This window comes from Nocardia panacis (assembly GCF_003598715.1).
Taxonomy (GTDB): domain Bacteria; phylum Actinomycetota; class Actinomycetes; order Mycobacteriales; family Mycobacteriaceae; genus Nocardia; species Nocardia panacis.
Genome location: NZ_QZFU01000041.1, coordinates 113264 through 228606, shown reverse-complemented (window position 1 = coordinate 228606; position 115343 = coordinate 113264). Strand labels below are relative to the sequence as shown.

General features: G+C 67.7%; 113 protein-coding genes (2 of these 113 running past the window's edge). 40 read left to right on the top strand and 73 right to left on the bottom strand.

All coding sequences use genetic code 11. The features are described from left to right. The 6 genes from D5S18_RS29120 to D5S18_RS29095 all read right to left on the bottom strand — a co-directional run. Nucleotides 1-574 carry the 5' portion of a sensor histidine kinase gene (locus D5S18_RS29120; protein WP_239004068.1) on the bottom strand. 584 nt of this gene lie to the left of the window's left edge, so the window shows 574 of its 1158 coding nt (coding positions 1-574); it begins with the start codon at nt 572-574; its stop codon lies off the left edge, out of view. A gap of 84 nt (nt 575-658) precedes the next feature. Further along, nucleotides 659-1069 (bottom strand): YbjN domain-containing protein, encoded by a 411-nt coding sequence (locus tag D5S18_RS29115; protein ID WP_120044515.1) that lies wholly within the window; start codon nt 1067-1069, stop codon nt 659-661. Between the two features lie 5 nt (nt 1070-1074). Continuing rightward, nucleotides 1075-1893, bottom strand: coding sequence for an isoprenyl transferase (locus tag D5S18_RS29110; RefSeq protein ID WP_239004067.1), 819 nt, complete (start codon nt 1891-1893; stop codon nt 1075-1077). Nucleotides 1894-1970: 77 nt separating this feature from the next. Continuing rightward, nucleotides 1971-2729 carry a DNA repair protein RecO gene (gene recO, locus D5S18_RS29105; protein WP_120044312.1) on the bottom strand — a complete coding sequence of 253 codons (759 nt, stop codon included), beginning with the start codon at nt 2727-2729 and terminating at the stop codon, nt 1971-1973. Between the two features lie 51 nt (nt 2730-2780). Then, nucleotides 2781-3167 (bottom strand): phosphoribosyltransferase, encoded by a 387-nt coding sequence (locus D5S18_RS29100; protein WP_147404255.1) that lies wholly within the window; start codon nt 3165-3167, stop codon nt 2781-2783. Between the two features lie 440 nt (nt 3168-3607). Beyond that, nucleotides 3608-4567: a DNA-processing protein DprA gene (locus D5S18_RS29095; protein WP_203236965.1), complete on the bottom strand. Its 960-nt coding sequence runs from the start codon at nt 4565-4567 to the stop codon at nt 3608-3610. 254 nt (nt 4568-4821) lie between these two features. On the opposite strand from D5S18_RS29095, the gene D5S18_RS29090 reads away from it, so the two are divergent. Further along, nucleotides 4822-5892 (top strand): endo alpha-1,4 polygalactosaminidase, encoded by a 1071-nt coding sequence (locus D5S18_RS29090; protein ID WP_158608017.1) that lies wholly within the window; start codon nt 4822-4824, stop codon nt 5890-5892. Here the strand turns inward: D5S18_RS29090 and era are convergent. The 6 genes from era to D5S18_RS29060 all read right to left on the bottom strand — a co-directional run bounded on the left by era (nt 5889) and on the right by D5S18_RS29060 (nt 11193). Then, complete coding sequence (era, locus tag D5S18_RS29085; protein ID WP_120044309.1) at nt 5889-6788, bottom strand: GTPase Era; 900 nt, start codon at nt 6786-6788, stop codon at nt 5889-5891. The genes D5S18_RS29090 and era overlap by 4 nt on opposite strands. Then, nucleotides 6781-7140 (bottom strand): cytidine deaminase-like protein, encoded by a 360-nt coding sequence (locus D5S18_RS29080; RefSeq protein WP_120044308.1) that lies wholly within the window; start codon nt 7138-7140, stop codon nt 6781-6783. Before D5S18_RS29080 ends, era begins: the two co-directional genes overlap by 8 nt. Continuing rightward, nucleotides 7133-8461, bottom strand: a complete 1329-nt coding sequence (locus D5S18_RS29075; protein ID WP_120044307.1) for a hemolysin family protein — start codon at nt 8459-8461, stop codon at nt 7133-7135. Before D5S18_RS29075 ends, D5S18_RS29080 begins: the two co-directional genes overlap by 8 nt. Then, nucleotides 8458-9006: an rRNA maturation RNase YbeY gene (gene ybeY, locus D5S18_RS29070; RefSeq protein ID WP_120044306.1), complete on the bottom strand. Its 549-nt coding sequence runs from the start codon at nt 9004-9006 to the stop codon at nt 8458-8460. The genes D5S18_RS29075 and ybeY overlap by 4 nt, the downstream gene beginning before the upstream one ends. Nucleotides 9007-9098: 92 nt before the next feature. Next, on the bottom strand, nt 9099-10157 hold the full coding sequence (locus tag D5S18_RS29065; RefSeq protein WP_120044512.1) for a PhoH family protein: 1059 nt from the start codon (nt 10155-10157) through the stop codon (nt 9099-9101). 133 nt (nt 10158-10290) lie between these two features. After that, nucleotides 10291-11193 (bottom strand): LysR family transcriptional regulator, encoded by a 903-nt coding sequence (locus D5S18_RS29060; protein WP_120044305.1) that lies wholly within the window; start codon nt 11191-11193, stop codon nt 10291-10293. A gap of 89 nt (nt 11194-11282) precedes the next feature. Between D5S18_RS29060 and D5S18_RS29055 the strand changes: the two genes are divergently transcribed. Continuing rightward, on the top strand, nt 11283-12506 hold the full coding sequence (locus tag D5S18_RS29055; protein ID WP_239004066.1) for an MFS transporter: 1224 nt from the start codon (nt 11283-11285) through the stop codon (nt 12504-12506). Between the two features lie 39 nt (nt 12507-12545). After that, nucleotides 12546-12830 carry a zinc-ribbon domain-containing protein gene (locus D5S18_RS29050; RefSeq protein WP_120044304.1) on the top strand — a complete coding sequence of 95 codons (285 nt, stop codon included), beginning with the start codon at nt 12546-12548 and terminating at the stop codon, nt 12828-12830. A 103-nt stretch (nt 12831-12933) separates the two neighbouring features. Here D5S18_RS29050 and D5S18_RS29045 read toward each other — a convergent pair whose 3' ends face one another. Further along, nucleotides 12934-13737: a class I SAM-dependent methyltransferase gene (locus D5S18_RS29045; protein ID WP_120044303.1), complete on the bottom strand. Its 804-nt coding sequence runs from the start codon at nt 13735-13737 to the stop codon at nt 12934-12936. A gap of 68 nt (nt 13738-13805) precedes the next feature. Between D5S18_RS29045 and D5S18_RS29040 the strand changes: the two genes are divergently transcribed. Continuing rightward, nucleotides 13806-14390 (top strand): TetR/AcrR family transcriptional regulator, encoded by a 585-nt coding sequence (locus D5S18_RS29040; RefSeq protein ID WP_120044302.1) that lies wholly within the window; start codon nt 13806-13808, stop codon nt 14388-14390. A gap of 412 nt (nt 14391-14802) precedes the next feature. Here D5S18_RS29040 and D5S18_RS29035 read toward each other — a convergent pair whose 3' ends face one another. The 7 genes from D5S18_RS29035 to D5S18_RS29010 all read right to left on the bottom strand — a co-directional run bounded on the left by D5S18_RS29035 (nt 14803) and on the right by D5S18_RS29010 (nt 19690). Next, nucleotides 14803-15543: a 16S rRNA (uracil(1498)-N(3))-methyltransferase gene (locus D5S18_RS29035; RefSeq protein WP_120044301.1), complete on the bottom strand. Its 741-nt coding sequence runs from the start codon at nt 15541-15543 to the stop codon at nt 14803-14805. 5 nt (nt 15544-15548) lie between these two features. Further along, nucleotides 15549-16700 (bottom strand): molecular chaperone DnaJ, encoded by a 1152-nt coding sequence (gene dnaJ, locus D5S18_RS29030; protein ID WP_120044300.1) that lies wholly within the window; start codon nt 16698-16700, stop codon nt 15549-15551. Nucleotides 16701-16821: 121 nt separating this feature from the next. Continuing rightward, entirely contained in the window at nt 16822-17853 is a 1032-nt protein-coding gene (gene hrcA, locus D5S18_RS29025; protein WP_120044299.1) for a heat-inducible transcriptional repressor HrcA, read from the bottom strand. Nucleotides 17854-18261: 408 nt separating this feature from the next. Continuing rightward, on the bottom strand, nt 18262-18720 hold the full coding sequence (locus D5S18_RS29020) for a TetR/AcrR family transcriptional regulator (RefSeq protein WP_158608016.1): 459 nt from the start codon (nt 18718-18720) through the stop codon (nt 18262-18264). Between the two features lie 21 nt (nt 18721-18741). Then, nucleotides 18742-18846 carry a TetR family transcriptional regulator gene (locus D5S18_RS34600; protein WP_147404254.1) on the bottom strand — a complete coding sequence of 35 codons (105 nt, stop codon included), beginning with the start codon at nt 18844-18846 and terminating at the stop codon, nt 18742-18744. After that, nucleotides 18834-19199: a class I SAM-dependent methyltransferase gene (locus D5S18_RS29015; RefSeq protein ID WP_120044297.1), complete on the bottom strand. Its 366-nt coding sequence runs from the start codon at nt 19197-19199 to the stop codon at nt 18834-18836. Before D5S18_RS29015 ends, D5S18_RS34600 begins: the two co-directional genes overlap by 13 nt. Continuing rightward, nucleotides 19196-19690, bottom strand: coding sequence for a class I SAM-dependent methyltransferase (locus D5S18_RS29010; protein ID WP_147404252.1), 495 nt, complete (start codon nt 19688-19690; stop codon nt 19196-19198). Before D5S18_RS29010 ends, D5S18_RS29015 begins: the two co-directional genes overlap by 4 nt. 136 nt (nt 19691-19826) lie before the next feature. Between D5S18_RS29010 and D5S18_RS29005 the strand changes: the two genes are divergently transcribed. Genes D5S18_RS29005 through D5S18_RS28990 form a run of 4 tightly spaced genes read left to right on the top strand, consistent with a single transcriptional unit; the run spans nt 19827 to nt 22862 of the window. Then, nucleotides 19827-20396: a DUF3558 domain-containing protein gene (locus D5S18_RS29005; protein ID WP_120044295.1), complete on the top strand. Its 570-nt coding sequence runs from the start codon at nt 19827-19829 to the stop codon at nt 20394-20396. Nucleotides 20397-20426: 30 nt separating this feature from the next. After that, entirely contained in the window at nt 20427-20906 is a 480-nt protein-coding gene (locus D5S18_RS29000; RefSeq protein WP_239004065.1) for a hypothetical protein, read from the top strand. Continuing rightward, nucleotides 20903-22072: a WXG100 family type VII secretion target gene (locus D5S18_RS28995; RefSeq protein WP_120044293.1), complete on the top strand. Its 1170-nt coding sequence runs from the start codon at nt 20903-20905 to the stop codon at nt 22070-22072. The genes D5S18_RS29000 and D5S18_RS28995 overlap by 4 nt, the downstream gene beginning before the upstream one ends. Before the next feature lie 55 nt (nt 22073-22127). Then, nucleotides 22128-22862: an ESX secretion-associated protein EspG gene (locus D5S18_RS28990; RefSeq protein ID WP_239004064.1), complete on the top strand. Its 735-nt coding sequence runs from the start codon at nt 22128-22130 to the stop codon at nt 22860-22862. A gap of 13 nt (nt 22863-22875) precedes the next feature. On the opposite strand, the gene D5S18_RS28985 is transcribed toward D5S18_RS28990, so the two are convergent. Next, entirely contained in the window at nt 22876-23808 is a 933-nt protein-coding gene (locus D5S18_RS28985; protein WP_120044292.1) for an EamA family transporter, read from the bottom strand. 39 nt (nt 23809-23847) lie between these two features. Here D5S18_RS28985 and D5S18_RS28980 point away from each other — a divergent pair, with 39 nt between their 5' ends. After that, the gene (locus tag D5S18_RS28980) at nt 23848-24378 is read left to right on the top strand and encodes a CGNR zinc finger domain-containing protein (protein WP_120044291.1); all 531 of its coding nucleotides are present in this window, start codon (nt 23848-23850) and stop codon (nt 24376-24378) included. Here D5S18_RS28980 and D5S18_RS28975 read toward each other — a convergent pair whose 3' ends face one another. Next, nucleotides 24379-25260, bottom strand: coding sequence for a LysR family transcriptional regulator (locus D5S18_RS28975; protein ID WP_120044290.1), 882 nt, complete (start codon nt 25258-25260; stop codon nt 24379-24381). A gap of 176 nt (nt 25261-25436) precedes the next feature. On the opposite strand from D5S18_RS28975, the gene D5S18_RS28970 reads away from it, so the two are divergent. After that, nucleotides 25437-26330: an SDR family oxidoreductase gene (locus D5S18_RS28970; protein ID WP_120044289.1), complete on the top strand. Its 894-nt coding sequence runs from the start codon at nt 25437-25439 to the stop codon at nt 26328-26330. A gap of 75 nt (nt 26331-26405) precedes the next feature. After that, nucleotides 26406-27833, top strand: coding sequence for a pyridoxal phosphate-dependent decarboxylase family protein (locus tag D5S18_RS28965; protein ID WP_120044288.1), 1428 nt, complete (start codon nt 26406-26408; stop codon nt 27831-27833). On the opposite strand, the gene D5S18_RS28960 is transcribed toward D5S18_RS28965, so the two are convergent. Then, the gene (locus D5S18_RS28960) at nt 27834-28613 is read right to left on the bottom strand and encodes an enoyl-CoA hydratase-related protein (protein WP_120044287.1); all 780 of its coding nucleotides are present in this window, start codon (nt 28611-28613) and stop codon (nt 27834-27836) included. 304 nt (nt 28614-28917) lie between these two features. Between D5S18_RS28960 and D5S18_RS36205 the strand changes: the two genes are divergently transcribed. Further along, the gene (locus D5S18_RS36205; protein ID WP_120044286.1) at nt 28918-29214 is read left to right on the top strand and encodes a hypothetical protein; all 297 of its coding nucleotides are present in this window, start codon (nt 28918-28920) and stop codon (nt 29212-29214) included. Between the two features lie 659 nt (nt 29215-29873). On the opposite strand, the gene D5S18_RS28950 is transcribed toward D5S18_RS36205, so the two are convergent. Together D5S18_RS28950 and hemW are read right to left on the bottom strand one after the other, a co-directional pair. Then, nucleotides 29874-30143 (bottom strand): hypothetical protein, encoded by a 270-nt coding sequence (locus tag D5S18_RS28950; RefSeq protein ID WP_120044285.1) that lies wholly within the window; start codon nt 30141-30143, stop codon nt 29874-29876. 91 nt (nt 30144-30234) lie between these two features. Continuing rightward, nucleotides 30235-31434 (bottom strand): radical SAM family heme chaperone HemW, encoded by a 1200-nt coding sequence (gene hemW, locus D5S18_RS28945; RefSeq protein WP_120044284.1) that lies wholly within the window; start codon nt 31432-31434, stop codon nt 30235-30237. Nucleotides 31435-32365: 931 nt separating this feature from the next. Here hemW and D5S18_RS28940 point away from each other — a divergent pair. The 7 genes from D5S18_RS28940 (at nt 32366) to D5S18_RS28910 (ending at nt 40232) form a co-directional block, all read left to right on the top strand. After that, nucleotides 32366-34102 carry a nitrite/sulfite reductase gene (locus tag D5S18_RS28940; RefSeq protein ID WP_120044283.1) on the top strand — a complete coding sequence of 579 codons (1737 nt, stop codon included), beginning with the start codon at nt 32366-32368 and terminating at the stop codon, nt 34100-34102. Between the two features lie 10 nt (nt 34103-34112). Then, a complete protein-coding gene (locus D5S18_RS28935; protein ID WP_120044282.1) occupies nt 34113-34832 on the top strand; it encodes a phosphoadenylyl-sulfate reductase in 720 nt (239 codons plus the stop codon). Then, on the top strand, nt 34811-35764 hold the full coding sequence (gene cysD / locus D5S18_RS28930) for a sulfate adenylyltransferase subunit CysD (protein ID WP_439651184.1): 954 nt from the start codon (nt 34811-34813) through the stop codon (nt 35762-35764). The genes D5S18_RS28935 and cysD overlap by 22 nt, the downstream gene beginning before the upstream one ends. 1 nt (nt 35765) lies before the next feature. Then, nucleotides 35766-37076: a sulfate adenylyltransferase subunit 1 gene (locus tag D5S18_RS28925; RefSeq protein WP_120044280.1), complete on the top strand. Its 1311-nt coding sequence runs from the start codon at nt 35766-35768 to the stop codon at nt 37074-37076. A 1-nt stretch (nt 37077) separates the two neighbouring features. Then, entirely contained in the window at nt 37078-37992 is a 915-nt protein-coding gene (locus D5S18_RS28920) for a sirohydrochlorin chelatase (RefSeq protein ID WP_120044279.1), read from the top strand. A gap of 133 nt (nt 37993-38125) precedes the next feature. Beyond that, entirely contained in the window at nt 38126-38941 is an 816-nt protein-coding gene (locus tag D5S18_RS28915) for a DUF8832 domain-containing protein (protein WP_120044278.1), read from the top strand. Between the two features lie 82 nt (nt 38942-39023). After that, nucleotides 39024-40232, top strand: coding sequence for an MFS transporter (locus D5S18_RS28910; protein ID WP_120044277.1), 1209 nt, complete (start codon nt 39024-39026; stop codon nt 40230-40232). A gap of 43 nt (nt 40233-40275) precedes the next feature. Here the strand turns inward: D5S18_RS28910 and D5S18_RS28905 are convergent, their stop codons facing one another. After that, nucleotides 40276-40980, bottom strand: coding sequence for a TIGR00266 family protein (locus D5S18_RS28905; RefSeq protein ID WP_120044276.1), 705 nt, complete (start codon nt 40978-40980; stop codon nt 40276-40278). A gap of 178 nt (nt 40981-41158) precedes the next feature. Then, nucleotides 41159-41626, bottom strand: a complete 468-nt coding sequence (locus D5S18_RS28900; RefSeq protein WP_147404248.1) for a hypothetical protein — start codon at nt 41624-41626, stop codon at nt 41159-41161. Nucleotides 41627-41988: 362 nt separating this feature from the next. On the opposite strand from D5S18_RS28900, the gene D5S18_RS28895 reads away from it, so the two are divergent. Together D5S18_RS28895 and D5S18_RS28890 are read left to right on the top strand one after the other, a co-directional pair. Continuing rightward, entirely contained in the window at nt 41989-42483 is a 495-nt protein-coding gene (locus D5S18_RS28895; protein ID WP_120044274.1) for a sigma factor, read from the top strand. Further along, a complete protein-coding gene (locus D5S18_RS28890; protein WP_120044273.1) occupies nt 42480-43229 on the top strand; it encodes an anti-sigma factor in 750 nt (249 codons plus the stop codon). The genes D5S18_RS28895 and D5S18_RS28890 overlap by 4 nt, the downstream gene beginning before the upstream one ends. Before the next feature lie 3 nt (nt 43230-43232). Here the strand turns inward: D5S18_RS28890 and D5S18_RS28885 are convergent, their stop codons facing one another. Further along, nucleotides 43233-44246 carry an HAD hydrolase family protein gene (locus D5S18_RS28885; RefSeq protein ID WP_239004062.1) on the bottom strand — a complete coding sequence of 338 codons (1014 nt, stop codon included), beginning with the start codon at nt 44244-44246 and terminating at the stop codon, nt 43233-43235. Here D5S18_RS28885 and D5S18_RS28880 point away from each other — a divergent pair. Both D5S18_RS28880 and D5S18_RS35085 read left to right on the top strand, forming a co-directional pair. Continuing rightward, complete coding sequence (locus D5S18_RS28880) at nt 44236-45195, top strand: threonine/serine dehydratase (protein WP_120044272.1); 960 nt, start codon at nt 44236-44238, stop codon at nt 45193-45195. The genes D5S18_RS28885 and D5S18_RS28880 overlap by 11 nt on opposite strands. Before the next feature lie 840 nt (nt 45196-46035). Next, the gene (locus tag D5S18_RS35085) at nt 46036-46179 is read left to right on the top strand and encodes a hypothetical protein (RefSeq protein WP_158608015.1); all 144 of its coding nucleotides are present in this window, start codon (nt 46036-46038) and stop codon (nt 46177-46179) included. 6 nt (nt 46180-46185) lie between these two features. Here D5S18_RS35085 and D5S18_RS28875 read toward each other — a convergent pair whose 3' ends face one another. From D5S18_RS28875 to D5S18_RS36285, 10 genes are all read right to left on the bottom strand, one after another. Continuing rightward, nucleotides 46186-48186 (bottom strand): Hsp70 family protein, encoded by a 2001-nt coding sequence (locus D5S18_RS28875; protein ID WP_120044271.1) that lies wholly within the window; start codon nt 48184-48186, stop codon nt 46186-46188. Nucleotides 48187-48652: 466 nt separating this feature from the next. Further along, nucleotides 48653-50236 carry a 4Fe-4S binding protein gene (locus D5S18_RS28870; RefSeq protein ID WP_120044270.1) on the bottom strand — a complete coding sequence of 528 codons (1584 nt, stop codon included), beginning with the start codon at nt 50234-50236 and terminating at the stop codon, nt 48653-48655. 5 nt (nt 50237-50241) lie between these two features. Continuing rightward, complete coding sequence (locus tag D5S18_RS28865; RefSeq protein ID WP_439651183.1) at nt 50242-51255, bottom strand: AurF N-oxygenase family protein; 1014 nt, start codon at nt 51253-51255, stop codon at nt 50242-50244. A gap of 88 nt (nt 51256-51343) precedes the next feature. Beyond that, nucleotides 51344-52492: an Hsp70 family protein gene (locus tag D5S18_RS28860; protein ID WP_120044268.1), complete on the bottom strand. Its 1149-nt coding sequence runs from the start codon at nt 52490-52492 to the stop codon at nt 51344-51346. A 215-nt stretch (nt 52493-52707) separates the two neighbouring features. Next, nucleotides 52708-53343 carry a hypothetical protein gene (locus tag D5S18_RS28855; protein ID WP_147404247.1) on the bottom strand — a complete coding sequence of 212 codons (636 nt, stop codon included), beginning with the start codon at nt 53341-53343 and terminating at the stop codon, nt 52708-52710. A 456-nt stretch (nt 53344-53799) separates the two neighbouring features. Continuing rightward, nucleotides 53800-54795, bottom strand: coding sequence for a sulfate/molybdate ABC transporter ATP-binding protein (locus D5S18_RS28845; protein WP_120044509.1), 996 nt, complete (start codon nt 54793-54795; stop codon nt 53800-53802). 56 nt (nt 54796-54851) lie between these two features. Further along, the gene (gene cysW / locus D5S18_RS28840; RefSeq protein ID WP_120044265.1) at nt 54852-55658 is read right to left on the bottom strand and encodes a sulfate ABC transporter permease subunit CysW; all 807 of its coding nucleotides are present in this window, start codon (nt 55656-55658) and stop codon (nt 54852-54854) included. Further along, a complete protein-coding gene (gene cysT, locus D5S18_RS28835; RefSeq protein ID WP_120044264.1) occupies nt 55655-56467 on the bottom strand; it encodes a sulfate ABC transporter permease subunit CysT in 813 nt (270 codons plus the stop codon). The genes cysW and cysT overlap by 4 nt, the downstream gene beginning before the upstream one ends. 50 nt (nt 56468-56517) lie before the next feature. Continuing rightward, nucleotides 56518-57558 carry a sulfate ABC transporter substrate-binding protein gene (locus D5S18_RS28830; protein WP_120044263.1) on the bottom strand — a complete coding sequence of 347 codons (1041 nt, stop codon included), beginning with the start codon at nt 57556-57558 and terminating at the stop codon, nt 56518-56520. Between the two features lie 177 nt (nt 57559-57735). Continuing rightward, a complete protein-coding gene (locus tag D5S18_RS36285; protein WP_345789819.1) occupies nt 57736-57825 on the bottom strand; it encodes an Ms4533A family Cys-rich leader peptide in 90 nt (29 codons plus the stop codon). 88 nt (nt 57826-57913) lie between these two features. Between D5S18_RS36285 and D5S18_RS28825 the strand changes: the two genes are divergently transcribed. After that, nucleotides 57914-58975 (top strand): M48 family metallopeptidase, encoded by a 1062-nt coding sequence (locus D5S18_RS28825; RefSeq protein ID WP_120044262.1) that lies wholly within the window; start codon nt 57914-57916, stop codon nt 58973-58975. Between the two features lie 104 nt (nt 58976-59079). Here the strand turns inward: D5S18_RS28825 and D5S18_RS28820 are convergent, their stop codons facing one another. Continuing rightward, nucleotides 59080-59364 (bottom strand): hypothetical protein, encoded by a 285-nt coding sequence (locus tag D5S18_RS28820; RefSeq protein ID WP_120044261.1) that lies wholly within the window; start codon nt 59362-59364, stop codon nt 59080-59082. Nucleotides 59365-59636: 272 nt separating this feature from the next. Between D5S18_RS28820 and D5S18_RS28815 the strand changes: the two genes are divergently transcribed. After that, nucleotides 59637-61562, top strand: coding sequence for a glycoside hydrolase family 15 protein (locus D5S18_RS28815; protein WP_120044508.1), 1926 nt, complete (start codon nt 59637-59639; stop codon nt 61560-61562). Nucleotides 61563-61591: 29 nt separating this feature from the next. On the opposite strand, the gene D5S18_RS28810 is transcribed toward D5S18_RS28815, so the two are convergent. Both D5S18_RS28810 and D5S18_RS28805 read right to left on the bottom strand, forming a co-directional pair. Beyond that, complete coding sequence (locus tag D5S18_RS28810) at nt 61592-63391, bottom strand: dynamin family protein (RefSeq protein WP_120044260.1); 1800 nt, start codon at nt 63389-63391, stop codon at nt 61592-61594. Nucleotides 63392-63464: 73 nt separating this feature from the next. Continuing rightward, nucleotides 63465-65864, bottom strand: a complete 2400-nt coding sequence (locus D5S18_RS28805) for a hypothetical protein (RefSeq protein ID WP_120044259.1) — start codon at nt 65862-65864, stop codon at nt 63465-63467. A 359-nt stretch (nt 65865-66223) separates the two neighbouring features. Here D5S18_RS28805 and D5S18_RS28800 point away from each other — a divergent pair, with 359 nt between their 5' ends. Both D5S18_RS28800 and D5S18_RS28795 read left to right on the top strand, forming a co-directional pair. After that, nucleotides 66224-66913 carry a response regulator transcription factor gene (locus tag D5S18_RS28800; protein WP_120044258.1) on the top strand — a complete coding sequence of 230 codons (690 nt, stop codon included), beginning with the start codon at nt 66224-66226 and terminating at the stop codon, nt 66911-66913. Then, nucleotides 66910-68211 (top strand): HAMP domain-containing sensor histidine kinase, encoded by a 1302-nt coding sequence (locus D5S18_RS28795; RefSeq protein WP_120044257.1) that lies wholly within the window; start codon nt 66910-66912, stop codon nt 68209-68211. Before D5S18_RS28800 ends, D5S18_RS28795 begins: the two co-directional genes overlap by 4 nt. Here D5S18_RS28795 and D5S18_RS28790 read toward each other — a convergent pair. Further along, a complete protein-coding gene (locus D5S18_RS28790) occupies nt 68192-68776 on the bottom strand; it encodes a Uma2 family endonuclease (protein ID WP_120044256.1) in 585 nt (194 codons plus the stop codon). The two genes, D5S18_RS28795 and D5S18_RS28790, sit on opposite strands and share 20 nt — an antisense overlap. A 111-nt stretch (nt 68777-68887) precedes the next feature. After that, nucleotides 68888-70777 carry a translation elongation factor 4 gene (gene lepA, locus D5S18_RS28785; RefSeq protein WP_120044255.1) on the bottom strand — a complete coding sequence of 630 codons (1890 nt, stop codon included), beginning with the start codon at nt 70775-70777 and terminating at the stop codon, nt 68888-68890. A 165-nt stretch (nt 70778-70942) separates the two neighbouring features. Here lepA and D5S18_RS28780 point away from each other — a divergent pair, with 165 nt between their 5' ends. Further along, the gene (locus tag D5S18_RS28780; RefSeq protein WP_120044507.1) at nt 70943-71485 is read left to right on the top strand and encodes a type II toxin-antitoxin system PemK/MazF family toxin; all 543 of its coding nucleotides are present in this window, start codon (nt 70943-70945) and stop codon (nt 71483-71485) included. Nucleotides 71486-71495: 10 nt separating this feature from the next. Here D5S18_RS28780 and D5S18_RS28775 read toward each other — a convergent pair whose 3' ends face one another. From D5S18_RS28775 to D5S18_RS28760, 4 genes are read right to left on the bottom strand one after another with little or no spacing between them, the layout of a single operon-like run. After that, nucleotides 71496-72284: an aquaporin gene (locus tag D5S18_RS28775; RefSeq protein WP_120044254.1), complete on the bottom strand. Its 789-nt coding sequence runs from the start codon at nt 72282-72284 to the stop codon at nt 71496-71498. 54 nt (nt 72285-72338) lie between these two features. Next, nucleotides 72339-73181 (bottom strand): transglutaminase family protein, encoded by an 843-nt coding sequence (locus D5S18_RS28770; RefSeq protein WP_120044253.1) that lies wholly within the window; start codon nt 73179-73181, stop codon nt 72339-72341. Then, nucleotides 73178-74116 carry an alpha-E domain-containing protein gene (locus D5S18_RS28765; RefSeq protein ID WP_120044252.1) on the bottom strand — a complete coding sequence of 313 codons (939 nt, stop codon included), beginning with the start codon at nt 74114-74116 and terminating at the stop codon, nt 73178-73180. The genes D5S18_RS28770 and D5S18_RS28765 overlap by 4 nt, the downstream gene beginning before the upstream one ends. Continuing rightward, a complete protein-coding gene (locus tag D5S18_RS28760; RefSeq protein ID WP_120044251.1) occupies nt 74080-75792 on the bottom strand; it encodes a circularly permuted type 2 ATP-grasp protein in 1713 nt (570 codons plus the stop codon). Before D5S18_RS28760 ends, D5S18_RS28765 begins: the two co-directional genes overlap by 37 nt. A 260-nt stretch (nt 75793-76052) precedes the next feature. Here D5S18_RS28760 and rpsT point away from each other — a divergent pair, with 260 nt between their 5' ends. Both rpsT and D5S18_RS28750 read left to right on the top strand, forming a co-directional pair. Further along, nucleotides 76053-76313 (top strand): 30S ribosomal protein S20, encoded by a 261-nt coding sequence (rpsT, locus tag D5S18_RS28755; protein ID WP_120044250.1) that lies wholly within the window; start codon nt 76053-76055, stop codon nt 76311-76313. Nucleotides 76314-76446: 133 nt separating this feature from the next. Then, nucleotides 76447-76701, top strand: coding sequence for a hypothetical protein (locus tag D5S18_RS28750; protein ID WP_120044506.1), 255 nt, complete (start codon nt 76447-76449; stop codon nt 76699-76701). 14 nt (nt 76702-76715) lie between these two features. On the opposite strand, the gene D5S18_RS28745 is transcribed toward D5S18_RS28750, so the two are convergent. Then, nucleotides 76716-77576 (bottom strand): helix-turn-helix transcriptional regulator, encoded by an 861-nt coding sequence (locus D5S18_RS28745; RefSeq protein WP_239004060.1) that lies wholly within the window; start codon nt 77574-77576, stop codon nt 76716-76718. 121 nt (nt 77577-77697) lie between these two features. On the opposite strand from D5S18_RS28745, the gene D5S18_RS28740 reads away from it, so the two are divergent. Beyond that, complete coding sequence (locus D5S18_RS28740) at nt 77698-78780, top strand: aldo/keto reductase (protein WP_120044248.1); 1083 nt, start codon at nt 77698-77700, stop codon at nt 78778-78780. 15 nt (nt 78781-78795) lie between these two features. Here D5S18_RS28740 and D5S18_RS28735 read toward each other — a convergent pair whose 3' ends face one another. The 13 genes from D5S18_RS28735 to D5S18_RS28675 form a co-directional block, all read right to left on the bottom strand. After that, entirely contained in the window at nt 78796-80112 is a 1317-nt protein-coding gene (locus tag D5S18_RS28735; RefSeq protein ID WP_120044247.1) for an LCP family protein, read from the bottom strand. Nucleotides 80113-80177: 65 nt separating this feature from the next. After that, a complete protein-coding gene (gene holA, locus D5S18_RS28730) occupies nt 80178-81149 on the bottom strand; it encodes a DNA polymerase III subunit delta (RefSeq protein WP_120044246.1) in 972 nt (323 codons plus the stop codon). A gap of 36 nt (nt 81150-81185) precedes the next feature. Next, nucleotides 81186-83675 carry a ComEC/Rec2 family competence protein gene (locus tag D5S18_RS28725; RefSeq protein ID WP_282434903.1) on the bottom strand — a complete coding sequence of 830 codons (2490 nt, stop codon included), beginning with the start codon at nt 83673-83675 and terminating at the stop codon, nt 81186-81188. A gap of 16 nt (nt 83676-83691) precedes the next feature. Next, nucleotides 83692-84882: a ComEA family DNA-binding protein gene (locus D5S18_RS35475; RefSeq protein WP_203236962.1), complete on the bottom strand. Its 1191-nt coding sequence runs from the start codon at nt 84880-84882 to the stop codon at nt 83692-83694. A 97-nt stretch (nt 84883-84979) separates the two neighbouring features. Continuing rightward, a complete protein-coding gene (locus tag D5S18_RS28715; RefSeq protein WP_120044245.1) occupies nt 84980-85822 on the bottom strand; it encodes a DegV family protein in 843 nt (280 codons plus the stop codon). Then, complete coding sequence (gene octT, locus D5S18_RS28710; RefSeq protein ID WP_120044244.1) at nt 85823-86557, bottom strand: diglucosylglycerate octanoyltransferase; 735 nt, start codon at nt 86555-86557, stop codon at nt 85823-85825. Beyond that, nucleotides 86547-87206, bottom strand: coding sequence for a histidine phosphatase family protein (locus tag D5S18_RS28705; RefSeq protein WP_120044243.1), 660 nt, complete (start codon nt 87204-87206; stop codon nt 86547-86549). Before D5S18_RS28705 ends, octT begins: the two co-directional genes overlap by 11 nt. After that, nucleotides 87203-87604 (bottom strand): ribosome silencing factor, encoded by a 402-nt coding sequence (gene rsfS / locus D5S18_RS28700; RefSeq protein WP_120044242.1) that lies wholly within the window; start codon nt 87602-87604, stop codon nt 87203-87205. Before rsfS ends, D5S18_RS28705 begins: the two co-directional genes overlap by 4 nt. Then, nucleotides 87601-88245 carry a nicotinate-nucleotide adenylyltransferase gene (nadD, locus tag D5S18_RS28695; RefSeq protein ID WP_120044241.1) on the bottom strand — a complete coding sequence of 215 codons (645 nt, stop codon included), beginning with the start codon at nt 88243-88245 and terminating at the stop codon, nt 87601-87603. The genes rsfS and nadD overlap by 4 nt, the downstream gene beginning before the upstream one ends. A 50-nt stretch (nt 88246-88295) precedes the next feature. Beyond that, nucleotides 88296-90290: a hypothetical protein gene (locus tag D5S18_RS28690; protein WP_120044503.1), complete on the bottom strand. Its 1995-nt coding sequence runs from the start codon at nt 90288-90290 to the stop codon at nt 88296-88298. 126 nt (nt 90291-90416) lie between these two features. Continuing rightward, nucleotides 90417-91826, bottom strand: a complete 1410-nt coding sequence (locus tag D5S18_RS28685) for a vWA domain-containing protein (protein WP_120044240.1) — start codon at nt 91824-91826, stop codon at nt 90417-90419. A 1-nt stretch (nt 91827) separates the two neighbouring features. Continuing rightward, nucleotides 91828-92694: an AAA family ATPase gene (locus D5S18_RS28680; RefSeq protein ID WP_120044239.1), complete on the bottom strand. Its 867-nt coding sequence runs from the start codon at nt 92692-92694 to the stop codon at nt 91828-91830. A 22-nt stretch (nt 92695-92716) separates the two neighbouring features. After that, a complete protein-coding gene (locus tag D5S18_RS28675; protein ID WP_120044238.1) occupies nt 92717-93982 on the bottom strand; it encodes a glutamate-5-semialdehyde dehydrogenase in 1266 nt (421 codons plus the stop codon). A 195-nt stretch (nt 93983-94177) separates the two neighbouring features. On the opposite strand from D5S18_RS28675, the gene D5S18_RS28670 reads away from it, so the two are divergent. The 3 genes from D5S18_RS28670 to D5S18_RS28660 all read left to right on the top strand — a co-directional run bounded on the left by D5S18_RS28670 (nt 94178) and on the right by D5S18_RS28660 (nt 97909). Continuing rightward, the gene (locus D5S18_RS28670) at nt 94178-95542 is read left to right on the top strand and encodes a type I glutamate--ammonia ligase (protein WP_120044237.1); all 1365 of its coding nucleotides are present in this window, start codon (nt 94178-94180) and stop codon (nt 95540-95542) included. A 1-nt stretch (nt 95543) separates the two neighbouring features. After that, on the top strand, nt 95544-96608 hold the full coding sequence (locus tag D5S18_RS28665) for an amidohydrolase family protein (protein ID WP_120044236.1): 1065 nt from the start codon (nt 95544-95546) through the stop codon (nt 96606-96608). Nucleotides 96609-96685: 77 nt separating this feature from the next. Next, entirely contained in the window at nt 96686-97909 is a 1224-nt protein-coding gene (locus D5S18_RS28660; RefSeq protein WP_120044235.1) for an RtcB family protein, read from the top strand. Nucleotides 97910-97938: 29 nt separating this feature from the next. Here the strand turns inward: D5S18_RS28660 and D5S18_RS28655 are convergent, their stop codons facing one another. Next, nucleotides 97939-98427 (bottom strand): hypothetical protein, encoded by a 489-nt coding sequence (locus D5S18_RS28655; protein ID WP_120044234.1) that lies wholly within the window; start codon nt 98425-98427, stop codon nt 97939-97941. A gap of 141 nt (nt 98428-98568) precedes the next feature. Between D5S18_RS28655 and D5S18_RS28650 the strand changes: the two genes are divergently transcribed. Beyond that, a complete protein-coding gene (locus tag D5S18_RS28650; protein ID WP_120044233.1) occupies nt 98569-100689 on the top strand; it encodes a RecQ family ATP-dependent DNA helicase in 2121 nt (706 codons plus the stop codon). 160 nt (nt 100690-100849) lie between these two features. On the opposite strand, the gene D5S18_RS36200 is transcribed toward D5S18_RS28650, so the two are convergent. The 6 genes from D5S18_RS36200 to ligD form a co-directional block, all read right to left on the bottom strand. Further along, entirely contained in the window at nt 100850-101605 is a 756-nt protein-coding gene (locus tag D5S18_RS36200; RefSeq protein WP_120044232.1) for a MerR family transcriptional regulator, read from the bottom strand. A gap of 72 nt (nt 101606-101677) precedes the next feature. After that, nucleotides 101678-103156, bottom strand: a complete 1479-nt coding sequence (locus tag D5S18_RS28640) for a flavin-containing monooxygenase (RefSeq protein ID WP_120044231.1) — start codon at nt 103154-103156, stop codon at nt 101678-101680. Continuing rightward, a complete protein-coding gene (locus D5S18_RS28635; RefSeq protein ID WP_120044502.1) occupies nt 103153-104073 on the bottom strand; it encodes a ferritin-like domain-containing protein in 921 nt (306 codons plus the stop codon). The genes D5S18_RS28640 and D5S18_RS28635 overlap by 4 nt, the downstream gene beginning before the upstream one ends. A gap of 7 nt (nt 104074-104080) precedes the next feature. Next, nucleotides 104081-104983, bottom strand: a complete 903-nt coding sequence (locus D5S18_RS28630) for an SDR family NAD(P)-dependent oxidoreductase (protein ID WP_120044230.1) — start codon at nt 104981-104983, stop codon at nt 104081-104083. Between the two features lie 141 nt (nt 104984-105124). After that, nucleotides 105125-106078, bottom strand: coding sequence for a D-isomer specific 2-hydroxyacid dehydrogenase family protein (locus D5S18_RS28625; protein ID WP_120044229.1), 954 nt, complete (start codon nt 106076-106078; stop codon nt 105125-105127). 141 nt (nt 106079-106219) lie between these two features. Continuing rightward, nucleotides 106220-107179: a non-homologous end-joining DNA ligase gene (gene ligD, locus D5S18_RS28620; RefSeq protein WP_239004059.1), complete on the bottom strand. Its 960-nt coding sequence runs from the start codon at nt 107177-107179 to the stop codon at nt 106220-106222. A gap of 105 nt (nt 107180-107284) precedes the next feature. Between ligD and D5S18_RS28615 the strand changes: the two genes are divergently transcribed. From D5S18_RS28615 to D5S18_RS28595, 5 genes are all read left to right on the top strand, one after another. After that, nucleotides 107285-107725 (top strand): MarR family winged helix-turn-helix transcriptional regulator, encoded by a 441-nt coding sequence (locus tag D5S18_RS28615; protein ID WP_120044227.1) that lies wholly within the window; start codon nt 107285-107287, stop codon nt 107723-107725. 61 nt (nt 107726-107786) lie between these two features. Further along, on the top strand, nt 107787-108368 hold the full coding sequence (locus D5S18_RS28610; protein WP_120044226.1) for a hydrolase: 582 nt from the start codon (nt 107787-107789) through the stop codon (nt 108366-108368). A gap of 149 nt (nt 108369-108517) precedes the next feature. Continuing rightward, the gene (locus D5S18_RS28605; protein WP_120044225.1) at nt 108518-109231 is read left to right on the top strand and encodes an ESX secretion-associated protein EspG; all 714 of its coding nucleotides are present in this window, start codon (nt 108518-108520) and stop codon (nt 109229-109231) included. An 82-nt stretch (nt 109232-109313) separates the two neighbouring features. Further along, nucleotides 109314-109688, top strand: a complete 375-nt coding sequence (locus D5S18_RS28600; RefSeq protein WP_120044224.1) for a hypothetical protein — start codon at nt 109314-109316, stop codon at nt 109686-109688. 28 nt (nt 109689-109716) lie between these two features. Next, on the top strand, nt 109717-110763 hold the full coding sequence (locus D5S18_RS28595; protein WP_120044223.1) for a WXG100 family type VII secretion target: 1047 nt from the start codon (nt 109717-109719) through the stop codon (nt 110761-110763). 76 nt (nt 110764-110839) lie between these two features. On the opposite strand, the gene proB is transcribed toward D5S18_RS28595, so the two are convergent. The 5 genes from proB to D5S18_RS28570 form a co-directional block, all read right to left on the bottom strand. After that, on the bottom strand, nt 110840-111961 hold the full coding sequence (proB, locus tag D5S18_RS28590; protein WP_439651182.1) for a glutamate 5-kinase: 1122 nt from the start codon (nt 111959-111961) through the stop codon (nt 110840-110842). 58 nt (nt 111962-112019) lie between these two features. Then, complete coding sequence (gene obgE / locus D5S18_RS28585; RefSeq protein ID WP_120044222.1) at nt 112020-113474, bottom strand: GTPase ObgE; 1455 nt, start codon at nt 113472-113474, stop codon at nt 112020-112022. A 112-nt stretch (nt 113475-113586) separates the two neighbouring features. Continuing rightward, nucleotides 113587-113853, bottom strand: coding sequence for a 50S ribosomal protein L27 (gene rpmA / locus D5S18_RS28580; protein WP_120044221.1), 267 nt, complete (start codon nt 113851-113853; stop codon nt 113587-113589). Between the two features lie 42 nt (nt 113854-113895). Beyond that, nucleotides 113896-114207: a 50S ribosomal protein L21 gene (rplU, locus tag D5S18_RS28575; protein WP_120044220.1), complete on the bottom strand. Its 312-nt coding sequence runs from the start codon at nt 114205-114207 to the stop codon at nt 113896-113898. Nucleotides 114208-114593: 386 nt separating this feature from the next. After that, nucleotides 114594-115343, bottom strand: partial view of a translation initiation factor IF-2 N-terminal domain-containing protein gene (locus D5S18_RS28570; RefSeq protein ID WP_120044219.1) — the 3' end only. 2346 nt of this gene lie beyond the right edge of the window; only the last 750 of its 3096 coding nucleotides appear in the window; the start codon falls outside the window, past its right edge; its stop codon occupies nt 114594-114596.

The window sequence follows — 115343 nt, the reverse complement described above, 5'->3', positions numbered from 1 at the left end:
TGGCCAGCAGCCGCAGCCGAGCCCCCCGCTTCCCGACCTCGCGCGTCACCCAAATAACCACCGGCACAAACGACAACACGATCGACAAACCGCCGAGCCGCCAACTCGGCATCACGAGGATCGCTACCAGAATCGTCACCGAGACGACAATCGCGACATAGCCGGATTGGCGGATCGGCATGGTGAATATCGCGACCGTGGAGATGTAGATGGCGGTGGGCAGCGCGGGCGGGCCGAGCGTGGCCACCATGCCCGCCGTGAGCGCCGTCAACCCGAGCAACAGCAGCCACACCCAGGCGGCCGGGTGCGGCGGCTCGCCGACATCCTCCCATTCGTGCTGCTTGGCAGCGGCGAAGGAAGCCGCCACCAGCACGGCGAAACTGACCACGCACCCGGCCCCGATCATCGCCCGCACCGGATGACCGGAACCCCAGCTATCGACGATCGGCCCGATCAGATAGAACAACCAGGCCACCGCCAGCATCGCGCCGAACCAGCCGCGCCGCAGCGGACTCACCTCCACCGAGCCCACCCCGAAAATCCGGTCGACCAAACGCGACAGCCGCTCCCACATCCCACACCTCCGCTCCAGGGAAATCATGCGCCGCGAACGCGACCGCAGGCCCGGACGGCTGTCACGGTTCGGGCATGACAAATGTCAGGGCAGCAGCCCGACCCGCGACCGACCCACCCCCGACAGCACCAGCAGCAGCATGGTTGCCAGCGCCTGATCGTCGAGACCGGCGGCGGGGAAGGTGTAGCGCAGAATGATATCGGCCAAGTCGCCGCGCGCGATCACCGTCAGCAGACCGAACTGCAACGCCGCATTCCGCTCGGCCACCCGCTTGTGCAGTTGCGGTTTGCGCGGCCGATCCCAGGCCAGCACGCAGGTCATCGTCAGCACATCCAGGCCGTCGGCCAGATTCACCCCGCGCAGCGAGCACAGCCCGCCCTCGTACTCGAATCCGATCGAGCCGTCGTGCTCCACCCGAACCGCCACGTTGTATTGCGACAGCACGGCGCCCGCCCGCGCCTGCAACTGCTCCGCCGGAGTGGCCGGGGCGTCGATATCGCTCACTTGACGCCACCGAAACGACGATCCCGCTGGGCGTAGGCCAGGCACGCCTCCCACAGATTGCGCCGGTCGAAATCCGGGAAAAGCGTCTGCTGGAAAACGAATTCGGCATACGCGGCCTGCCAGATCAGGAAGTTGGAGCTGCGCAGCTCACCGGAGGGCCGCAGCAGCAGATCCACATCCGGCATATCCGGCTCGTCCAGGAAACGGGCCACCGTCGCCTCGTCGACCCGCTCCGGATCCAGTTCACCCGCCGCCACCCGCCGCGCGATCTCCCTTGCCGCGTCGGCGATCTCGGCCCGACCGCCATAGTTGACGCACATGGTCAACGTCATCACCGTATTGTCCTTGGTGAGCTCCTGCGCGACCTCCAACTCGTTGATCACGCTGCGCCACAGGCGCGGTCGCCGACCAGCCCAGCGGACCCGCACACCCAACTCGTGCATCTGGTCGCGGCGGCGGCGGATCACATCGCGATTGAACCCCATGAGGAAACGCACCTCATCCGGGCTGCGCTTCCAGTTCTCCGTCGAGAAGGCATAGGCCGAGAGCCATTTCACGCCGATCTCGATACAGCCCTCGACGGTGTCCATGAGCACCGCCTCGCCGCGCTCGTGTCCGGCGGTGCGGGGTAGTCCGCGCTCCTGCGCCCAGCGACCATTGCCGTCCATCACCAACGCCACGTGATTCGGCACGAATTCCGGCGGCAATTGCGGCGGGCGCGCCCCGGAAGGATGCGGCGACGGCGGCCGGACCGCCCGACCGGCGCTCGGCGCGGTCCTGCTGGAGGAGTCTCGACGGAGGATCACACGCACCATCCTGCCCGATGCCCACGCCCCCGCAAGACCGCCCCACACGGTCGCGGTCGACCCCGCGATCTCTCGGGCGAAGACGATCAGGCGTTTTCCATCGCGGTCCGCGGTCGGGAACGCTCGATCAAGGGCAGGGTGCGCAGTTGCCGCTCCAAATGCCATTGCAGATGCGCGGCGACCAGACCGCTGGCCTGGCGGCGCATCGAGTCCGGGACCGATTCGACCTCGGCCCATTTGCCCTCCAACAGGGCGACCAGGAATTCGAGGACGCCGGGTGCGGGGGTGGCGGCCCCCGGCGGGCGGCAGTGCACGCAGACCGCGCCGCCCGCCCCGACATGGAAGGCGCGATGCGGGCCGGGAGTGGCACAGCGGGCGCATTCGTCCAATACGGGAGCCCAGCCCGCGAAACCCATGGCGCGCAACAGGTACGCGTCCAGGATCAGCTCGTGCGGACGCTGTTTGGCGGCGATGGCGCGCAGCGCGCTCGCGGTGAGCGCGTGCAGTTTCGGCGCGGGCGCACGCTCCTCGCCCGCCAGCCGCTCGGCCGTCTCCAACACCGCGCACGCGGTCGTGTAGCGCCCGTAGTCGTCGACGATATCGGCGGCGAACGCCTCCACCGTGTGCACCTGGGTGACCGTGTCCAGCGTCCGCCCCGGATGCAACTGCACATCCACATAGGCGAACGGCTCCAACCGCGCCCCGAACCGCGACTTGGTCCGCCGCACCCCTTTGGCCACCGCCCGCACCAACCCGTGCTGCCGCGTCAACAAGGTGACAATGCGATCCGCCTCCCCCAGCTTGTGCTGGCGAACCACCACCGCCTCATCCCGATACAACCGCACCGCCCCATCCTCCCACGCCCACCTCAACCCCCACCGAACCCGCGCCGAGGATCAGACCCGCGTCAACCGGAAATCAGCCGACCGCGAGCAAACCCTGCCGACGACAGGACAAATCAACGGGTCATACGGGTTGTCGAGAGTATCGATCAGCGTCCGGTGATCCTCCCAGTCATGACGCAGCCACCGATCGACGCACAGCACCGTCACCGAACTGGCCCCGGCTCCCTTCACGGCGATGGCGGCTCCCTGCGCACTGCTACCGGTCGTCCAGGTGTCATCGACGATCAGAATGTTCTTGCCATCCACAACATCCCGCCATCGGTCGGGCACGGTGAACCGATCCGCCACCAACTGATGTTTGTTGTCACTACCTGGACCCGGCTCGAGCAGAAACTTCTGAAGTTCCAACCGAGAGTTGGAAAGTACGGCATTGGCCAATGCCGCTACAGGATGGTTCTTCCCGGGGCGATCTCGCGACGGAACGAATGTAATACCGTCCCACGACGCATTCAGCCACCGACTGATACAAGGATAGTGCACCTGTATGGCAGTGTTGACAACGAGTTGGAGATTCTCCTTGCATCGCTCGACCGGCGGTGTCCCTTTGTATCCTTTATAGGCTCGCACTTCGTGTGCCGATTGATGAGGCCCATCAGGATGACTGCCCTGCGCATAGGTGAGCAGAACAGTCCGATCGGCCAGCCCATTGCCATAATCGTTCCGATGACGTGCGCATATTCTGCATATTCCCCCCGATGCGGGGCCACGGCAGACATTGCATACTCCGTGCGAGTCCGGCGCATAGGTATTTCGAAAAAATGCACCCACCCGCTCCCGCACAATCGATCGAACCTTCAGGGCATCCTGCCCAAGCGAGATTACGATAGCTTACTCAACCACCTTGATACTTGATTCCTGTTCTCGCGAATAGTCGACACGATTTCGGTCGCGTGTTCCGGTGACCTCGCCACATAGACGCCCGGCTGATGGCGTAGTTCGCGAGCCCAGGTGGTGGACATGACGACCGATGAGTTGAGGATTACGGGACGACCATGGGCGACAGCTTCGCGGGCCTGGATCCTCGTCCCGCTCGTCTCACCCGCTTCGACGATCACCGTCGCCATCCCATAGGCGCTCATAGTGACATTGCGAGCAGGGAAAGACCAACGGGTCGGCGCGTACTCCGGAAGATAGTGGGTCAGGAGCATGCCACGCTCGGCAATCTCCTCCTGTAGTCCACGATTCTCCCTGGGGTATACCCGATCGAGTCCATTTCCAAGTACCGCGACCGTTCGCCCGCTCGCATCCAGCGCGGCACGATGTGCGGTCGTATCGACCCCCCTGGCGAGTCCCGAAATGACAGTGACACCATTCTCGACCAGTCCGCGGGCGACGGAATAAGCGAACTTGAGCCCCTGATCGGAAACCTGCCGAGAGCCGACAACGCAAATACCGAAATCATCCTGACGCAACTCGCCGCTGGTGAATACTACGGGCGGAATTCGACGCACCGAACGCAATTGCTCCGGATACGAGTCGTCCATGAAGGCGTGGAATACGAACCGCGCGCGTTTCCACGATTCGATATCACGGGCGGCCGTGCGCAGTATCTCGACTTCGGAGCCCTCGCCGAGTAGATCCGTCGGATGCTCGTCCTCCCACAACCGACGGGCACTCCCCCTGTCGGTTACTCGCTCGGTGAGAGCGGACCATTCGGCGTTCTTCGGATGCAGGCGCATCAGCGCTACCAGCGCGGCGCGCTCCTCGTCATCCCAGGGCAACACGCCCGCACCTGTCATCGCACCATCCCAGTCGTTGGCCGCAGCCGAGTGTGTCACCTACACCTCCCCACGCCGATCATCGAACATATATTCGAATTATGCCACTTGGCGCCGACAAATCGTTCTCGTGCGCTGTCAACTTTTTCGACGTCGCCGGTAGCCTAGTCGTCGCCCGCAGCATCCGGCGAGGACTCGACGGATGCTGCGGCGACCAATGCCGGGGAACAGGTCGGCGACAAGGTGGCCGCTGCCGGGACACCGGCAAGCGCTCTCACGATTCGTTAATGCCTGCTGTCACAGACTTGGGAACCGTGAAATTCCCTCGCCTTGCCGCGCTACTGGTCTGCGTCGCGCTGCTCGGCGCATGCGCCTCGAACGAGTCGGGCGGGCCGGAAGGCGCACCGACCGATGTCCCGCACGGTGGGACCGATCCGATGATCCCGCGCTGGCAGCCGCGGCCCGGCTTGCGTTGGCAGTATCAATTGCAGCCGAGTGCCGACAGCGAGGACGGATTCGTCGCGGGCATCGATCTGACCCGACGCACCCTGTGCCGGAACCCACCGGATTCGATCGGCGAAATCTGCGCCACCGCTATCGGATTCGACCTGTGGACCGATTCGCAGCGGCCGAATGCGCAGGCCGTCGCGGCGGTGCATCGACTACCGGCCCCGGCGGAAGCCGATGGTCACGCGCATGCGATCTGCTACTTCTCCGGCGGCTCCCTGGAGGACTGGCGACCGGACGCGCCGGACTTCCTGCGCTGGTCGCGCGAGCATCCGGAGGCGAATCTCCTGGGCGGCCCCGTCTCGTCCTATCCGAATGAGCGCTGGCTCAATATCAAACCGGGCCGCGGCCGCCTCGAATTCCTCGCCGACATCATGGAGAAACGGATGCGCCTGTGCAGGCAGGCGGGTTTCGACGCGGTCGACCCGGACTGGGCCGACGGCTGGCTGCACAATGACGAGAACCGCCTGCCCACCCTCACAGCCGCCGACCAACTCGCTTACAACCGGATGCTCGCCGCCCTGGCCCACCGCAACGGCTTGGCCATCGCACTGAAGAACGACACCGTGCAGGCCGCCGAGCTGGCCGCCGACTACGACTTGGCGATCATCGAATCCTGCCAGTGGAACGGCGCCGACATCCAGCCCTGCGCCCCACTGGTCGGGGATGCGACCACACCGGGCTTCGTTCAACTGAACAAACCGGTCCTGCACGTCGAATACCTGAACTCCGACGAGGACCCGCCCGCGCACAACCCGAACGGCACCCCCGCCGCCGTCTGCGCCGCGGCACGCGCCGATCCGGCCGCCGCGCACTTCAGCACCATCGTCAAGCAGTCGAGCAGCACGCTGCGCAACCTGCCCTACACGATCTGTTAGAAGCCCAGCTTGCCGAGCTGTTTGGGATCGCGCTGCCAATCCTTGGCGACCTTCACATGCAGATGCAGGTAGATGCGCGCGCCCAGAATGTGCTCGATCTGTTTGCGGGCGTTGGTGCCGACCTCTTTGAGGCGGGACCCGCTCCGGCCGATGATGATGGCCTTCTGGCTGGGACGCTCGACGTAGAGGAGGGCGTGCACATCGAGCATGTCCTCGTTCTCCTCGCGCGGCAGCACCTCCTCGATGACCACCGCCAGCGAATGCGGCAACTCGTCGCGCACCCCCTCCAGGGCGGCCTCGCGAATGAGTTCGGCCATGAGGGTTTCCTCGGGCTCGTCGGTGAGCTCACCGTCGGGGTAGAAGGCCGGACCCTCCGGCATCTTCGAGGCGATGACGTCGACGAGCACCTCGACCTGTTCGCCCTTGACCGCCGACACCGGCACCACATCGCAGTCGGGGCCGAGCAGTTCGACGACGGCGAGCAGTTGCTGGGCGATCTGCTCGCGACCCACCTTGTCGATCTTGGTGACCACGCCGAGCAGTGTGGTCTTGGGTGCCATCTGCCTGATCTGCTGCACGATCCAGCGGTCGCCGGGACCGATCTTCTCATCGGCCGGAATGCAGATCGCGATGACATCGACCTCGGAATAGGTATCGCGCACCAGGTCGTTGAGCCGCTGCCCGAGCAGGGTGCGCGGGCGGTGCAGTCCGGGGGTGTCCACCAGGATGAGCTGAGTGTGCTCGCGATGCACGATGCCGCGAATGGTGTGGCGGGTGGTCTGCGGACGCGAGGAGGTGATCGCGATCTTCGCGCCGACCAGGGCATTGGTCAGCGTGGACTTACCGGTATTCGGCCTGCCGACGAAACAGACGAAACCGGAACGGAATTCAGCCATCCTGCACCACCGTATCGGCCGCGTCGTCGAGAATGTCGAAGACCGCGCCCGCCTTGTCGGTGAAGACCAGCCGGGCACGCGGGGACACCTCGCGCACCGCGCCGATACCCGGATCCGACAGCCGACCGGCGACCACCACCGCCGCCTCGAACCCCTCGGCCCCACTGGACACCGCCGCCGCCACCGCCGCCTGCAACGCGGTGAGCCGCAGCGCGCGCAGATCGACCTCACCGGCCGCGTAGGTGCGGCCATCGGTATCGCGGATCGCCGCGCCACTGCCACCGCCGGTGCGGCCCATCGCGCCGCGAGCCAACGTCACCAGCTTGCCGTCCTCGGCATCGAGCTCAGTCATCGATCTCTCCATCCTCGTCGCGTTTTCGCTTGCCACCGTTGCTTTTTCGGCTGTCGATCGGGGCGGGTCCCGAGGCCCGCGCGACCACCACCGTGTTCACCCGCATCCGCCCGCGTGTGTCGGGGCCGCCCTCGCCGCGCAGTTCCAGCCCGTGCGCGACCACTTTGGAACCGGGCAGCGGCACCCGACCGAGCACGTGGGCAAGCAGTCCGCCCACGGTGTCGACATCCTCTTCCTCGATCTCCAGGTCGTACAGTTCGCCGAGATCCTCCACCGGCAGCCGGGCCGAGACCCGGTAGCGGCCGTCGCCGAGATCCTGGACGGGCGGGGTCTCGTCGATATCGTATTCGTCGGCGATCTCGCCGACGATCTCCTCGAGGACATCCTCGATGGTGACCAGTCCGGCGATACCGCCGTACTCGTCCACCAGCAGCGCCATGTGGTTGCGGCGCCGCTGCATCTCGTCGAGCAGTTCGTCCAGCGGTTTGGAATCCGGAATGAACACCGCGGCGCGCATCACCTGCCGCACCCGCACCCCGCGCGCCTCATCCGCGTGCGGCACAAGATCTTTCAGATACACCACGCCGAGAATGTCGTCCACGTTCTCGCCGACGACGGGGATGCGGGAATGGCCGCTGCGCACCGCGAGCGAGATGGCCTGCGCCGCCGTCTTGTCGGCCTCGATCCACACCATTTCGGTGCGCGGCACCATGACCGCGCGGGCGCTGGTGTCGCCGAGTTCGAAGACGGACTGGATCATACGGCGCTCCTCGGCGTCCACCACGCCGCGCTCGCCCGCCATATCCACCACTTCGCGCAGTTCGATCTCGGAGGCGAAGGGACCGTTGCGGAAACCCTTACCGGGTGTGATCGCATTGCCCACCAGGATCAGCAGCCTGCTCACCGGGCCGAGCAGTGCGCCGATGAACTGCAGCGGCAGCGTCGCGGCCAGCGAGATCGAATAGGCGTGCTGCCGCCCGAGGGTGCGCGGGCCGACACCGATCACCACGTAGTCGACCACCACCATGACGAAGGCCGTGATGAGCAGCGCCCAATCGTCCTCCAGCATGGTGATCAACCCGGCCGCCAGCAGCACCGTCGCGGTGATCTCGCACAGGATGCGCAGCAGCACCATGAGATTCACGTAGCGCGGCCGATCGGCGACGATCCGACTCAACCGCACCGCGCCCGTCCGGTCGGCCCGCACCAGATCCTCCACTCGCGCAGGCGAGACGGTATTGAGCGCGGAATCGATGGCCGCGAAGACCCCACCGACGGGCACCAGCACAATGGCCAGCAGGATCAGGGTGAACGCATTCACGCGGGCGCGTCACCCTGGGTGGTGAAGCCCGTCTTGCCGAGCAGGCGGGTATCGCGTTCGGCCAGTTCGGCGCGGCGGGCCGCCTCGCGCAGACTCTCGTACCACTCCTCGAGCAGCCGGGCCTGCAGGGCGAACATCTCCTTCTCCTCTTCCGGCTCGGCATGGTCGTAGCCGAGCAGATGCAGCACACCGTGCACGGTGAGCAGCGCCAGTTCGTGGTCGAGGGAATGGCCCGCTTTACGCGCCTGACCGGCCGCGAACTCGGGGCACAGCACGATATCGCCGAGCATGGACGGACCCGGTTCGGCGCTGTCGGGCCGACCGCCCGGCTCGAGCTCATCCATGGGGAAGGACATGACATCGGTGGGGCCGGGCAGATCCATCCACCGCATGTGCAGATCCGCCATGGTGTCGAGATCGACCAGCACCATCGACAGTTCGGCGGCCGGGTGCACATCCATCCGGCCGATCACGAACCGCGCGACGCTGACCAGATCCTCTTCGGGCACGTCGATACCCGACTCGTTGGCGATCTCGATACTCACCCGAACAGCCTAATGGGCACTGTCGACGGAGCCGCCCCCAGACCCGCGCGCATGGCCGGAGCGAAGGCGGAGGTACGCCTCGACGACGGCACCTATCTGCGGTCGCCCCGGCTCGCGGCGCGACGCTGCGCCCTATTGGCCGGGTAGTGCGCCGCCGCCACGGGGGGACGCGACTCGGACTCGAAGCGGTCGTAGGCGTCGACAATGTCGGACACCAGACGGTGCCGCACCACATCGCTACTCGTGAGATAGGCGAAGTGGATATCTTCGATGCCGGTGAGGATCTCACTCGCCGCACGCAAACCCGATCGAGCACCCGTAGGCAGATCCACCTGGGTGACGTCGCCCGTCACCACGATCTTCGAGCCGAAACCGAGCCGGGTGAGGAACATCTTCATCTGTTCGGCCGTGGTGTTCTGCGCCTCGTCCAGAATGATGAAAGAGTCATTCAGGGTGCGACCACGCATATACCCGAGGGGCGCGACCTCGATGACGCCTGCGGCCATGAGTTTGGGGATGGCCTCGGGATCCATCATGTCGTGCAGGGCGTCGTAGAGGGGGCGCAGGTAGGGGTCGATCTTCTCGTTGAGCGTGCCGGGTAGGAAGCCGAGTCGCTCGCCTGCCTCGACCGCGGGCCTGGTGAGGATGATGCGGTTGACCTGCTTGGTTTGCAGCGCCTGCACGGCCTTGGCCATGGCCAGGTAGGTCTTGCCGGTGCCCGCCGGGCCGATGCCGAACACGATGGTGTTGGCGTCGATCGCGTCGACGTAGCGCTTCTGGTTGAGCGTCTTGGGGCGGATGGTCTTGCCGCGCCGGGACAGGATGTCCAGGCTCAGCACCTCCGCCGGGGATTCCGAGGTGCCCTCGGTGAGCATCGATACGGTGTGCCGCACCGCCTCCGGCGTCACCACCCGATTGCGGCCGGTCAGCGCGACGAGCTGTTCGATGACCCGCTCGGCGAGGGCGACATCGGCCGCCTTGCCGCTGAGGGTGACCGAATTGCCGCGGACGTGGATGTCCGCGTCCAACAACTGCTCGAGTTCACGCAGATTCTGGTCGGCCGAACCAAGGAATGGGAACACGGATTCCGGAGCGAGTTCGATACTCGAGCGCACGGTGCGCGCTGCGGGACCCGAGCCGTTCTCGCCGATGCCTGCTGCCGGGGTTGTCGGGTCGCCGATCTCGCCTTGTGTTCTCAAAAGTGCTAGGGCCTGCTTTCCGGTCTAGACGGTTTCTTGCTGAAAGTTTAACGCCCGCCACCGACACCGCCCAGTGAATAAGTCGCTAACGACCGCGCATGGCGCGCTCGTCGCGGCGGCGCGCGGCCCATTCGTCGGCGAAATCGCGGAAGCGGCGCACCGCGTCGGAGGGTGTCGCCGCCGCCGACCACACCAGGCCGACTTCGCGCACATTCGCCTCGGCCAATCCGACCATCGCCAGGCCCGCGGGCACCGGCTCCTCCAACGGCATGATCGCGACGCCCAGTCCGGCGGCCACCAGCCCGCCTACGGTAATCAGATCGCTGGATTCGAAGGCGACGCGCGGTCGGATGCCCGCGGCGGCGCAGAGTTCATCGAAGATCCGCCGCATACCGAATCCCGGCGGCATGGCGATGAATTCGGCCGCGGCCAGGTCGGGCAGCGACACCTGACGCCGACCCGCCAACCGGTGCTCGACCGGGACGGCCAGCACCAGCGGTTGCGGCAGCAGCGGCCGCCAGCCGAGACCGGGCGCGGTCGGACGGGGCGAGACCAGGGCCAGATCCGCCTCACCCTCGAGCACCTGCCGGGCGACCGATTCGGCCGCACCCTGGCGCAGTGTGAAGGCGATCGGACCGGATCCGCGCCGGAACTCCCCGATCAGCTGCGGCACCAGCCGCCGCCCGAAGGAATGCAGGAACGACAGGCGCACGACGCCCTTCGCCGGGTTGCGCCGATCGGCCAGCGCCTGCTCCCCCGCCGCGAGTTCGGCCTGGGCCCGTCGGGCGTGCTCGTAGTAGACGCGACCGAAATCATTGAGCGCGATCCGCTTTCCGCGCCGGTCGAACAGTTCCACTCCGAGGCGCCGCTCCAACCGACCCAGCATGCGCGACAGCGTCGGCTGCGCGATATGCAGCCGCTCGGCCGCCGCGCCGACCCGTTCGAGTTCGGCGAGTGTGGTGAACCACTCCAGATCGGCCCCGAGCACGTTCGCTCCTCGCTATATGTCTTCAGTGCATCAACAATCCGATTATTATTCATTTCCTCCGCTAAAGGCGGGCGTTCAGTGTTAGGCATATGACCCGCACCGAGATCGGCGAAATGCGCACCACCGACCGAACCCATGAAAAGCGCATTGCCAGAGCCCTTTTCGCGGCCGGACTGACCACATTCGCCTCGATGTACAGCGCGCAGGCGCTGCTGCCCAGCCTGTCGGCGGCATTCGGGGCCACCCCGGCCCACGCGGCGCTCGCCGTCTCGCTGACCACCGGCTGCCTCGCACTGGCCATCCTCCCGGTGAGCGCGCTGTCCTCGCGGGTCGGTCGCACCCGCGTCATGGTGTGGTCGGCGGTGGCCGCCGCCGCGCTGGGTTTGTTGCTACCGCTGTGTCCATCACTGCAGACGCTGCTCGCGGTGCGGGCGGTGCAGGGTGTCGCACTGGCCGGTGTACCCGCGGTGGCCATGGCGTATCTGGCCGAGGAGATCGGCGCGGCCGGTCTCGGCGCGGCCATGGGGGTCTATGTCGCCGGAACGAGTGTCGGCGGACTGGCCGGGCGGCTGATTCCGGCATTCGCGCTGCAGTTGAGTTCGTGGCGCTGGGCGGAGGCGGTGATCGCGGTGGCCGCCGCCGGCTGCACGCTGTGGTTCGTCCGGGATCTGCCCGCCTCGCGTGGATTCGTCGCGCGACCGTCCGGATGGCGCACCGTCGCCGCCGATTTGGTGGCGCAGGTGCGCCATCGCGGACTGCTCGCCCTGTTCGGGCTGGCCTTCCTGCTGATGGGTGGTTTCGTCTCGGTCTACAACTTCCTCGGCTACCGACTCACCCGCGCGCCGTTCGACCTGCCCGCCGGGTTGGTCGGCGCGGTCTTCGTGCTGTATCTGGCCGGCACCGTGACCTCCACCCTCGCAGGTAGATTGGCCGATCGACGCGGCCCGCACCGGGTGCTGATCGGATCGATCGCGCTCATGGCGGCGGGGCTGGTGCTCAGCATTCCGGACTGGCTGCCGACCATCCTCGTGGGCTTGCTGCTCTACACCGCGGGCTTTTTCGCCGCGCATACGGTGGCCTCCGCGTGGGTCGGCACGCTGGCCGAGAATCGGGGTGCGGCCGCCTCGCTCTACCTGTTCGCCTATTACCTCGGCAGCGCGCTCGTCGGTGGTTCGGCGGGTATCGCCTACGCGGCAGGCGGCTGGTCCGGGTTGGCCTGTGGCGTCGGGGGGTTGCTCGTGGTGGCGGCCGCTCTACTGGCGATCCTCGCGACACACACCCGAGCGGTTTCCTCTCCCGCGCCGACGCGGTAGGGTCGCGACGACATTATTTCTCTTCCGGGGGTTCCACCTGTGCTCATCTGGGGTTGGCGGCGCTACGTGCGCACCATGGCCATGCTCACGCTGCTTTGCGGCAACTGCCACAATCCGGCGGCGCACGCGCTGCGCGAATACGTCACCAAATTCACGCTGTTCTTCATTCCGCTGTTTCCTGTCAGCACCAAATACGATCTGCAATGCACCTTCTGCGGCGCACAGGTCCAGGTGCCCAAACAGGATGTGGCGGGGCTGATGCACCAGGCCAATGGCCAGGCCGCGCCGCAGGCGCAATTCGCCGAGCACCCGCCGCAGGGATAGTCGCCCTGCGGCGCGAGCCGTCTGGATCGAATCAGCTTGATACCGGCAGGCATCCACATCGTGCAGACCGCTCCGGTGCCTGCGGTGATCAAGCGAACCGCGACTATTCCGTAATTGCGGTCAGCACGACCGTGGTGTAGTCGCAGACGAATTCACCGCCCGCGGCATCGATGGCCGCACCGATATCGATGAGCACTGTCCGCAGATCCTGCGGACTCAGTTGGGTGCTCGATCCGTGGGTCGGGACCTGGTCCAGCCATTCGTCACGGGTGTAGCGCTGCTGCCATTCCCAGGTCCAGCGTTCGGCCTCGGCGAAAGCTCCGGTCGCGCGAAGTCCGTTGTCCGCCATGGTCAGCATGGGTTCGTACAACTCCGCCGCCGGCCGGGCGGGCATGGCGGGGAGGTCGGGCAGCACGCGCCGATAGCTCGCCGCGAAGGCCTCCGCCAGTTCGGTCGGCGGCTGGAAGACATTCCAGAACAGGGCGATTCGACCCGACCGGCGCAGGATCCTGGCCGCCTTGGCCGCGCCCGCGACGGGGTCGACCCAGTGCCAGGCCTGGCCCGCGATGACCGCGTCGAAGGTGCGCTCGCGGGGATCCCACTCCTCGAATCGGGCCACCTCGGTCGCAATTGCGAGCCGTCGAGCGGATTCGGCCATGCGCGCGTCCGCGTCGACACCCAGCACCCGGCAACCCGCCGCCGCGAACTGCCGGGAGGAGATGCCGGTCCCGCAGCCGATATCGAGCACATCCGGCCCCGGCGTCGCGGCGACTATGCGTTGGACCATCTGTTCGGGATAGTGCGGCCTGGTCCGGTCATAGCGTGCGGCATCGACCCCGTACGACTCCGCGATCGCGCGCTGCCGATGGGGTTCGAGGTTGGACCAACTACTCTGCTGTATGGGCATGCGCCCACTTTAGTGGGCACTCGCCCACTAAAGCTGGATTTCGACTACGCCGAAGGAGAACTCGCACCATGCCGACCGGAGTAGCCCTGCGCGACCCACGCGACCAACTCTTCGCCGCCGCCGAACGCCTGCTGCTCCGCACGGGACCCACCGCCCTGACCAGCCGCGCCGTCACCGCCGAAGCCGGATGCGCCAAAGGCGTGCTGCACCGCTACTTCACCGACTTCGACGACTTCCTGGCCGAACTGGTGCTCGACCGCATCGCCCGACTCGACACCGGATCCGCCGAATTGCGCGCCGCCGCCGGGACCGGCACCGTCGCCGACAATCTCGCCGCCGCCATGATCGACCTCTTCGAGACGGTCGCGGTGGCCATCGTCGGATTGGTGATCTTCCGCGACGAGTTGCGGATACGGCTGCGCCGCACCACACCCGTCGGTGTCCCCCTGCTCACCGAAGCCACCGCCATGATCACCGAATACCTCGCCGCCGAGCGCGAATTGGGACGACTGCCGAAAGATATCGATATCGACGCCCTCGCGCCCACCGTGATCGGAGCGGCGCATCTGCTGTTCGCCGACCGCCAGGCGGAGCCGCCGAGCCAGGCGGCGGTGCGCCGGATGGTGCGCACCGTCCTCGGCGAAGCCCGGTAGATCGCGTCTGGAATCCGGCGATTATCGAGTAGCCCGGTACTCGCGCAACAGGCGGCGGTCGCGGCGAGGGTGGTAGTCGATCCACCTCGGCGAACAAGGAGATGCCATGGCCACCACCAGGATTCGCATGACCGCCGTGCTGGGTCCGACGGCGTCGCGCGACTGTATCCGGGTGCTGCGCCACCCGAAGGCGAGCCGACCTTTCCGATCGCCTTCCTCGGCAGCGCCCGGGACGCGGGCAACTCCCTCCCCGTCACCGAACCGCTCGTCTGGCGCTCGGATATCGTCGGAACCCTGGGCGCGGGCAGCACTTTCAGCACCTGGCTCCCGGAAGGGACGCACTTGATAGAACTCATCGCCGGCGGGCCCGACCGGGCAGGCCGCGCCACCGTCCGCGTCGCCGGTCCCGCGCCTACCAGCGCGGCGTCAATGCTCCGAGCGCACCCAACGCGACCGCCGCCGCCGTCGACGTCCGCAACACCGTTGGCCCCAAAAGCGTGACAGCCGCGCCGGATTCGGTGAACTCACGCAGCTCCGACTCGTCGAGACCCCCTTCGGGGCCGACGACGAGCAGGATCTCCGGCGCGTCGGCCAGCGGTAACTCCTTCAGCGAGCCGCCACCGGACTCGTGCAGCGCGACGGCGATACCCTTGCGCGCCCGAACCTCCCGGATCACATCCACCACATCGGAGGTGCTGTGCAGGTCGGCGACGAGCGGGATATAGGCCCGGCGCGACTGCCGGGCCGCCGCCCGTGCCGCCGCCCGCCACTTCTCGACACCCTTGCGCGCCTTGGTCTCCCAGTTCGCCACGCAGCGCGACGCCTGCCACGGGATGATCAGATCCGCGCCCGCCTCGGTCATCAACTCGACCGCGAGCTCGGAACGCTCGGATTTGGGCAGCGCCTGCACGACGGTGACGGTCGGCGAAACCGGTTCGGCCACCGCGCGATCGAGCACCTCGAGTTCCAGCCGATCCTTCTGCGCACCGACCACCGTGGTCCGCGCGACCACGCCGCGCCCGTCGGACAGGGTGATCGGGTCGCCGACGCGGATGCGCCGCACCGTGGCGGCATGCCTGCCCTCGGGACCGTCGAGCACCGCGACCGCGCCGGGCGCGGGTATCTCGTCGAGATAGAAAACCGTGGCGGCCAACGGATTCAGCGCCCGCTGAACGAGGCGCGCAGCCGAGCGAACAGCCCGCTGTTGTGCTCGGACTGGGCCGAGACGACCTCGGCGCGCTCCCGCTCGCGCATCCCCTTGTACTTGCGCAGCAGCTCTGTCTGCTTGCTGTCGAGTTTGGTCGGGACGACGATATCCAGGTGGGCCAGCAGGTCGCCGCGCGCGCCGGAACGCAGGCGGGGCATACCGTGCCCGCGCAGCACCGAGATCTCCCCCGGCTGGGTGCCCGGAGCGATGGTCAGCTCGGTCGGGCCGTCGAGGATCGTGTCGATCACCACGGTGGTGCCCAGTGCGGCGTCCACCATCGGGACGCGCACGGTGCAGTGCAGGTCGTCGCCGTCGCGGACGAAGACATCATGCGGCTGCTCGACGATCTCGACATACAGGTCGCCCGCGTGTCCACCGCCCGGCCCGACCTCGCCCTGCGCGGCCAACCGCACCCGCATGCCATTGGCGACACCGGCCGGAATCGGCGCGGCGATCTCGCGGCGCGCCCGCACCCGACCGTCGCCGCCGCACTTGTGGCAGGGGTCGGGAATGATCTCGCCCGCGCCGCGACAGGTGGGACACGGCCGCGAAGTGAGCACCTGGCCCAGGAAGGACCGCTGCACCGACTGCACCTCGCCCGCACCGGAGCAGGTCTCGCAGCGGACCGGCTTGGAATTGCCATTGGTGCCCGCGCCCTGACACACATCGCAGAGGATCGCGGTATCGACCGTGAGGTGTTTGGTGACGCCGACCGCGCATTCGGCCAGGCTCAGCCGGGTGCGAATCAGCGAATCCGCGCCGGGCTGCACCCGCCCGCGCGACTTGCGCGTACCACCGCCGCCGCCCATTCCGCCGAAGAACGCCTCGAAGACATCGCCGAGTCCGCCGAATCCGGCCCCCGCGAAACCGCCGCCCGCACCGCCGGATTCCAGCGGGTCGCCACCCATGTCGACGATGCGGCGCTTCTCCGGATCCGAGAGCACCTCGTAGGCGGCGGATACCTCTTTGAACCGCGCCTGCGCCGCTTCGTCCGGGTTCACGTCGGGGTGGAGCTCGCGTGCCAGCTTGCGGTACGCGCGCTTGAGTTCCTGGTCGGTCGCGTTCTTGGAAACGCCGAGCAGTCCGTAGTAGTCCCGTGCCACTTGAGTTCTCTAGTCCTTGGTCGCTTCGTCCGGTGGCTGCATCACACCGACCGCACAACATTAGTCGGATGCACTCAACTTTATCCGGCCGGAATTCAAGGCTAACAGTGCCGCCCCGCGATCAGCGCTCGGCAAGCACCTCGCCGATATAACGGGCAACGGCGGCGACCGAGGCGATTGTTCCCGGATAGTCCATTCTGGTCGGCCCCAGCACGCCCATCCCGCCCAGGATCGCACCCGAGGTGCCGTACGCGGTGGACACCACCGAGGTCCCCCGGATCTGCTCGACCTGGGTCTCCTCGCCGATGCGGACCGTCACCGTGCCGGGCGGCTGGGTCGCGGCCAACAATTTGAGCACGATCACCTGTTCCTCCAGCGCCTCCAGCACCGAGCGCAGCGAACCGGGCAGGCCGAAATCGGCGGCATTGCGGGTCAGGTTCGCGGTGCCGCCGAGGACCAGCCGCTCCTCCGGATGCTCCACCAGCGTCTCCACCAATACCGTGGACACCCGGATCAGCACATCGCGCAACTGCTGCGGGGCACGCTCGGGCAGTTCCGCCACCGCCGCCGAGGCGATCGCCAGACGCTTGCCATCCATGGCCGTACCGAGCATGGCGCGCAGCGCGGCCAAATCGTCATCGTCCACCAGCGCGCCCAACTCGACCAGACGCTGATCGACGCGACCGGTATCGGTGATCACCACCAGCAGCAGGCGGGCCGGATTGAGCGCCACCACCTCGATATGGCGGACCGTGGAGGCAGACACCGTCGGATACTGCACGACGGCCACCTGCCTGGTCAGTTGGGCCAGCAGGCGCACCCCCCGCCGCAGCACATCATCCAGATCGACCCCGGATTCCAGGAACTCCATGATGGCCCGGCGCTCGGCCGCCGACAGCGGCTTCACCTCGGCGATCCGGTCCACGAATTGGCGATAGCCCTTATCGGTGGGGATGCGCCCCGAACTGGTATGCGGCTGGGTGATGTAGCCCTCGGCCTCCAGCACCGCCATGTCATTGCGGATGGTGGCGCTGGAAACACCCAGATTGTGGCGCTCCACCAGGGTTTTCGACCCGATGGGCTCCTTGGTCGCGACGTAGTCCGCGACGATCGCGCGCAGGACCTCGAAGCGCCGATCCTCGGTGCTCGACATCGGCCCACCTCCTCGCTCTCGTCATCGCATGGCTGTGATCTCCGCACGCGGCGCATGCCCACCGCGTAGCGCCGCAGACGGTCAGCGATTCGTACAACTAATCATTTTAGTTGCCCAGCCGCCACCCACCGACCGCCCACACGCCGACACAAACACGTCACAGTGCCCGTCAGCGGGTTGTTCGAGAACCACACCCCTGGCACCCGAGCATCCCCACCGGTGGGGCATCCCGAGGCGATCGACCCGTTTCGACCAGCGGCCGGCTTCGTTGCCGGAGGCGGGCGAGTCGTCGCGGGACCGAGCGTCGTTGCTCGGCGCCCTTCGGAATCCCTCTGGCGGACACCGCGACGGAATCATCGTCTGCCCTCCTGGCCGCCGGCGGAACCACCCGGTCAGGTGATCGGAACATCACGGCGTCAGCGAGTCCAGCGCCCGCCGATAGGTGGCGGGATCGAGATCCGGATCCCGGGACTGCTGCAGGATGAAGCCCTGGATGACCGCGAGAATCAGCCTCGTCACCGTATCCGGGTCCACACCCGCCGCGATCGTGCCCGCCGCCTGCCCGGCGCGCACCGCGTCGGCTGCCAAACCACGCTGATCGATCCCCGCGCGGACCGCGGGTCGCATCCGCTCGCTGACCAGCGATTCCGCCCAGACCAGGATGCCGACCCTGCGGCGACGCTGCTCCCGCGGATCGGCCAGCCAGGTGAAATAGACATCGAGGAACCCGGTCAACGCCGTACGCGGGTCGGCCGCGCGCAGCGCCGTCTCCAAATGTTCACGCTCGTGCCGGTGCCGCTCCTCGGCCACCGCGTCGACAATGGATTCCTTGCTCGGATACCAGCAGTAGACCGACCCCGGACTCAAACCCGCGCGCTTGCAAATCTCCTACATGGTGGTGGCATGCAGACCGCGCTCGGCGAAACAGTCCACTGCGGCATCCAGAACGCGGCGACGACGCTCCCGCTCCGTGGCCGGGGTCAGCCGAGGCATGCCAGGGCCACCCGGTAGAGATCCGAGGCGCGATCCTTGCGACCCCGCGCCCCGAAATAGCGTCGACCCGCCGCAGCCGTCGACTCCTCCCACACCGGCTCATACCCGCGCTCGCCGAGAAATTCGCCGAGCTCCTCGGGGCGCAAACCGAACGTCCACGGCTCACCGACTCTCGCCACCCCGCCTGCCCAACGCCGCGCCTCGGGAAACGTTGCGGTGCCATCGATTACACCCGCATGCACATAGGTGAAGACCAACCTGCTACCCGATCCCGCGACATCGCGCAGCGCCGCCAACGTCCGATCGACAGCCTGCGCGGTCAAGTAGTTCGTCACCCCCTCCCACACGATCATGACGCGCTCGCACCCAAACCGGCGGCACGCAACGACATTTCGAGATCATCTACCTCGAAATCCACCGGCAGGAACCGCAACTCCCCGACCGGCTCCACCCCACGCACCGCGGCCACCTTCGCCTCCTGCGTCCCAGCCGATCCACTTCCACCACCCCGACTCCCCGGCAATTCGGCCAACCGCCATGCGCGACTGTCGAATCCGTCCCCCAGCAGCACCACCCGCCCAACCCCGTCCCGCACCGCTTCGACCACCGTGTCATCGATCAGCTTGGTCCCGGCCACCGCCGAAGCCCGAGGCCCCGAAACCACCGCGTCATACAACCGCGCCACCAATCCCCCGACCACCGGCACCCGGGCCACCTCCGCCGCCAACCACAGCGGCCTCGAAAGAAATGACACCGCAAACGGATCCGTGAACAGTCGCGTTCCCTCAGGCCGCGCCGACTCCAACGCCCGCTGCAGGGCCATGGTCTCCGCCGTGAAGCTCACCTGGTGCGCCACGATTGCGTGTCGTCGAACCCGTCGGTAACGTCCGGGTCGGCTGACGTAGGGTGGGCGGTCAATCGGGCGGAGGAGCCGGTCCAGCCCTGGGACGCCGATCGAGGCACCGGCATGTGGGGAACAGATGACAAGCAGGTTGAGGTTCGCGCAGATCACCACGCTTGCACTTGGGGTTGCCCTCTCGATCGCGGGGTGTGGATCGAGTAGTGATGGTGCGAAATCCACTGAGGGCGGCGCGTCGTCAAGGCCGAGTGTGGCGGCAGATGTTCCTGCAGGCTACGACCCTTGCAAAGACATTCCGAAGGAAACAATCGACTCCGAACAATTTCGGCAACAAACACCGGCCGACTCCAGCAATTCTGCGGGCATCAAGTGGCACGGATGTCAATGGGCAAAGAAAAATGGCTACGCGGTCACAATCCAAACGACAAATATCACAATTGACATGGTTCGAACAAAGAACTTCCAAGATACCCGCGAGCTGACGATCGGCGGCCGCCGTGCAATCGCATCCCGCCAGGTCGAAGAACACCCACAGGCAGTCTGCACCGTGGATATAGAAATGAAGGGCGGCAGCCTCGAATTCAATCTGACCAACCCGCCATCCGACCGAGGCACCGGCAACCAGGATACCTGCGAACTTGGACGAATGCTGGCGGAAAGAATTGTTCCGACAATACCCGCGAACGCATAGATATTCAGGAAGAGTTTTCCGGGAGGAACCTTGAGTCAAGAGAATCAGCCGACGACGCGACCCCTCGCCAACCTTGTCAGCGCGGCACGCGACGGAAACGTTCGCTTCAAGATGACGCCTGAAGAATTCATCTACCTGGATCGCGACTGCGATTTTTTCAAGGAAGCCATACGACGCTGCCAGCAAACTATGGACAGCATATCGACCCAACAGCACTGGGGTTTGGGCGAGGGAAATCAGCGATTGATATCCGCCAACACCTTGGTCAACCGATTCAAGACCAAAGCAAAAGGCGCTGGAGATGGCAACAGCGTGTGGGATGCCCTCCAGAAACACTACCAGATAGTCGAGGATATCCAGGAAGCCCACCAACTTGTGCGAGCGCGAATGATGCAGGCCGATCAAAGATTTGCCGATGCGTTCAATTCGGTCAAAGACACATTGCCGGAAAGGCCTCCCGAGGTCAATAAATTCGGCCCCTACATTCTCCCTGATCGGACAACGAGATGACCGGCTACGAGGGTCCTCAAATCCCCCACGGTGGCGAGAATTCCAAATCTTGGACCCATCCGGATATCCTGGACGCCTTCAAAACCCTGGATCCACGCGACGCATTCATACAGGCAGATAGGTACTGGCAGGTTCGCAACGACTGGGAGCAAGGTCTCCGAACCTTCGCCAGGTCGATAAACAATTCGATCTCTCATGCCTGGGAAGGCCCGGCCGCCGAAGCCTCCAAAACCGCTATTCAGAAGTATACGAAAGATTCCGAAGCGTTGATTCAGTCGCTCACGGAGATGTATACCTGGGTTCATCATGCAGCGAATCAGATCAGCGAAACCAAAAAGGCCATTCCGAACGACCCGGTGATCATCGACTGGACATATCACATCAACCCTTTCAGTTGGGGGCTGGAGGAGAAGCGAAACAGGAATACCGAGGAAGCTCGGGAGGCCATGGACCAGAAGTATGTGAAGCCCTTCCAAGAATACGACAACAAGATCCCGGTGTTGCCGACTCCGGTAAGCCCCACGCATTCGGTGGATATCTCGGTTCCGCCGACGGGTTGGTCCAATTCGGGTCCCGGCGGTCCAGGGCCTGGCGGTTCTCCCGGCCGTGGAGATGGCGGCGCCACCGGGAACCCCGACGGTACGCAACCGCAGCAGACCGGAGATCAACCGGGAAAGGTTGAGCCGCAATCGACCGGGGATGGCGGGGTGACTTCGGGTAAACAGACTCAGCCCACGACGAATTCGGGCACGCAAGCCGGAAGCGACGCGACGAAGACCTCTCCGACCGGGACAACCCCTACGCCTACTGGAACCCCCGAAGGGCCGGGAATACCCGGTGGACGACCTGGCGGACCTGGTTCGCCGGGAACAGCAGGCAGGCCCAGCACTCCGGGCGCGCCGATTCCCGTTCCGCGCCAGAGCATTTCGGGCCTCGCAGCATCGCCACTGGCAGGCAACCCCGCAGCAGCGAAGGCCGGGGCAACCGGGATGCCGGGCGGTATGGCACCGGGCGCGGCCGGAAAGGGTAAGGGCGAGGAGGATTCCCAGCACAAGATTCCGGATTACCTGATCACTCAGGAGAATACCGATGAACTGCTGGGTGAGATACCGAAGACCTTGCCGGAGGGTGTGATCGGGACGAATCCGGAATTCAGGGACAGCTGAGCCGGTAGGGGTGGAAGGAAGGTTCGGTCGGTGGCCGAGTGGAGTTGGGATCCGGATGATTTCGCGGCGCTGGTACAGCGACGCCTACGATCGGCTTCCGAATCCGCTGCATTACACCAGTCGGTTCGCGTTTCGGGACGAGTTCCAGGCGCATCGGAGGACGGTGTTGGGGCGGTATTCGCCGCGGGAGCTCGAGGAGATACGGGCGGCGCTGGATACGCTGGGGCGGGCGCAGGCGCGGATCGAGATCATCGGTGGCACCTGCAAGCATCGGAACAGTAAGGGGCCGGGGGATATTCGGCTGTATCGGATGGTCGGTGGGCGCACGCCGCATGGCGGTGTGGTGATGACGCAGTACGGCAGCGACGGCGAGTACGGGGCGATTCGGGTGCGGACGTGCGGGGCGGAGGCGGTGCCGTCGCGGCTGGCGGCGGGTATTCCAGCGTGCCCGCCGGGTTCGGCGAAACCGATGACCTTCCACCCGGAGGAGCTCAAACCGCGTCAGGACACCTACCTGCAGGATGTGGCGCGCAATACCCCGCGCGAGCACTATCGGCGGTTGTTGCGGCGGCCCACCGACGGCAGCGGCACCGCGGTGCTGCTGCCCGGTTCGGTGCATACGCGGACTCAACCGTGGCAGACGTTGCAGTGGCATGACATCAGCGAGGACGGCCGCTACACCGAGGTGAGAGCGGAACATGTGACGGTCCGCCCGACGACTGTGCCGGAATTGTCGGCGCAGTTCGCGGCCTGGTTCGATCGCGCGCTCCAACGGATCGCGCGGTCATAGCCGTGCCTGCGCTTCAGTCGGGTTCGCCCCAACGGACCACGACGACGCCGGAGAGGATGAGCGCGCCGCCGAGAATCTGGAGGGGCGTGGGTGTTTCGGCGAGCAGCAACCAGGCGAAGGTCATGGCGGCCAGCACCTCGGCGAGTGCGACGAAGGAGGCCAGGCGGGAGCCGAGCAGGCGGGTGGCAGCGATGCCCGCGACGTAGGCGAGTGCGGCCGTCACGGTCCCGATGGCGAGGATCGGCACCCACCAGTCGACGGTGAATCCTTGATAGGCAACGGGATTCACGGTGGCGGTGAACGGCACGATCCCGAGCGCGCCCGCGATGAGCAGCACCAAGCCGCCGACGAGCAGCCCGCCGGTCGCGAGTACGGTGCCGGGCAGGTCGTCGCCGCCGTGCGCGGAGAGCACGAAGTACGCCGCCGCCCCGACCATGGCGACCAGCGCCCAGGCGATACCGACCCCGTCCGCGCTGAACCCGGACCGCATATCGATGACGAGCACCAACCCGGCTATGCCGATCAACCCGCCGAAAACCGTGGTGACACCGGGTCGCTGGTGGTGCCGCAGCCACATCCAACCGACGACGGCGATCGGCGCGGTGTATTCGACGAGCAGCGCCACCCCGACCGCCAAATGTCCGACGGCATTGAAGTAGGCGAGTTGCGTCGCGGCGACGGCGAGCAGACCGTAGCCGATGATGAGAGGGGTGTTGCGCCGCAGCAGATTCCAGTCCCGCCGCAATTGGGTCACGGCGATGGGCATGAGGACGGCCGCGGCGAGGAGCACCCTGGCGGCGACCACGGCGGCCGAACTCCAGCCCGCGGTGAGCAATCCGCGCGCCAGCGGCCCGGATAGTCCGAACGATGCCGCCGAGACAACCGCCCAGATGAGTCCGGAGCGCAGGCGTCCCCCGGCCAATCTGTCATGAACAACTGTCCCCATGGCTCATGACGCTAAGGTCCGATGCAGTAATATGTCAATATGACTTTCGCCCATGACACCGAGGCGGCGCTGCTGTCGGCTGTCGAGTTGGTGAACTCTGCGGCGGAACCCGACACGCTGACCGAAATCGGCCAGTTGGACGCGTTTTTCACCAAACACGGGTTCACGGGCGCGCACAAAGGCGACGCGGAGGAACTACGGGCGATCCGCGCGATGCGCGCCCCCCTGCGCGCCATGCTCACCAGCGACCGCGACACCGCGGCCCGCCTGGTCAATGAAACCCTGGCCGAGCACCGAGCCCTCCCGCAACTGGTCCGCCACGACCCATTGGACTATCACATCCACGCCGTGGATTCCGAGGCCCCATTCCCGGTCCGGATAGCCGTGGAGACCGCCATGGCCATGATCGATGTGATCCGATCGGACGAGCTGAGTCGCCTGGCGATCTGCGCCGACAGCACCTGCGACGGCATCGTTCTCGACCTGTCCCGCAATAGATCCCGCATCTATTGCAGCGTCGCGTGCGGCAATCGCAATGCGGCGGCGGCCTATCGCGCCCGCCGACGGTAGTCACTTCGGACTGCCCGGACCGCGCAGGTGGGTCCGGGCGATCTTGTGGAAGTCGGCGACGAGACGACCGCGATCAGCGGCGCGGGTGGCGAGTACGACATGGCTGGGCGAGACATCGCGCAGCGGGACCAGCGTGAGGTCGGGCCGCAGCGCGCCGCTGAGGGTCATCGGCACGATGGCGATGGCCTCACCCGCAGCGATGAGTTCGAGTTTGTCCTCATTGGCCCGGACCAGGGGACCGTCGGGAGCGCGGCTGCCGTCCGGGCGGGGGTCGATGCGCCAGAACGCATTCCAGGTGTCGTCGGGAACTTTGGGGAGGGGTTCGTCGGCGATATCGTCGAGGGTCAGCCACCCTCGGCCCGCCAACCGGTGGTCGAACGGGAGCAGCACGGCGCGCGGTTCGTCGTAGAGGACGGTGACGTGCAGATCGTCGGTCACCAGCGGCAGGCGGGTGACGACGGCGTCGGCGCGATGTTCGAGCAGCGCGGGTCCGGCGTCGTTCCAGGCGAGATGTTGGGCGTGGATCTCGGCCTCCGGATGGCGGCGGCGCAGTTCGCGCACGGCGGGGGTGATGATGAGGTTGAGCGTGTAGCCGACGGTGACGCGGCCGGGTTGGGCGGCGGCCCTGGCCTGCGCGGCCGCTTGGGCGGCGCCGCGCAGCAGCGATTCGGCATGCGGGAGGAAGACCTCACCCGCCTCGGTGAGCCTGCTGCCCTGCGGGGTGCGATCCAGCAGTCGCACGCTCAACTGCTGTTCGAGGCGGCGGATCTGGCGGCTGAGCGAGGGTTGGGCAATGCGCAGCGCGTCGGCGGCGCGACCGAAATGCCGGAACTCGGCGACGGTGGTGAAGTAGCGCACCAGGCGCAGGTCGAGATCGGCCATGCGCCCATGGTATCGCCCGATCCCGGGACCGCTCGACTGGAAATAGTTGGTGACCTGTGGTGTTGCCCAAATCGTATTGCGCAATGAGAAACAGGTCTTGGACCGGGACCGCACCGGGCCTGCAGGGTCGAGATATCAGCCCGCCGAGGGAAGCGGGCCGGAACTCAGGAGTGCACATGCGGGTATTCGTCACCGGCGCCACCGGATTCATCGGCAGCGCCATTGTCGCCGAATTGCGCGAGGCGGGCCACGAAGTGGTCGGTTTGGTCCGCTCGCAGGCGAGCGCGCAGCGACTCGCGGCCGCCGGTGTGGCGGTGCGTCGCGGCGATCTCACCGACCTCGACAGCCTCCGCGCGGGCGCCGCAGATTCCGACGGCGTCATCCACACCGCCTTCATCCACGATTTCGCCGACTTCCCGGCGGCCTTGGCCGCCGATCGACGCGCCATCGACGCCCTCGGCGCCGCCCTCGCCGAAACGGGACGGCCCTTGGTGATCGCCTCCGGTCTGGGCGGTTTGGCCACCGGCAGACTCGCGACCGAACAGGACACCGGGAATCTCGACTCCCCGTCGGCCGTACGGGTGCCCGCCGAACTGGCAGCCCTGGCCCATGTCGAGCGCGGCGTACGCGTCTCGGTGCTGCGGTTGCCCGCCTCCGTGCACGGCGACGGCGATCACGGCTTCGTACCGCGACTGATCGAAATCGCGAGGGAGAAAGGGATTTCCGGCTATCCGGAGACGGGAGCCAACCGCTGGCCCGCCGTGCATCGCCTCGATGCGGCGCGCGCCTTCCGGCTGGCGCTGCAGAGCGCTCCCGCCGGATCGCGTCTGCATGCCGTGGCCGAGGAAGGCATTTCGGCGCGGGAGATCGCCGAAGTCATCGGCGCCCAACTCGATATCCCGGTGCGCTCGATCCCACGCGACGACGTCGACGCGCATTTCGGTTGGATCGGTGGCTTCTTCTCCTGGGACTTGTCGGCTTCCAGCGCCGCGACCCGCGAACTGCTCGGCTGGCAACCGGAGCAGGCCGAACTCGTCCCGGATCTCGAAGCGGGACACTACTTCCGGTGACATTCGGGCCATCGACCCATCCACGCCGCGTCACGGGGTCTTTACACCGGGGCTCCGGCGGGGTTCGGTGGAGCGATGGCTGACCCATTGCAGGAACAGGACTCCGCCGAGCGCGCATTGGCACTCGTACACCAAACCGCCGGACCGTATCTGGCGAGTCTCGCCGACCGCCCGGTGCACGATCCGGCGACTATCGCGCTGATCGACCGGCTGGGCGGCCCGCTGCCGGAATCCGGCGCGGGCACGATCGCGGCCGTGCAGCGGTTGCTCGCGGTGGCGCCGGAGGCGGCCGTGCATTCCACGGGGTCGCGGTTCTTCCACCTGGTGGTCGGCGGCGCGACACCCGCCGCCATGGCCGCCGACTGGTTGACCTCCCTGCTGGATCAGAATTCCGGGCTGTTCGTCGGCTCGCCGCTGGCGTCCAAGGTCGAGACCATCGTGCTGGATTGGCTGAAGGACCTATTCGGTCTCCCAAGCGAATTCGACGGGGTACTGACCCCGAGCGCCACCCTGGCCCACGTCACGGGCCTCGCGGTGGCCCGGCAGTGGTGGGCGCGCGGGCACGGCGTCGACGTGGCCGCCGACGGACTGACGGGCCTGCCCGTCATGCCGGTGCTGTCCAGCGGCTACGTGCATCCCAGCACGCGCAAGGCACTGCAGATCCTCGGCTGCGGCCGCGACAGCGTGCGCACCTTCGTCCGCGACGACGCCGGACGACTCGACCTGGCCGCACTCGAGCGCGCACTGTCCGAACTCGACGGCGCGCCCGCGATACTCGTCGGCAATCTGGGCGAGGTCAATGCGGGCGATGTCGACCCGATCGACGAAATGGCCGACCTGGCCGCGAGATACGGCGCGTGGCTGCATGTGGATGGCGCGTTCGGGCTGTTCGCCGCCGCCTCCCCGCGCACCGCCGACCTGGCCCGCGGTGTGGAACGCGCCGATTCCATCACCGCCGACGGTCACAAATGGCTGAATGTGCCGCACGAGAGCGGCTTCTCCTTCATCAAGGACAGATCGCTGCTCGCCGCGACCTTCGGCGCGTGGGGTGCGGCCTACCTGCCCGAATTCGACGCCGAGCGGATCAGCTACAACATGCTCGGCCCCGAATCCTCCAGGCGGGCACGGGCATTGCCGATCTGGGCGACGCTGTGCGCCTACGGCCGCGACGGCTATCGCGAGATGGTGCAGCGTCATGTGGCCGTGGCCGAGCATCTCGGCGGAATAGTCGACGCCGCAGCCGATTTCGAGCTGCTGGCACCGGTTCAGCTGTGCGTCACCTGTTTCCGCTATCGGCCGCCGGGCGTACCGGAGGCCGAACTCGACGAGTTGAATGCCCGCCTGGGCCGCGCGATCCTGGATGACGGACGGGTCTACGTCGGCACCACCACCTATCGCGGGATGACCGTGCTGCGGCCCACCTTCGTCAACTGGCGCATCACCGAGGCCGACGCGGATCTGCTGGTCGCCGTGATTCGCGAACTCGGTCCAGGGCTGTACTAGCTAATCGGTCCACACGGGAGGGCGCTTGGCCAGGAAGGCGGCCATGCCCTCCCGCGCGCCGGGAAGTTGCGCGGCGGCGGCCATGACCTCCAAAGCCACTGTGTAGGCGTCGGTTTCGGGGCGATCCAGCTGGGCGTAGAGGGTGTGCTTGCCGAGCGCCTTGCTGGCCCGACTGCCGCGCGTGGCCCGCGCGAGCAGGTCGGCGACGGCCGCGTCGAGGTCGGCGTCGGGGACGGCACGATTGATCAGACCCCATTCGGCGGCGGTCCGCGCGTCGATGGGATCACCGGTCAGGGCCAACTCCATCAACCGCTTTCGACCGACCGAGCGCGCCACCGGCACCGCGGGTGTGTGGCAGAACCATCCGCCCTTGCCGCCCGGCAGCGCGAAGCCCGCGGATTCGGCGGCGACGGCGAGATCGCAGGAGGCCACCAGTTGGCAGCCCGCCGCGGTGGCCAGCGCGTGCACCCTGGCGATCACCACCTGCGGTGCGGCGTGGATGGTCGTCATCAGTTCGGTGCACAGCGTCAGCAACTCCCGCACCCCGAGCAGATCGCGGGCGGCCACATCGGCAAAATCGTGGCCCGCGCAGAACACCGGCCCTTCGGCCGCCAGCACTATCCCGGTGGCATCGGTCGCGGCGGCGGCGCGGAACGCGGCGAGCAGTTCGCCCAGGTGTTCCGCCGAGAGGGCATTGCGCCGGTCGGGGCGATTCATGGTGATGCGCACGGTGTCGCCGTCCCGCGCGAGAAGTACATGCCTATTCTCCAGGGCCGTCATATCTCCACGGTAGTTCTCCGTGCCCGCGCAGGACCCGAACTCGCCGACCCGCGCCGAAAGATCCCCAGATCATAGCGATGTGTAATAGATCGGGCTCGCGAACCGACATGCATGGTGCCGAACGGTTGGTACGCCACCGGGTCGTGTTCGGAACAACGATCCGTGTCCGCCGCCGCGGCCGGTCCCGTCCACGAGGGCTTCCGCCCACGGGGCGGCGTGTCGCAGATGACGCGCCTACATCCATGAATCCACCTCGCAACAACACCGGTGCGCTCGCACCGGAAGTCTGCCACTAGGAGATGACATGCACGCCATCAAGAAGATCACCGCTTCCGCCGCCATCGCCGGGATCGCCGTACTCGGCGTTCTGATTCCGGCGCAGGCCGGTGCCGCCTCGTTCGGCCTCGGCGGTGGCACCGGAGGTTCGGCGAACGTCGGCCCCGGCGGCATTGCGGCGGGAACTGGCACGAACGCGGGCGCGGGGGCCAATGTCGGTCCGTTCGGCGCCGGTGTCGGCGCGGGCACCGGCGCGGGCGCGGGCCTCACCGGTTCGGGTGCGACGCTCGGCACCGGCGGCGGTGTGAACGTATCCCTCTGGTAAGAGGTTTCGAACTCGGCGTGCCGGAGTCGGTCCGGCACGCCGGGTCGTATCGAAACCGCGAAACCCGTCGGACTATCGAATGCGGCGAAATATCGACGCATGAACGGAATCCGACACAAATCGCGCGCGAAACCGTGCGAATCCGAGAGTTTTTCGGTCACGAGGCCCGACGATCCACGCGGATCGGTATATTCGGCCGAAGCGCCGGATCGCCGGAAGCGGCCGGATCGAATCGCAAGGGGTTCGACTCGATCCGGCCACGTTTCGGTGCGCGGCGCGATAGGCAGCGCGGCCCGAGGAAGCGACGGATGCGCCGCGCATTCGAAATCTTCCCCGAGTGCCTGTCATATTCCCCACGCGAAACCGTCTTCCCCGAGGGCGGTGCCGGGCTATTCGTGCACTGGCTCCAAGACCCGTATCCCGGAAACCCGTGTCTGGCGAGAACCGAAGATCGCGCGAACACTGCCTGTGATGATCCAGGATATATGGGCGCGGGCGCATTCGGAAGCCGCACAGCATAATTCGCTTTCCCCAGCGGAATACCGGCGCGTGAAATCATGCGCCGCGTCCCTGGTCCGCGGCGAAAATTTATGGCGCACCGGTCGACACGCGCGCGTTCGCGCCCGCGCGCGAACGCGCGGGCGCGATGTCGAATCAGGTCAGAGTTGTCCGCCCGCGCGTTTACCCGCCATCGCATCCAGGCCGAGCATGGCCAGCAGCGACCGACAATCGGCGGCATTGTGGGCATGGCTGGCCACGGTGCGCGCGGCGATCGCGCTTTGCCTGGCGGTTTCGGCTCTTTCGGCTGCTCGCGCCTCGGCGAACTCCCCCGGTTCGTGAGGCGCAGCGATATCCGCGTGCAGCACGCTGACATCCGAGCTGCCGATATCCCGGCTCTCTTGCGGACGACGATGGCTGTCGAGAGACATGGGGCTCCTTCGGGTTGCCCGCAGCCTAACGCCCCCAACGGCCCCCCGCAGCCGGAACGCGGACAACACGTCGCGCCCGTCCGCGAAAGTCTCAGGGCACCAACAGTTGCCGCACCACATTATCGGCCAGCAATCGACCGCGGTCGGTGAGCACCAAACGCGCGCCCGCGCGCGCGGCCAGACCGTCCCCGATGACGCGCTCGGCCGCTCGCGCCTCGTCCTCGGCCAACTCGCCCAGCGGAAGTCCGCTGCTCAGGCGCACCGCGAGCATGACCCGCTCGGTGTGGCGCTCCTCGGCGGTCAACACCTCCCACCCGGCGGCGGGCAGTCCGCCGCGCGCGATCCGATCCGCGTAGCGCGCAGGGTGTTTCACATTCCACCAGCGCACCCCGCCGAGGTGGCTGTGCGCGCCGGGCCCCGCGCCCAACCAGTCGCCGCCGTCCCAGTAGCCGAGATTGTGCCGACACCGTGCGGCCGTGCCCGCCGCCCAGTTCGACACCTCGTACCAGGTGAGCCCGGCCGCGGTGAGGCGGGCGTCGATGCGTTCGTAGCGTGCGGCCAGCACGTCGTCGTCGGGGGCGGGCAGCTCGCCGCGCCGCACCCGCCGGGCCAGTGCGGTGCCGTCCTCGACGATCAGCGAGTAGGCCGAGACATGGTCGACGCCCGCTTCCAGGACCGCGTCGAGACTGGCGTCGAGATCTTCGTCACGTTCGCCCGGCGTCCCGTAGATCAGGTCGAGGTTGACGTGGTCGAAACCGGCGGCGCGCGCCTGGCGGGCGGCGGCCGCGGCCCGGCCCGGCGTGTGGGTGCGGTCGAGCACCCGCAGCACATGGGCGGCGGCGGACTGCATACCGAGGGAGACCCTGGTGTATCCGGCCGCGCGCAGCCGGGCGAAGAATTCGGGCGAGGTGGATTCGGGATTGGATTCGGTGGTGACCTCGGCATCGGCGGCGAGCGCGAAATTCGCCCGGATGGCGTCGAGCACCCCGGCCAGACCGTCGCCGCCGAGCAGCGATGGGGTGCCACCACCGACGAAGACGGTGGCCACCTCGGGGGTGGGCGTCGGCAATGCGTCGAATGCCGTCGCGGCGGCCGCCAACTCGCCTTTCAGCGCCTCGAACCAGGATTGCGGCGAGGCCGAGGTGCCCAGTTCACCGGCGGTGTAGGTATTGAAGTCGCAGTAGCCGCAGCGGGTGGCGCAGAACGGCACGTGGATGTACACGCCGAACGGCCCGCCGCCGAAATCCCGCAGTTCGGGCGCGGCCACCTCACTGTCTGCTGAGTTCACCACCCAATTCTGCCCGCGCCCGCCGCGCGGCCCGCGACCGGTCCCGCCGCGACCGGGCGAATATCGGCCGGATCACAGCGGACCATTCGCCGGATCGAAGCCGCGAGCAGCGCCGACGCCCCTTCCCACGCGGACGTCGGCACTCCCCGGCATCCCCACACGATCGATTGCCGCGGCGGGCCACGAAACTGCGCCGCCGGGACGTTGAACTACCTTGTCCGCCAATAATACTGACGGATCAACCCGGAATCGGCGCCGCTCACGGACCGCGCACGCGACGAATGACGCCTAGTAGTCGCGCGAGGAAATAATGTGTGCCCGATCGATTGCTCAAGAGATTCTCCCGAAGCGGTTGAACCACGAACAGTGCAGGACGGGACTCCATAGTGCAGGCTCCCCCATCGATTTGCGCGCGGTTCGCGCGAAAACCATAAATATCCCAAGGGAATTCGGCGCGTCGCCGACGGCGTGTCCCGGTAGACGAACAGCGCCGCGGCCCGTGACCCGCTATGGGACATGCCACAATCGACGCCGCGACCACATGGCTGCCGATCCGAGCCGGGTCCGCTATGACACCCATCACAGTGACACCGCACCGTCCAGGGGATTTCCCGCAGAATTCCGGGAAATATGACCGTGCCGTCGGAACGACCCGGCTGACGTGGCACAATGGTGCTCATGCGCGCTTCGGAGGTACGACTGGTGGCACGTCGCCACGTCGATTACAAGCGCGTCTGCAGTGCCTGCTGTCTGGCCGAATTCCGCCGGTAGTCCAGCGCGCCGCCGTCCGGGTACGCCCCGAGGATCCGCCTCGAGCACTCTCGAAGATCGACGCATCGGTCCGCTGACACCGCGGGCACGAGCCAGCCCCTCGCGCCCGCCGACACCGGTGTTCCGGCACGGATGTACCCCCCACCCCGCAGGAGCGACCCCTATGACGTCGAGCGTTGACGCCGGCCCCAATACTCCCCCCGCCCAGCGGCCGACCAGGCCCGCCGCGCGCGAGCGCACCGCGAAACCGGTGCGCCGCAAGGCCGAGGGCCAGTGGGCGCTCGGCTACCGCGAGCCGCTCAACCCCAATGAGCAGAGCAAGAAGGACGACAACCCGCTCAACGTCCGCGACCGCATCGAGAACATCTACGCCCGCAATGGCTTCGACTCCATCGACAAGGGCGATCTGCGCGGTCGATTCCGCTGGTGGGGTCTCTACACCCAGCGCGAACAGGGTTACGACGGCACATGGACCGGCGACGAGAACATCGACATTCTCGAGGCGAAATACTTCATGATGCGCATTCGCTGCGATGCGGGCGCGTTGAATGTCGCGCAATTGCGCACACTGGGTGCGATCTCCACCGAATTCGCCCGCGACACCGCCGATCTCAGCGATCGGGAGAATGTGCAGTACCACTGGATCGAGGTGGAGAACGTTCCGGAGATCTGGCGGCGCATCGAGGCCGTCGGTCTGAAAACCACCGAGGCGTGCGGGGATTGCCCGCGCGTGGTGCTCGGCTCACCGCTGGCGGGCGAATCGCTGGGCGAAATCCTCGATCCCACACCGGCGATCGACGAGATCGTGCGCCGCTATATCGGCAAGAAGGAATATTCCAATCTGCCGCGCAAATTCAAGACGGCCATCTCCGGTCAGCAGGATGTGGTGCACGAGATCAATGACATCGCCTTCGTCGGCGCCGTGCATCCCGAATTCGGTCCCGGTCTGGACCTGTGGGTCGGTGGCGGACTGTCCACCAATCCGATGCTGGCCCAACGGGTCGGCGCGTGGGTCCCGCTGGCCGAGGTGCCCGATGTGTGGGAGGCCGTGGTCTCGCTCTATCGCGATTACGGCTACCGCCGCCTGCGCACCAAGGCCCGCCTGAAGTTCCTCGTCAAGGACTGGGGCATGGAGAAATTCCGCCGGGTGCTCGAGGACGAGTACCTGAAGCGCAAGCTGATCGACGGTCCGGCGCCCGAACAGCCCACGCGCCCCATCGATCACGTCGGCGTGCAGAAGCTGCGCAATGGTCGCAACGCGATCGGCTTCTCCCCCATCGCCGGACGCGTCTCGGGCACCATTCTCACCAAGATCGCCGACGCGGCCGAGCGGGTCGGCTCGGACCGCATCCGTTTCACCCCGTATCAGAAGCTGATCGTGCTCGATGTGCCCGACGCCGAGGTCGATGGACTCATCGCCGAGGTGGAAGCACTGGGCCTGCAGGCACGTCCGTCGATCTGGCGGCGAAATCTGGTGGCGTGCAGCGGGATCGAATTCTGCAAGCTGTCCTTCGTCGAGACGCGCAAACGCTCCCAGGCGCTCGCCCCCGAACTGGAGCAGCGCCTGGCCGATATCAATGCCCGACTCGATGTCCCGATCACCATCAATATCAACGGCTGCCCGAACTCCTGCGCCCGCGCCCAGATCGCCGATATCGGATTCAAGGGCCAACTGGTCGACGACGGCACCGGGAATCAGGTCGAGGGTTTCCAGGTCCACCTCGGCGGCAGCCTCGGCCTGGACAGCGCCTTCGGTCGAAAGCTGCGCCAGCACAAGGTGACCAGCGCCGAACTCGGCGACTACATCGAGCGCGTGGTCCGCAACTTCGTCGAGAACAGGAATGCGGGCGAGCGGTTCGCGCAGTGGGCCGTCCGTGCCGATGAGGCAGATCTTCGCTAGGAGAAAGCTTATGCCAGAAACGATTTCGGCCGAGGCCACCGAGGAGCAGTCGCGCGCCATCGCCGCGCGCGGCGCCGCCGAACTCGGACCCGACGCCACCGCCGCCGACCTGCTCGAGTGGACCGAACGCACCTTCGGCCCGCAGTACATCGTGGCCTCGAATATGCAGGACGGCGTGCTGGTCCATCTGGCCGCGCAAACGCGTCCCGGCGTCGATGTCCTGTTCCTCGACACCGGCTACCACTTCGCCGAGACCATCGGCACCAGGGATGCCGTCGAGGCGGTGTACGGGGTGAATGTGGTCAATGTCCGGCCCGAACACAGCGTGGCCGAACAGGATCGGCTGCTCGGCAAGGACCTGTTCGCACGCGACGCCAATGAATGCTGCAGGCTGCGCAAGGTGGTGCCGCTGCGCAAGACCCTCTCGGGATATCGCGCCTGGGTGACGGGCATTCGGCGGGTCGAGGCGCCGACACGGGCCAACGCGCCGCTCATCTCCTACGACGACGCCTTCGGACTGGTCAAGATCAACCCGATCGCCGCGTGGTCCGACCGGGATATGCAGGACTACGTCGAACAGCACGGCATCCTCGTCAATCCCCTTGTGGAGGAGGGATATCCGTCCATCGGTTGCGCACCGTGCACACGGAAGCCGGAGCCGGGATCCGATCCGAGGAGCGGCCGCTGGGCCGGTCTCGCCAAGACCGAATGCGGGTTGCACAAATCATGACCGAAACCGACACCACCACCGAACGCACCCTCGGCATCAGCGAATTCGACACCCTCGCCGCGCTCGAATCCGAGTCCATCCACGTATTCCGTGAGGTGGCGGGCGAATTCGAGCGGCCGGTCATCCTCTTCTCCGGCGGCAAGGACTCCACGGTGCTGCTGCACCTGGCGCTCAAGGCATTCTGGCCCGCACCGCTGCCCTTCGCGCTGCTGCACGTCGACACCGGGCACAACCTGCCCGAGGTGCTCGAGTTCCGCGATGCCGTCGTCGCGAAATTCGGTCTGCGCCTGCATATCGCGCGTGTTGAGGATTACCTGGCCGACGGGCGGCTCACCGAACGCCCCGACGGCATCCGCAACCCGCTGCAGACCCTCCCGCTGCTCGACGCCATCACCGAGCATCGCTTCGACGCCGTCTTCGGCGGCGCGCGCCGCGACGAGGAGCGCTCCCGCGCCAAGGAGCGAATCTTCTCTCTGCGCAACGCCTTCGGCCAGTGGGATCCCAAACGGCAGCGGCCCGAACTGTGGAACCTGTACAACGGTCGGCACGCACCGGGCGAGCACGTGCGGGTCTTCCCGCTCAGCAACTGGACCGAACTGGATATCTGGCGCTACATCGCCAGGGAGAACGTGGATCTGGCGAGTATCTACTACACCCACCGGCGCCCGGTCTATCAGCGCGACGGCATGTGGATGACTCCCGGCGTCTGGGGCGGACCGCGCGAGGACGAGCAACTGAGTGTGCGCTCGGTGCGCTACCGCACCGTCGGCGACGGATCCTCCACCGGCGCGATCCTGTCCGAGGCCGCCACCAATGCCGACATCCTCGCCGAGGTGGCCGCCTCCCGACTCACCGAGCGCGGCGCGACCCGCGGCGACGACCGGGTCTCCGAGGCCGCCATGGAAGACCGCAAGAGAGAAGGATATTTCTGATATGGCCGCCGAGTCGACGACGCAACTACTGAGGCTGGCGACCGCGGGATCCGTGGACGACGGAAAATCCACCCTGGTCGGACGCCTGCTCTACGATACGAAATCCGTACTGGCCGACCAGATCGACGCCGTCACCCGCGCCTCGGTGGACAAGGGGCTGGCCACCCCCGACCTGTCGCTGCTGGTGGACGGTCTGCGCGCCGAACGCGAACAGGGCATCACCATCGATGTCGCGCACCGGTATTTCGCCACGCCCAAGCGGACTTTCGTACTCGCCGACACACCGGGGCATGTGCAGTACACCCGCAATACGGTCTCGGGCGCGTCCACCGCGCAACTGGTCATCCTGCTGGTCGACGCGCGCAAGGGCGTCATCGAACAGACCCGCAGGCACGCAGCGGTGCTGGCGCTGCTCGGCGTGCCCAAACTGGTGCTCGCCGTGAACAAGATCGACCTGGTGGCCGACGCGGCGCGGGTCTTCACCGAGATCGCGGCCGAATTCGCCGCGCTCACCGCCGCACTCGGCTGGGCGCCGGAGGATGTGCTCGAGATTCCGGTCTCCGCCCTGCACGGCGACAATATCGCCGCACGCTCGAACAACACCCCGTACTACGACGGCCCCTCGCTGATCGAACACCTGGAATCCGTTCCGGTGGACGCGGACTCCTCGGGCAGGCACGCGCTGGGGCTGCGCTTCCCCGTCCAGTACGTCATCCGACCGCGCACCGCCGACTATCCGGACTACCGGGGCTACGCCGGGCAGATCGCGGCGGGCTCGGTCGCACCGGGAGACGAGATCGTGGTGCTGCCCTCCGGGATTCGCACCACCGTGGCCCGAATCGACACCCCCGACGGGGAATTGGCCCTCGCGCAGACCGGCCGCAGCGTCACCCTCCTGCTCACCGACGAGGTGGACATCTCGCGCGGCGATATTCTCGCCTCCCCCGCCGACGCCCCCGAACCGGTGGACGCCCTCGACGCCACCGTCTGCTGGCTGGGCGACAAACCGCTGCGGCCCGGCGCGCGCCTGCTGCTCAAGCACGGCACCCGCACCACACAGGCCATCGTCGGCGCGCTGCTCGAACGCTTCGACGAACAGCGCCTCGCCCCCGAACCCGATCCGGAAACCCTGTCCCTCAACGATATCGGCCGCATCTCGCTGCGGCTGGCCGAACCCATCCCCGCCGACGACTACCGCGTCAACCGACACACCGGCAGCTTCCTGCTCATCGATCCCGCGGGCGGCAACACCCTCGCCGCCGGACTCGTCGGCGACGTCCTCAGCGGCGTCGAAGTCGGTGCGGGCGGCTGAGATGCCTCCCGCCGCGACACTTCCCGGCCAGGCCGCGCGACCGGCGCTGATCGCGGTCGCCCACGGCAGCCGCGATCCGCGCTCGGCCGCCACCATGGCGGCGGTGGTCGCGGGCGTCGCGGGCGCGCGGCCGGACCTGGATATCCGATTGGCCTTCCTCGATCTGAACTCGCCCTCTGTCGATCAGGTCGTGAATATCCTTGCGGCACAGGGGCACAGCCGCGCGGTGGTCGTGCCCCTGTTGCTGGGCGACGCTTTTCACGCCAGGGTGGATCTGCCCGGACTGCTCGCCGCCGCCCGCCGCAGGCATCCCCGGCTGCACCTCACCCAAGCCGACGTCCTCGGACCGGATCCGCGTCTGCTGGGGGCGCTCGCCGATCGGGTCCGCGAAACGCTGCGGTCCGAGCCGGTGCGGGCCGACAGGTGCACCCGGCAGCTCAGCCCGATCGCGTCCGCTCCCGTTCCCACCGGGATGGACTCGAATCGAGCCGCGATGTTGCCCACGCCATGCGGCGCCGTGGTCCCGCTGTACGCACCGATCACGACCGCCGATCCGCCGTATGCCGACGGCCTCGGTGTCGCTGTCGCCGCGGTCGGCTCGAGTTCCGCCGAAGCCAATGGCCGGACCGCCGATATCGCGCGTCGACTCGCCGCCGAGACCGGTTGGCGCACGGAAGTGTGCTTCGCGACCACTGAACCGTCGGTAACCCAAGCCATTTCACGCCTTCGCGCCAGGGGCGCCACTCGAATCGTCGTCGCGCCCTGGTTCCTCGCCCCCGGCCTGCTGACCGATCGCCTCCGCGCCGCGACACCGGATCATCGGCACGCCACTGCTATCGGCCCACACCGGGCGCTGGTCGAGGTCATCTGCGACCGTTATACCGCCGCAATCGATTCCCTGGCCCGAACCGCGTAGCTTCCCCCAGCCGAGTCACGCGTCGCAACCGCGAACACGAGGTGCTCCACATCACATTTCCCCATCTTGGCTACATACCCCTATGGGGTATAAATTCGTCTCGAACAGAGAACAAGATCGAGGAGCCCACACCATGAACGCCACCATCCACGCCGGACACCAGGATCACGGACATGCGGGCCACGCGCATCAGGATCACGCAGCCCACGACGCACACGCGACCCACGACGCGCCCGCGGTCCCCGGCGGCCTCCAGATCACCCTGGACGGCTACACCCTGGAATTGGCCGAACCCATCGCCCAGCCCGGCGAGATCGACTTCCGCTTCCGCATCCTCGACCCCGAAGGCGATCCGGTCACCGATTTCGCGCCGATCCACGATCGCGAACTGCACCTCATCGTGGCCCGCCGCGAGCTGACCGGCTTCTGGCATGTGCACCCGCAGCTCGCGGCCGACGGCACCTGGTCGGTCCGACTGAATCTGCCGGAGGCGGGCGCGTATCGGGTGTTCACCGATATCGCACCGGTCGCGCTGGGCCGCACCATCACCCTGGGTGCGGATCTGGCCGTCGCCGGGAACTACGCGCCGGAGCCGACCCCGGAACCGGCCCGCACCACCGTGGTGGACGGGTACGAGGTCGCGCTGCAAGGGAATCTGGTTCCCGGACAAGGGCAGATGGTGACTCTCACGGTGCGCAGGGACGGCGCGCCGGTCACCGATCTCCAGCCGTATCTGGCCGCATTCGGGCATCTGGTCATTCTGCGGGCGGGCGACCTCGCCTACGTCCACGTGCATCCGAATGGCGAACCGGGCGACGGCATTACCGCCCCCGGTCCCGATATCACCTTCCATACCGTGGTCCCCGGTCCGGGAACCTACCGTCTGTTCCTGGATTTCAAGCACGGCGACAAAGTCCGCACCGCCGCCTTCACCCTGCCCACCGTCTGAGACTCACCGGAGGAAATGCCATGTGCCGCTGTCACAACTCCCGCGACCCACCCTCAAATCCGTTATCCAGGAAGTGTTTACGATGCGCAATTTTCCCATGGCCCTCTGGGCGCTGGTCATCGCCGCCTTCGCGCTCGGCGCGGACGAATTCGTAGTCGCGGGCGTCGTCGAAGAGATCGCCGCCGCCCTGCATATCTCCCTCGGCGCAGTAGGACGATTCGAAAGCGCCTACGCGCTCGGCGTCGCGATCGGCGCACCGCTGTTCACCGCCATCGGTAGCCGAGTCAGCCGCCGATTCATGCTGCTGAGCACCACCGGCGTCTTTCTCGCCGGAAATATCATCTCCCTGTTCGGCCCGAACTACGGCTGGATTCTGACCGGACGCATTGTCGCCGCATTGGCGCACGGCGCGTTCTTCGGAATCGCGGCGGTATTCGCCGCGCAACTGGTTTCCGAACGACTGCGCGGTCGCGCCATCGCCACCGTCTTCGCCGGATCCACCGCCGCGACCATTCTCGGCGCACCGATCGGGGCCGCCGTCGGTCGGGCGCTCGGCTGGCGCGCCACCTTCGGCACGCTGGTCCTCTTCGGTGGCCTCGCCATTGTCGGCCTACTGCTTTTGCTCCCCCGCGACCTCGGCCACAAAGCCACCAGCCGCGCCGACCACGAAGCCACCGCATCATTGCGCGACCAATTGCGCGCCCTACGCCGACCCGGTGTGCTGATCGGCCTGCTCACCACCTTCCTCGGCTACGGCGGCGTCTTCACCGGCTACGTCTACCTGGCGCCCCAGCTTCGCGAAGCGACCGGGCTCGGATCGGGTTGGGTGACACCGATGTTCCTGCTCTTCGGTATCGGGCTGTTCCTCGGCAACCACCTCGGCGGCAAGTTCGCCGATCGGAATCTGCCGCAGGCCCTCATGGGTTCGATCGGTGGGCTGGCAGTGGCACTGTTCGCGCTCACCGCGCTGATCCACCATCCGATCACCGCCGCGATCGGCATCCTGGCCTACGGCGTCGGCGCCTTCAGCGTGGTCGCCCCGCTGCAACTGCGGGTAATGCAGCAGGCGGCCGACGCGCCGGATATCGCGTCGGCGGCCAATATCTCGGCCTTCACACTCGGTTCGGCGCTGGGGATCTGGCTGGGCGGCGCGGCCATCGACAGCGGACTGGGTGTCACCTCGGTGGACTGGGTCGGCGGACTGATCGCGGCAGGCGGATTCGGTTTGGCCCTGGTCTCGCGTCGACTGGATCGAACCGGAACGGCCGTCCACCTGGCGCACCACCATTGATATCGCGAAAGCGCCGGAACCCAGCGGGTTCCGGCGCTCTTGACTATCCGCCCGAGGGCAGGTAGGGCGTGAGCGCGTGGGCCAGGTTGCTGATCGTCATGGACTGCAACCAGACTCGGCCGGGACCGGTCAGTTGGGCCAGGAACAGGCCGTCACCGCCGAAAAGGATATTGCGAATGCCCTTGATCACGGTGATATCGAAATCCACCGAGGCATCGAACAATCCGATATGGCCGGGATGCACCCGCAGCGTCTCGCCCGGCGCGAGCGTGTACGGAATGACCTCGCCCGACAACTCCACCCACGCGTGCCCGGTCCCGCTCAAACGCTGCAGGGTGAATCCGGCGCCGCCGAAGATGCCCGCGCCCAACCGCCGCTGAAAACTCAGCGCCAGCCGCACATCCTCGGTGGCGCACAGGAATCCGTGCCGGTGCACCAGGTATTCGCCGTCGCGATCGAGGGCAAGCGGGACGATATGCCCCGGCAACTTGGCCGCGAACGCCACTCGACCGGGCGCGTGGTGCGCGCTGTATTCGGTCATGAACAGTCCGCCGCCGCCCGCCGCGCGCCGGACCGCGCCGAGCAGGCTGGTGCTGGCCCCCTTGGTCGAGGTGTGCAGCCGGATCGACTCGGTCATCCAGGACAGCTGCCCTGCCTCGGCATTGAGCTTGTCGCCCGGATTCAGCGTGATCTCCAGCACCGGCATCACGCCACCGATGATCCTGGAATCCATATTTCCCCCGTTCATTTCGGGTCACCTTCGCGGTCGCCGCGATCTTACGCCCGAGGCGATCACGCGGACCCGATAACGCCAGGGCCGCGGCGAGGCCGTGTCGCCTCGCCGCGGCCCGGTGTCAACCCCTTGCGAGAGTTGGTATTTCATCCCCGGTCGGGGGATGGTTCGACTTGTCGAGCAGGCCGCCGGGTTACGGCAGGACCTGCGGCACCGCCTGCGGTGCCACCGCGCCGACCAGCAGGCCGATCACGGTTCCCCACAGCGCGCCCGTGATCGCGCCGCTGATGCCCAGCGGAATGCTGGCGATACCCAAACCGCCCAGCGCGCCCAGAATGCCGGAACCCGCCGCGCCCGCGAGCGCGCCCGCGACCGCGCCGTTGGCCAGCGGGTCGTGGTTCTGGGCATCCGGATTGGTGGCCACCTCATCGAGCGGCAACCCGGCCACGGCGGTGGCGGTGGGCGCCTGCGCCGCCGCGGCGGGCTGTGCCACCGGGGCCGCGTCCACAGACGCGGCAGCGGGCTGAACAACCGCGACCGGGGCGGCGACGGCCTGCCCCGGATCGGCCGCGGCCACACCGGAGAACATGACGCCCACCGCGAGCGGCAGGGCCGCCGCGATCAGCTTGACACCGGTGCGACCGAAGGTCCGACGGACCATATTCACTACCCCTTCCCCTGACGCCTCGATCGACGTCACTGAAACAAAACCCCGACTCGGGATGAGCCGAGCTCCCCAACATATCGGACACTTCGGACCCCGCCAAATGCGGGAAGTCACCGAGGCAGCTTCTGCCACAACGAATCTCGCAATTCACGAGCGAATCCGCCAAATCGGGTCACGCATTTCACGATTCGACCGCGGCGGCACTCGACCGCTTTCGGCAATATGCTCGAACTCATTACCGATTCGCACTATCCGGAGGTGCCGACCACCGGATGTGATCGTGGTCATATGATCTGACCTGCAATATGCCGTCGGGTTTCGCGGACGGCTTCCGGCCCCGGCTTGGAAGGAACCGCATGACCACAGCACAAACCGCCTCGCCCGCGCGGCTGCTCGACCGTGCCGCACGGGGCGATGAGTCCGCATTCGCCGAGTTCTACGACACCGCGGCGGGGCCGGTTCTCGCCATCGCGGCGGGCATTCTGCGCGATCCGGCCTCGGCCGAACAGGTCACGCGGGAGGTACTGCTAGAGATCTGGCGCAAGGCTGGGCGGCATCCGGCGCGGGAAGGCACCATGGCCTGGGTTTTGACCATCGCCCATCAGCGGGCGGTCGAGCGGGTGCGCTACGAGCGCGGCGCGCGCGGCCCCGCACCGCAGGCGCTGGAATTCGCTCCGCTCTACGAACTCACCGAACTGCAACGCAGGTCGATCGTGCTCGCCTACTACAGCGGGTTCACCGCGCGGGAGGTGTCGGCGGCGCTGAACACGCCGATTCCGGAGGTCGCCGCCGGCATGCGGGACGGCTTGCTGCGGCTGCGCGCGGCGCTGCTCGGCGGGGGCGCGGCGTGATCCACGACTACACCGGACCCTATGTCCTCGACGCGCTCGACGCCGCCGACCGCTCCGCCTTCGACGAACATCTGCGCGACTGCGAGTCGTGCCGCGACGAGGTCATCGAATTGCGCACGGTCGCGGCGCATTTGGCACTCGCGCTGCCGCCGGTCCCGGCGGCGTCGATCAAGGACCGGGTCATGGCCGACATCCGAACCCATCAGCGACTACAACGGACCGCCGTCCTCGCGCGCGTCGACGCACCGATCCGAACCGCGAGCAGGCCGCCACGCACCGAACCGGACCCACCGCAGCGGCACCGGATCGCTTGGGCGACGGGCGGCGTCGGCGCACTCGCCGTCGCCGCGGCGCTGGTCGGCGGTTTACTGCTCGACAAGGAACCGGAACCGCACACCTCCATCGCGCTCGAACAGGTCCGGCGCGAACACGACGCCGTCACCAGGGACGGCATCCTCGTCGCGGGGGACGGCTCGGCCAGCGCGGTCCTCTCGCGCAGCACCGGCAAGGTCGCCGTCTCCGCCACCGGATTGCCCACCCTCGAAACCGGCCGCGGCTATCAACTCTGGGTGGTGCGCCGCAACGGGCTCGTGTATTCGGCCGGGATGATGCGCACCTCGGGTCGACATGCCGAACTCGTGGCAGACCTGCCGAAAGAGACCCGGATGGTCACCATCACGACCGAGCCGAATACCGGATCGGTAGGACCGACCACACCGCTGGTGGCGCGGATCGATCTGATCTGACGGCTACCCGAACCAGCGCTCCAATACCACCGCGACACCGTCGTCGACCACATCGGCGGTGACCTCGTCCGCCAGCGCCCGCACGTCGGCGGGCGCATTCGACATGGCCACCGAATGTGCCGCCCACTCCAGCATTTCGCGGTCGTTGTATCCGTCGCCGATGGCCAGGGTGCGCGTCGGCGCGATACCGAGGCTGGTGCGCAGTCGCTCCAGTGCCCACCCCTTCGACACCCCGTCCGGCGCCACCGTGAGCCACGGCCCGAATTCGCCGTGCACCCAACTCGCACCCGGCACCTCGAGCGAGCGCAACCGGTGCAGCAGTTCCTCCAGCGACCCGTCCGGCCACCAGCCGTTGAGTCTGGGTGTCGGCTCACTGCCCAATGCGCCGTCGTCCACGAGCACATAGTCTCCGATGGAGAATTCGCCGGGACTGAAGCCGGTGGCCCAGATACCGACACCGACCTTCTCGACCGCGAAGATCATGCTGGGAAACAGCTTTCGCAGCGCCGACACGGCGGGCGCCGGATCGAAATTCCGTACTGTCACCGGGACGCCGCGCGCCACATCGATGTGCACCGCACCGTTGGAGCACAGTGCGTGGCCCTCGACCAAACCCAGTTCGGTGAACACCGGACGGGTCGTCAACAAGGTCCGCCCGGTCGTGATCACCACGTAGGTGCCCGCCGCCACCGCCGCGCGCACCGCCGCGACCACCCGCGCGGTGATCGGCGACCCGGTCCGCAGCAGTGTCCCATCCACATCCAGCGCCACCAATTCGGGCGCACCCCCGACATCCACCATCGCCCCATTCTGCCCCGGCCGAATCTTCGACCCGCCGAGATCGCCACCGGCAGTTGCCGATTCGAGACCCCGGACCGCGACGCCCGCGACCGCGTGCCGCGGCATCCCCGAGGCGGGAATCACCAGGTCACGGCGGGCCGATACGGTGTATTCGGACCTGATGTAACGGCCGCGACGGCCCGGCGTCCAGATATCGAGGAGCGCGATGGAACTCACCTATGACGACGTAGTGGCGGCAGCCGACAGGATCGCGGGTCGGGTACGACCGGTGACCATCGCGCCGTTGGGTGACGGCACGGTCGGCGACGAGTCGCCGCAGGTGTCGCTGGCGCTGGAGTTCCTGCAGCACACCGGGTCGTTCAAGGCACGCGGGGCGCAGAACTTCATCAGGACGCATCAGGAGAACGGGACACTGCCCGCGGCGGGGGTCACCATCGCCTCGGGCGGCAATGCCGGGTTGGCGTGCGCGTGGGCGGCGCGGCAATCGGGGGTCGCGGCCACCGTCTTCGTGCCGACCACCGCGCCCAAGGTGAAGGTCGATCGGCTGGTCTCCTATGGCGCGCGGGTGCGGCTGGTCGGCGTCGAATATTCCGAGGCCCTGGCCGCCTGCGACGAATTCGCGGCCCAATCGGGGGCGCTCATGTCGCACGCCTACGATCATCCGCTCATCGCCGCGGGCGCGGGGACGCTCATGACGGAGATCCAGCGGCTGCTGCCCGAGCTGGATACCGTTGTCGTCGCCGTGGGCGGGGGCGGGTTGTTCGCCGGAATCGCGACGGTGGCAGAGCATTTCGGCATCCGCACGGTAGCGGTCGAACCGGACCGCTGCCGCGCGCTCAATGCCGCCATCGCGGCGGGAGAACTGGTCGATGTGCCGGTCGATTCGATCGCCGCCGATTCCCTGGGCGCGCGCCGCACCACCGAACTGGCCTTGAAGGCGGCCCAAAAGCCGAGTGTGCATTCGGTTCTCGTCCCTGATACGGCCATCGTCGCCGCCCGCCACACCCTCTGGGAGGACCACCGCCTCGCCGTGGAGCATGCCGCCGCCACGACCCTCGCCGCCCTGGAAACCGAGGTCTATCGCCCCCAGCCGGGCGAGCAGGTGTGCGCCATCCTCTGCGGGGCGAATACCGATCCCACCGATCTCACCGGCCCGGCGGCTTGATCGATAGGAACCCAGCACAGCGACGCGCATTCGACAATAGGGCCGAGCACCCACGGCCCCGTCACGGAGGCGTCGAACCGGGTAACTCAGGCCGTGGCGAAGGCATTCGGGTTGATCGGGGGCAACATCGGGGAGATGACCGAGCGCATGCACGCAGACGCGGCCACCTATACCGCCTTCGAACAGGCCTCCGCCGACCAACTGCGCCGCTACCTGGGCTCCTGAGGTGGCGACCGTGCTCCATGTGCGCGGCGCGCTACCCGACACCATGATCGCCTTCGCCGAACACCCGGCCCGACAAGCCGATTCGTTCACCGGACGAATCGAGGACCTGGCCCGCGACATGGATCGGGAATGGACACCTGGAGCGGTCGCGGCACCTCGGCGACCGCCACCCGGACCCTTTCGTAGCAGCTCGACGCGAACCATTTGGGCGAGACGGTCATCGCGATCGCCGCCCACTACAACGATTTCGGCGCGCAACTCTTCGGCCACCGCGACGCGCTGCTACAAACTGGTCGACAAGGCATCGCACGAGGACGGCACGTCCGTCGACGACGCGGGCAATCTCACCGCCCCCAAAGTACCGGCCGGCAGCGAACATCCGAGCTTGCCCGGCCTCGTACAGCACCACCTCGACAGCCTCGCCGAGGCGGCCCAAGGCACCGACCGCGCAGGGCCATCAGCGCAGCCTGAACGCCGACGCGGTGGCGCTGGTGGCCAGACCGGGCACCACGGCCGAACAACCATCTCGTCGCGACCTCCATCCCCCGAGCCGAAGCCCTGATCGCCGCCTACAAGGTCGCCCGAGACGACCTGCGCGCCCGCCTCGACGCCGCGATGCGCGAGGTACGCGCCGACTCCCACTTCACCGCCATCTCCACCTATGTGGCCGCCAACGCCGCGCACAGGCAACTCGAAAACCCTCCGGCTCCGGTGTACGAAGCCCCTTTGGTGCCGGAGGGTTTCGAGTCGGCCTGGTAGCCGCCGTCAGCGGTCGCGGGCACCGCCGCCCGAGGCGTGATCCGAGCCGCCCGCAGCGGATCCGCCCGAAGACGTTGCGCCGGACGCGGTTCCAGCCGACGCGCCCGAGGCGGCGCTGTGGGACGAACCGCTCGAGGTGGTGCCGGAGGATGAGCCGCCCGCGAACGAGCCGCCACCGGAAGCAGCACCCGACGACGACGAACTGCCGGACATGGCGCCACCGGTGGACTCGGATCCCGAGGCGCTGCCACCGGATGCGCCGCCATTCGACGGCGAGTTCCCGGATGCGCCGTTGTGCGACGCTGCTTCGGACGGGCCGCCGGAGCTACCGACTCCGCCGCTTGTCGCAGACCCGCCAGAGGTGGAGCTGCCACCGGATCCATTCGCGCCCAGTGCGTTTCCACTCGGGGCACTGCCGCCGGGGACGCCTCCGGTCGAAGTGCCACTACCGACGCCGCCTGCGCTCGTTCCCGCACTGCTTCCGGCGCCGCTCATCGCTCCGCCGACCGGGACGACCACAGGTGCGGTGCCGGATGGCCCGCTGCCAGGAAGTGCGACGCCGCCGGTCCGCGAAGGAACACCCCCGGCGATCTCCGTCGGAGTAGATGGCAGAACCGGTGCGCTGGTGGGTGTTCCAGTCATGGGTCCGGACACGCTGGGAAACTGCCAATGCGGCAGCGGCGCGAAGGGCAGGGGGTTGGTGAACCGGGCCGGATTGGCGTAGGTGGGAGTGGTCTCGTTCGCACTACAGCAGTGCCGAGGCTCGGGGTGGCTCCCACGCGACTCGGTGACGGTGGGACCGACGGCGACGCTCCGCGAAACGGGAGTGATGAAGCGGCCGTATGCGGAATCGCCGACGAGGGTCGATGAACCACGGGTGTCCGATATCGAGCCACGATCGGGAACACGCAGGGTGCGAGCGCTGAGATCGGTGCGCGGCAGGTCGAAAACGACCGAACCGATCGCCGCGTCGGCACTCGGCACCCGGTCGAGCGCCGCGGTGGGAGCGGGACCGCCCGGCCCGAAGACCGTCATGGCGGACATGGCCATGGCCGAAACCGCTGCCGCGCTGGAGAATACGGCCACTCGCGGGGTGCGCCCGCCAGGATGCCCGCTGCCGAGGGTGTGGGTGCGGGCGGCGAGATGGGCGGCACCCGCCGCGACGCAGTGACTCGGATCGGCCGAGATCACCACGGGCAGACCGAGTTCGGCGACGGTGCGGACCACCTCGGGTGGGCGGGACGCGCCGCCGACCAGCAACACCCGGTCGATATCGGACATGGTGAGCCCGGCCGAGCGCACGCAGGCCCGCACCAACTCCAGTGAGTCACGGATGTGTTCGGTGCGCAGGCCGTCGATATCGACAATGGACAGGGCGGATCGGACGCGCCCCGGCGCGGCATCGGTGGCGTAGCGGGCGATCATCGTCCCGAGCGGACGACCGCCGAAATCGTAGGAGCGCAACGGTTCTCCCACTATCGAGGACCCTCGACCCGCCGCGCCGATCCGCACCACCGCCACATCGAGGCTGCTGCCGCCCAGGTCGTAGACCAGGACGAGACCGTCTCGCAGCGACCCCTGCTCGTGCGCGAGCCACTCCGCGGCGGCCACCGGCTCCGGCACCAGCAGCACATGTCCGGCGCCGGACAGGTCGAGTGCCTGCCGCAGCAGCGCCACCTGCCTCTCGGAATAGACTGCGGGATAGGTGGATACGACCCCGCCGTCCGGCTGCGCCACCTCGAGCAGGCCATTGACCACGGCGGCGACGAGATTCGCGGGCGACCAGAGCCGTCCCGCCACCACCACCGCGTCGGGATCGCGCGATAAATCAGCGAAATCCGTTACCGCCATGGTGAATTGGGGTATGCCGCCGATCCGGGCGCCGCCCGCCGGGTCGAAGGTCACCGAGGTGCGGCGGGTGCGTACGGCGGGCAGTGATCGCTCCGGAATTACCGAGGCCGTCACCGAGTTCACTGTGCCGATGCTGCAACCGAGCCCTGTGGTCATTCGCCATCCCGTCAACGTACCGAGACCACGTCCAGCACATGCCGAATCATGTGGCCGCGGTCGTCTTCCAAACAGCCCCCACAGATTAGCTGTTTCGGATTCAACCGGAAACCCAATCGAGACAGAACGTTTGCCCGTTCGCCACCATTTCGAATATTCGCTGGTAGAGCGATTCCATCGCAGGTATTCACCCCACTGGACGGAACGAAAACATCTGTGTCGTACCAGATTTGGCTACCTCTCAGCGATCAGGAAAACGAGGTGCGCAACAAACCGTAACCCCGTTTTCCCACCATCGATTCCATTCGGCAGGACACACCGACCGGTCGGTAGCTAGAATATAACCAGCAAACTCGGATCGGGTTAGCGGCCGATCACACAGGTAGCGAACCACACCCCAACACCCGAGAATCCCGCTGTCCGAATCACGAAAGCGATTGGGAGCAGCGGGATTCCGCGACAGCACTCAGGACTTGGCCAGCAGCCGACGCAGCCGACCCGGTTTGACCGCCGCGCCACCCGCCACCGCGGCGGGCCGCCGCGACCGGATGAGACGATCGAAATCCGCGGCGTCCCCGCCGGGTTCGCTCAGTCGACCCGCGTTGTAATCCTCCGCGAGCCGCCGCACCGTCTCCTGCGCACAGGACTTGTTGGTGCCGATGAACCCGGTGGGTCCGCGCTTGATCCAACCGGTCACATACACGCCGGGCAGCACCTCGCCACCCGCCTCGGTCAATACCCCGCCCCCGGAATTCGGGATGACACCGGCCTTCTCGTCGAACGGCAGCCCCGGCAGTGCCACACCCCGATAGCCGACCGAGGTCAGCACCAGGCCGGTCTCCAGCACCTCCGTGGCACCGGTCGGCACCGCGCGCGGCACTCCCTCGGCATCGGCGGCCAATTCATTGCGGCCGACCTGGACACCCGTCACCCGGTCGGTGCCGCGAATCTCGAGCGGAGAGGTCAAATAGCGCAGTACGATTCGCTTGCGTCCGCCTACCGGTCTGGTGCGCGTCGAACGCAGCAACTCCAGTTTCTGCGCCACCTGATACGACAAACCGGAATCGTCGTCCGGGATCTCGCCGTCGACCACGATATCCACCTCCGCGCCGAGCAGACCCACGAACTCCGGCACGGTGAAGGCGGATTCGGCGGCCCCGCGTCGACCGAGCAGCACCACCTCCTCGATCTTGCTCTCCCGCAGCGCCTTCAGCGCGTGCGGGGCGATATCGGTGGCCGCGAGCACCGCCGGATCGACCGTGAGGATGCGCGCCACATCGAGGGCGACATTGCCATTGCCCACGATCAGGGCCTGCGGCTGCGAAAGGTCGAACTCGTCGGCGGCATGGTCGGGATGGCCGTTGTACCAGGCGACGAAATCGGTGGCCGACACCGTGCCGGGCATCGACTCGCCCGCGATGCCGAGCTTGCGATCGGTGGACGCGCCGACGGCGTAGATCACCGCATGGAAGCTGTCGAGCAGTTCACCATGCGAGATATCGCGCCCCACCTCGACATTCAGATACGAGCCGAAACCGGGCTGGGCGGAGATGACATCGAACAGCGTGCCGACCTTGCGGGTCTTCTCGTGATCGGGTGCGACACCGAAGCGAGCCAGACCATAGGGCCTGGGCAGTCGATCGAGAACCGTCACCGCCACATTGGGCTGGGTGAGCAGTTCGTCGGCGGCGTACATGGCCGAGGGGCCGGAGCCCACGATCGCCACCCGCAGCGGCTGCCGCCCGGTGCGAATCCGCGCGGCGGGCACCGGTCGCGCCAGCAGCGGGCGCGGCCTGGACTGCCGGAAGAAGTTCGCATTGATCTCGATGAACGGCTGCTGTTCCCGCGTCAGCTTCTTCGACGACACAATGGCATCGACCGGGCACGCGGAGGCGCAGGCACCGCAGTCCACGCACGCCTTCGGATCCACGTACAGCATCTCGGCGCTCAGGAAGTCCGGTTCGTCGGGCGTGGGGTGAATGCAGTTCACCGGGCAGGCGTAAACGCAGGACGCGTCGCTGCAGCACGATTGAGTGACGACGTAGGGCATGGGCGTCAGGCAGCCTGCACCGCGCGCAGCGGCTCGGACCGGTAGCGGGTGGTGGCCCCGTCGATCTTGAGCAGCTTCCACACCCGCTTGGAGATCGGATTCATCAGGCCGATCTCCTTGGCGAGGGTGCGCACATCGCCGAAGTAGTCACCGAAGGTCTGCTTGGCCTCCTTGGAGCCGTAGAACAGCTCCTTGCGCACCGATTCCGGGATATCGAACTCCTTGAAGAAGGATTTCGGCGGGGTCGCGATGGCGCGACCGAGGATCCACATGGCCAGCGGCATGGCCACCGACAGGGTCAGCTTGCTGAGCTGATTGGCCTCGGGCACATGCTGCTTGAGGTATTCGTGCGCGAAGGAGATGTGGCGCGCCTCCTCGGCGATATGGATGGCCATGACGCCGCGCATGATCGGGTGCACATCCTCATCCGAGCGCAGGATCTGCTTCTGGATGTGGTCGATGGGTTCCTCACCGCCGAGCACGGCCATGAAGAACAGGTTCGGCATGAAGGAGGCGACCGGCGCGCCGAGGTACTTGAACTTGCTGACCAGCGGACCCATACCGGGCACGTCCAGGCCGATCCGATTGACCATCTCCTGGAACATCAGGGTGTGGTTGTGCTCCTCGATCATCTCGTGGGAGCAGTACCGGAACTCGGGCGAACCATTGGGCAGGTTGAAGTTGTGGACCACCATTCCGCTGATCAGAATGGATTCGAACTGCAAGCCGACCTTGGCGATATTGGCTTGCCGGTACTTGCCGATGGCGATCTTGCGCTCGAGCGGCAGCGCCTTGTACCAGGGGTGGCGGCCCAGGGGATCGGCGGATTCCGGCAACACCCAGCGCTCCTCCCCCGCATCGGGGGCGAAGTCCGGATTCTCCCAGTCGATGTCCTCGAATGGGTCGAAGTGTTTGTTGACCGAGCCCTCGGAGAGCAACAGCAGCTTTGCGGCGTACTCCTCGGCCTTGGCAACGTCGGGATCGACGGCGGGCGTCACGGCTGCGGACATCGTCGTCACTGCCTCTCCTCGTGGGATCACTTATCTGTATCCCATAGTTACACCTACGAGGAGTCACGTCAACTTCTCACAGCCTGGAAGTAATGAACTATTCCACCGCTGACCGACGCGCCGCCGGTCGACCACGCTCCCGCGCGAACGGGGCGACCTGCGGATCGGACAAACCGGCAGCGACCGCCACCTCGACGAACCCGCGTCTGATGCGCCGCGACAGCGCCCGCGCCCGGAGCACCGCCCGCTGGATTCCCCATCGGATGGGATGCGCCCCGACGCGCCCCTCGGCCGCGGCGGCCGCGCGGCGGCCGAGCAGTGCGGCGCCGTCGGCGATGGTGCGCTCCGGATCCGGCGCGATGATCACCGGCCGCGCCAGCGCGCCCGCCAGCACCTGCGCCACCTCCACCGGCCGAGCCGCCCCGCCGACCACCAGCACACAATCCACATCGGCCATGGTCACATCCGCGATACTCAAACAGCGGTAGACCAATTCCAGCGAATCGCGAATATGCTCGGCCCGCAGGACATCCGCGACCGAACCATCGATCACCCCGGCGAACGGGAGCGCGGAGGGGAGGCGCCCCACCCGCGCGGCGATCAGCGCACCGAAGGCCTGCCCGCCGAAATCGGTGGAGCGCACCGGTTCTCCGACGATCGGATCGGTCGGACAGCCCGCGCCGACCCGGACCAGGGTGATATCCAGTCCGGATCCGCCCAGGTCGTAGACGAGCGCCAGCCCCGGCATGAGCGGCCCGCGCTCGGCATCCAACCAGGCCGCCGCCGCCACCGGCTCGGCCACCAGCGCCACCGCACCGAGACCCTGCCCGTCCAATGCCGCGCGCAGATCCCCGATATGGTCCGACCCGTAGTACACCGGATAGGCCAGCGCGATACCGATTCCGTGCCGCTCGGTGCCGCACCCGTCCGGCAGCGCCTCGCCGATGACCGAATCCGCCACCAGCGCAATCAGATCGGCCTGGGACAGCGACCGATGACCGACCCTGGCCCGGACCGCCGAGCGCCGGGTGAGATCCGCGAATTCGGTGATCGCGCGCCCGTGTCGGGGAATCATGCCGACCCGGACCAATCCGGTGCTGTCGAAGGTCAGTGTGGTGCGGCGGGTGACCGCCCGTGCGCGCCGACACCGCCGCCAGCGACCGTGGCCCGCCCTGGCCGAAACCACCTCGGCGAGTGCGGAGACCGTATTCACCGTGCCGATACTCAATCCGAGCCCAATCGCCATCGCAATCCATCCCGATCGCCGTGCCGGATGCTTCGAACGCAGTTCACGCAACCACTGCGCGAACCGCCTGCCAACCACCGGACATCGGGTTGTCCGCTGCCGCCGCCGCACCTCATCGTGCACCTAATCCCTTGGCGCGCAACAAATCCGGACCGTCCAGTTCATTCGGTCCGACATCCGGAACCCACCTGCGGCCGGATGCCGGACCGAACTCCCTACTCCCCCGCCAGCATTCGCAGCACCAATCGCGCCGACTGCTCGTGCCAACGCGCGTAGGCGGTGGGAAATGCCGACCGCTGCGTGGCCTGCGCCGCCTGCCATAGTGGAATCGACCCATAGTCCGGCGCCGCCCGCTCCAATGCGTCGAGAAACGCATTCGTCGCGAAACCCGGATCGATCAGTCGCTCGGGCGGACCCCATCCTTCCGAAGGCCGCTGCTGGAATAATCCCAAGGAATCGTGATCGACGGCCACCGTCAGATTCCGCAGCGACGATTCCTGCGTCGCCGTGGCCAGCGCGATGACCGCCGCCCGCGCGGGCATTTGCCGCTGCCGCACGATATCCACTATGCGCCAGGCATTTTCGAACTGCTCCGCATCCGGCTCGAAACTCACCTGCGCGCCCTGCATCCCGACCAATAATTGTTCGAAGGTGGCGCCCACCGGCTCTACCGCCCGCGCGACAACGACGCCGCGCGGCACCTCGACCGGGCCGAGATCCACTCCGGCCGAGCCGAGCTCCACCTCGGCAATACCGACCGGCGGCGGATCGGCTCGCGCCGACTCCACCGGAACCACCGCGAGAACCACCGCGACCAGCGCGGCGAATATCGGATTCATTCGAAGAGACATGGCATACCCATGCATTCCGTATGCGCCGAATATCCCGTCTCGCGTTCACCTTCCCCGCGCACGCGAAACCGACTCGGCGAATTATTGGGGAGACCCGCCACCAGATCGCGAGTCGAACGTGGGCGCTGAGCGGCCCGACAAGACGCGTCCCGAAAACAATCGGTTTACATCATGTTTCGTATTCGATCACACCGGAATCGAATAAACCATCATTTCACACTGGCGTGTCGCCGATTACGAGCCGATTGCGGGACCGCACCGCAACGGCCCGAATACCGGCAATATCCCGAATTTTCGGACATCGCTCAATTCATCGGAAAATATCTCCGATGATATGGAACCCCGCTGATATCGCATCGCCTTTTCCATACGAGGATCATCCCGCGCGGCCTCGACCGCGAACAACCCCGAACCCACCGCCTGTGGACAACCACACCCCTGTGGACACAACGGAATTCAGGAGGCGGGCAGCTCCGGAATCCGGGTCGCCCGCACATACACCGTCTCCCCGTCGCGCAGGTGCAGCGCCTCGGCATCCCCGCGAGTCACCTGCGCCGCGAACAGATCTCCGGTCGCGCCATTGCGCAACTCGACCCGCACCTCGAAGCCCAGGTGCACCACGCGCTCCACCGTCGCCCTGGTGACCCCTGCCGAAGCCGCCGTGCCCTCGTGCGCGGCCAACGCCATCTCCGGATCCCGCCCGACTCGAATATCGTGCGGGCGCACCAGATGTCCGTTCAATCGGGCCACCGCGCCGAGGAAGGACATGACGAATTCGTTGGCCGGACGATCGTAGACATCCTCGGGGGTGCCGACCTGTTCGATCCGCCCCTTGTTCATCACCGCGATCCGGTCGGCGACATCGAGCGCCTCCTCCTGATCGTGGGTGACCAGCACCGTTGTCACGTGCACCTCTTCGTGCAGGCGGCGCAGCCAGGTGCGCAGATCGGCGCGGACCTTGGCGTCGAGCGCGCCGAAGGGCTCGTCGAGCAGCAGCACCTGCGGATCGACGGCGAGCGCGCGGGCCAGTGCCATGCGCTGACGCTGACCGCCCGACAACTGCGCCGGATACCGGTGCTGGAACCCGTCGAGTCCGACGATGCCGAGCAACTCGTCCACCCTGCGGGCGATTTCGGCCTTGGGGCGCTTGCGGATCTTCAATCCGAAGGCGACATTGTCGCGCACGGTCATATGTTTGAAGGCCGCGTAGTGCTGGAAGACGAAACCGATATCGCGCTTCTGCGGCGGCACGCCGGTGACATCGCGAGCGCCGATGACGACCAACCCGGAATCCAGCGTCTCCAGTCCGGCGATGGCGCGCAGCAGGGTGGATTTGCCGGAGCCGGAGGGACCCAGCAGGGCGGTGAGCGCGCCGGAGGGAATATCGATGGAGACATCGTCCAGCGCCGCGAAGCTGCCGTAGCGCTTGTTCGCACCGGTGACGGCGATCATGGTTCCGGCGGGCTTCGGCTCGGCGGTGGCAGTCCCGCAGGACTCGGTCTCGGCGGTCATCGCGTGGTTCGCTTCCGTTCGAGGAGGGTCATCAGCAGCAGGGTCACCAGGGCCATGCCCATGAGCAGCGTGGCGGCGCAGTACGCGCCGAAGGTGTTGTGGTCGTTGATGTAGCGGCCGTGCACCAGCAGGGTCAGCGTCAGCGATTTGCCGGGCAGCGCGGAGGACACCATGATCACCGCGCCGAATTCGCCCAGCGCACGCGCCACCGTGAGCACCACGCCGTAGGTCAGGCCCCAGCGGATGGCGGGCAGGGTGATCCGCCAGAACGTCTGCCAGCGCGACGCGCCGAGGGTGGCTGCGGCCTGCTCCTGGTCGTCGCCGATCTCGTGCAGCACCGGTTCGACCTCGCGCACCACGAACGGCAGGGTGACGAAGATGGTGGCGATCACCATGCCCGGCAGATTGAAGATGATCTTGAGGCCGAGGTGTTCCAGCCCGCCGAACCAACCGTCCACACCCCACAGCAGGATCAGCGCGACACCGATCACCACCGGCGAGACCGCGAACGGCAGATCGACTATGCCCTGCAAGAGGTTTCGGCCCGGAAAGCGCCCGCGCACCAGCGCGATGGCCGTGACGACGCCGAACACCACATTCACCGGCACCACGATCACCACGATCAGCAGCGAGAGCTGGAAGGCCGAGATGGCCGCGGGCGTGCTGATCGAATCGATGAACGCACCGATACCGCGCTCGAAGGTGCGCCACAGGATGATGACGAGCGGGACGAGCAGCAGTGCGATCAGGTAGCCGAGGGCCACCGTCCGCAGCGAAACGCGCGTCAGCGCGGAGGGTTTCATCGCGTGGCCTGTTCCTTCCGCGCGGCCCGCCCCGCCAGCAGCCGCAGTGCCAGCAGCGTCGCGAACGAGATCACCAGCAGCGCCACCGATACCGCCGCCGCGTTCACCGGACGATCGATCTCGATCTGCTTCTGGATATACTGGGAGGCCATCTCTGTCTTGCGCGGAATATTGCCGCCGATCAGCACCACCGACCCGTACTCGCCGATGGCGCGGGCGAAGGCCAGCCCGGCCCCCGAGATGATCGAGGGCGCGAGGGTGGGCAGCACGATGCGGCGAAAGGTGGTCCAACCGCTCGCGCCGAGCGACAGGGCCGCCTGCTCCACCTCGCGGTCGGCCTCGATGAGCACCGGCTGCACCGAACGCACCACCATCGGCAGGGTCACGAAGGCCAGCGCCACGATCAGGCCCGGCTGGGTCGCGTTGAGGTGGATATCGATCGGGCTCTGCGGACCGTACAGGGCCAGCAGCACAATGCTGGCCACGATGGTGGGCAGCGCGAAGGGCAGGTCGATGAGCGCGTTCACGATCGCCTTGCCCGGAAACTGATCCCGCACCAGCACCCAGGCCACCAGGGTGCCCATCACCACATTCACCAGCGCGACCAGCACCGAGACGAAGACGGTGATGCGCAGCGAATCCAAGGCGGCGGGCGCGCTGACCGCCGCCCAGAAGCCGGACCACCCCTGCTCGAAGGAGGAGACCGTCAGCGCCGCCAAGGGCAGCAGCACGATCACGCTCAACCACAGCACCGCCGTGCCGATCCCGAGCGGGCCGACCGAACCTGTCACCCGCAGCCAGGAGGCCATCCGGCGCGGGGCGCGATCTGTCACAGTCACGAAATGTCCTGAATCCGAACCTACTTGGTGGCCTTGTCGTAGATCACCGCGATGGAACCCGTATTCGGGGTGAACAATTCCTTGTCGACGGATTTCCAGCCGCCGAGATCGGCGATGGTCCACAGCTTCTGCGGTGTCGGGAAATCCTTGGCGTACGCGGCGGCCACACCGGGATCGACCGGACGGAAACCGGCCTCGGCCCAAGCCTTCTGGCCCGCCGGGGTGTACAGGAACTCGCGGAAGGCCACCGCCTTCTCGGCATTGCGGCTGTTCTTCAGCACCGCCACCGGATTCTCGATTTTGAAGGTGACCGACGGGACGAAATGCTCGAGCTTGTCGCCATTGCGTTCGGAGAAGATGGCCTCGTTCTCATAGCTGAGCAGGACGTCTCCGGTGCCCTGCAGGAAGGTCTCGGTGGCCTCGCGACCCGACTTGGGCTGCACCTTCACATGATCCTTGGAGATCAACCGGCTCAGGTAGTCCAATCCGGCCTGCGGATTCTTGCCGCCGTCGGACTTGGCCGCGTAGGGCGCGAGCAGATTCCATTTGGCCGAACCGGAACTGAACGGATTGGGGGTGACCACCTCGACACCGGGCTCGAGCAGGTCGTCCCAGTCCTTGATGCCCTTGGGATTGCCCTTGCGCACGGCAATGGCCACCACCGAGCCGAAGGGAATTCCCTTGGTGGCGTCGGCATTCCAGCTCGCCTCCACCAGGCCCGCGTCGACCAGGCGGGTGATGTCGGGTTCGACGGAGAAGTTGACCAGATCGGCCTCGGCGCCGTCCTTGACCTTGCGCGACTGGTCACCCGACGCACCGTAGGACCCATTGATCTGGACGCCCTTGCCCGGTTCGGTCTTGTTGAACTCGACGATCACCTTGTCGAATCCGGGTTTCGGGACCGCGTAGGCGTACAGGTTCAAGGTCCCGCCGCTCTTGTCGCCGCTGCCCGCCGAGGTGGAATCGCTCGCACCGCCACCGCACGCGGTGAGCGCGACGGCCACCAGCGCGGTGAGCGCGACGGCGAGATGACCTCGTCGGATCCGGAGAATACGGGACATCGGAGGGGCCTTTCCTGGTGACCACCGACACCGGTGGCGCGAAGCTGTGTCGATTCGGGAGACCTGCCGTGCCGAACACGCGGCAGTGGCGCGATGGCGACAGCGAGGTCGTCGGATTCGGCACGTCCGCGAAAGTGCACGCCAGTGTACGGGGGCGGGCGGAGGCGCCGATCTCGATCAGCGACAGAGAATGTCGGCGACCGCGAGATCACCGACCGCGATCAACGCCAATTCATGGCGGACCTGCGGGACGGCACTCGAAGACACGGGCAGACTGTAGCAGAGCACGACGAACGCGTCCGAATCATCGCGATCCCGGACCGAAACCGCCTATCGACCTCCTGGGGGTACACCTGTGAACAACAGTCCCGACCGCATCCGCACCCGCTTCCCCGATATCAGCACCCGCGCCTGGGAGCATCCCGCCGACCGCACCGCCCTGGTCACCCTGCGCAGCCTCGGCGGATTCGACACCGTGCTGCGCACCCTGTCCGGCCTGCTCCAGGAGCGCCAGCACCGGCTGCTCTACCTGGCCACCGCGGTCCGGGTCGACGAACGCCAGTTCCGCTCACTGCATCAGTTGCGTCAGGACTGCGTCGAAATCCTGGACGCCGCAACGGTTCCGGAGATGTTCGTCCTGCAGGACCCCGCTGTCAACGCGTTCACCATCGGAATGGACCGACCGTTCATCGTCCTCACCACCGGACTGATCGACCTGATGGACACCGAGGAATTGCGCTTCGTCATCGGACACGAACTCGGCCACGCCCTATCCGGGCACGCGGTGTACCGGACCATGCTGCTGCATCTGCTGCGCCTGTCGGACACCATCGGCTGGCTGCCGGTCGGCGGGTGGGCGCTGCGCGCCATCGTGGCCGCGCTCATGGAGTGGAGCCGCAAATCCGAACTGTCGGGGGATCGCGCGGGCCTGCTCTGCGGCCAGGATGTCGAAGCGTCGGTGCGGGTGCACATGAAGACGGCGGGCGGCACCTGGATCAAGGAGATGGACCACGGCGCGTTCCTCATGCAGGCCGACGACTACGAACGATCGGGCGATCTGCGCGACGGCGTGCTGAAACTGCTCAACCTGGAACTGGCCTCGCATCCGTTCGCCGTGCTGCGGGCCGCTGAACTGCGCGGGTGGATCCAATCCGGGGAGTACGGTCGCGTCCTCGGCGGCGACTACCCGCGCCGGGACCAGGATCGCAATATCCGCATCGGCGAGGAGGTCAAGGAGGCGGCCCGAACCTACCGGCAGAACTTCGACCAGTCGGAGGATCCGCTGATCAAGACCGTGCGCAATCTAGGCCACGATGTCGGTTCGGCGGTGGGCACCGTCGGTCATGAGGTCGGCGACGCGGTCTCCAAGATCGGCAAGCGGTTCAACGACTGGCGCACCGGCGGCGACGAGAAATAGGCGCCCTCGGCTGGTCGATCAACGCCGTCAGCGGGTCACCAACCAGGCCACGATGACCAGCACGATGAGCCCGATCAGCGCCAACTGCACCCGCGAGCGCGGCATCAGCGCGCCCCGCTCTGCACGACGGTCCGGTGCGCCGCATGGTCCATCAGCTCGGCCGGGGAGGACGGCACCGTGATCTCCGGCTCGGCGGGATGCTCCCGACGGGCCGCGATCCGGTCGCGGCCGAGCAGGCGCAGCCCGGCCCGCAACCCCCGGTCCAGGGCGAAGGCGATCGCGAAACTCACCGGGACCATGCCGAGCAGCACCACCAGGAACTGCGGAATGAAGGGCAGTCCCGCCACCCAGAGTTCGAAGCCGTCCCACCAACCCGCGATGCTGTGCACATCCCCAGCCTAGTAGCTGCCGGGCGCAAGCCAAGAGTCGCGGGCGTGGATAACTCCGCACACCCGGGGATGTCGCAGTGGACGCAGGGCTGTTGGCGGCCAATCATGGCAGCATGGCGTTTTCCGAGGATTTCGATAGCCCCGCGGCGACAGCCGAAGCCAACACTGCGACAGCCGAAGCAAACACTGCGACAGCCGAAGCAGACATGGCAACAGCCGAATCGGACGCGGCAACAGCCGAGCCGGACGACCTGCCGGTGCTCAGCCCGCTCATGGATATACAGAGCCGGGCCGTCTACCCCGCGATCGACGACTACGCCTTCCTCTCCGACTGCGAGACCAGCTGCCTGGTCGCGAGCAATGGTTCGGTCGAGTGGATGTGCGTGCCACGCCCGGATTCGCCCAGTGTCTTCGGTGCGATGCTCGATCGCAGCGCCGGTCACTTCCGCATCGGCCCGTACGGGGTCAATGTGCCCGCCGCGCGGCGCTACCTGCCCGGCGGCATGATCCTCGAGACCACCTGGCAGACCGAGACCGGTTGGCTCATCGTGCGCGACGCGCTGGTCCTGGGTCCCTGGCACAACAACGACCAGCGCAGCCGCACCCATCGCCGCACCCCGATGGACTGGGATGCCGAACATCTGCTGCTGCGCACGGTGAAATGCGTCAATGGCACGGTCGAATTGGAGATGAGCTGCGAACCCTCCTTCGACTATCACCGGGGCGGCGCGAACTGGCAGTACACCGGCAAGGTCTACGAGGAGGCCACCGCCACCCGCGGCGACGACCCGGCCGCCGGTCCCACCCTGGTGCTGACCACCGATCTGCGGCTCGGACTCGAAGGTCGGGAGGCGCGGGCGCGCACCAGGATGCAGGAGGGCGACCAGGTCTTCGTCGCGCTCACCTGGTCGGAACTGCCCGCACCGCGCACCTATCAGGACGCCGCGCAAAAGATGTGGCAGACCACCGAGTACTGGCGGCAGTGGGTCACCCTCGGCAATTTCCCGGACCACCCGTGGCGCAGCTACCTGCAGCGCAGCGCACTCACCCTCAAGGGTCTGACCTACGCGCCCACCGGTGCGCTGCTCGCGGCCGCCACCACCTCACTGCCGGAAACCCCCGGCGGCGAACGCAACTGGGACTACCGCTACACCTGGGTGCGCGATTCCAGCTTCGCCCTGTGGGGTTTGTACACCCTTGGCCTGGATCGGGAGGCCGACGACTTCTTCGCCTTCCTGCGCGACGCCTCCTCGGGTGAGAACGGCGACACCGTCCCGCTGCAGGTGCTCTACGGCATCGGCGGCGAGCGCGATATCACCGAATCCACCCTCGACAACCTCACCGGCTACGACCAGGCGCGGCCCGTCCGGATCGGCAACGGCGCCTACAACCAGGATCAGCACGATATCTGGGGCACCATGCTCGACGCGGTCTACCTGCACGTGAAATCGCGCCAGCAGGTCCCCGAGACGCTCTGGCCGCTGCTGGAGCGGCAGGTGCGCGCCGCCATCGCGCACTGGCGCGAACCCGACCGTGGCATCTGGGAGGTGCGCGGCGAACCACAGCACTTCACCTCGTCGAAGGTGATGTGCTGGGTCGCCGTGGACCGCGGCGCGAAACTGGCCGAGATGCACGGCCAATTCGAGCGGGCCACCGAGTGGTACGCCATCGCCGACGAGATCAAGGACGACATCCTGACCCACGGGGTCGACAGTTACGGCGTCTTCACCCAGACCTACGGCGGCGAAACCCTGGACGCCTCACTGCTGTTGGTGGTGCTGGTGCGCTTCCTGCCGCCCGACGACCACCGGGTGCGGGCCACCGTACTCGCCATCGCCGACCGGCTCACCGAGAACGGCCTGGTCCTGCGCTATCGCACCGAAACCACCGACGACGGGCTCAGCGGCGCGGAAGGATCATTCACCATCTGCTCGTTCTGGCTGGTCTCGGCGCTGGTGGAGATCGGTGAGATTCGACGCGCCCGGCATCTGTGCGAGCGGCTGCTCGGCTATGCCAGCCCATTGCAGCTCTACGCGGAGGAGATCGATTCGCGCAGCGGCCGCCACCTCGGCAACTTCCCGCAGGCATTCACCCACCTGGCCCTGATCAATGCGGTGACGCATGTGATCAGGGCCGAGGAGTCGCGCCATGCCGGGCAGTTCCAGCCCGCGCACGGCCCGGCCGCGCACCCCGGCTGAAAAGGGCTAGGGCAGGGCTAGAGCAGGCCCTAGGCGGCTAGCTGATCGGCCTGAGCGCGCAGGGTTCGCAGACGACCGAGCTTGGTCTCGAACTCCGCCGCGCGCTCAGGGCCGCGATCGCCGTAGTGCGCGTAGGCTTCCTCGGCGGCGCGCAACGTCTGCTCCGCATCGCGCCCCACCGCGTCGGCCACCGCGGTGAAATGATCACGCAACGCACGCTGCATGGCGCGCAACCGATTTCGTGACTCCTTGCTCACCTGGAAGATCACATCGTCCATCAAACGCGAGACGGCCACCTTGGCTTCGGCCCGACGGCGCTGCTTACGGGTGCGCCGCACCTCCCACAGCGCGTTGACGCCCAACAGCACGCCCGCGCCGACCGAATACCAGTTCACCAGCGACATTTTCAGCAGGCTGGTCACCAAACCCACCATCAGGATGCCACCGTAGGAGCCACGCAGCGCCGACAGGAACTGCTCGGTGATCCCGGCGTCGGCGCTCTCCAGCGATTCCAGCGACTGCACCGGTTCCAGCACCTCACCCGGATTGCTCAACCGCAGCTCCGATGCGGGCGGCGAGCGGTGATCGGCCGGGAATTTCGCGGCCACCTGCTCGCACAGCTCGACCGCCCGCTCATGCGCCAGCTCGAAATTCTCCGCCACCGCCTCGGCGATCCTGGCATCGAGATCCGCGCCGAACTCCTTCCAGCGCCGGGCCGGATCGGTCTTGGTGATCTCGGTCTCGGCGGTGCGCACGATGGTGCGCAGGCGATGGCGCAGATCGTGCTCCACATCGGCCATCAGCTCGGTGCCACCATCGAGCAGCGTCACCTGCCAGGTGGCGGTGCGCTGGCGCAACTCGTCGGCCTCGGCGCGGGCGGCGGTCAGCCGCTGGGTCAGTTCGCCGCGCCTGCGCGGATCACCGAGTCCATCGGCCTCGGCGCGCATGGTCTGCGCCAACTGATCGCAGATCAACCGGATATCCCGCACCGCAGCCGTCACCGCGACCTCGTCAGCACGGGCCACGATGTAATCGCGCAGATGGTCCATCAACTGCGGCACACCGGATTCGATATCGCGCTGATAGTCGCCGGTCGCGCCGGCCTGCCGATGCAGTAGCGCCGAGACCGGGGCCACCGCGAACCCGAGTCCGGAGGCGTCGAGCAGATCCCGATTGCGCTGCTGGATATGCGACCACTGCGGATACAGGTCGATCTTGTTCAGCACGCAGACGACCGTCGGACAGACCTGTTCGACGCGGCGCAGATAGGCCACCTGCGCCGGGGTCAGCTCCTTGCCCGCGTCGGCGACGTAGAACACCACATCGGCGGCGGCGATCATGGACCAGGTCGTATTGTCCGCACCGCGCGCGCCGGGCGCGTCCATCACCACGATGCCATCGGCCAGCAGTCGACTCGGCTCGGTGAACTCCGCGCGAATCACGCCCGCCGCGTTCAGCGCGGGTCCGGGATTCAGCGGATCCACCTGCTGACGCTCGGTGCGCCCGTTGACCGCACGCACCAGTGTCGCCGTGGACTCCGGGCCGTACTCCACGATCACCGGCACGCTCGACTCGCTGTCGGTCGCGCTCACCTGCGCACGCACCAGGCTGTTCACCAAGGTGCTCATACCGCTCTTGGCCTCGCCGACGACCACCAACCGCACCCTGGGATCGCTCACCCTGGCCCGGACCATACCGAGCCGACCGCCGAGATCCTCCCGACCGGTCATTCGAGTCATCTCCCGCAGTTCATCGATGATCCGGAGCACCGGGGCCATCGCGTCCGGATGCTTCACCGTCGCGGCCTCAATCCCGGCAGCGGCAGACAACCCTCCTCCTTACAGTGGTTCACTCGCGATGAAAGGTGTCGCGATCGCGACACCTCAACGGCCCCAGCCGGATTCACATCAGGACGATATCCGGTCCGACAACCGGGTGATGCGTCTCGGCAATGGTCGCATCCGGCAGCAGCGCACCGGAGAGCGATCCGGTCATCAGGCCGTGCCCGTAGCTGTCCACCACATGCAGCGCGTACAGCCCCGGATCGGGCGCGGCGACCTGGAAGACCGTATCCGAATCCGCGACCGCGTGCGGCTGGGTGTTGAACGTCGGCAACGGCTTGACCGGGACGACCGGTTGCGCGGGAACCACCGGGGTCACCGGAGGTGGGACCGGCTGCGGATGCATGGTCGGGACATTGTGTCCCGGATCCATCGGCGCGGGCTGCGGAGTCACCTGGACCGGTGGATTCACCGGAACCGTGCTCGGCAGCGGATCGTGGGTCTGGGGTGTGACCACGGGCGGATGGGCCGGAGTGGGCTGCGGGTGCTGACTCGCGCCGCCGCCCTGGGTGGGCGGGCTCGCGGGTGTGAGCACCGAACCCGTTCCGGTGCCGGAGGTTTCACCGTCACCGGAGGTAGTGCCCGCGCCCGGTGTCGGAGTAACGCCCACATGGGTGCCCGGCACCTTGGTGACACCGCCCTCCGTATCGGGGACGATCGGGGTCGGGTTGACCGGAACCACCGGGGTGGTCACGCCGGTGTGATCCTGCGTGCGCGGGATCGACGGCTCCGGCGCGGTGCTCGGCACCACCGGCGGCGGCACCTTGCCGGTCGACGGGGTGGCGGTCGTCGGCGCGGTGCTCGGTCGCGTGGTGGGATCGGTGACCGTGTGGTCGACGGGCTGCGTCGGCTTGACCAGGGTCGGTTTGATGCCGTGATCGAACAGCGCGGGCACGGCCGCGGCGGGCGCGGTCAGCGGGGAGGGTCCGTTTTGCGCGCCCATCACATTCGCGATCGGCGCGTGTGCGGCATCCGGCTGGATGGTGGTCTGCAATGGGGTCGTCACCACCGGCTGGGCCACGGCTACCGGCGCCGGGGCGGGCGCGATGGGGACCGTCGGCGCGATCGGCTGGGCGACCTGGGTGGAGGCCAACTGGGTCGACGCGGCGGGCTGTTGGAAGACCGGCTGCGGTTGGCTCAGCGCCTGCGGTTGCGTCGCCTGCTGGCTCAGTGCCTGCGGCTGGGCCGCGGCTTGGGTTTGACCGGCCGCTTGCGGCTGACCGAATGTCGCGGACTGCGGGGTCTGTCCCACCGTCGGCGAAACACCCTGTGTCTGGGAGACATTCGACGTTTGTCCGGATCCGCCGGACAAACCACTCGCGTAGCCCTGGCTGTTTTGATGATCGGTGGCGAAGGGCGAACCGGCCTGGCTCGGCAGCGCACTGCCGAGATGATTGGTGAAGTGGTCGAGTTGATCGCCGACCCGCCCAACCGCGAAGTCCACCTTCATATCGGCGTGCACGTAGATCCCGTTCGGACCGATCCCGGCATTGAAGTGGGTCTCCGTACCGAGGAATACGCCGACACCGTCCGAATGACCGATACCGTCGAACGCACTGCCGGCGTGGTTGGGCAATGCCTGGCCCTGGTCCGGCGCCCCGATGCCATTGATTCCCGTGATTCCGAAACCGGTGCCGCCGAGCCCGTGTCCGGGCAGACCGAATCCGCCGGGCTGGTCGAAGGCGCTGTGCCCGCCCCAGGGATCGTGCGCGTGCGAGGAATGGGTGCCCGGAATCGAGAAGCCACCATCATCGGTGGTGCCCGGAATACTCGGAATGGACAGACCACCATCACCAGGAATGCCCGGAATGCCCGGAATGGACGGACCGTCACCCGAAGTGCCGGGGATGGACATGCCACTGCCACCCGAAGTGCCGGGAATCGACATACCGCTGCCGCCGGAGGTCCCCGGAATCGGCGGTATCGCATCGGTGCCCACCCCGGACTGACCTGGAATCCCGAAGCTCTGCTGCGGCCCGATTCCGGGGACACCGAATCCGGATTCGCCGGGGTAGGCGCCGGGCAGGTGCATGCCCGCGTCCGTTCCGGCGTAGTCGATTCCGGGCACCGGCAATCCGCCTGGACCCGAACCGTGCAGACCGAAGGTCCCGTCATGTACGGGCTGGTTGGCGAGAGGTTGATTGGCGCTGTGGCGTGGCGCGACGGTTTCGGGCGTCGGATCCGGATAGGTCACCACCGGGCTGGGCGTCCCCGCCTCCGGGTCGCCGCCATGCCCCCAACCGGTATTCCAACTGTCGAGTCGGGAAGATCCGGAGACCGAGTGGTTGGCTCCGGCCGACGCCACCAGCGCGCCGCCGGTCACGATCGCACCGGCCCTGGTGACTCGCGCGACGCCGGTGGCCACCCGGTAGGCGGTATCGTTCGCGGCCTCGCCCGTCTCGGCGGCATCGACAGCCTCGGCTGCCTCGGCAGTCTTTTTCCAGGGCAGGTCACGCGTCATACAAGCTCCACTCTCGCCATCAAGCATCCTCATACGCTCGGGCGACCCGAGGGAAGATCACTTAACGATATCTGGAAATCCCCGACAACCACAGTTCAGGGGACACCTTGCCGGCCGTGAAAGCAGAACGGAAGCCCCTTATTTACCGGACTTCCGTACTGGACGCATTCTCAGCTCGCCATCCAGGATACGCACGACGATTGCCCACGCAATCCGCCCCCCGACCCAACTCGGAAAACTCAGAGATCTCTAATGATTGCTCAATCGATGCTGAAGCACCCTGCCCTACCGTCGAATTCGCCGAATCACCCCGTACCGTGAAGGAGAACACACCGGATGACCCGCCATAGGGTGACGCCATGACCGGACGCCGAATCCTGGTCGCCGACGACGAGGTTCGAGTGCTCACCTCGCTGCGCCGCGGCCTGGAACTCTCCGACTTCGAGGTGGTCACCGCCGCCGACGGGGCCGAGGCACTGACCAAGGTCCGCGACAGCGCCCCCGACGCCATGGTGCTCGATGTGAATATGCCGGTGCTCGACGGGGTAGGGGTCGTCACCGCACTGCGCGCCATGGGAAACGACCTACCCATCTGCGTACTCAGCGCGCGCACCGCCGTCAGCGACCGCATCGCCTGCCTGGAACGCGGCGCGGACGACTACCTCACCAAACCCTTCGACCTGGGCGAACTCGTCGCCCGACTGCATGCCCTGCTGCGTCGCCGGACCACACCCGAACGCCACGGCGGCGAACATCTCATCGGCGAGATACGCATCGACCCGGCCGGCCGCCGGGTGCTCTCACGCGGTGTTCCCGTCGACCTCACCAAACGCGAATACGAGGTGCTCGCCCTGCTCGCCACCAATACCGGCATCGTGCTCACCCGTGAGCAAATCCTCTCCGCCGTATGGGGTTACGACTTCACCACCGACACCAATGTGGTCGACGTCTTCGTCTCCTACCTGCGGCGCAAACTCGAATCCTCCGGCGCCGCGCGGGTGGTGCACACCGTGCGCGGCGTCGGCTTCGTCCTGCGGGAGCAACCGTGAGCCGATCACCGTCCCTGCGCACCAGGGTCGCGCTGGTCTCCGGCGCGGTCGCCGCCCTCGTCGCCCTCACCCTCGGCATCAGCTACACCGCGCTGCTCGGCGCGGCGGGCGCACGGCAACTCGACGACACGCTGCATTCGATCGATGTGGCGGTGGTGCGTCCGCCCGGCGCACCACAGTCCTTCGCACCCGCCAATCCCCCGCATGCTCCCGCACAGGCGGATTCGGCGCCATCGCCAGGAATCCGGGCGAATACCGCACCCGCACCGGCGAACTCCGCACCGCATGACGAAACCCTCGCCAGTGTCGAAGGTCTCCCCGGTATCACCGTGGCGTTGAGCCCGGACCGGGATCGGGTCGCCACCGCGGTACAGCGGAGCCAATTGCTCGGTGTCGCGATCGGTGTCGCCGGGGTATTGCTCGCCGCTGTGCTCGGCTGGCTGCTCGCCGGTTACGCGGCGCGCCCGCTGCGCCGACTGGCCACCGCCACGCACGGTATCGAAACCCTCGACGCGCTCCCGCCGCTGTCCGGACGCGGCGCGCGCGAGGCCGAGGAACTCTCCGACGCGATCACCCGCATGCTCACCCGGCTCGAGGCCGCCCACACCGCCACCACCAACGCCCTGGCGGGCGCCCGCGATTTCGCCGCCGTCTGCGCCCACGAACTGCGCACCCCGCTCACTTCGCTGCGCACCGACCTGCAAGTGCTGGCCACCAAGGACATCCCCGCCGACCAGCATGCCGCCATCCTCGCCGATGTCCTGCTGACCGAACGCCGGATCGAGACCACCCTCACCGATCTCGAACGCCTCGCCATCGGCGAACTCACCGAATCCGACGCTTACGAACCCTTCGACCTGTGCGAAACCCTCGACCGCGCCGTCCATGACGCCCGCCGCCGCCACCCCGACACCCGCATAGAATTCGCCGCCTGCACCCCCACCACCGTCACCGGCATCCCCGGCGGCATCATGCTCATCGCCGCCAACGCCATCGCCAATGCCGTCCAGCACGGCCGCGCCGACACCGTCATCGTCTCCGCCGCGGCCACCCCCGACGCCGTCGACATCCGCATCGACGACAACGGCTCGGGCATCCCACTCCCCTTGCGCACCAAAGCCTTCGACCGCTTCATCAAAGGCCCCGGCTCCCCCGGCTCCGGCCTCGGCCTGGCCCTCATCCGCCAACAGGCCGAACTCCACGGCGGCGCCGCAGAACTCACCGAATCCCCCCTCGGCGGCACCCGCCTAAACCTCCGAATCCCCCTCCACCCAGACCTCAGCCAACCCAATCCTTGAGCGGCCCACTGTCGAAGCTGGCCCCCACCGGTTCCGGCAAGGTGATCTCCAGCCCGATGGCATAGCTGTGCACATCCTGATAGCGCCCGCCATCGGGGCGACTATGCACCACGACCTCAGCGGCGTCCCGATCAATGAGCAAATAGATCGGAATCCCCGATTGAGCGTAGGCCGCGGGCTTTTCGACCCGATCGCGCCGGTTGGTGTCAGAATCGTGCGAGGTGACCTCGATCGTCATCGCGACCGCGTCGGCCGGTGCCCACTCGCCGTACCCGACGAACGCATCCATCGGCGCCAGCACCCCATCGGGCCGAGCACGGCCCTTGCGGTACGCGCCGACCACGAGTCCCTGACCCGCGATATGTAGGAACAACCGGGGACTCAACGGCATAAGCATCAGTAACAGCCAGTTCAGAATCCGGTTGTGATCCCCGTCCGGCACAGCCTTGACCCCCAGTCGTCCGCCGATGAGTTCGACGCGCAGGCCCTCGGTCTCACGCTCGACGGCACGAGCGATCGGCTCGAACTCCGAAGCGAGGAGCTGGTCCTCGTGCACCGCAGTCATGGGCCTCCTCCTGGGTCGCGCACCGCTTGTCATAGGGATCCTGCCTTAAGGGTGATACCCCCAACAACGCAATTATCCCGCAGTCCGCGCCCCAGCGCCCGACCGGCGAACCTACTTCTTGTCCTTCGGTTTGTCGGATTGGGCGTCGGAGGACAGGGCGGCGACAAAGGCTTCCTGGGGGACCTCGACGCGGCCGATGGTCTTCATGCGCTTCTTGCCCTCCTTCTGCTTCTCGAGCAGTTTGCGCTTGCGGCTGATATCGCCGCCGTAGCATTTGGCGAGGACATCCTTGCGGATGGCGCGGATATTCTCGCGGGCAATGATTTTCGAGCCGATCGCGGCCTGGATGGGGACCTCGAACTGCTGGCGGGGGATGAGTTCGCGCAGTTTGGTGGTCATCTTGTGGCCGTAGGCTTGGGCGGCGTCCTTGTGCACGATGGCGCTGAAGGCGTCCACCGCCTCACCCTGCAACAGGATGTCCACCTTCACCAGCTGCGATTCCTGTTCGCCCGCCTCCTCGTAGTCGAGGCTGGCGTAACCGCGGGTGCGCGACTTCAGCGAGTCGAAGAAGTCGAAGATGATCTCCGCCATCGGCATGGTGTAGCGCAGTTCGACGCGGGTCTCCGACAGGTAGTCCATACCGCCGAGCTCACCGCGCCGGGCCTGGCACAGTTCCATGATCGAGCCGATGAATTCGCTCGGCGAGATGACGGTGCACTTGACGATCGGCTCGAACACTTTGCGCGTCTTGCCCTCCGGCCAGTACGAGGGGTTGGTGACGACCTGTTCGGTGCCGTCCTCCATCTCCACCCGGTACACCACATTGGGCGCGGTGGAGATGAGGTCGAGATCGAATTCGCGCTGGAGGCGTTCGCGGGTGATCTCCATGTGCAGCAGCCCGAGGAATCCGCAGCGGAAGCCGAAACCGAGCGCCACCGAGGTCTCCGGGGTGTAGCTGAGGGCGGCGTCGTTGAGTTGCAGCTTCTCCAGGGCGTCGCGCAGGTCCGGATAGTCGGAGCCGTCGACCGGGTAGAGGCCCGAGTAGACCATGGGGCGGGGTTCGCGGTAACCGGTGAGCGGTTCGGTCGCGCCGCCGCGGGCATGGGTGACGGTGTCGCCGACCTTCGACTGGCGCACATCCTTCACACCCGTGATCAGGTAGCCGACCTCGCCGACGCCGAGCCCGCCGGTGGATTTGGGTTCGGGCGAGACGATGCCGATCTCCAGCAGCTCGTGCGTCGCGCCGGTAGACATCATCTTGATCTTCTCGCGCGGGGTGAGCTTGCCGTCCACCACGCGGACATAGGTGACCACACCCCGGTAGGTGTCGTACACCGAGTCGAAGATCATGGCCCGTGCCGGAGCGTCCGCATCGCCGACGGGTGCGGGCACCTGGCGGATCACCTCATTCAGCAGCTCCGGTACGCCGACCCCGGTCTTGCCGGAGACCCGCAGCACATCCGAGGGTTCGCAGCCGATGATGTGGGCGATCTCGGCGGCGTAGCGGTCCGGGTCGGCGGCGGGCAGGTCGATCTTGTTGAGCACCGGGATGACCGTCAGGTCCTTGTCCAGCGCCAGGTACAGATTGGCCAGCGTCTGCGCCTCGATGCCCTGGGCCGCGTCGACGAGCAGGACCGCGCCCTCGCACGCCTCCAGGGCGCGCGACACCTCATAGGTGAAGTCGACGTGCCCCGGTGTGTCGATCAGGTGCATGACGTAGTCGGTGCCATCGACCTGCCACGGCAACCGCACATTCTGTGCCTTGATGGTGATGCCGCGCTCGCGCTCGATATCCATCCGGTCCAGGTATTGGGCCCGCATAGCCCGCTCCTCGACCACACCGGTGAGCTGCAACATCCGATCGGCCAGCGTCGATTTGCCGTGGTCGATATGGGCAATGATGCAGAAGTTCCGGATCCGGGACGGATCGGTGAACGTCGTATCGGCGAAGCTGGGGGCCACGGGACTCCTGGTCGATGTCGGTAACTGCGCGCCCTCCATCGTCCCATGGCCGCCTGCCTGCTCCGGCTTCAGGTAGCCGTCGCCGAACAGGTCCGCATCGATCGACGTCGGAGTGTAAATGCCGACCGGTTGGGTGGATTGGGGGTGGGCGTGGCGAAATGTGGAGGGGGTGAAGGTTTCCAGGGGCGCGGCTATTCTGCCTTGATGGGGCGTGGTTGGAGCTTGCTCGGTAGGCAACTGGGTCTGCTGGCCAGGGAGCAGGGGGCACGAATCGTGCGGCAGGCACCGAGGGTGGCGGCGCGGCCAGGGGTGGTGGTACGGCCCGCGGCATCAGGGCCTATGCCTACCGGGGAGCGAGCCCGGCAGATCGTGTATTCGGCGCGACTGGAGGGGCGGGCGGATCCGGGCGAGATCGTGTGGACGTGGGCGCCGTTCGAGGCGGACCCCGGCGGTGGGTTGGAGGCGGACCCCGCCGGTGGGCGCGACCGCCCGGTGCTTGTCGTCGGGCGGGAGCGGCAGACACTTTTCGGTCTGCTGGTGGACTCGGATCCGCTGCGCGCCTTCGATCCGAATTGGGTCGCGATCGGCGGCGGCCCTTGGGATTCGATGGGTGGGACGAGTTGGGTCGGCCTGGACCGGGTCCTGGATGTGCCGGAAGCGGGCATCCGCCGCGAGGGCGCGATTGTCGAACGCAAGGTCTTCGATCTGGTCGCGCACCGGTTATGTGCGGAATACGCCTGGTTTTGACCAGGCAGTATCAACTCAGCATGTCGCGGGAGCGCCCGAACAGCATGCCGTACACCAGCGCCCCCAGCACCCCGCCGATCAGCGGGAACACCACGAACGCCCACACCTGCCCCATCGCCCCGTCCTGATAGGGCGCCACGGCGAGGCTGCGCGCCGGATTCACCGAGGCGTTGTCGACCGGAATGGCCACCAGATAGATGACGGTGAGGGTGACGCCGATCGAGAGTCCGGCCTGCGGCAGATCCGAGATCTGATCGGTGCAGGCCAGCACCACGAAGACCAGCAGCGCCGTGAACATCACCTCGACGATGATCATGGCCGCCATCCCGTAACCGTCGGAGATCACCACCTGCCCCAGCGGACCCGTCTCGGCGGCGGGACTGTGCCTGCCCCACCCGTTGGCGCCGAGCCCGGTGACGGCCCGATCGTAGGAGGGCAGATTCTTGGCGAGCGCGAACAGCACCAGGCCGGCCAACAATCCGCCGATCAACTGGGCGATGATGTAGCCCGCCGCGCTGAGCGCGCTGATCCGCCCGAGCAGCAACTGACCGATGGTGACCGCCGGATTCACGTGGCAGCCGGAGATCGGCCCGATGGCGTACACCAGGAACAGCAGTGTCAACCCGAAGGCGAGAGCCGTCCCGAGCGCCCCGACCCGCTGCGCGGCCAGCACCCCGGTGCCGACGCCGCACATCACGAGCACGAAGGTGCCCAGCGCCTCGGCCAGCCATTTCTTGGTCTCGGGTGTCGGCGCGTTCTCGGCGAGTTCCTCGACAACTTCCTGAGCCGTGGGAGACATCTGACCACCTTCCGTTCGTTGTGCTCGACGAAACCGGTGATGCAAGACCGGACGCTACGCGAGGCGGGTGATCTCCACAACGACCTCGAGGTCGGTCGAGCCGCCACCGGAGAAGATCCCTTTCAATGGCGGCACATCGGCGTAGTCGCGGCCCACGCCGACCGAGACGTGCTGTTCGTTGACGGCGAGGTTGTTGGTCGGATCGAAACCCCACCAGCCCCCGGTCCACGCCTCGATCCAGGCGTGCGATTGTCCGGCGACCGTCACGCCGGTCTCGGCGGCGGGCGCGGGATGCAGGTAGCCGGAGACGTAGCGGCCGGGAATTCCCATGCTGCGCAACAAGACCAGCGTCAGGTGCGCGTAGTCCTGGCACACCCCTTTGCGTTCGGTGTAGGCCTCGACGGCCGAGGTGTGCACCGAGGTGCTGCCCGCCAGGTATTCCATGGTCTCGTGCACCCATTCCGCCGCCACCACAACGGCTTTGGCGGGCGAGCATTCGCGGGCGAAACGCTTGGCGACCGAGGCCAGCCCGCGGTCGCGCGGCACATACGCTGTCGGGGACAGCATTTCGTCGAAATGGTCGGCGATGCGTCCGGCCCGCAGGGTGTCCCAGTCGAGTTCGTGACAGGGGCCTGCGCAGGGCTCGGTCTCCACCACCGATGATCCGGTGACCTCGAGTTCGGTGTGCGGGGTGTGCAGGTCGAAAGCGGTGACGGCGGTGCCCCAGTAGTCGGTGTAGCGGTAGGAGCGGGCGGCGGGCGCGATCTCCACTCGATTCAGGATGACGTTCTGTCTGCTGTCGGCGCGCGGGGTGAGTCTGGCCTCGTTGAACGATCGGGTGACCGGCGCGTCGTAGACGTAGCCGGTGGTGTGCACGACCCTGACACGCCAGCTCATAGTGCTGCCCCCGCCCGCAGGTCGGTCCACGCCACCCAGGGCGCGGCATGGAAGTACTGCCGCGCGATGGCGGCCCCGACCTCGCGGCAAGTCCGCTGCAGGGCCGCCAAACGGTCCGGCAGCTGGTCCGAGAGCGCTTCCGGCGGTAGGAATTCGAGATCGCTGCGGGCGCGGCCGAGCAACCGCTGCGCCTCGTGCCGCCCGCTGGGCGGCTGCGCCAGTTCGGTCAGGCAGGTCTCGGCGACCGCGAACGAATGGAAGACCGAGCGCGGGAAAAGCCGGTCCAGCAACAGGAATTCGATGACCCGCGCGGCGTCGAGCAGTCCGCGATGGGTGCGCAGGTAGGTGTCGTGCGCGCCCGCCGAGCGCAGCACGCTCACCCACGCGGGCGCACCCGACCGGTCCCCCGACTGCGAAAGCAATAGGCGCACTGTCATATCCGCGCGTTCGATGGCACGGCCGAGCAAAAGGAATCGGTAACCGTCATCGCGGCTGAGGGTGCTGTCGGCGAGTCCGGCGAACATGGCGGCGCGGTCCTCGATGTAGCGGAAGAACTGGTGCGGGCCGAGGGTGCGGGCCGTCCGCTCGGCCGCGGCGAGCCCGTTGTAGGTGGCGTTGAGGCATTCCCACATCTCGCAGGAGGTGACCTCCCGCGCGCCCCTGGCATTCTCGCGGGCCTTGGCGATGGAATCGACGATCGAACCGCCGTGCGCACTGCCGAAGGCCACCAGTTCGGTGACCGACCAGATATCGAGCTCCCCGTGCGGCGGTTCGATTCCCAGGACCCGCAGCAGGATTCGGCAGGTGTGGTCCGGGTCGACGGTCGCGTCGGCCAGCAGTCGATGCACCGCGACGTCGAGCAGGCGCGCGGTGTCGTCGGCGCGTTCGACGTAACGTCCTATCCAGTAGAGGGATTCGGCATTGCGAGCCAGCACCGCGACACCTCCATCCTGGCCTGCTGCTGCTGTTCCTGTTGGCGATGCCGATCCGCCTGTGCCGCAGTCAATTCCCGCCCCAGCTCGCGCGCGGGTGACTGTGGCGGATCGCCCACCAGCCCGGCGGGTTCCGGTTGCGCGGCGGCCGAGGGTCCGGCCAGCACCCAGGTGTCCTTGCTCCCGCCGCCTTGACTGGAGTTGACCACCAGCGAACCGTCCGGCAGCGCGACCCTGGTCAAACCGCCGGGCAGCACCCAGATCCGGTCGCCGTCGTTGACCGCGAACGGCCGCAGATCCACATGCCTGGGCCGGACCTGGTCGCCGATCCGCGTCGGCACCGTGGACAACTGCACCACCGGCTGGGCCACCCAACCGCGCGGATCGGTCCGCACCTTGCGCCGAATCGCGGCCAGCTCACGGGGATTCGCGTCCGGCCCGATGACGATCCCGTAACCACCGGAACCCTCGACCGGTTTGATCACCAATTCGGCGACCCGATCGAGCACCTCGGCCCGCTCGTCGGCGAGCCAGCACCGATAGGTGTCGACATTGGGCAGTATCGGCCGCTCGCCGAGGTAGTACTCGATCAGCGTCGGGACGTAGGTGTAGATGAGTTTGTCGTCGCCGACACCGTTGCCGACCGCATTGGCCAGCACCACCGCGCCCGCCCGCGCGGCATTGAGCAGTCCGGCCACGCCGAGCACCGAATCCGGCCGGAACTGCATCGGATCGAGGAAGTCGTCATCGATGCGCCGATAGATGACGTCGACCTTGCGCTCCCCGGCCGTGGTCCGCATGTAGACGACATTGTCCCGGCAGCACAGGTCGCGTCCCTCCACCAGTTCCACACCCATCTGCCGGGCCAGCAGCGAATGCTCGAAGTAGGCGCAGTTGTGCACGCCGGGGGTGAGTACGACGACGGTCGGATCGGCGACGCCGGGGGCGGCGGCCGCGCGCAGCGCCCGCAACAGGTGGCTCGGATAGTCGTCGACGGGACGGACTCGGTGCGCGGCGAACAGATCGGGAAAGACCCGAGCCATGGTCCGCCGGTTCTCCATCACGTAGGAGACGCCGGACGGCGAGCGCAGGTTGTCCTCCAACACCCGGAATCCGCCCTGCTCGTCGCGGATCAGGTCGATACCCGCCACCTGGATGCGCACCCCGTTGGGCGGTGCGAGTCCGGCGGCCTGGCGGCGGAAGTGCGCGCAGGAGGTGATCAGCCTGCGCGGCAGCACCTCCTCGCGCAGCACGCGCTGTGCCCCGTAGAGATCGGCGAGGAACAGCTCCAATGCGGTGATCCGCTGGGCGATGCCGCGCTCGAGTACTGCCCACTCCGCCGCGGACAACACCCTGGGCACCAGATCCAGCGGGAACGGCCGCTCCCGACCGGACAGCGCGAAGGTGACGCCCTGGTCGATGAACGCGCGATCCAACGCGGCCGCGCGCCGGGTCAGCTCCGGCGCGGCCAATGGTGCGAGGGCGGCGTGGATACCGCGATAGGGCGGGCGGACCCGGCCACCCGCGTCGAAGACCTCGTCCCAGGCGTCGGCGAAGCGGCCGGGGCGGTAGCCCGCGAACAGGTCGACGTTGCCGGACGGTTGCGCAAGAGGCCGAATTGAGCGCTCCACGGTCCGCGGGCTTGACACCTGCGCGGTACGCAGCCTCGACACCGTCATACCGGAATCCTGCTATAAACAGCGCCGATGCCGGGCCGTTTCCGGTATCGTCCACCGATTCAGCGCGCGTTCGCGGGTCGATTCGGCATTCGATCGGCAAATGCGGACCGGTAGTGGGCGGCGCAGCCGATTTCAAGTTCCGACGCGGATCCTGGTAACCTCGAACCTCGGCATTGCGTTACCCCTATTCCGGGTGCGGCGCAAGCTCGCGAACTTCGTCAGCACCGTCCACTCAGCGACAGGAATCAGAGGATACAGGCGTGGCCAATATCAAGTCCCAGATGAAGCGGATCCGCACGAACGAGGCGGCGCGCAAGCGCAACCAGTCGGTCAAGTCGGCCCTGCGCACCGCGATCCGCAGCGTCCGGGAGTCCGTCGCCGCGGGCGACAAGGACACGGCCGCCGTGCGCCTGCAGTTCGCCAGCCGCAAGCTGGACAAGGCCGCCTCGAAGGGCGTCATCCACGCCAACCAGGCCGCCAACAAGAAGTCGGCCCTCTCCGTGGCCGTCAACAAGCTCTGACGCACCACCCTCGCATAGCCGCCGCGGCCTCGACGACCGCGGCGGTTTTTGTCGTGTCCACACCTCCCCCGGTCAACGGCCTGTTTTCGAATCCGGGTCGGACCTGTCACCCGAGCCGGTTACGATGCCGCGCATGGTTACCGTGTACGCCAATCAGACTGTGGTGCGAGCCGAGGATCTTCCGGACATCATCCGGGCGGCCGAGGTGTTGGGTTTCGGCCTGAAGATCGAGAACGTCATGGTTCCCGATGAGGACGGCAGCTACTCCCTGGAATGGATCGTCACCCGCGACGAAGAGGTTCCCCTGCACGAGGAGTGGGAGGGCCGCTACGACGAGTCGGACGACGCCGACGACATCGAACTAAACGCGGTGCTTGCCGGCGAGTAAGCGGGCAGGCAAACCTACGGCGCGGCGGCTGCCGCCAGGCGGTCCAATGCCGCCTGCGATTCGGCATCCGCCGCGCGGTAGATGATCAAACGCTGATCGGGATCCTGCAGGGGCATCAGCGCCTCGTAATTCACCACCAGCGGCCCGACCTGCGGATGCAGCATCGCTTTGCGACCGCGGCCCCGCGCGCGCACATCGTGCTGGCGCCACGCGACGGCGAATTCGCGACTGTGCGCCTGGAAGCCCGCCACCATATCGGCGAGCGCCTGATCATCCGGGTAGGCGGCCCATGCGGCCCGCAAGTCGGCGATGCCCTCCCGGATGATCTGGTCGCGATCCGGGTAGAACTCGCGCATATCCGGATGCAGCAGGCACAGCCACATCGTGTTGCGCTGCGATCCGGGCAGTTCGCCGAAGTCCAGCATCAGCCGCGCCATCTCCGGATTCCAGTCCAGGATGTCGTAACGGTGGTTGACCAGCATGGCGGGCAGCGGGCGCAGATCCTCGATCAGTCGCGTCAGGGCGGGCGCGGGTTCGGTGCTCGGCTTGTCGGCATCGGGTTGACGCTGCTGGGCCAGGTTGAACAGATACGCGCGCTCGGCGGTGCTCAGGCGCAGGGCCTCGGCCAGCGCCGCGAGAACCTCGACCGAGGGCCGCAGCCCGCGGCCCTGCTCGAGCCGCACCACATAGTCGGTGCTCACCCCGGCCAATTCGGCGACCTCTTCGCGGCGCAGTCCGGGCGTGCGCCGCGCGTGCCCGCGATCGGGCAACCCCACTTGGCCCGGTGTCAGACGCTCGCGCCGATCCCGTAGAAAGGCCGCCAACTCCCTGGTACGCAACTCGGTGGGTTGGCGCGCCGCCACCATTCCAGTCATCGCCTTCGATGATAGTTCGCGACTAGGACTGGCTTTCCCAGGAAGTTCCTTCCCTTACTGTCGCTGCGACCGCCACGCAGACTTGCTGTCGATCAATGGGATTCATCGACGGGAGTTGGACATGACCGAAGCGGGCACAAACGAGAAGCCAACCCTGGACACCTACCGGCTGCTCGGCCGCTCGGGTCTGCGGGTATCGCCGATGTCGCTCGGCACCATGACCTTCGGCTCCGACTGGGGCTGGGGCGCGGAGCGCGACGAGTCGCGCAAGATCTTCGACACCTATGTCGGGCAGGGCGGAAACTTCATCGATACCGCCAGCCAGTACACCAACGGCAGCTCCGAGCGGCTGCTCGGCGAATTCAGCAAGGGCATCCGCGAAAGCCTCGTCCTCGCCACCAAATACACCATGCTGCGCCGCCCCGGCGACCCCAACTCCGGCGGCAACCACCGCAAGAGCATGTTCGCCTCGGTCGAGGAGAGCCTGCGCCGCCTCGACACCGACTACCTCGACCTGCTGTACCTGCACGTCTGGGATTCCACCACCCCGGTCGAGGAGATCCTGCGCGGACTCGACGATCTGGTGCGCCAGGGCAAGGTGCTCTACGTCGGCATCTCCGACACGCCCGCCTGGCAGGTCGCGCGCATGCAGACCCTGGCCGAGCTGCGCGGCTGGTCGCCGCTCATCGCCCTGCAAATCGAGTACAGCCTGGTCGAACGGACCGTGGAACGCGACCTGGTGCCGATGGCGCGGGAACTCGGACTCGGCGTCATCCCGTGGTCACCGCTGGCCAGCGGGGTGCTCGCGGGCAAGTACACCCGCGCCGACCTGGGATCCCAAGCCGAGGGTTCGCCGGAGGGCACCCGCAAGAATGTCGCCGCGGCGAGCGGAGCGCTCACCGAGCGGGCGCTCACCATCGCCGACACCGTGAAGGAGGTCGCCGCGGAATTGGGGCGGACACCGTCGCAGGTGGCGCTGGCCTGGGTGCTGCGCAAGCCGGGTGTCACCGCGCCGATCATCGGGGCGCGGACGGCCGCGCAGTTGACCGATAACCTCGGGGCGCTCGAGGTGGAATTCTCCGACGATCAGCTGGCTCGGCTGGAGCAGGTCAGTGCGATCGAATTGGGATTCCCGCACGACATGATCGCGCGTCCGATGACGCAGACCGTCGCGTTCGGCGGGTTGACGATTCAACGCCGCTGAGAAAGCCGCGGCGATTCAGTTCACGCAGGGGACCGAGCTCCCGGTGATCGTCGTCTCGACCGGTTTGCCGCTGTCCGGGATCGGGGTGGTCGAGGTGCCCGGTGTGCCGCTCGGCATCGTGGTCAAGGTCGAACCGTCCGAGCTCGCGTCGCCATCGGAGATATTCGGGGTCGAAGTGGCGGGCGTCGTCGGGGACACCGCCATCCCGAAGGCCGACTGCACCTCCCGGCGGATGGCGACCGGGTCGACGATATTGACGTCCTGACCGTTGACGACGTCATAGCGCAGCACGGGCAGGGTGCGGAATTCGACGGTCGGACTGTCGGCCGAGCCGAGGGTGCGGACGAAATCGGTGGCATTCCAGCCGTCGGAGAGCACGATATTGCGGTGCGCGACATCCATGAGCGCCGAAAGTTTGCGCACATCGGTCAGCGTGCCCGAACTCTTCAGCTCATTGGCCACCGAGGTGAGAAACGCCTGCTGGCGGTGGGTGCGGTCCAGATCGCCATTCTCCAGGCCGTGCCGCTGCCGGACGAAGGCCAGTGCTTGCGCCGGATCCAGCCGCTGCCGTCCGGCCGGGAAATCGGCGCCCGAGTACTCGAGGTCCTGTACGGCATGATTGAGGCACACCTCGACACCGCCGAGCGCATTGGCGAGATCGTAGAAACCGCCGAGAGTGACCTCGGCGAAGCGGTCGATGGGGACACCGGTGAGGTCGCGCACCGCCTGCACGATGGAGGCGCGACCCGCCTCCCGGCCCGCGTGTTCGAGCGTGGCCTGATCGGTGACGCCCTGGTTGATCATGCGGTCCTGGACGGCGGCCTTCTTCAGGCCGTACGCCTCTTTGATCTTGGCCTTGCCATAGCCGGGAATTCCGGTCACCCGAACATAGTCGTCGCGCGGAATCGATACGGCGACAATGTTTTTCATATCGGCCGGGATATGCACCAGGATGAGGGTGTTGGCGTTGTAACCGCCTTCCTCACCGTCGCCCGCGTGCAACTGGGACAGGATCTCCGGGGGAAGATTGTCGCCGTTCTGGTCTTTTCGGGTATCGAGGCCGACGAGCAGGATATTCAGGTCGTCGCCGAGCGAGCGCGGGGCGTCATCGGCCAGGGCCGAGGAGCGACCGAATCCGCTGTCGAAACTCCCGGCCGCCGCCCAACCCACGGCCGTCGCGGCCAGCACCGCCACCGACAGCGCGCCCGCGCACACCTTCACCGCGGTGCGCCCGATCCGCTGCCGCGCTCGACGGCGATGGACGCCGCGCACCCGCCGATGCCGGGCACGCGCTCGCTCCGATGCGATGCGATGTTTCGTTTGCTCGTTCATAACCAGTTCCCAGTTTGCCTGGATGAACCGGTTCGCCGAGGTATCGAGTGATAGATATCTCCTGGTCAGCCCGCTGCATGCAGGTCCAGCAGCCGCATGAGGGCATATTCCAGGGCGTAGCTCGAATCGGCCGCGCCGCCCTTAACATCGGCATTGAGGGTGGCGACCACCTGGAGTGCCGAACCGATCGTGGTCGGGGTCCAACCGCGCATCTGCTGCTGGGCCTTCTTCACCTTCCACGGCGGCATACCCAGGTCGGAGGCCAGTTTGAACGGATCGCCGCGACCGGCCGAACCCACCTTGGCGATGGTGTGCACGGCGTCGGCCAGGGCGTCGGCCAGCAGCACGTGCGCGACACCGCGATCATTGGCCCAGCGCAGCGCCTCCATCGCGGCGGGGCGGTCGCCCGCCACCGCGAAGTCGGCCACATCGAAGCCGGAGACCTCCGCCTTGCCGGAGTAGTAGCGGCGCACCGCCGCCACATCCACCTTGCCGCCGGTGTCGGCAACCAACTGTGAGCAGGCCGCCGCCAGTTCCCGCAGGTCGGAGCCGACCGACTCCAGCAGCGCCTGCACCACCTCGCCGGATACCCGCACGCCCGCGGTGCGGAACTCGGCGCGTACGAACTCCGCCCGCTCCCCGGACTTGGTCAGCTTGGCGCAGCTGTGCACCTGCGCACCGGACTTCTGCAACGCGGGGGCCAACGCCTTGGCCCGCCCACCCCCGGAATGCAGCACCACGAGCACCACCCCCGTGGGCGGATCCGCCGCGGCGGCGGTGATCACCCCGACCGCCTCCTTGCCCGCCTCCGCCGCCGACTCCAGCACGATCACCCGGTCCTCGGCGAACAGCGAGGGACTCAGCAGTTCGGACAACTCCGCGGTGCTCGCATCCCCCGCGCGCAGCCGATCCACCGGGACCGCCTCCGGATCCGGGGCCACGGCCCGCACCTCCGCCGTGATCTCCGCGATCGCCCGCTCGATCAGCAACTCTTCTTCCCCGAGGACGAGATGCACGGGTGTCAGGGTTTCGGCCACCCCGCGATCCTACGATCCGCCGCCGACACCTCGGGATCAGTGGGCACGGTCGCGCCGGTGGGCGGTGAGCGTACGCAGGTGCGGACCGGCGGTGGCGACCAGGATGTCGCCCTGGCGGTCGGTGCGGGCGACCGCGGCGCCCAGCCCCGCGAGTTGGGCAAGTATGGCCGGATTGGGGTGGCCGAAGGTGTTGTCCGCGCCGACACTGACCAGGGCCAGGCGCGGGTGGACGGCCTCGAGGAATTCCGGGGCGGTGGTGCGCGAGCCGTGGTGCGGGACCTTCAGGATGTCGGCACGGACCAGTGCTCCGGAACGGAGCAGGGCGCGCTGGGCATCGGCCTCCGCATCGCCGGTGAACAGGATGCGGGTGGTGGCAGTGGTGGCGGTGAGAATGATCGACCTGTTGTTGGCCTCGTCATTGGGTAGGGGTTGGGTCGGGCGGCGGCCGGAGTCGATCGGTGCGAGTATGTCCAATTCGACTGTGCCGAAGCGAAATACCTCGCCCGCCGCCAGTTCGATGAGGGGTATGCGCCCGGCGTGGGCGAGGGCGATCACGGTGCGGATATCGCCGGATTCGCCGTGACCTCCCGATGCTGCGTGCGAAACACCGTGTGCTGCCCGATGATTCGCCGGCCGCGGCGCCTCCGCGACGAGTTCGCCCGGCCCGACCGCGATGGCCGCGACCGCACGCCCCTGCAGCGCGCCCGCGAGTCCGCCGATGTGATCGGCATGCGGATGCGACAGGATCAACAGCGGAATCGTGTTGATGCCCAGGCGATCCAGACAGGCGCGCATGGCGCGGGGCTCGGGTCCGACATCGACCACGATCGCACTCCCCCTGGCCACGGCCAGCACGAAGCCATCACCCTGCCCCACATCACAGGCCGCCACGATCCAGCCCGAAGTCGGCCACCCCGGATGCCAGAGCCGGACCGGGATCAGCACCGCGCCGAACCCGATGGCGACGACGGCCGCGATCCGCCGCACCCGCCGGGACCGCAGCCCGATCACGCCGACGGCAAGCAACGCGGCGGCCGCGAGACCACCGGCCGCCCCACCGGGAACGGTGATCTCCGCACCGGGCACGGCCGCGAGGCGTTCGGCGACGGCGCACAGCCACCACACGAACGGCTTCGCACACCACAGCACCAGTTCCGCTCCCGGCATCCAGAACACGGCGAGCACCGCGCCGAGCACACCGAGGACGGTGATCGGCCCGATCACCGGTTCCACCAGGACATTCGCCAGGATCGACACCACACTGATCCGCCCCGACAGTGCGATCAGCAAGGGCGTCGTCACCACGAACGCCGCCACGGCGACCGCCAGCGCCTCCGCGGGTCTGCGCCAGCACCCGCGCGCCCGCAACCAGTCCGCCCAACTGGGTGCCAGCAGAATCAACCCCGCCGTGGCCAGCACCGACAGCGCGAACCCGGCTCGCACCGCCAATTCCGGCCACACCGCCAACAAACCGATCACCGCCGTGCACAGCGCGGGCAGCGCCTGCTTGCGCCGACCCGTCAGCAACGCCAGGAGCGTCACCGCGCCCATGGCCGCCGCCCGCAACACACTCGGATCCGGCCGCGCGACCACCACGAACAACAGCAGCACCACCGCCGCGAGCACCACACTCGTCCGCGGACCGAGCGTGAGGAATCGGGTCACGCAGAGCACCGCCGCCAGCAACAGCGTGAAATTCGCACCGCTGACCACCAGCAAGTGCTCGAGTCCGGCGATCTCGAAATCCTGCTCCACCTGTTCCGGCAGCTTCGAGGTATCCCCCGCGACCAGGGCGGGCACCACACCCGCCGCATCCGGTGACAGCGCGCCCGCCGCCGCATCCGATAGACGCCGGCGCACCACCCCGGCCACGCCCTGCCACCACGGCAACTCACCTGCCACCTCCGGCGGTCCGGAAGCGAACAGGGTCGCGACCGTAAGATCATGCCGCCGCGGCGATTCCACCCGCGCCCGCACCGCCACCGGCCGCCCCGGCAGCACCTGCGCCCACTGAGCCCCGGACGCGAGCACCACGACCGCACCGCCCGCCCCCGTATCCACGCCACCGCGCCGATACGAACGCAACTCCGCCCGCACCACCCACCGCTCGCCCCCGAATGCCTTGGCCCGCACCGCCTTCGGGTCGCCGGTCGGCGTCAGCACCACCTGTGCCGTCTGCCCCGCCACCGCCCGCAGCGGATGCGCCGACACCCGATACTCCCGCCAGGCCGCCGCCACCGCGAACCCGGCACCGATCACCACACCCCCGAGCGCCACCACGGCGACCACCCGCACCCGCTCCCGGCGATGCGCCACAGCCCACAGCAGCAGCACCCACAGCCCGATCGCCGCCACCACCAGCCCACCCGCCACCAGCGCCCCGACGCGCCACCCCGACACCAGGGCCGCGATCGTCGCCAGCCAACATCCCACCGCCGCAGGCAACAACCGCCCATCCAGCGCCACCGCGTCCTCGCCCTCGACCACCCGCCGATCCACATCGCCGACCCCTTCGATTCCACTCACACCCCACCCCGCGCACTCATACGCTCACCAGGTCGCGCAGGCGGGCGAATTTGGCCGGACCTATCCCGTCGATTTCGGTCAGTTGAGCCGCATCGGTGAACGCGCCATGGGCGGTGCGCCAGGTGAGGATCGCGCGAGCTGTCACCGGGCCGATGCCGGGAAGGGCATCGAGTTCGGATTCGGAGGCGGTATTGAGATTGACGCGGGCGGCGGGGCTGTGCGGTGTGCCCGGCTTCGGCGGGGCGTGGCCGCCTGCGGCGACGGTGGTGCTGCCCGGCTTTGTCGGGGTTGGGCCGGGTGGACCGATGACGATCTGGTCGCCGTCCTGGAGGCGCTGGGCGAGGTTGAGGCCGGAGAGGTCGGCCTCGGGTCCGGTGCCGCCTGCCGCTGTCAGGGCATCGGCGACCCGCGAGCCTGCGGGCAGGTGCAGCAGGCCGCCACGAGGCACCAAGCCGATAACACTGATGACGAGTTCCGGCACGGGCGCGGTATCCGGTGTCTTCGGCGCACCGCTCGCTCCCGTGTGTCCCGCTGCGGGGCCGGGACTCGCGGACTTCGCCTGGCTCGTCGGTGTCACCGCGTGCGCGACCGGCACCGGAACCGACTGCGCGACCGGCCGATCGCGCAGCACGAGCACCACCGCGACGAGCACGGCCGCCAAACCGAGTGCCGCCAGCGTCGCCACCCCACGATGCCCCGGATCGAGTCGGGTGCCCCGAAATCGCTCCGGCACCAACCGATCCCGCCATCCCTCGGACCGGACCGGTTCATCCAGCCACGGCGGAACTGCCGCGACCTGCCCATCCCGACCGGCGCGACGAACTCCCGCCCCTGACGGAAACCGCTCGAGATCCCAGTTCCCGGAACCGGATTCCACGGAATCGGCCCCGATCTGCCGACTGCGACTCGCAGGCGCCGCGCCCCGGAGCCGATCGCCGCGTCCCGAATCTCCCCCGCCGGAACGGAACCCGCTGATCGGCGAGCCGGGTGCCACGACCGACCGCGCACCCGGCCGCGCCGCACCCTTCGCGGCCACCGGACCACGGCGCTCGGGCTTGGCCTCCGGCCGCCCTTCCTCGGCCGGTGGGCGCGCCTGCCGCCGAACGCCACCGGGCAGCCCCGTCCCCGAGGCGCGACCCGCTGTCACATCCCGTTGCAGCGTCCCGAGTCGGCGCCGGATTCGCTCGCGTTCGTCATGTCGTGGCATGGCGTCGACGCTAGGCGGCGCACGCTACGGAATCGGCGGCCCGACCAGGCGATTCGACAAGCCCGGGGATCGTGCCCGAATGTGTGGATAAGCGGAACTATCCGCATCCGCCCGGCACGACCAACACGCCCACCGCGCCCGTTCCGAGATGCACCCCGAGTGTCGGCCCGAATTCGCCGACGATGAGTTCCCGCACAGCGGGAACCAGCTCCCGTAATTGTCCGGCGACGGTCTCGGCGGCCTCGGGCGCGCCGAGATGTTGCACACCGACGGCCGCACCTTCCTCGCCCGCGGCATCCACCGCCGCCGCAACGAGTTTCGCGTACGCCTTGGCGCGGGTGCGCACCTTCTCGCGCAGCTCCAGCCGGCCCGCCACCATCTGCAGCAGCGGTTTGGTGACCAGTTCGCTGCCGAAAAAGGCTGCGGCACTGCTCAATCGGCCGCCCTTGCGGAGTTGTTCGGTGCGATTGACGAGGATGAACGACCGTGCCCGCCCTGCCGCGGCGACCGCCGCGTCGTAGACGATGTCGAGCGGGCTTCCGCCCCGCGCCCGGCGCGCCGCCGCCAGTACGGGCAGCCCGGTGCCCAGACCCGCGCTGAGCGAATCCACCAGGCGCACCTTGTCGGCGGCGTCCATATCGCGCACGGCCTGTCGACCGGATTCCCAGGTGCCGGAGAGTTGACGCGAAATATGGACGGCCACAACACCATCCCCGCCGCTGCGCCGCAGGGCCGCCTCATAGACCTCGCGCATCTCCCCCGATGACGCGCCGGAGGTGGTCACGGTGTCGGCGCAATAGTCGATCTCCATCCGGTCCACACCCTCGCGGATGGCCCGGTCGCCGATGAGCACATGCAGCGGGACGACGGCGATACCCAGCTCGTCGACCATGTCGGCGGGCAGGCAGGCAGCGGAGTCGGTGACCACCACGACGGCCACCTACCCGACCTCCTGCAGGGCTTTCGTCATGGCCCTGGCCACTTCGACGTGTGCCGGGAATCCCCAGTGGATGCCGTCGGGATTGCCCTGTCCGGACATGACGTTCTCGCGGACCGCCGCTGCCAGGTCGACCAGCGGAACATCATGGGCCGCAGACCATTTCCGCAGGGCCCGCACCGCCGGTTCCCGGCCGGTGTGCACCAGCCCGTACGCATCGCAGCGGTGCACCGAGGGCAGCACGCCGAGCACGGGTAGTTCGGGCCGCAACTGCGCCAACGCATTTCGCGACTGCTCCAGATAGTCGACGCTGACGTGCGGTGGCAGCGCTACGGGCCGACCGAGTTTCGACAACCTGGGCTGGAGCCAGTTGTAGGTTTCGCGAACTCCCCTGCGCACCAACGGCGGACGGACATAGCGGATCAATTCGCGCAGCGCGGTGGGCAGCGGCGAGGGCAGCGTGTCCATCCCGCCGACGGCGAAGACCACCGCGCCCGCGCGCGGCACCGCCGCCCATACCCGTGGGTCGCCGATGAGCGCCCAGTACGCGTCTCGGCAGGTCCAGCCGATCCGCGCGACCAGTTCGACATCCCAATCCAGTTCGGCCGCGACGAGATTGGGCCAGATGCGGGGATCGTCGGCGGGCAGGCCGCCTTTCGGGCCGAAGTAGGACAGCGAATCGGCGATCACCAGCAGTGCGGGGCGCGAATTCGCGGCGACGCCGTCCTCAGAGGACATCCGGCGCCACCTTCGCCGCCGCGTTCCACACATCCAGCCGCCAGCCGGGCCGGTCGATAGTCGGGCCGTGACCGCTGAGCTGCACCCAACTCGCATTGGCCAGTCCGCCGAGACAGGGCCAGTTGGCGGGTGGCAGGTCGAGCAGCGCGGCCGTGAGCGCGGCGATCAAACCACCGTGCGCCACCAGGATGATGGTGTGGCCCGGCCAATCCTGCCGCTCGGCATAGAGTTCGCGTACCACGGGCAGCGCGCGGGCGCCGACCTCGAGTTTGCTCTCCCCGCCGGGCGGCACATAGTCGGCGTTGAGCCGCCATTCGGCGCGCGCGCCGGGATATTCGGCATCGACCTCGCGGTGGTTGAGCCCCTCCCAGCGGCCCAGGCTCGTTTCGCGCAGCCTGGGATCGGACCGCACCGTCAGGGCCGTGTGGTCGGCGAGGGCGACGGCCGTGTCGTAGGCGCGGCGCAGATCCGAGGACACGATGGCGATGGCCTTGCGTGAAACCAGTTCCCGCGCCGCCTCTTTGGCCTGGTGTCGACCGAGTTCGGTGAGATCGGTGTCGATCCGGCCCTGCATCCGGTCCACCGCGTTCCACTCGGTCTGCCCGTGCCGCAGCAGGATCAGCGTGCGCACACCGGCGTACTTGCTCACCGGGCGCCTTCCGCGTCCGTCCCCGCGTCGCGCGGATCACCGATGCCCTCGACCGGCACCACCGGGCAGTCCTTCCAGAGTCGTTCCAGCGCATAGAAATTGCGCTCGTCGCTGTGCTGGATGTGCACCACCACGTCGACGTAGTCCAGCAGCGCCCAGCGGCCCTCGCGGGTGCCCTCGCGGCGCACCGGCTTGTGTCCGACGGCACGCAACCGCTCCTCGACATTGTCGACGATCGCATTGACCTGACGCTCGTTGGGCGCGGAGGCGATGACGAAGCAATCGGTGATCACCAGTTGCTCGGAGACGTCGAGCACCACGACATCGGAGGCGAGCTTCTCATCCGCCGCGCGCGCGGCGACCTGTGCGATCTCCACCGATTCCACCGACGCACTCATAAACCAACCTTCCGATCCTCGGGCACGTACAGGTGCCGCTTCGATATGTACTGCACCACGCCGTCCGGGACGAGGTACCACACCGGCCGGTTCTCGGCGGCACGGCGGCGGCATTCGCTCGACGAGATGGCCAGCGCCGGGATCTCGATCATGGTCACCGCATCGGCGGGAAGATCGCGCAGATGTTCCTCGAGATGATCGGTGTTCAGCTCATATCCGGGACGGCTCACCCCGACGAACTTGGCCAGGTCGAACAGTTCCGCCCAATCGTGCCATGTCAGGATGTTGGCCAGCGCGTCAGCTCCGGTGATGAAGAAGAGTTGGGCGTCGGGATTGGCGTACTGCATCTCGCGCAGCGTGTCCACGGTGTAGGTGTCCTTGCCCCGGTCGATATCGGCGCGGCTGACCGAGAAGCGCGGATTGGACGCGGTCGCGATCACGGTCATCAGGTAGCGGTCCTCGGCCGGACTCACCGCCTTGCCCGATTTCTGCCACGGTTCGCCCGTCGGGACGAAGATCACCTCGTCGAGGTCGAATCTGTTGGCGACCTCGCTGGCCGCGACCAGATGGCCGTGATGGATCGGATCGAAGGTGCCGCCCATCACCCCCAGCTTGCGTCGACGCCGACCGTTCTCCTGCATAATGGCCGAGCTTAGTGGGTTGTCCGAGTCCCGTCGGGAGCGGTGAGCTGTCACACAGTCGGGGGCGCGAGACCATCCAGTTCACGCATCCGGCCCAGTTGTTCGCGGGTCAGCGCGAGTTCCGCCGCCGCGGCCGCATCCTCGGGTTCGGCGAGTGCGGCCAGCGCGGCCGCCATGGTGTCCAGCCATGGACGTTCGGCACTGTCCGGCGAGCCGGTGCGCCCCCGCACGGTCGAGGGCGCGGCCCCCTGTTCCACCAGCCACCGCTGCATCCACGCCGCCGAGCGCAGGCAGCGGGCGCGTCGCACCCGCAGCCCGGCCCGACCGAAGAGCTTGGCCGCGTGCAGGTAGGCGGCCAGCGCGCGCCGATCCTGCTCGCACGCGTCCAATGCCGCCGCGGCCGACCAGGCAAGTTCGGCGCGCAACCGGATGCGGGCGGGTTCGGCGCGCACCAATCCGAAGGCGAGGACGAACTGCTCGACCGCCTCCCGATGTCGATCCAGCGCGCGTAGCGAATCGCCGAATTCGCCGCGAACCACGGCCAATTCCGAATCGGGATAGGGAATATCGGGTTCGGCCAACGCCTGTTCGAACAGTGCGGCGGCCTCCCCGTGCGCACTCACCCGGTGCAGCGCTCGTGCCGCGATCAGCGTGTGGTGCACCGCGTCGGCCGCCGAGATATCCTCCCACCTGGCCGCGGCCTGCAGTGCGGCCTCCGCGAGTCGACCCTCCCGGCCGGGTCGGCTCGAGATCGCGCTCACCAGTTGGGCGCTGAGCCGTGCGGTGTGCTCGGCGGGCAGCACCTGCGCGCCCACCGAAAGTGCCTGCCGCAGTTGATCTTCCGCCGCGTCGGGTGAGTCGGCGAGCAGCGCCGCGCCGAGGTCGGCCATGCGGTGCGCGGCCGCGACCGCGGCGGGATCGTGTTCGATATCGGATTCCGCTCCCCGGCTCGGAAATCCGCCGTGCAAGCCCAGAGGTATCCGCTGATCCAGAGGTCGCCGCGCCAAGCGACGTGCCACCCGACCGCTGACCGCGCCGTTCCCATTGCGTGCGTCGGCCGCCGCGCACAATCGCGCAATCTCCGAATCCAACTCCGCCAGTAGTGATTCCACGGTCGAGACCCCGACGGGCAACCCACCGCGTCCCTGGGCGTCGACTTGGCGCAACAGGACACACACCCCGGTGATGAAGCCCAGCCGATCGGCCGCTCCGAAACCGCGGTCACCCAGCCAATCGACGTGTGCGGCAAGGATTTCCATCCCACGCGCTGGGTTTCCGGACAACACGCAGAACTCGATGTGCTCCCCCACCGCGGACCGCAGACCCGAATCGCGCCGCACCAGCGGATACCCGACCAGATGCGCCCGCCGCGCCGCAACCGCATCACCCGTGCGCACCAGCGGAATCAAGGCACGAGCGTAAACCCGGTGCGGCTCGTGCAGACAATCGAAGTCACCGTCGAGCACGGGCCGCCACTGTGCCAACGCCAACGCGTCCGCACCGAAAATCGCACTGCCGGTGCCCCATTCGCTGTGCTCGCAGGCGAGGCAATCGGCCATCCGATCGCGCGGCGCCGCCGTCGCGGCATCGAGCAGGGCACGGGTGGCGCCCGCGTCACCGAGTTCGCGGGCCAACCGGGCGCGCAGCGCCAACACCGGACGCGGACTGTATCCCCGGTCCCGATAACGCGATTCGATCTGATCCAACCAATGCCGCACCGTCGTCAGCGAAACGGTGGGATCGTCGATCAGGCCGATCGCCAACCACTTCAGCGACCAGTGGATCGCGTCGGACATCGACCCCAGTTCGTATTCGTCGTGGATCCGCAACAGCCTCGTATAGGCGGCCAACCCCGAATTCCCGCCGCCACCAAAGGTATACGCCTCGACCAGCGCGAGCAGCACCTCCGCCGCCGACCGAGGCTCGAGTCCGGCGACCTCGGCCAGCGCCTCGAGCGATTCGATCCGCCCGCGCCCGCGCGGCATCGTGCGGCAGCGCGCCAATTCGCCCGCGATATCCTCGGAGTCGATCGCAGTCTCGTTCATCGCCGCCATCCCCCATCGCCGTGCCCCATTGCGCGGCCGTAACTCTCGCCGCGGGCGACCCGCGTCGTATGCACCATGCCCGGCATGGTGATGGGCCGACCATAAGGCCGGCTTAACGAATGCTGATCACACCGGCAGCAGCCGGGACACCACCTCGGTCAACTGACGGGCCGAGCGGCACTCGTGCATCTCGATGACCTGTCGATAGGCGTTCGCGGCGGAATCACCGGTACCCCATTGGGTCACCGGTTCCGGGTTGAGCCAGTGCGCGTGTTTGGCCGTGCCGACCAGCGCGCGCAGCGTATTCAGTTCCGGATCGCGGTAGTTGGTGCGCGCGTCGCCGAGGACGAGCAGCGAGGTGCGGCTGGTGACCGCCTCGGACCAGCGCTCGGCGAAGCCGCAGAGCGCCGCGCCGTAGTCGGAGTGCCCCTCGATGCCGATGACCTGCGCCTCGGTCATGATGCGCGCCATCGCCGTATCCAACTGGGTGTGCGGCGCGAAGAATCTGGTCACCTCGTCGGCCCGGTCCACGAAGGCGAAGATGCGCACCCTGGAGAACTGTTCGCGCAGTGCGCTCACCAGCAGCAGGGTGAAGTTGCTGAATCCCGCGACCGAACCCGAGATATCGCACAGCAGCACCAGTTCCGGTCGGCCGGGGCGCGGTTTGCGCTGGACCAGGTCGATCGGGACGCCGCCGGTGGACATGGACCGCCGCAGGGTGCGCCGCAGGTCGATCTCGCCGCGTCGGGCGCGCCGCCGCCGCACCGCGAGTCGCGAGGCCAGGATGCGGGCCAAACGCTGTGCGCCGCGCCGTAATTCGGCCAACTCCCGCTCGGAGGCGCGCAGGAAGTCGACCTCCTCGGCTTGTCGGGGGACACCGTAGGTCGCGACCCGCTCGCGTCCGATCCGCTCGGCGACCCGCCTGCGCGTCTCCGCCTCCACCATTTCGCGGAAGGCCGCGATGCGCGCTCGACCCGCTCGTCGATCCACCTCGCGGGCGAACTCGGAGACATCGGACCCTGCGGCCAGTCCGGCCAGGATCTTGGCCAACAGCGTCTGCGGCTGTACGTCTTTCAGCGCCTGATACGCGGAAAACGAAGGACCGCGCGCGGATTGGTACTGCCCGAGCTGTTCGACCAACTGGGCGGCCACCATCTCCAACTCGCGGCCCGCGTCGTCGCGGGCGAGCAGTTCGGCCAGCATGGCGCGCAGCGCGGGAATGTCGACCGCGCCGGACGGGGTGTGCGCAATCTCGACCTCGTCCTGCTGCCCGGCGCGCTCGCCGAGCGCCACCGGGAACCAGAGATCGAACAACCCGTCGAAGGTGGCGCGGTGGGTGGTTCGGCGCAGCAGGGCGCAGGCCAGGCCCTCGCGCATCGCCTCGCGGTCCATCAGGTCCAGCACGGTGAGGACCCGGCCCGCGTCGACCGTCTCCGAAGGGCCGACCGGGATGCCGCGCGCTCGCAGCGCCTCGACGAACCCGACGAGGTGGCCGGGCACCCCGTGCGGCGCGTCCAAGGATGGCTGCGCGGGCATCTCAGGCCAACTTCAGCTCGGTCAGCGCCCGCTCGTGGTCGCTGCGGTGTTTGAGGACGACGCCGAGGGTGGCGCGCACCGCGGCGTCATCCAGGTCGTGCAGGCCGAGTGCGAGCAGGGTGCGGCCCCAGTCGATCGTCTCGGCCACCGAGGGCAGCTTCTTGAGTTGCATCCCGCGCAGCACCTGCACGACCCGCACCAGTTGCGCCGAGACCGCCGCCGACAGCTCGGGCACGCGACTGGCCAGGATGCGCCGCTCCAACTCCTCATCCGGGAAGTCCAGATGCAGGTAGAGGCAGCGCCGCTTGAGCGCTTCGGACAGTTCGCGGGTGGCATTGGAGGTGAGCACCGTGAACGGGGTGCGCGCCGCGGTGATGGTGCCCAATTCCGGGACGGTGACGGCGAAATCGCTCAGCACCTCGAGCAGCAGACCCTCGATCTCGACATCGGCCTTGTCCGTCTCATCGATCAGCAGGACGGTCGGCTCGGTGCGCCGGATGGCGGTCAGCAGCGGACGCGAGAGCAGGAACTCCTCGGTGAAGACATCGGCCTTCGTTTCCGCCCAGTCGTTCTCACTGGATGCTTGAATCCGCAGGATCTGCTTGGCGTGATTCCACTCGTAAAGCGCGCGCGACTCGTCGACGCCCTCATAGCATTGCAGGCGCACCAGTTCCGCGCCCGAGGTCTGCGCCACGGCGCGGGCCAGTTCGGTCTTGCCGACGCCCGCCGGTCCCTCGATCAGCAGTGGTTTGCCGAGTCGGTCGGCGAGGAAAACCGAAGTGGCCGTGGACTTATCGGCCAGATAGCCGGTAGCGGCCAGGCGTTCGACGACATCGTCGACCGAGGTGAAAATGGGCTCCTGCGGCACGAGCGGGTCCTTCCATTTGCAACTAGACAGGCCGTATCTGGCCCTCGCCCCACACGATCCACTTGGTGGAGGTCAATTCCGGCAGGCCCATCGGGCCGCGCGCGTGCAGCTTCTGGGTGGAGATGCCGATCTCCGCGCCGAAGCCGAACTGTTCACCGTCGGTGAACGCGGTGGAGGCGTTCACCATGACGGCCGCCGCATCGACCCTGGCGGTGAATTCGCGGGCCGCCGCCAGATCGTCGGTGACGATGGCCTCGGTGTGTCCGGTGCCCCAGGTGGTGATGTGCTCAACGGCGGCGTCCAGGCCTGCGACCACCTTGAACGCGATATCGAGGCTCAAATACTCCTCGGCCCAATCGGTTTCGGTGGCGGGCACCTGACCGGGCAGATCGCCGTGAATGGTGACGCCGTTCGCCTCGAGCGCCCTGGTCAGCCGGGGCACCGCGACCTCGGCTACGGCGGCGTCGACCAGCACCGTCTCGGCGGTATTGCACACGCTGGGCCTGCGGGTCTTGGCATTGATCAGGATGCGCTCGGCCATATCCAGATCGGCGGACGCGTGCACGTAGACATGGCAGTTGCCGGTGCCGGTCTCGATGGTGGGCACCTGCGCGTCGCGGACCACCGCATTGATCAGCCCGGCCCCGCCGCGCGGAATCACCACGTCGACCAGGCCGCGCGCCTGGATCAGATGCGTCACGCTCGACCGGTCCGCGCTGGGCAGCAACTGCACCGCGTCGGCCGGGATATCCAGGGCGGCAAGGGCTTCGCGCAGCACCCGGACCAGTTCGGCATTGGATTTCGCCGCCGAGGACGATCCGCGCAGCAGCGCCGCGTTACCCGACTTCAAAGCCAGACCGAACGCGTCGACGGTGACATTCGGCCGCGCCTCGTACACCATGCCGAGGACACCGAGCGGAACCCGGACCTGTCGGATCTCCAGGCCGTTCGGGAGGGTGGAGCCGCGCACCACCACACCGACCGGATCGGGCAGGCCCGCGACCTGTCGCAGCCCGGAGGCGATACCGTCGACGCGGGCCTTGGTCAGGCGCAGCCGATCGAGCAGGGATTCCTCGGTGCCCGCCGCACGCGCGGCGGCGATATCCTCGGCATTGGCCGCGAGCACCGCGTCCGCCTCGGCCAGCAGGGCGTCGGCGGCGGCGTGCAGGGCCGTGTTCTTCTGCGCTGTCGTCAACTGCGCCAGCGCCCGCGCGGCGATCCTGGCCCGGCGCGCGGCCGCGTGCACCGCCTCGCGGGTATCGAGCCCCTGCGTGGTCCCTACCGTCATGCTGTACAGCGTAATGGGCACCGTCGGCGGCGAAGCCGCCGACCAATGACACAGCCGGCGTCGGTAGTCAATGAACTCGGTAATCAATGAACACAGCAGGGATGCTCCGCCCAAGAAACCGCCGCGCTCGCGGGAAACGGATGATCGGGCCGTGACGGCACGCCGGATTCGGCTGCGACATCTAGTCTCAATGGCATGTCATCCACGCCGGAACGCATACCGGCAGACGGCGATCTCGGCGCGATCGGTCGCATCGATGCCCAGATGGTCGCACTGTCCTTCGTCGACAATGCGGGCATCACCAGGGTGAAGGCCGTGCCCGCGGCGCGGCTGGCCGATGCGGCGCGCTTCGGGATCGGTGTCTCGCCCTGCTTCGAAACCTTCACCTACGACGATGCCATGGTGGTCGGTCGCTTCCTCGGCGGCCCCGACGGCGATCTGCGCCTGATACCGGACCTGTCGCGGCTCACCGAGTTGGCCTGTCAACCGGGTTGGGCCTGGGCTCCCGCGGACAAGTACACCCTGGACGGCACCCGTTTCGCGGCCTGTCAGCGCAATTTCGCCGCCACCCAGGCCGAGGCGGCACGCAAACTGGGGCTGCGCGTTTCGATGGCGTTCGAGACGGAATGGGCGCTGGGCGCCGATTCGACGGATTTCCAGCCGGTGCTGCACGGTCCCGGATACGGCATCACCCGGCTCGGCCAAATCGCCGACTACGCGCGCGATCTGGTCGATACGCTGACCCGTCAGCAGATCGAGGTCCAGCAGTTCCACCCGGAATACGCGCTCTCGCAGGTCGAACTGTCCGTCGCGCCCAATGACCCGGTGGCGGCGGCCGATGACGCGGTCCTGGTGCGGCACACCATTCGCGAGGTGAGTCGCAGGCACGGTTGGCGCGCCATGCTCGCCCCGTGTATCGAACCCGACGGCGCGGGTTCGGGTGCGCACCTGCATCTTTCGGTGCGCGACTCGAGCGGGTCGCTGCTCGCGGGCGGTCGCGGCCCCTACAGCATGCGCCCCGACGGCGAGGCATTCCTGGCGGGCATTCTGCGCGAGTTACCCGCGCTGGTGGCGGTCGGCGCGGGCAATCCGGCGAGCTTCCTCCGCCTGGAACCTTCGCGCTGGGCGGGCGTGTGGCAGTGCTGGGGTCGCGAAACACGCGAGGCCGCACTGCGTTTCATCACCGGGGTGCGCGGCACCGAGGAGTGGGCGGCCAATGCCGAGGTGAAATGCCTCGACGCGACGGGCAACCCGTACCTGATCGTTGGCTGTGTCATCGCGGCCGGTCTGGCGGGTGTCGCGGAGAAGTTGCGACTGCCCACCGAGATCAGCGGCGACCCGGCCGGATTCGACGCCGAGATGCTGCTGCTCTCCGGGGTGCGCAGGCTGCCGACCAGTTCCACCGAGGCCGCCGACCAACTGGCCGAGTCCGCCGTCCTGGCCGAAGCCCTCGGCCAGGAGTTGCACGATGCCCTGCTGACGGTGCGGCGCGCGGAGGCCGAGCGCGAGGCCACGACCTCCCCCGCCGAACTGGTCGAGCGCACGCGCTGGCGGTTCTAGCATGTGGATCGATGAGGTGCCGCTCATCGACCACCACTGCCACGCGGTGGTCGCGGGCGATCTCGAACGTCCCGACTTCGAGAGTCATCTGCGCGAAGGTCCGCGCGGCAGTTTCGATTCCGCATTGGGTTTGGCGGTGCGCCGGTGGTGCGCACCCTTGCTCGACCTACCCGCGCATGCCGACCCCGATGACTACCTCGAACGGCGCGCCGAAATCGGTTGGCGCGAGGCGACTTCCCGACTGCTGGGTGCTACCGGCACGATGCGCTGGCTGCTCGACACCGGTTTCGGCGGCTCGGATCCGACCGCATTCGCCGAACTCGGCGGCGGCCGAGTACACGAGATCGTCCGGCTGGAGCAGGTCGCCGAACAGGTCATCGCCGAATCATCGTCGGCCGCGACACTTTTCGACGATATCGAAAGGGCGTTGCGAGACCGGTTGCGTACGGCGGTCGGCCTCAAATCGATTGTCGCCTACCGCTGCGGCCTGGACTTCCCGCTCGTCACCACCGCCCCGAAATCCGCTCCGCACCTCGAGAATCCGCAGCTGCAGGGCTGGTTGGTCGGACTCGGCGCCCGACTCGGTGCGGAATACAATCTCCCCCTGCAATTCCACACCGGATTCGGCGATCCGGACCTGCACCTGCGCCACGCCGATCCGCTCCTGCTGACCGAGTTCCTGCGCACCACCGCCGATACCGGCTTGAAAGTCATACTGCTGCACTGCTGGCCGTTCCACCGCAACGCGGCCTACCTCGCCCACGCCTTCGACCACGTCCGCATCGATATCGGTCTGGCGATTCCCTTTGTGGGACAACAATCTTCGGCGATCCTCGCCGAAACCCTCGAACTGGCGCCCTTCGGCTCGGTGCTGTATGCCTCCGACGGCTGCGGCCTGGCCGAGCGCCACTACCTCGGCGCACGACTCTGGCGTACGGGCCTGCGCAAACTCCTGGACGAGTGGCTGGCCTCCGACGCCATCACCCCCGCCGACGCCGACCGACTCGTCACCGCGCTCGCCCACCGCAACGCCGAGCACACCTACCGTTTCCCGGACGCGGCCTGACCCGGATATTCGAGTGCGCGGCGGTGCGCCGATCCCTACCGTGGACAGTAGGAAGATCACGAGAGAGGACGACGCGAATGTTCCCCGTCGAGCTGCCCGGAACGCGGGCGCGGACGCTGATGTGGGTCCCGGAGCAGGAGATCGAGCAGGCGGCGCTGAAACAACTGCGCAATATCGCCGCGCTGAAATGGGTCCACGGCGTCCGCGTCATGCCGGACGTGCACCTCGGCAAGGGCGCCACGGTCGGTTCGGTCATCGCCATGCGCGATGCGGTGGCCCCGGCGGCCGTCGGGGTAGATATCGGCTGCGGAATGGAGAGCGTCGAGACCGACCTCACCGCCGCCGACCTGCCCGACAACCTGCACTCGCTGCGTTCGCGCATCGAGGCCGCGGTCCCGGTGGGCTTCCACGCGCACCCCGACCCGGTCGACGTGGCCCGCCTGGGCGCCGAATTCGCGGATTCGCATGGCGCGGCCGCCCGCGCCACCAGGGGGTGGACGGAGTTCTGGCGTTCCTTCGACGCACTGGACCCGGCGGTGCACGCGCGAGAATCCAAGGCGCACAAGCAGATGGGCTCACTGGGCGGCGGCAACCACTTCATCGAGGTCTGCCTCGACGAGCGCGACACCGTATGGATCCTGCTGCACTCCGGCAGCCGCAATATCGGCAAGGAATTGGCCGAGCGGCATATGACGGTGGCCGGGTCGCTGCCGCACAATCGCGACCTACCCGACCGCGACCTGGCGGTATTCCTTTCCGGCACACCGGAAATGGACGCCTACCGCCGCGACCTCACCTGGGCGCAGGAGTACGCGGCGCGCAATCGCGCGGTCATGCTGTCGCTGGTGTGCCGCGCGGTGCGCGACGAATTCGCCGAACGCCCGGTGCGTTTCCAGACACCCATCTCCTGCCACCACAACTACGTGGCCGAAGAATTGATCGATGGCGTGCCGATGCTGGTCACCCGCAAGGGTGCCATCCGGGCGGGCTCGGGCGATCTCGGGCTGATTCCGGGGTCCATGGGCACCCGCTCATATGTGGTGCGCGGCAAGGGAAATCCGGATTCCTTCCAGTCCGCCTCGCACGGCGCGGGGCGACGGATGAGCCGCACCGCGGCCAAGCGGCAGTTCACCATCGCGGATCTGATCGCGCAGACCGAGGGCGTGGAATCGCGCAAGGACGCGGGCGTGGTCGACGAGATCCCGGCCGCCTACAAAGATATCGACCAGGTCATCGCGGCGCAGCGGGACCTGGTCGAGGTGGTGGCCACCCTCCGACAGGTGCTCTGCGTGAAGGGTTGAACCGGTGCCGCCCGAAGGCGGCACCGGTTCTAATCGGTGCGCTTGCGCAACGTCGCCGCGAGCGCCGTCCCGAGCAGCAGCGCACCCAGTAGCAGCGGGAACCCGTTGATCACCCAGGTGTAGAGCGCCTGACGCACGCTGTCGGACAGCGCGGGCAGATCATTGATCGTGGTGAACGTGCCCTCCGGGTAGAACACATGCGCCAGGCCGGGCACCAACCCCCAGATCAATCCGGTGATGGCCGCCCCGGCAGGCGAGTACGCGGCCAGCACCGCGACCAGGAACAGCAGTACCGCGCCGCCCATGATTTGGAAGGAGGAACTCCACCGCGCGGTGGTGTCGCCGAGAATGATCCACTGTCGGGTATCGGCCGCACCGTTCGCGGCCAGGGCGATGCCGACGGGAGTGACCACCAGCCCCAGCACCGCGCCGGTCACCGTCCGGGCCATCGTGCTCTTACTGCGGAATTGCGCACCGGGCGGTGTCCAACCCGCCGGGGACTGATAGTTGCTCGACATCGATGCCCTCCTGCACGGTCCCGCCTGCCGGGATGCTGTCCGCCCTATTGTCCGTCCTCGCCAGGCAATTCGCGGTGAATGGCGTGGCGCTATCCGGCGACGATCGATAGCGGTTCGCTCTTGTCGGTGTCGTCGGGCAGGATGGTCCCGGTGACCACGACCACCGCGAACCCCACCTCCCCTGCCCTGCGCGAGAGCGCCGAGGGGCTGCTCCGGGAGTTGGCTGGGCCGTCGGCGCGGCTGCGCGAGGACCAGTGGCGCGCCATCGAGGCGCTGGTGGTGCACCGGCGGCGCGCCCTGGTGGTGCAGCGCACAGGCTGGGGCAAATCGGCGGTGTACTTCATCGCGGCCAAACTGCTGCGGGCGCAGGGTCGCGGCGCGACGGTGATCGTCTCACCGCTGCTGGCGCTGATGCGCAACCAGGTGGCCGCCGCCGAACGCGCGGGAGTCGTTGCGGCGACCATCAATTCGGGCAATGTCACCGAGTGGGACGAGATCCACGCCCAAGTGGCGGCGGGCACCGTCGACGTGCTGCTGGTCAGCCCGGAGCGGCTGAACAATCCGGACTTCCGCGATCAGGTGCTGCCCCGGCTGGCCGCCGACGCGGGCCTGGTCGTCATCGACGAGGCGCACTGTGTTTCCGACTGGGGCCACGATTTCCGCCCCGACTATCGCCGCATCCGCACCCTGGTCGACGAGTTGGGCACGGGTATTCCGGTGCTGGCCACCACGGCCACCGCCAACGATCGGGTGGTCCGCGATGTCGCCACCCAGATCGGCACCGACACGCTGGTCCTGCGCGGAACGCTGGACCGGGAGTCGCTGCATCTGTCGGTGGTCCGGTTGCCGGACGCGGTGGCGCGCACGGCCTGGCTCGGTGAGCAACTGCATCGACTGCCCGGCTCCGGCATCGTTTACGCGCTCACGGTGGCCGCCGCGCAGGACCTGGCCGATGTGCTCGGTTCGCACGGGCATCGCGTCGCCGCCTACACCGGCCAGACGGATCCGGCCGAGCGGGAGGCGTTGGAGGCCGCGCTGCTCGGCAATGAGGTCAAGGCGCTCATCGCCACCTCGGCCCTCGGCATGGGTTTCGACAAACCCGACCTGGGTTTCGTGGTCCATGTCGGCGCGCCCTCCTCCCCCATCTCCTACTACCAGCAGGTGGGTCGCGCCGGGCGCGGCACCGCCCGCGCCGAGGTGGTGCTGCTGCCCGGCCCCGAGGACACCCGCATCTGGAGTTACTTCGCCTCCGTCGCCTTTCCGCGCGAGCACATCGTGCGGTCGGTGCTCGCGGCGCTGAATCCGGACCGACCGCTGTCCACGGTGGCGCTGGAGCCGCTGGTCGAACTCAATCGGTCCCGGCTGGAGATGGTGCTGAAGGTGCTCGACGTTGATGGCGCGGTGCGCCGGGTGCGCGGCGGATGGTTGGCCACCGGTGCGCCGTGGACCTACGACACCGAACGCTACACCCGCTTGTCCGCCGCCCGCGAGGCCGAGCAGCAGGCCATGCTGGATTATCAGAGCACCGCCGACTGCCGGATGGAATTCCTGCGCCGCCAATTGGATGATCCGGGATTGCCTGCGTCCCAACCGCATTCACCGGGCTGCGGACGCTGCGACAACTGCACCGGCACCCGCCTCGATACCGCGGTCGCCGAGGAAGCCCTGGCCGCCACCCGCGCCCGCTTGGATCGCCCCGGCCTGGATCTCGCCCCGCGCAAACAGTGGCCCACCGGTCTGGCCAAACTCGGAATCCCCTTGTCCGGCAAGATCACCTCCGGCGCCGAGACCGGTCGCGCCATCGGCCGCCTCACCGACCTCGGCTGGGGTCAACGCCTGCGCGCCCTACTCGACGCCCCCGACGCCCCCGTCCCCGACGTCGTGGTCGAAGCCGCCATAGCCGTGCTGCGCGAATGGAATTGGACCACCCGCCCCACCGCCGTCCTCGCCATGGACTCCCCCGACCACCCCATCCTCACCGGCACCCTGGCCGCCCGCTTGGCCGAGATCGGCCGCTTGCACAACCTCGGCACCCTCCTCCGCCGCCCCGACCTTCCCCCCGTCTCCGCCGCCAACTCCGCCCACCGCGTAGCCGCCCTCTACAACTCCTGGCAACCCCCCAACCTCACCGCGAACCCCGGCCCAATCCTCCTGGTAGACGCCCAAACCGACACCGGCTGGACCCTGACCCTCGCCACCCACACCCTCCGCCAATCCGGCGCCACCGCCGTCCTCCCCTTCACCCTCGCCACCGTCACCTAGGACCCACCGGTCGCGGCAGCGATCCGGACCTGTCGAATCGGCGCGGGTTTGTCGGCGAGATTAGACAGCACCGCCACCTCGGCGCGGGAGAGTCTGATGGGTGCCATCCTGCGAGTATAAATTTTCACCGGGGGATTTCGGAAAATTTATAAAGGTGGGTTCAGCTGGGGTTTTTGTGGGGGTTGCGGTCGGCGGCGGTGGCCAGGTAGTCGCCTAGTTCGCGGTGGAGGGTGGCGTCGAGGGAGCGGGCGAGGGTGGCGTGGACGGAGGCGGTGGCCAGTTCGCGCATTTTGTTGAGCATGGCGGTGGTTTCGGCGATCTCGGGGGTGGTCTCGGGGAGCCAGCCGGGGCCGCGCTGGTCGATGATGTGCTGTTTGGCGGCGGTGATCATGGTGCGGGCGATGTCGTCGATACGGTCGGCGACGCGGCCGTGGATATCGAGCAGGGTGCGCAGTTCCAGGCCGTATTCGTGCAGTTCGGCGAAGGCGGCGAGCAATTGGGTGTCGGGGAAGACGACGGTGTCGCCCTCGACGCGGGCCAATTTCAGCTCACCGAGGCGGTCGACGAGTTCATCGACCTGCGGGCCGAGGATGGCGCCGACGAGTTCGCGCGGCACCTCGAAGGATTCGTCCTTGGCCCAGGCCGCCGTCACCGCGTGTTGCAGGCCGAGGACCTCGCTGAGATCCTTGCCGGTCTCCCAGCTGGTGATGAAATCGGCGATGTGGGCGGTGGTGAACCCGCGTTGCAGCAGTGCGTCGACCAGGCGCAGCCGCTCGAGGTGCGAGTCGTCGTAGATGCTGGCCCGCCCGTCGCGGCCGACGGGTGGCGGCAGCAGACCCCGCTCCTGGTAGGCGCGCACATTGCGGGTGGTGGTGCCCGCCGCGCGGGCGAGATCGTCGATCCGGTACTCCGGCACCGAAACTCACCTCCTATGCACACCTGCCATGACCGAGCCGAGTTTATCCGGCCCTCGCCTGCCCGCCCTCCACTAGGACACTGCCGCAGTTCGGGCGCGCCTGGGCATCGCCGCGTAATCGTCGAGCCGCACCGCACGCAACTGGTGCGTGTACTGCCCCGCGAATCCGGGATACATGGTGGCGTTGAATCCGTCGGCGGTCAGATACCAACTGCGGCAGCCCGAATTCCAGGTGGTGGCGGCGAGCCTGCGCTGCAGTCCGGCGTTGTAGCGGTCCTGCCGGTCCCGACGCACCTCCAGCGTGCGCAAGTCCCGGTCCAGGATGATGCCGATGGCGCGCACCAGGTAGTCGATCTGCGCCTCCATGTAGATCAGTGCGGAATTGTGTCCCGGCCCGGAATTGGGTCCGAAGGTGAGGAACAGGTTGGGATAGCCCGAAACCGCGACGCTGCGATACGCGTACGCGCCGCGCGCCCATTCGTCGCCGAGCGAGCGCCCGCCGCGGCCGAGCACCGGAAACGGCGTTCCCGCTTTGCCCACCTCGAATCCGGTCGCGAAGACGAGGCAATCGGCGAGATGTTCGACACCTTCGGCCGTGCGGATGCCGTGCGGGGCGATGCGGGCGATGGGCCAGGTGACGAGCTTGCAGTTGGCGCGCTGCAAGGCGGGATAGAAGTCGTCGGTCATGAGCAGCCGTTTGCATCCCGCCCGGAAATCGGGGGTGAGCTGGCGACGCAGCCACGGATCGGCGACCTGCCGACGCAGCTGGGCCTTGCCGACCAGTTCGACGACCCTGGTGAGCGGCGTATTCCAGACCACGCCGAGCGCCACCGACTCGTGTCCGTAGAACCAGGCGGCCCGCGCCAATTCCTGCGCGCCGGGCACCCGCCGGTAGATCTCCCGGACCAGGGCGCTGGTCTGCCGATTCACTCTGGGCAGCACCCAGCCCGGCGTCCGCTGGAAGACCTTCACGGCGGCGGCTTTCTCGACGAGTTCGGGCACGATCTGCACCGCACTGGCCCCGGTCCCGATGACGGCGACGCGTTTGCCGGTGAAGTCGTAGTCGTGATCCCAACGCGCACTGTGGATCTTGTGTCCGGTGAAGGTGTCGAGTCCGGGGATGTCGGGCCAACTCGCATTGGCCAGCGGCCCGGATGCCAGCACCACGGCGCGCGCCCGCAGGGCGGGTCGGCCCGCGACGGCGATCTCCCATTCGCCCGCCGCCTCGTCGAAGACCATCCCGGTGACGTTGTGCCCGAACCGAATATGTGACATGACCCCGTGCTCGCGGGTGATGGTCTCGATGTAGCGCAGGATTTCGGCGCTGCCGGAGTAGGTGTGGGACCAGTCCGGGTTGGGTGCGAAGCCGTAGGAGTACAACCGGGAGGGAATATCGCAGGCCGCACCGGGATAGGTGTTGTCGCGCCAGGTGCCGCCGATGGCGGAATCCCGTTCCAGGATGGCGAAGTCGCGAATGCCTTTGCGCCGCAATTTGATCGCGGTGCCGATCCCTGCGAAGCCCGCGCCGATGACGGCGATGTCCACACTCACGCGGCACTCCGATAGGTGAGTTCCTTGGACCAGGTGGGGTCGGGTCGCAGCAGTTGCCGCGGCACCAGGCCGGTGATCTTGACCAACGCGTCGGCCAGCAGGTGGTAAGGGTGGCCGCGATCGACAACCCAGGTGCTGTGCCGCTTGACGATCTGATACATCGGCAGTCGCCGGGCGAATTCGCTGCGCTCACCCACATTGGCGTAGCGCCGCATCGCCGCGAACAGTTTCTCCTCGTCCACGCCCATCGCGACGATGTTGTCGCGCATCTTGTTCAGCAGCGGCACATAGCTGAGCACGCCGATGAGGAAGGTGGGTCGCACCCAGCCGCCGATGAGTTCGATCAGCAGTTTGCGCAGCGCGGTGTGGCCGAGCAGGTCCATGACCGCGAAATCCACGGCGAGATGCCTGGATTCGTCGCTGTTGATGCGTTTGAACGCCTCCTGGCAGACCGGGTCCTCGATCTCGTCGACGATGAATTTGATGAGCGCGCCGTCGAGTGCCACCTCGAGCATCGGGATCACGGTGCCCAGGAACGACATCGACATCTCGTCGGCGTATCGGTCCAGGAAGTCGATGACGAGTTTGACGTTGACATTCGGCTGCGGGATCTCTTCGCCGTCGAGCATCCCCCAGCGCCGCATCAGCGCCAGTTCGGCATTGGCGTGTTTCTGTTCCTCGGCGTGGAAGTAGCGGTAGATCTCGCGCAGCGTCTCGGTGGGGGCCTTCTTGGCCATTGCCGCGAAGCCGCGCGCACCGACGTTCTCGATCCACATCAGGTCGGTCATGAAGGGTTTGAGCCTGGCATGCAGGTCGGGGCCGATGGTTTCGGCGCCGGGCGCGTCCCAGTCGATATCGGCCAGCGCCCACTGCCGGTCCTTGATCTTGCGCAGCATGTCGTCGAAGTCCATGGTGATGGCCATGTCAGACTCCCGTTCTGTCGGTGACCGCCGGGCGGTGCGTGGCCGAATCCGCGTGCGGCAGGATCCGTTCCAGTAGTCCGAGGGCGTAGGTGTATTGGGCGGGGAAGCAGCGCTTGAGCAGCCAGACCAGGTGTGCGTCCAGTTGCGGCAGCACATGCAGTTGTCCCCGGTCGTGCGCGTCGAGCGCGGTGCGGGCCACCCGCTGGGGGCTGAATCCGGTCCAGCGCATGAGGTTCTCGGCCAAGCCCATGGCTTGAGCGGTGATGCGACCGTCCTTGGCGACATTGGTTTTGACGAAGGTGGGGCACAGCACGGTCACCGCGATTCCGGCGGGCGCGAGTTCGGCGGCCATGGTCTCCGACAGTGCGAGCACCGCGGCCTTGGAGACGTTGTAGGCGGCCATTTCCGGGACGGCGGCGAAGGCGGCGGCCGAGGCGACATTGATGATGCCGCCGCGTCCGGCCGCGCGCAGTCGCGGTGTGAAGATCTCGCAGCCGTGTACGACGCCCCACAGGTTGATGCCGAGTGTCCACTCCCAGTCGGCGAATCCGATCTCCCCCACCGGTTTTCCGCCGATGCCGACGCCCGCGTTGTTGACCACCAGGGTCACCGGCGCGTCGAAGATCGAATCGGCGAAGCGCGCGAGGATCTCGACATCTTCGCGGCGGGCCACATCGCAGCCGATGGCGTGCGCACGGCCCGGATGGTGGGCCTCGATGAGCGCGACGGTGGCGGCGGCGCGGGCCTCGTCGATATCGGCGCAGATGACCGCGCCGCCGCGGGCCGCGAGTTCCAGGGCGAAGGCGCGGCCGATGCCGCTGCCCGCACCTGTCACCACCGCTCGCGCGCCCTGTGTGCGGCGCGGCCGCCGCTCGATCGGAAGTAGTTTCTCCAGGCCGAACATGTCAGCTCACCCGCTCCACGGTCCGGCGAGTCCTCGTTGACCCGGTCATGGTTCGAGAATCATCGTTGAATGTGCCATTTGTCAATGGCACATTCAACGTAGGGCTTTACGGGAGCCCGGTGCACCGGGCTCCCCCATCGCTCAGTATCCGCGCTCGACCTCAACGGGAGCCAGCAGTTGCGCCCCGGCGGCGAACCGCGCGACATTGGCGCTGACATGATCGGCGAACGCCCCCAACCGCAATTGCGGCGGGTTCGAATCATGCGGCGTGACAATGGCATTCGGTAGGGACCAGAGCGGATGCCCCTCGGGCAGCGGCTCGGGATCGGTGACGTCGAGTCCGGCGCCGCCGATCGCGCCCGAGGCGAGCGCGGCGACCAGCGCGTTGGTATCGATGAGACTGCCCCGCGCCACATTGATCACCCAGGAACTCGGCTGCAACCGGGACAGCTCGTCCGCGCCGATCAGGTGGCGGGTGTGCACGGTCGCGGGCGCGGCCACCACCACATGATCGGTGCGCGACCACAGCTTGCCGAGGTGGGCGGCCGATACCGTCTCGACCGTCTCCGCGATACCCGGACCGGTCACCGGATGTCCCGTCCGATTGACCGCGATGACATGGGTGCCCAGCGGAAGGAGCATGGGAATCAGCGCGCGCCCGATACCGCCCGCGCCCACAATGGTGACGGTCTTGCCGCGCAGGGTGGCCACATGCGGGAAGAAGTCCTGCTGCCGCCACCGCGTTGCCCGCAGATGCTCGGGCAGGTAGCGCACCCCGGCCAGCAGCATCGCGAGCGCGTGCTCGGCCACGCTGGCGGCGAAAGCGCCTGCGGCGGAGGTGAATCGAATACTCGAATGCCGTTGCGGGATGCCCGCGTCGAACCAGTCCTCGACCCCCGCGGCGGGAAGTTGCACCCATTCGATATTCACGGGTAGCTCGCTCGGGAATTCCGCGATCCCGCCGGACCAGATGAGCGCCCGCGCCTCGGCCAAGGGCGCGACCCGCGCACCCGCCTCCAAGACCGCCTTCTCCAACAGCGCGGGCGGCGGCACGGCGGGACCGATGGCCACCGGGCAGATCTCTGGTCGGCTCATCGGAGGTCCTCCTCGGGTAGGTGATATGCGAATGTCCGCACGACACAGCGCGGTTGCGACCTCGGGCGTTCCTCCGCAAACGCTCCGGTCATGCGCAGGTCCAAGGACGGCTACGCCGACAGCGCCCATTATGCAACGCGCTCAGGAGGCGTCGTCGGGCAGTTCCACGATCCGGTCCCGGTCGGCCCACTGCAGCAGCGGTTCGATCCGGAAGACCTCGGCGTCGATGTCGGCGTGCAGATCACCAAGTGCCGCATAGCGTTGCGGCACAGTGGCGATGGTGAAATCGCGCGGGTCGATATCCTCGATCTCGTCCCAGCGCACGGGGGTGGACACGGTGGCGGACGGGACGCCGCGCACCGAATAGGCCGCGGCGATGGTGTGGTCGCGGGCGTTCTGGTTGTAGTCGACGAATAGCTGCCGCGGATCGCGGTCGCGCCGCCACCAAGTGGTGGTCACATCCGCCGGGGCGCGGCGCTGAACCTCGTGCGCGAAGGCGAGCGCCGCGCGGCGCACCTCGTGGAAGCCGTGTTCCGGCGCGATCCGCACATAGATGTGAATTCCCTTGCCGCCGGAGGTTTTCGGGAAACCGACCGCGCCGAGTTCGGTGAGCGTCTCGCGGACCACGCCCGCCACCCGCTGGACCCGCGACCACGGACACTCGGGCATGGGATCGAGGTCGATGCGCCACTCGTCGGGGGATTCGGTATCGGCGGCGCGGGAGTTCCACGGGTGGAATTCGACGGTCGACATCTGGACCGCCCATACGATATCCGCCAACTCCCGCACGCACAGTTCGTCGGCGTGCCGGCCGTAGCGGGGGAAGTAGACGCGCACCGTGCCGATCCAGTCCGGCGCGCCCGCGGGTAGTCGCTTCTGGTGCACCTTCTCCCCGGCGAGCCCCTTGGGGAAGCGATGCAGCATGCACGGACGCTCGCGCAGCGCGTTGACGATGCCGTCACCGACCGACAGGTAGTAGCGAACCAGGTCGAGCTTGGTCGCACCGGATTGCGGGAAGTAGATCCGGTCCGGATTGGACACGCGCACCAGGTGGTCGCCCACCGGGATCTCGACCGCGGGTGCCGCCGACTTGCCTGCCACCCGTCCGACCATAGCCGCTGCCACGACCGCCCGCCCGATAATCAGCAGCTCAAACTGAACAGTTACAACTGGACAGTTCGGACTGATTAATTTACCGTGGGCCGCATGGACGAGACGATCTCCGAATCCGCCGTCCGCGCCGCCAATGACGTGCGGGTGGTATTCAACCGACTGCGGCGCAGAATGCTCGAACTGGCCACCGACGGGGATCTGACCCCCTCCCAAGCCTCGGTGCTCAATCGCCTCGAGAAGGAAGGGCCTGCCTCGGCGAGCGAATTGGCCGCCGCCGAACGGGTGCGCCCGCAGTCGATGGCCGCCACGGTCGCGGCGTTGGACCGGGAGGGATTGCTCACCCGCAGCCCGGACCCGGAAGATGGTCGCCGACAGGTGCTTTCGCTCACCGACTCCGGACGGGTCATGGCGCTGGGCGACCGCGCGGCCCGGATCGAATGGTTGGCCCGCGCACTGCACGATCGCTTCTCCGAGACCCAGCGCCGCACCATCGTCGAGGCCATGGCGCTGCTCGATGAGGTCTCCCGATCGTGACGTTCACACGCGTCCGAATGACTTGCCCCACAGTTTGTTTCACCCTCGAAAGGAATGGATTATGGCCGTCACCACCCTGGACGAGCGGACCGCGCTCGTGCTGATCGACCTGCAGCACGGCGTCCTCGCGGGTCCGCGCGCACCGCACACCGCCGCCGAGGTCATCGCCAACTCCGCGACGCTGGCCCACGCCTTCCGCGCGCACGGACTTCCGGTGGTGCTGGTGCGGGTCAGCTTCGCACCCGACTGGGCCGATTCGCCCAAGGGGCGCAACGAATCTCCGCAACCGGGCGGACTGCCGCCGGAGGGCTGGGATCTGATCGTGGACGAAATCGCCGGACATCCCGGCGATATCCACGTCACCAAGCGCAACTGGGGCGCGTTCTACGGCACCGACCTGGATCTGCAACTGCGCCGCCGCGGCATCACCCAGATCGTGCTGGCGGGGATCGCCACCAGTATCGGCGTGGAATCCACCGCCCGCGCCGCGCACGAGCACGGATATCACCTCGCCTTGGCCACCGACGCCATGACCGATTCCGATACCGAGGCCCACCGCCACAGTGTCGGCAAGATCTTCCCGCGCCTCGGCGAAACCGGAACCACCACCGAGATTGTCGAAATCCTCGACAAGACACGCTGACTCGGCCGTACCATGCATCGGGCTTCGTCGGCGAACGCGGCCCTGCCGCGCGCGGGGTTCGGGATCTAGTTGCCGAGATTTGGGCGGCGGGGCGGCCGCCCGGATAGGCTACCCCCAAGTTCGTGGGTGCGGTGAGGATGTGATCAAGGGTGAGCTGGACCTTCACGCCCGACGAGTTCGCCCACGTCTGGCGGGAGACCGATACGGATCGACACCCGTATCCGATCCGCGTTCTGGAGACGCCGCGCACCGACACCGAGGCCGAGAAACTGCGGGCGCACTTGAGCCAACGACTGCCACTGGGCGCCGATCCCGATCTGTCGGCCTGTCTGCGCATCCTTTCCGCCCCGCACACCCGCATCATCGCCGTCGGCGGCGGCCACCGGCCCGGCAGCGAACTGCGGCTGCTGGCCTGCGCCATCTTCGATCACGCCGTACTCGCCGTCCAGGAACCCGGCCGATCGCCGGATTACGGTGGGCAGGTACGGATCTCGATCGGCCATGCGGGCAAACTCGGCGCCAGGATCGCCGCGGCGCTCCCGAACACCCCGGCGGGTCGGGAGCCCGCGCGCGCGGCCAGAGCAGGCGACGTGCGCGACGAGGAGACCATGGCGCCCGCGCAGCGCGGCGCGCAGCTCATCCGCAGACTGCTGCTCAAACCCCATACGGCGGAAGGACATATCCGTGTCGAGTCACGCCTGGACCAATCCGCGCCGCCCCCACCGGTCCACTACACCTGGATCGATGTCAAAGGCGATGGGCGATACCTGATTCGCGCCGGAGCCGAGGTGCACATCGTGCCCGCCGCGGCCGAGCAGATCGCCCAGCAGCTTCAGAAACGCATTCCCGCACAGGCACGCTGAGCGGCGCGGACCGACCACTATTGCTGACCGGACGCTCGGCTTGCCGTTACGCTGAGCGGACCGACCGATCCAGGGGTGCACCATGACGATCGAGACCAGCCGAGCCGATATCGCGCGGTTCCGGCAGCAGGTCCAAAGCGGCGGTGTCCGATTCGATCCGGCCGCGGCGCGCCAATGCGCCGAGATGTACGACAACCAGGCCGAGCAGTTGATGAACCTGCAGCAGCAGCTCGAAAGCGTCTCCGACCCGAAGGGTTTCGGCGGCTTCATCTCCGCCCAGCAACTACAGGCGGGTTTCGGTCACAAAGCGCGCGACGCGGCGGCCCTGCTGGACCGCTATATCGAGGCCGCCTACCGGATGAAGGAGGCATTCCTGCTCAGCGCCGGACTCTACGAGGAGGCCGACGCCGCCAATGCCGCGGCGCTGCGGGCGGTTTCGTCGAGGCTGCCCCGGTGAGCGGGCGGCGGGCGCGCGAGGGGCGGTCATGACCGGAACGGACCCCACCTATATCAACTCGATGGAGCATTTCGAGTCGATGACCCATGAGGAGATCTACGCGAAGGCCCAGCAGATCGATGCCGCCGCCATCCTGCAGATCTCGGGAGCCTGGCTGGAGGTGGCGGGCACCCTGGCCGCCGCGTTCCCGCTCGGCCGCCTCAATGCCGACCGGGCGATGAACACGATGGGCTGGCAGGGCGCTGCCGCCGAGGCCGCCTACGAGAGCACCCGCAGCTTCGCCGCCTCGGTCGACGAACTGGCCGCCGTTCTCGGTCAGGTCGGCGCGCGGCTCGGCGGTGTCGCGGCGGCGGCCGAGGCGGTGAAGATCGCGGTCGCGCCGCCGGGCGATGTCGGCCCGATCGGGGCGATCGCGCAGGTGCTGGAGGCGGCCCACGTCATCGACGCGCAGATGGTGGCCGAGACGCTGCGCCAGGAAGCCGTGCTGGCCATGAATATGATCTACAAGCCCGCCTACAGCGCGGCGGGCACCGATGTCCCGGCTCTGCCCTCCGCGCCGGACAGCTCGGAACCCGTTCCGGCGCAGTCGCGTTCGTATCAGCCCGCCCCGGAGTACACCCCGCCGCCACGGTGGCAGGCCCCCGACCCGCAACCGGAGCCGGACCCCACTCCCCCGGCGCACGAGGACCACGCCCCGCAAACTCCGCGAACCACCCCGTCGGTACCGGATTATCAAGCCCCCCAACAGGTCCCGAACCAACAGCCGCAACCGGCACAGCCGTCCCCCCAGCCCCATCCGACCCCCGCCCCGGCACCCCCTATCGAGCAAACCCCCACGCCCGCACCGCAACCGCAACCGCAACAGGCGCCCGCACCGCAACCGCAGACCCCACCGAGCCAACCGCCTGCCCCGGCGCCCGCCGCACCCACACCGAGTCAACCGGGCGTCATCCCACCCCCGACCCAACCGGCCCCGTATCAGGACCCCGGCGGCCAACCGGGTATCACCGGTCCCATCCCGGCCACGCACCGCACCGGCCCCGACACCGACCAACCGGGCGTCATCCCGAGCTGACCCGGCGGCCGGAGCCCGTCGGGCGGCGCGAGGACGCACGCGCGACTACCGTCCCCAAGACCGAACGCGCTGTGTATCAGACCTTTACGAGATCGTCCGCGTGAATGACCGCCCGGCGCATATTCTCCGGAAGATCCGCGGTGGAACGCCCCAGCATCCCTTCGAGTTCGACGCTGTCGTATTCGACGACACCGCGCGCCACGACGCGGTCGTCGGGGGCCACGAGATCGACCACGTCGCCACCGGAGAAGGTGCCGCGCAGACCGATGATGCCCGCCGCGAGCAGGGAGCGGCGACGGTCGGAGACCGCCTGCACCGCGCCCGCGTCCAGCAGGAGCGCGCCGCGACTGTCGGCCGCGTGACGCACCCAGAACTTGCGGGCCGACATGCGGGTGGGACGAGCGGCGAAGGCGGTGCCGACGGTGCCCGCGGTGAGCGCGGCGGCCGCGTCGGAGGCGGCGGCCAGCAGCACGGGCACGCCCGCGTCGGCGGCCAGCCGTGCCGCCAACAGTTTGGAGGCCATGCCACCGGTGCCGAGCGCACCCCCACTGCCCGCGATGACGCCGTCGAGGTCGGCGCTGCCGCGCACCTCGGGGATGAAATGCGCGCCGCCCTTGCGCGGATCGCCGTCGTAGAGGCCGTCGACATCCGACAGCAGCACCAGCGCGTCGGCGCCCACCAGGTGCGCGACCAGTGCGGCGAGCCGGTCATTGTCGCCGAAGCGGATCTCCTCGGTGGCGACGGTGTCGTTCTCGTTGACCACCGCGATGGCGCCCAGCGAGCGCAGCCGATCGAGGGTGCGCTGGGCATTGCGGTGATGTTCGCGCCGGGCGAAGTCGTCGGCGCTGAGCAACACCTGTCCGACGGTGCGGCCATAGCGGCCGAACGAGGTGCCCCAGGCGTGCGCCAGGGCGAGCTGACCGACACTGGCCGCGGCCTGCTTGGTGGCCAAATCCTTGGGGCGCTTGGTCAATCGGAGCGGCGCGAGGCCCGCGCCGACGGCGCCGGAGGAGACGACCACCACATCCGATCCGGCGCGCATCCGCGCCTCGACCGCGTCGGCGAGGCGGTCCAGTCGTTCGATATCCAGCCCGGATCGCAGGCTGGTCAGCGCCGAGGACCCGATCTTCACCACCACGCTGCGGGCCGCGACAATGGCCTGCCGCGCCTCGCTCAACGCCTCGACCCCGACCCGCATGACTATCGAACCCCTTGCCCCGCGATCGAATCCGCAGCGCGGATATGCCAACCCACCGTTACTCCTGCTCGTCCTCGACCAGGCCGCGCCGCACCCGTGAGGCGTGCTTGCGCTCGGACGCGCTGATCCGGTCGGACTGTTCGAGGCGGATATCGGTGCCGCGCCCGGTGGGCACCATATCGATGCCCGCGGAGATCTGCGGCTCCCAGTCGAAGGTGACATCGCCGATGGTGACCGGCGCGCCGGGCTGTGCACCCAGCTTGACCAGTCGATCCTCGACACCGAGGCGGGCCAGCCGGTCGGCCAGGTAGCCGACGGCCTCGTCGTTGTCGAATTGGGTCTGGCGCACCCAGCGCTCGGGCCTGGTGCCGCGCACGATGAACCCGCCCGGCACCTCCGGATCGGGCAGCACCCGGAAACCGGTGTCGTCCACCGCGATCGGTCGGATCACCTGCCGCTTCGGCGCCGCCTTCGGATGATCCTCCCGGTACTGGCGCACCAGGTCGGCCAGCGCGAAGGTGAGCGGGCGCAGCCCGTCCCTGGTGACCGCCGAGATCTCGAAGACGGGCCAACCGCGCGCGGTGAACTCCGCGGTGACCATCTCGGCCAGTTCCGCCGCGTCCGGGACATCGGTCTTGTTCAGGATGACCACGCGCGGCCGATCGGCCAGATCACCCAGACCGGCATCGGCGCTAAGCGCGGACTTGTAGGCGGCCAACTCGGCCTCCAGCGCGTCCACATCGGAGACCGGATCACGACCGGGCTCCAGCGTCGCGCAGTCGACGACGTGCGCGAGCACCGCGCAGCGCTCGAGATGCCGCAGGAAGTCCAGCCCGAGGCCGCGACCCGCGCTCGCGCCCGGAATCAGGCCGGGCACATCGGCGATGGTGAAGGTGGTGTCGCCGCTGGCGACCACACCGAGATTCGGCACCAGCGTGGTGAACGGGTAGTCCGCGATCTTCGGTTTGGCCGCCGACAGCACCGAGACCAGCGAGGATTTGCCCGCCGACGGGAATCCGACCAGGCCGACGTCGGCGACGGATTTCAGTTCGAGGACGAGATCGCTCTCCTCGCCCTCCTCGCCGAGCAGCGCGAAACCGGGGGCCTTGCGCGCCCGCGAGGCCAGCGCCGCATTGCCGAGTCCGCCGCGTCCGCCCTTGGCCGCGACGAAGCGATTGCCCGCACCGACCAGGTCGATGAGCATCGCGCCGTCGCGATCGAGCACCACGGTGCCGTCGGGTACCTTCAGCACCAGGTCGGCGCCCATCTTGCCGTCGCGATTGCCGCCCTCGCCGGGTTTGCCGCTACCCGCCTTGGCGTGCGGATGGAAGTGGAAGTCCAGCAGGGTGTGCACATTCGAGTCGACCTCGAGAATCACATCCCCGCCATTGCCGCCATTGCCGCCGTCGGGTCCGCCGAGCGGTTTGAACTTCTCTCGATGCACCGAGGCGCAGCCGTGGCCGCCTTTGCCTGCGCGCACATGAAGTACGACACGGTCGATGAACTTGGACATACGCCGAATCATCCTCCTTCGGAAGGGTCGTACTCGCGGCGGTGTGCCTACACGCGAAAGCGGGCCAGGGTTTGTCTACCCTGACCCGCTTACGTCGTTCGGAGTGGCGGCGTCAGGCCGAGGCCGGCTCCGGGGTGACGATATTGACGGTCTTGCGGCCGCGCTTGATGCCGAACTTCACCGCACCCGCCGCCAGGGCGAACAGGGTGTCGTCGCCACCGCGACCGACATTGACGCCGGGGTGGAAGTGGGTACCGCGCTGGCGGACCAGGATCTCGCCCGCGTTCACGGACTGGCCGCCGAACCGCTTCACGCCGAGCCGCTGGGCGTTGGAGTCGCGACCGTTCCGGGAGCTGGATGCACCCTTCTTATGTGCCATTGTGGGAACTCCTCGTACCTGGGGTGTGCACCCCGTAGTCGCTTACTTGATGCCGGTGACCTTCAGAACCGTCAGCTTCTGACGGTGACCCTGACGCTTGTGGTAGCCGGTCTTGTTCTTGAACTTGTGGATGCGGATCTTCGGACCCTTGGTCTGGTCCACGATCTCGGCCGATACCGAGACCTTGGCCAACTTCTCCGCATCGGTGGTCAGCTGGGCGCCATCGACCACCAGGACCGGGGACAGCGCCACAGCGGTGCCCGGCTCACCCTCGAGCTTCTCGACCTTCACCAGGTCACCGACCGCGACCTTGTACTGCTTTCCGCCGGTCTTGACGATCGCGTACGTTGCCATCGGTCGGCTGCCCTTCTTCCTCTAAAAGTGCTGTGCACTTGCTCATGGCGACCCTCCGGCCGGATCACTCCGCCGGAAACCGCCACGACTGGTCTGGTATTGCCGCCGCCCTGGCTGACCGATGACCCTCTACCGGGCCACGAAGACAGGCTCTGTGTGTAACGACAGAACACACTGTCACCGGGCAGCGACTGTCCAAGGCTACAGGACGGGCGCCACCACAACCAAACCGGGTGCGGCGCAATCCCGAGCCGGGTTTGCGGGGCATGACGGGCGAGACGCACCAGGTAGCGGCACGACCCACACAGCGAGTGGTCCCCGTCGCATCGAATGCGACGGGGACCACTGCGGCTATTCCGATTCGATTCCGCGAACCGAGTTCCCGGTCAGGCCTCTGCCTCGGGCGCGCCCGCCGGACGGCCAACCGCCCGCCTGCGCGGCCGAGCCCGATGCGGCACCTCCACCGCGTCCTGACCGACATAATCGATCGGCGCGGCGGGCTGCTGCTCGGCGGAGAGCACGAAGACCGCACCGGCGGAATCCGCGGCGGGCGCGGCGGTCGAACGGGCGACCCTGCGCCTGCGGGCCGTGCCATTGCGGTGCGCGGGTTCGGGCTCGGGCGCCGACACGGAAACCGTCTCGACGGCACCGCTTTCGGTGACCTTCGGCGTCCGACCCGCCTCGACGCGAGTCGAATCCGCCTCGGCGACAACAACACCGGTCTCCACGGGTCGCGATCCCGATTCGGACCGACTCTCGACCACCTCGGCACCGGCCGAATCGGACACAGTGTCGGCCGAATCGGCGAGCACAGACTCGGTCTCGACCGAATCATCCCCGGCCGCAACCGCTTCCCCGTGCACCGGCTCCTCAACCAAATGCGCCGCCATGGCCAACGCCACCGGATGCGCCCGCTTGACGGCCGCATCCTCCTCGACCGAATCGCCGTGCGCCGCGGTCCCATTGGTCGCCACGACAGGTTCGGCGGGAGCCGCCGACTTGTCGCGGCCACGCCTGCGCCGCGAGCCCGTCTCGCGGGTGCGCGCCGCGCCTTCCTCGACGGCGGCCGGCTCCACCGGGTAGGTGTGCACGATGATGCCGCGTCCGTGGCAGTGCTCGCAGGTGGAGGAGAAGGC

Bases quoted from the DNA above. Each gene is read 5' to 3' on its own strand.
- D5S18_RS29110 (WP_239004067.1), bottom strand. From the start codon at position 1,893: ATGGTGCGTGTGATCCTCCGTCGAGACTCCTCCAGCAGGACCGCGCCG.
- era (WP_120044309.1), bottom strand. From the start codon at position 6,788: ATGGCTGAATTCCGTTCCGGTTTCGTCTGTTTCGTCGGCAGGCCGAAT.
- D5S18_RS29080 (WP_120044308.1), bottom strand. From the start codon at position 7,140: ATGACTGAGCTCGATGCCGAGGACGGCAAGCTGGTGACGTTGGCTCGC.
- D5S18_RS29055 (WP_239004066.1), top strand. From the start codon at position 11,283: ATGACCCGCACCGAGATCGGCGAAATGCGCACCACCGACCGAACCCAT.
- D5S18_RS29045 (WP_120044303.1), bottom strand. From the start codon at position 13,737: ATGCCCATACAGCAGAGTAGTTGGTCCAACCTCGAACCCCATCGGCAG.
- D5S18_RS29040 (WP_120044302.1), top strand. From the start codon at position 13,806: ATGCCGACCGGAGTAGCCCTGCGCGACCCACGCGACCAACTCTTCGCC.
- hrcA (WP_120044299.1), bottom strand. From the start codon at position 17,853: ATGTCGAGCACCGAGGATCGGCGCTTCGAGGTCCTGCGCGCGATCGTC.
- D5S18_RS34600 (WP_147404254.1), bottom strand. From the start codon at position 18,846: ATGCCTCGGCTGACCCCGGCCACGGAGCGGGAGCGTCGTCGCCGCGTT.
- D5S18_RS29015 (WP_120044297.1), bottom strand. From the start codon at position 19,199: ATGATCGTGTGGGAGGGGGTGACGAACTACTTGACCGCGCAGGCTGTC.
- D5S18_RS29005 (WP_120044295.1), top strand. From the start codon at position 19,827: ATGACAAGCAGGTTGAGGTTCGCGCAGATCACCACGCTTGCACTTGGG.
- D5S18_RS28995 (WP_120044293.1), top strand. From the start codon at position 20,903: ATGACCGGCTACGAGGGTCCTCAAATCCCCCACGGTGGCGAGAATTCC.
- D5S18_RS28990 (WP_239004064.1), top strand. From the start codon at position 22,128: ATGATTTCGCGGCGCTGGTACAGCGACGCCTACGATCGGCTTCCGAAT.
- D5S18_RS28985 (WP_120044292.1), bottom strand. From the start codon at position 23,808: ATGGGGACAGTTGTTCATGACAGATTGGCCGGGGGACGCCTGCGCTCC.
- D5S18_RS28980 (WP_120044291.1), top strand. From the start codon at position 23,848: ATGACTTTCGCCCATGACACCGAGGCGGCGCTGCTGTCGGCTGTCGAG.
- D5S18_RS28975 (WP_120044290.1), bottom strand. From the start codon at position 25,260: ATGGCCGATCTCGACCTGCGCCTGGTGCGCTACTTCACCACCGTCGCC.
- D5S18_RS28970 (WP_120044289.1), top strand. From the start codon at position 25,437: ATGCGGGTATTCGTCACCGGCGCCACCGGATTCATCGGCAGCGCCATT.
- D5S18_RS28965 (WP_120044288.1), top strand. From the start codon at position 26,406: ATGGCTGACCCATTGCAGGAACAGGACTCCGCCGAGCGCGCATTGGCA.
- D5S18_RS28960 (WP_120044287.1), bottom strand. From the start codon at position 28,613: ATGACGGCCCTGGAGAATAGGCATGTACTTCTCGCGCGGGACGGCGAC.
- D5S18_RS36205 (WP_120044286.1), top strand. From the start codon at position 28,918: ATGCACGCCATCAAGAAGATCACCGCTTCCGCCGCCATCGCCGGGATC.
- D5S18_RS28950 (WP_120044285.1), bottom strand. From the start codon at position 30,143: ATGTCTCTCGACAGCCATCGTCGTCCGCAAGAGAGCCGGGATATCGGC.
- D5S18_RS28940 (WP_120044283.1), top strand. From the start codon at position 32,366: ATGACGTCGAGCGTTGACGCCGGCCCCAATACTCCCCCCGCCCAGCGG.
- D5S18_RS28935 (WP_120044282.1), top strand. From the start codon at position 34,113: ATGCCAGAAACGATTTCGGCCGAGGCCACCGAGGAGCAGTCGCGCGCC.
- cysD (WP_439651184.1), top strand. From the start codon at position 34,811: ATGCGGGTTGCACAAATCATGACCGAAACCGACACCACCACCGAACGC.
- D5S18_RS28925 (WP_120044280.1), top strand. From the start codon at position 35,766: ATGGCCGCCGAGTCGACGACGCAACTACTGAGGCTGGCGACCGCGGGA.
- D5S18_RS28920 (WP_120044279.1), top strand. From the start codon at position 37,078: ATGCCTCCCGCCGCGACACTTCCCGGCCAGGCCGCGCGACCGGCGCTG.
- D5S18_RS28915 (WP_120044278.1), top strand. From the start codon at position 38,126: ATGAACGCCACCATCCACGCCGGACACCAGGATCACGGACATGCGGGC.
- D5S18_RS28910 (WP_120044277.1), top strand. From the start codon at position 39,024: ATGCGCAATTTTCCCATGGCCCTCTGGGCGCTGGTCATCGCCGCCTTC.
- D5S18_RS28905 (WP_120044276.1), bottom strand. From the start codon at position 40,980: ATGAACGGGGGAAATATGGATTCCAGGATCATCGGTGGCGTGATGCCG.
- D5S18_RS28900 (WP_147404248.1), bottom strand. From the start codon at position 41,626: ATGGTCCGTCGGACCTTCGGTCGCACCGGTGTCAAGCTGATCGCGGCG.
- D5S18_RS28895 (WP_120044274.1), top strand. From the start codon at position 41,989: ATGACCACAGCACAAACCGCCTCGCCCGCGCGGCTGCTCGACCGTGCC.
- D5S18_RS28880 (WP_120044272.1), top strand. From the start codon at position 44,236: ATGGAACTCACCTATGACGACGTAGTGGCGGCAGCCGACAGGATCGCG.
- D5S18_RS35085 (WP_158608015.1), top strand. From the start codon at position 46,036: ATGCGCGAGGTACGCGCCGACTCCCACTTCACCGCCATCTCCACCTAT.
- D5S18_RS28875 (WP_120044271.1), bottom strand. From the start codon at position 48,186: ATGACCACAGGGCTCGGTTGCAGCATCGGCACAGTGAACTCGGTGACG.
- D5S18_RS28870 (WP_120044270.1), bottom strand. From the start codon at position 50,236: ATGCCCTACGTCGTCACTCAATCGTGCTGCAGCGACGCGTCCTGCGTT.
- D5S18_RS28860 (WP_120044268.1), bottom strand. From the start codon at position 52,492: ATGGCGATTGGGCTCGGATTGAGTATCGGCACGGTGAATACGGTCTCC.
- D5S18_RS28855 (WP_147404247.1), bottom strand. From the start codon at position 53,343: ATGTCTCTTCGAATGAATCCGATATTCGCCGCGCTGGTCGCGGTGGTT.
- D5S18_RS28845 (WP_120044509.1), bottom strand. From the start codon at position 54,795: ATGATCGCCGTCACCGGTGCGAACAAGCGCTACGGCAGCTTCGCGGCG.
- cysW (WP_120044265.1), bottom strand. From the start codon at position 55,658: ATGAAACCCTCCGCGCTGACGCGCGTTTCGCTGCGGACGGTGGCCCTC.
- cysT (WP_120044264.1), bottom strand. From the start codon at position 56,467: ATGGCCTCCTGGCTGCGGGTGACAGGTTCGGTCGGCCCGCTCGGGATC.
- D5S18_RS28830 (WP_120044263.1), bottom strand. From the start codon at position 57,558: ATGTCCCGTATTCTCCGGATCCGACGAGGTCATCTCGCCGTCGCGCTC.
- D5S18_RS28815 (WP_120044508.1), top strand. From the start codon at position 59,637: ATGGATATACAGAGCCGGGCCGTCTACCCCGCGATCGACGACTACGCC.
- D5S18_RS28805 (WP_120044259.1), bottom strand. From the start codon at position 65,864: ATGACGCGTGACCTGCCCTGGAAAAAGACTGCCGAGGCAGCCGAGGCT.
- D5S18_RS28800 (WP_120044258.1), top strand. From the start codon at position 66,224: ATGACCGGACGCCGAATCCTGGTCGCCGACGACGAGGTTCGAGTGCTC.
- D5S18_RS28790 (WP_120044256.1), bottom strand. From the start codon at position 68,776: ATGACTGCGGTGCACGAGGACCAGCTCCTCGCTTCGGAGTTCGAGCCG.
- lepA (WP_120044255.1), bottom strand. From the start codon at position 70,777: ATGGAGGGCGCGCAGTTACCGACATCGACCAGGAGTCCCGTGGCCCCC.
- D5S18_RS28780 (WP_120044507.1), top strand. From the start codon at position 70,943: ATGGGGCGTGGTTGGAGCTTGCTCGGTAGGCAACTGGGTCTGCTGGCC.
- D5S18_RS28775 (WP_120044254.1), bottom strand. From the start codon at position 72,284: ATGTCTCCCACGGCTCAGGAAGTTGTCGAGGAACTCGCCGAGAACGCG.
- D5S18_RS28770 (WP_120044253.1), bottom strand. From the start codon at position 73,181: ATGAGCTGGCGTGTCAGGGTCGTGCACACCACCGGCTACGTCTACGAC.
- D5S18_RS28760 (WP_120044251.1), bottom strand. From the start codon at position 75,792: ATGACGGTGTCGAGGCTGCGTACCGCGCAGGTGTCAAGCCCGCGGACC.
- D5S18_RS28750 (WP_120044506.1), top strand. From the start codon at position 76,447: ATGGTTACCGTGTACGCCAATCAGACTGTGGTGCGAGCCGAGGATCTT.
- D5S18_RS28745 (WP_239004060.1), bottom strand. From the start codon at position 77,576: ATGACTGGAATGGTGGCGGCGCGCCAACCCACCGAGTTGCGTACCAGG.
- D5S18_RS28740 (WP_120044248.1), top strand. From the start codon at position 77,698: ATGACCGAAGCGGGCACAAACGAGAAGCCAACCCTGGACACCTACCGG.
- D5S18_RS28735 (WP_120044247.1), bottom strand. From the start codon at position 80,112: ATGAACGAGCAAACGAAACATCGCATCGCATCGGAGCGAGCGCGTGCC.
- D5S18_RS35475 (WP_203236962.1), bottom strand. From the start codon at position 84,882: ATGCCACGACATGACGAACGCGAGCGAATCCGGCGCCGACTCGGGACG.
- octT (WP_120044244.1), bottom strand. From the start codon at position 86,557: ATGTCCTCTGAGGACGGCGTCGCCGCGAATTCGCGCCCCGCACTGCTG.
- rsfS (WP_120044242.1), bottom strand. From the start codon at position 87,604: ATGAGTGCGTCGGTGGAATCGGTGGAGATCGCACAGGTCGCCGCGCGC.
- nadD (WP_120044241.1), bottom strand. From the start codon at position 88,245: ATGCAGGAGAACGGTCGGCGTCGACGCAAGCTGGGGGTGATGGGCGGC.
- D5S18_RS28690 (WP_120044503.1), bottom strand. From the start codon at position 90,290: ATGAACGAGACTGCGATCGACTCCGAGGATATCGCGGGCGAATTGGCG.
- D5S18_RS28685 (WP_120044240.1), bottom strand. From the start codon at position 91,826: ATGCCCGCGCAGCCATCCTTGGACGCGCCGCACGGGGTGCCCGGCCAC.
- D5S18_RS28675 (WP_120044238.1), bottom strand. From the start codon at position 93,982: ATGACGGTAGGGACCACGCAGGGGCTCGATACCCGCGAGGCGGTGCAC.
- D5S18_RS28670 (WP_120044237.1), top strand. From the start codon at position 94,178: ATGTCATCCACGCCGGAACGCATACCGGCAGACGGCGATCTCGGCGCG.
- D5S18_RS28665 (WP_120044236.1), top strand. From the start codon at position 95,544: ATGTGGATCGATGAGGTGCCGCTCATCGACCACCACTGCCACGCGGTG.
- D5S18_RS28660 (WP_120044235.1), top strand. From the start codon at position 96,686: ATGTTCCCCGTCGAGCTGCCCGGAACGCGGGCGCGGACGCTGATGTGG.
- D5S18_RS28655 (WP_120044234.1), bottom strand. From the start codon at position 98,427: ATGTCGAGCAACTATCAGTCCCCGGCGGGTTGGACACCGCCCGGTGCG.
- D5S18_RS28650 (WP_120044233.1), top strand. From the start codon at position 98,569: ATGGTCCCGGTGACCACGACCACCGCGAACCCCACCTCCCCTGCCCTG.
- D5S18_RS28630 (WP_120044230.1), bottom strand. From the start codon at position 104,983: ATGTTCGGCCTGGAGAAACTACTTCCGATCGAGCGGCGGCCGCGCCGC.
- D5S18_RS28625 (WP_120044229.1), bottom strand. From the start codon at position 106,078: ATGAGCCGACCAGAGATCTGCCCGGTGGCCATCGGTCCCGCCGTGCCG.
- D5S18_RS28615 (WP_120044227.1), top strand. From the start codon at position 107,285: ATGGACGAGACGATCTCCGAATCCGCCGTCCGCGCCGCCAATGACGTG.
- D5S18_RS28610 (WP_120044226.1), top strand. From the start codon at position 107,787: ATGGCCGTCACCACCCTGGACGAGCGGACCGCGCTCGTGCTGATCGAC.
- D5S18_RS28600 (WP_120044224.1), top strand. From the start codon at position 109,314: ATGACGATCGAGACCAGCCGAGCCGATATCGCGCGGTTCCGGCAGCAG.
- D5S18_RS28595 (WP_120044223.1), top strand. From the start codon at position 109,717: ATGACCGGAACGGACCCCACCTATATCAACTCGATGGAGCATTTCGAG.
- proB (WP_439651182.1), bottom strand. From the start codon at position 111,961: ATGCGGGTCGGGGTCGAGGCGTTGAGCGAGGCGCGGCAGGCCATTGTC.
- obgE (WP_120044222.1), bottom strand. From the start codon at position 113,474: ATGTCCAAGTTCATCGACCGTGTCGTACTTCATGTGCGCGCAGGCAAA.
- rpmA (WP_120044221.1), bottom strand. From the start codon at position 113,853: ATGGCACATAAGAAGGGTGCATCCAGCTCCCGGAACGGTCGCGACTCC.
- rplU (WP_120044220.1), bottom strand. From the start codon at position 114,207: ATGGCAACGTACGCGATCGTCAAGACCGGCGGAAAGCAGTACAAGGTC.